The 113868-nt window shown below is 64.0% G+C and carries 88 protein-coding genes, 1 tRNA gene and 19 pseudogenes (2 of these 108 running past the window's edge); 62 read left to right on the top strand and 46 right to left on the bottom strand.

All coding sequences use genetic code 11. From position 1 onward, the window contains the following. From ACVWW3_RS26795 to ACVWW3_RS26775, 5 genes and pseudogenes are all read left to right on the top strand, one after another. Positions 1 to 555, top strand: the 3' end of a protein-coding gene (locus ACVWW3_RS26795; protein WP_456648123.1) for an AMP-binding protein. 1317 nt of this gene lie to the left of the window's left edge; the window shows 555 of its 1872 coding nt (coding positions 1318–1872); the start codon falls outside the window, past its left edge; the stop codon is at positions 553 to 555. Positions 556 to 582: 27 nt separating this feature from the next. Next, a complete protein-coding gene (locus tag ACVWW3_RS26790; RefSeq protein WP_456648124.1) occupies positions 583 to 1710 on the top strand; it encodes an acyl-CoA dehydrogenase family protein in 1128 nt (375 codons plus the stop codon). 132 nt (positions 1711 to 1842) lie between these two features. After that, complete coding sequence (locus ACVWW3_RS26785; protein ID WP_456648125.1) at positions 1843 to 3090, top strand: acyl-CoA dehydrogenase; 1248 nt, start codon at positions 1843 to 1845, stop codon at positions 3088 to 3090. Positions 3091 to 3222: 132 nt separating this feature from the next. Then, positions 3223 to 4461: pseudogene (locus ACVWW3_RS26780) on the top strand (acyl-CoA dehydrogenase); the annotation flags it as partial. Between the two features lie 141 nt (positions 4462 to 4602). Then, on the top strand, positions 4603 to 5301 hold the full coding sequence (locus tag ACVWW3_RS26775) for a nitroreductase (protein ID WP_354050688.1): 699 nt from the start codon (positions 4603 to 4605) through the stop codon (positions 5299 to 5301). Positions 5302 to 5413: 112 nt separating this feature from the next. On the opposite strand, the gene ACVWW3_RS26770 is transcribed toward ACVWW3_RS26775, so the two are convergent. Together ACVWW3_RS26770 and ACVWW3_RS26765 are read right to left on the bottom strand one after the other, a co-directional pair. Beyond that, positions 5414 to 5962 (bottom strand): sigma-70 family RNA polymerase sigma factor, encoded by a 549-nt coding sequence (locus ACVWW3_RS26770; protein ID WP_007597240.1) that lies wholly within the window; start codon positions 5960 to 5962, stop codon positions 5414 to 5416. Continuing rightward, positions 5962 to 6192: a NepR family anti-sigma factor gene (locus tag ACVWW3_RS26765; RefSeq protein WP_026232505.1), complete on the bottom strand. Its 231-nt coding sequence runs from the start codon at positions 6190 to 6192 to the stop codon at positions 5962 to 5964. The genes ACVWW3_RS26770 and ACVWW3_RS26765 overlap by 1 nt, the downstream gene beginning before the upstream one ends. Before the next feature lie 221 nt (positions 6193 to 6413). On the opposite strand from ACVWW3_RS26765, the gene ACVWW3_RS26760 reads away from it, so the two are divergent. The 4 genes from ACVWW3_RS26760 to htpG all read left to right on the top strand — a co-directional run bounded on the left by ACVWW3_RS26760 (position 6414) and on the right by htpG (position 10635). Then, entirely contained in the window at positions 6414 to 7220 is an 807-nt protein-coding gene (locus tag ACVWW3_RS26760) for a response regulator (protein ID WP_247351040.1), read from the top strand. A gap of 161 nt (positions 7221 to 7381) precedes the next feature. Further along, positions 7382 to 7981 (top strand): nuclear transport factor 2 family protein, encoded by a 600-nt coding sequence (locus ACVWW3_RS26755; protein ID WP_456648127.1) that lies wholly within the window; start codon positions 7382 to 7384, stop codon positions 7979 to 7981. Between the two features lie 242 nt (positions 7982 to 8223). Beyond that, complete coding sequence (locus ACVWW3_RS26750) at positions 8224 to 8637, top strand: hypothetical protein (protein WP_247339564.1); 414 nt, start codon at positions 8224 to 8226, stop codon at positions 8635 to 8637. 120 nt (positions 8638 to 8757) lie between these two features. Next, positions 8758 to 10635: a molecular chaperone HtpG gene (gene htpG / locus ACVWW3_RS26745; RefSeq protein WP_456648128.1), complete on the top strand. Its 1878-nt coding sequence runs from the start codon at positions 8758 to 8760 to the stop codon at positions 10633 to 10635. Between the two features lie 28 nt (positions 10636 to 10663). On the opposite strand, the gene ACVWW3_RS26740 is transcribed toward htpG, so the two are convergent. After that, the gene (locus ACVWW3_RS26740; protein ID WP_456672185.1) at positions 10664 to 13801 is read right to left on the bottom strand and encodes an efflux RND transporter permease subunit; all 3138 of its coding nucleotides are present in this window, start codon (positions 13799 to 13801) and stop codon (positions 10664 to 10666) included. 427 nt (positions 13802 to 14228) lie between these two features. On the opposite strand from ACVWW3_RS26740, the gene ACVWW3_RS26735 reads away from it, so the two are divergent. Both ACVWW3_RS26735 and ACVWW3_RS26730 read left to right on the top strand, forming a co-directional pair. Beyond that, complete coding sequence (locus tag ACVWW3_RS26735) at positions 14229 to 14510, top strand: DUF3551 domain-containing protein (protein ID WP_247339570.1); 282 nt, start codon at positions 14229 to 14231, stop codon at positions 14508 to 14510. Between the two features lie 33 nt (positions 14511 to 14543). Beyond that, complete coding sequence (locus ACVWW3_RS26730; protein ID WP_354104479.1) at positions 14544 to 14813, top strand: DUF3551 domain-containing protein; 270 nt, start codon at positions 14544 to 14546, stop codon at positions 14811 to 14813. Between the two features lie 44 nt (positions 14814 to 14857). On the opposite strand, the gene ACVWW3_RS26725 is transcribed toward ACVWW3_RS26730, so the two are convergent. Next, positions 14858 to 15577: an SGNH/GDSL hydrolase family protein gene (locus ACVWW3_RS26725; protein ID WP_456648129.1), complete on the bottom strand. Its 720-nt coding sequence runs from the start codon at positions 15575 to 15577 to the stop codon at positions 14858 to 14860. A 440-nt stretch (positions 15578 to 16017) separates the two neighbouring features. Here ACVWW3_RS26725 and ACVWW3_RS26720 point away from each other — a divergent pair. The 6 genes and pseudogenes from ACVWW3_RS26720 (at position 16018) to ACVWW3_RS26695 (ending at position 21998) form a co-directional block, all read left to right on the top strand. Then, positions 16018 to 17833: pseudogene (locus tag ACVWW3_RS26720) on the top strand (long-chain-acyl-CoA synthetase). Between the two features lie 141 nt (positions 17834 to 17974). Further along, positions 17975 to 18220 carry an acyl carrier protein gene (locus tag ACVWW3_RS26715; protein WP_015688794.1) on the top strand — a complete coding sequence of 82 codons (246 nt, stop codon included), beginning with the start codon at positions 17975 to 17977 and terminating at the stop codon, positions 18218 to 18220. Continuing rightward, positions 18207 to 19590 (top strand): annotated as a pseudogene (locus tag ACVWW3_RS26710) (class I adenylate-forming enzyme family protein). Before ACVWW3_RS26715 ends, ACVWW3_RS26710 begins: the two are co-directional and overlap by 14 nt. Next, positions 19583 to 20305 (top strand): SDR family NAD(P)-dependent oxidoreductase, encoded by a 723-nt coding sequence (locus ACVWW3_RS26705; RefSeq protein ID WP_456648132.1) that lies wholly within the window; start codon positions 19583 to 19585, stop codon positions 20303 to 20305. The pseudogene ACVWW3_RS26710 and the gene ACVWW3_RS26705 overlap by 8 nt, the downstream one beginning before the upstream one ends. A 126-nt stretch (positions 20306 to 20431) precedes the next feature. Continuing rightward, positions 20432 to 20641, top strand: coding sequence for a hypothetical protein (locus ACVWW3_RS26700; RefSeq protein ID WP_354104484.1), 210 nt, complete (start codon positions 20432 to 20434; stop codon positions 20639 to 20641). A gap of 205 nt (positions 20642 to 20846) precedes the next feature. Then, positions 20847 to 21998 (top strand): DUF3095 domain-containing protein, encoded by a 1152-nt coding sequence (locus ACVWW3_RS26695; RefSeq protein ID WP_456648133.1) that lies wholly within the window; start codon positions 20847 to 20849, stop codon positions 21996 to 21998. On the opposite strand, the gene ACVWW3_RS26690 is transcribed toward ACVWW3_RS26695, so the two are convergent. From ACVWW3_RS26690 to ACVWW3_RS26680, 3 genes are all read right to left on the bottom strand, one after another. Next, positions 21995 to 22429 carry a DUF2147 domain-containing protein gene (locus ACVWW3_RS26690; protein WP_456648134.1) on the bottom strand — a complete coding sequence of 145 codons (435 nt, stop codon included), beginning with the start codon at positions 22427 to 22429 and terminating at the stop codon, positions 21995 to 21997. The two genes, ACVWW3_RS26695 and ACVWW3_RS26690, sit on opposite strands and share 4 nt — an antisense overlap. A 105-nt stretch (positions 22430 to 22534) precedes the next feature. Next, positions 22535 to 23920, bottom strand: a complete 1386-nt coding sequence (locus tag ACVWW3_RS26685; protein ID WP_456648135.1) for an MATE family efflux transporter — start codon at positions 23918 to 23920, stop codon at positions 22535 to 22537. Between the two features lie 82 nt (positions 23921 to 24002). Then, on the bottom strand, positions 24003 to 24530 hold the full coding sequence (locus tag ACVWW3_RS26680; protein ID WP_456648136.1) for a GNAT family N-acetyltransferase: 528 nt from the start codon (positions 24528 to 24530) through the stop codon (positions 24003 to 24005). A gap of 237 nt (positions 24531 to 24767) precedes the next feature. Between ACVWW3_RS26680 and ACVWW3_RS26675 the strand changes: the two genes are divergently transcribed. After that, positions 24768 to 25364, top strand: a complete 597-nt coding sequence (locus ACVWW3_RS26675; RefSeq protein ID WP_247445116.1) for a superoxide dismutase — start codon at positions 24768 to 24770, stop codon at positions 25362 to 25364. A gap of 174 nt (positions 25365 to 25538) precedes the next feature. Here ACVWW3_RS26675 and ACVWW3_RS26670 read toward each other — a convergent pair whose 3' ends face one another. Then, a complete protein-coding gene (locus tag ACVWW3_RS26670) occupies positions 25539 to 25733 on the bottom strand; it encodes a hypothetical protein (protein ID WP_456672467.1) in 195 nt (64 codons plus the stop codon). Here ACVWW3_RS26670 and ACVWW3_RS26665 point away from each other — a divergent pair. The 10 genes and pseudogenes from ACVWW3_RS26665 (at position 25648) to ACVWW3_RS26620 (ending at position 32788) form a co-directional block, all read left to right on the top strand. Further along, positions 25648 to 26212, top strand: a pseudogene (locus tag ACVWW3_RS26665) (permease). The gene ACVWW3_RS26670 and the pseudogene ACVWW3_RS26665 sit on opposite strands and share 86 nt — an antisense overlap. Next, complete coding sequence (locus tag ACVWW3_RS26660) at positions 26209 to 26709, top strand: hypothetical protein (RefSeq protein ID WP_247339602.1); 501 nt, start codon at positions 26209 to 26211, stop codon at positions 26707 to 26709. The pseudogene ACVWW3_RS26665 and the gene ACVWW3_RS26660 overlap by 4 nt, the downstream one beginning before the upstream one ends. A gap of 44 nt (positions 26710 to 26753) precedes the next feature. Next, a complete protein-coding gene (locus ACVWW3_RS26655) occupies positions 26754 to 26978 on the top strand; it encodes a hypothetical protein (protein WP_247339603.1) in 225 nt (74 codons plus the stop codon). Between the two features lie 2 nt (positions 26979 to 26980). Further along, positions 26981 to 27737 (top strand): annotated as a pseudogene (locus tag ACVWW3_RS26650) (metal ABC transporter ATP-binding protein). 6 nt (positions 27738 to 27743) lie between these two features. Further along, a pseudogene (locus ACVWW3_RS26645) lies at positions 27744 to 28614 on the top strand (metal ABC transporter permease). A 5-nt stretch (positions 28615 to 28619) separates the two neighbouring features. Beyond that, complete coding sequence (locus tag ACVWW3_RS26640; protein WP_456648139.1) at positions 28620 to 29483, top strand: metal ABC transporter solute-binding protein, Zn/Mn family; 864 nt, start codon at positions 28620 to 28622, stop codon at positions 29481 to 29483. A gap of 54 nt (positions 29484 to 29537) precedes the next feature. Further along, positions 29538 to 30584 (top strand): CobW family GTP-binding protein, encoded by a 1047-nt coding sequence (locus ACVWW3_RS26635; RefSeq protein ID WP_247339614.1) that lies wholly within the window; start codon positions 29538 to 29540, stop codon positions 30582 to 30584. Continuing rightward, a pseudogene (locus ACVWW3_RS26630) lies at positions 30584 to 31604 on the top strand (WD40 repeat domain-containing protein). The gene ACVWW3_RS26635 and the pseudogene ACVWW3_RS26630 overlap by 1 nt, the downstream one beginning before the upstream one ends. Positions 31605 to 31634: 30 nt before the next feature. Next, positions 31635 to 32351, top strand: a complete 717-nt coding sequence (locus ACVWW3_RS26625) for an MgtC/SapB family protein (RefSeq protein WP_247445107.1) — start codon at positions 31635 to 31637, stop codon at positions 32349 to 32351. Between the two features lie 101 nt (positions 32352 to 32452). After that, positions 32453 to 32788, top strand: coding sequence for a hypothetical protein (locus ACVWW3_RS26620; RefSeq protein WP_456649744.1), 336 nt, complete (start codon positions 32453 to 32455; stop codon positions 32786 to 32788). A gap of 55 nt (positions 32789 to 32843) precedes the next feature. Here ACVWW3_RS26620 and ACVWW3_RS26615 read toward each other — a convergent pair whose 3' ends face one another. The 5 genes and pseudogenes from ACVWW3_RS26615 to ACVWW3_RS26595 form a co-directional block, all read right to left on the bottom strand. Continuing rightward, positions 32844 to 34286: a homospermidine synthase gene (locus ACVWW3_RS26615; protein ID WP_456648141.1), complete on the bottom strand. Its 1443-nt coding sequence runs from the start codon at positions 34284 to 34286 to the stop codon at positions 32844 to 32846. Positions 34287 to 34334: 48 nt separating this feature from the next. Beyond that, positions 34335 to 34724: a RidA family protein gene (locus tag ACVWW3_RS26610; RefSeq protein ID WP_354104497.1), complete on the bottom strand. Its 390-nt coding sequence runs from the start codon at positions 34722 to 34724 to the stop codon at positions 34335 to 34337. Between the two features lie 136 nt (positions 34725 to 34860). After that, on the bottom strand, positions 34861 to 35448 hold the full coding sequence (locus tag ACVWW3_RS26605) for a GNAT family N-acetyltransferase (RefSeq protein ID WP_456648142.1): 588 nt from the start codon (positions 35446 to 35448) through the stop codon (positions 34861 to 34863). A 142-nt stretch (positions 35449 to 35590) separates the two neighbouring features. Next, positions 35591 to 36737: pseudogene (locus ACVWW3_RS26600) on the bottom strand (type III PLP-dependent enzyme). Between the two features lie 674 nt (positions 36738 to 37411). Beyond that, entirely contained in the window at positions 37412 to 37666 is a 255-nt protein-coding gene (locus ACVWW3_RS26595) for a hypothetical protein (protein ID WP_354104500.1), read from the bottom strand. A 138-nt stretch (positions 37667 to 37804) separates the two neighbouring features. On the opposite strand from ACVWW3_RS26595, the gene ACVWW3_RS26590 reads away from it, so the two are divergent. From ACVWW3_RS26590 to ACVWW3_RS26580, 3 genes and pseudogenes are all read left to right on the top strand, one after another. Next, positions 37805 to 39886 (top strand): M3 family metallopeptidase, encoded by a 2082-nt coding sequence (locus ACVWW3_RS26590; protein WP_456648144.1) that lies wholly within the window; start codon positions 37805 to 37807, stop codon positions 39884 to 39886. Next, positions 39886 to 40525, top strand: a pseudogene (locus tag ACVWW3_RS26585) (DUF1007 family protein). The gene ACVWW3_RS26590 and the pseudogene ACVWW3_RS26585 overlap by 1 nt, the downstream one beginning before the upstream one ends. After that, positions 40522 to 41634 carry a nickel/cobalt transporter gene (locus ACVWW3_RS26580; RefSeq protein ID WP_456648146.1) on the top strand — a complete coding sequence of 371 codons (1113 nt, stop codon included), beginning with the start codon at positions 40522 to 40524 and terminating at the stop codon, positions 41632 to 41634. The pseudogene ACVWW3_RS26585 and the gene ACVWW3_RS26580 overlap by 4 nt, the downstream one beginning before the upstream one ends. A gap of 154 nt (positions 41635 to 41788) precedes the next feature. Here the strand turns inward: ACVWW3_RS26580 and ACVWW3_RS26575 are convergent, their stop codons facing one another. After that, on the bottom strand, positions 41789 to 42187 hold the full coding sequence (locus ACVWW3_RS26575; protein ID WP_247339637.1) for an MAPEG family protein: 399 nt from the start codon (positions 42185 to 42187) through the stop codon (positions 41789 to 41791). An 83-nt stretch (positions 42188 to 42270) separates the two neighbouring features. On the opposite strand from ACVWW3_RS26575, the gene hemH reads away from it, so the two are divergent. From hemH to ACVWW3_RS26555, 4 genes are all read left to right on the top strand, one after another. Then, on the top strand, positions 42271 to 43308 hold the full coding sequence (hemH, locus tag ACVWW3_RS26570; RefSeq protein ID WP_456648147.1) for a ferrochelatase: 1038 nt from the start codon (positions 42271 to 42273) through the stop codon (positions 43306 to 43308). 10 nt (positions 43309 to 43318) lie between these two features. Beyond that, positions 43319 to 44296, top strand: a complete 978-nt coding sequence (locus ACVWW3_RS26565) for an ABC transporter substrate-binding protein (protein ID WP_456648148.1) — start codon at positions 43319 to 43321, stop codon at positions 44294 to 44296. A 231-nt stretch (positions 44297 to 44527) separates the two neighbouring features. Then, a complete protein-coding gene (locus tag ACVWW3_RS26560; RefSeq protein WP_456672184.1) occupies positions 44528 to 45532 on the top strand; it encodes an SPFH domain-containing protein in 1005 nt (334 codons plus the stop codon). Positions 45533 to 45607: 75 nt separating this feature from the next. Next, on the top strand, positions 45608 to 46051 hold the full coding sequence (locus ACVWW3_RS26555; protein WP_354050735.1) for an NfeD family protein: 444 nt from the start codon (positions 45608 to 45610) through the stop codon (positions 46049 to 46051). A 57-nt stretch (positions 46052 to 46108) separates the two neighbouring features. On the opposite strand, the gene tnpC is transcribed toward ACVWW3_RS26555, so the two are convergent. Then, positions 46109 to 47563 carry an IS66 family transposase gene (gene tnpC / locus ACVWW3_RS26550; protein WP_456647658.1) on the bottom strand — a complete coding sequence of 485 codons (1455 nt, stop codon included), beginning with the start codon at positions 47561 to 47563 and terminating at the stop codon, positions 46109 to 46111. 162 nt (positions 47564 to 47725) lie between these two features. Continuing rightward, positions 47726 to 48064 carry a winged helix-turn-helix transcriptional regulator gene (locus tag ACVWW3_RS26545; protein ID WP_354050737.1) on the bottom strand — a complete coding sequence of 113 codons (339 nt, stop codon included), beginning with the start codon at positions 48062 to 48064 and terminating at the stop codon, positions 47726 to 47728. 72 nt (positions 48065 to 48136) lie between these two features. On the opposite strand from ACVWW3_RS26545, the gene ACVWW3_RS26540 reads away from it, so the two are divergent. Further along, positions 48137 to 48688 (top strand): carboxymuconolactone decarboxylase family protein, encoded by a 552-nt coding sequence (locus ACVWW3_RS26540; RefSeq protein ID WP_456648149.1) that lies wholly within the window; start codon positions 48137 to 48139, stop codon positions 48686 to 48688. Positions 48689 to 48793: 105 nt separating this feature from the next. Here ACVWW3_RS26540 and ACVWW3_RS26535 read toward each other — a convergent pair whose 3' ends face one another. Further along, positions 48794 to 49801 (bottom strand): KpsF/GutQ family sugar-phosphate isomerase, encoded by a 1008-nt coding sequence (locus tag ACVWW3_RS26535; RefSeq protein ID WP_456648150.1) that lies wholly within the window; start codon positions 49799 to 49801, stop codon positions 48794 to 48796. A gap of 191 nt (positions 49802 to 49992) precedes the next feature. Here ACVWW3_RS26535 and ACVWW3_RS26530 point away from each other — a divergent pair. Then, positions 49993 to 51745 (top strand): annotated as a pseudogene (locus ACVWW3_RS26530) (outer membrane beta-barrel protein). A 37-nt stretch (positions 51746 to 51782) separates the two neighbouring features. Here ACVWW3_RS26530 and ACVWW3_RS26525 read toward each other — a convergent pair. The 3 genes and pseudogenes from ACVWW3_RS26525 to gltB all read right to left on the bottom strand — a co-directional run bounded on the left by ACVWW3_RS26525 (position 51783) and on the right by gltB (position 59356). Continuing rightward, positions 51783 to 52826 (bottom strand): hypothetical protein, encoded by a 1044-nt coding sequence (locus tag ACVWW3_RS26525; protein WP_456648152.1) that lies wholly within the window; start codon positions 52824 to 52826, stop codon positions 51783 to 51785. Positions 52827 to 53028: 202 nt separating this feature from the next. Next, entirely contained in the window at positions 53029 to 54480 is a 1452-nt protein-coding gene (locus tag ACVWW3_RS26520; RefSeq protein ID WP_456648153.1) for a glutamate synthase subunit beta, read from the bottom strand. 141 nt (positions 54481 to 54621) lie between these two features. Further along, a pseudogene (gltB, locus tag ACVWW3_RS26515) lies at positions 54622 to 59356 on the bottom strand (glutamate synthase large subunit). A 491-nt stretch (positions 59357 to 59847) separates the two neighbouring features. Here gltB and ACVWW3_RS26510 point away from each other — a divergent pair. After that, positions 59848 to 60621, top strand: coding sequence for a hypothetical protein (locus ACVWW3_RS26510; RefSeq protein ID WP_456648155.1), 774 nt, complete (start codon positions 59848 to 59850; stop codon positions 60619 to 60621). A 61-nt stretch (positions 60622 to 60682) separates the two neighbouring features. Here the strand turns inward: ACVWW3_RS26510 and ACVWW3_RS26505 are convergent. Together ACVWW3_RS26505 and ACVWW3_RS26500 are read right to left on the bottom strand one after the other, a co-directional pair. Beyond that, positions 60683 to 61454: pseudogene (locus ACVWW3_RS26505) on the bottom strand (alpha/beta fold hydrolase). Positions 61455 to 61608: 154 nt separating this feature from the next. Then, complete coding sequence (locus ACVWW3_RS26500; protein WP_247445457.1) at positions 61609 to 62079, bottom strand: Hsp20 family protein; 471 nt, start codon at positions 62077 to 62079, stop codon at positions 61609 to 61611. A gap of 206 nt (positions 62080 to 62285) precedes the next feature. Here ACVWW3_RS26500 and ACVWW3_RS26495 point away from each other — a divergent pair, with 206 nt between their 5' ends. Further along, entirely contained in the window at positions 62286 to 63233 is a 948-nt protein-coding gene (locus tag ACVWW3_RS26495) for an alpha/beta fold hydrolase (RefSeq protein WP_247339671.1), read from the top strand. 205 nt (positions 63234 to 63438) lie between these two features. On the opposite strand, the pseudogene ACVWW3_RS26490 reads toward ACVWW3_RS26495, so the two are convergent. Together ACVWW3_RS26490 and ACVWW3_RS26485 are read right to left on the bottom strand one after the other, a co-directional pair. Further along, a pseudogene (locus ACVWW3_RS26490) lies at positions 63439 to 66205 on the bottom strand (di-heme-cytochrome C peroxidase). 174 nt (positions 66206 to 66379) lie between these two features. After that, positions 66380 to 68176, bottom strand: coding sequence for an adenylate/guanylate cyclase domain-containing protein (locus ACVWW3_RS26485; RefSeq protein ID WP_456672183.1), 1797 nt, complete (start codon positions 68174 to 68176; stop codon positions 66380 to 66382). 244 nt (positions 68177 to 68420) lie between these two features. Between ACVWW3_RS26485 and ACVWW3_RS26480 the strand changes: the two genes are divergently transcribed. After that, entirely contained in the window at positions 68421 to 69053 is a 633-nt protein-coding gene (locus ACVWW3_RS26480) for a LysE family translocator (protein ID WP_456648157.1), read from the top strand. Positions 69054 to 69058: 5 nt separating this feature from the next. Here the strand turns inward: ACVWW3_RS26480 and ACVWW3_RS26475 are convergent, their stop codons facing one another. Next, positions 69059 to 69811 (bottom strand): sulfite exporter TauE/SafE family protein, encoded by a 753-nt coding sequence (locus tag ACVWW3_RS26475; RefSeq protein ID WP_247445082.1) that lies wholly within the window; start codon positions 69809 to 69811, stop codon positions 69059 to 69061. Between the two features lie 93 nt (positions 69812 to 69904). Here ACVWW3_RS26475 and ACVWW3_RS26470 point away from each other — a divergent pair, with 93 nt between their 5' ends. After that, on the top strand, positions 69905 to 70798 hold the full coding sequence (locus tag ACVWW3_RS26470; protein WP_354050762.1) for a LysR substrate-binding domain-containing protein: 894 nt from the start codon (positions 69905 to 69907) through the stop codon (positions 70796 to 70798). A gap of 8 nt (positions 70799 to 70806) precedes the next feature. Here ACVWW3_RS26470 and ACVWW3_RS26465 read toward each other — a convergent pair whose 3' ends face one another. The 3 genes and pseudogenes from ACVWW3_RS26465 to ACVWW3_RS26455 form a co-directional block, all read right to left on the bottom strand. Further along, complete coding sequence (locus tag ACVWW3_RS26465; protein WP_456648158.1) at positions 70807 to 71772, bottom strand: Bug family tripartite tricarboxylate transporter substrate binding protein; 966 nt, start codon at positions 71770 to 71772, stop codon at positions 70807 to 70809. A gap of 18 nt (positions 71773 to 71790) precedes the next feature. After that, a pseudogene (hisN, locus tag ACVWW3_RS26460) lies at positions 71791 to 72574 on the bottom strand (histidinol-phosphatase). A gap of 538 nt (positions 72575 to 73112) precedes the next feature. Then, the gene (locus tag ACVWW3_RS26455; RefSeq protein ID WP_456648159.1) at positions 73113 to 74003 is read right to left on the bottom strand and encodes an N-formylglutamate amidohydrolase; all 891 of its coding nucleotides are present in this window, start codon (positions 74001 to 74003) and stop codon (positions 73113 to 73115) included. A gap of 360 nt (positions 74004 to 74363) precedes the next feature. Between ACVWW3_RS26455 and cpdR the strand changes: the two genes are divergently transcribed. From cpdR to ACVWW3_RS26435, 4 genes are all read left to right on the top strand, one after another. Then, on the top strand, positions 74364 to 74723 hold the full coding sequence (gene cpdR, locus ACVWW3_RS26450; protein ID WP_007597092.1) for a cell cycle two-component system response regulator CpdR: 360 nt from the start codon (positions 74364 to 74366) through the stop codon (positions 74721 to 74723). A 74-nt stretch (positions 74724 to 74797) separates the two neighbouring features. Next, positions 74798 to 74872, top strand: a tRNA-Val gene (locus tag ACVWW3_RS26445). Positions 74873 to 75072: 200 nt separating this feature from the next. Beyond that, positions 75073 to 75471: an L-2-amino-thiazoline-4-carboxylic acid hydrolase gene (locus tag ACVWW3_RS26440; protein ID WP_456672182.1), complete on the top strand. Its 399-nt coding sequence runs from the start codon at positions 75073 to 75075 to the stop codon at positions 75469 to 75471. Positions 75472 to 75562: 91 nt separating this feature from the next. Then, positions 75563 to 75805, top strand: a complete 243-nt coding sequence (locus ACVWW3_RS26435; protein ID WP_247339815.1) for a hypothetical protein — start codon at positions 75563 to 75565, stop codon at positions 75803 to 75805. Positions 75806 to 75840: 35 nt separating this feature from the next. On the opposite strand, the gene ACVWW3_RS26430 is transcribed toward ACVWW3_RS26435, so the two are convergent. The 5 genes from ACVWW3_RS26430 to ACVWW3_RS26410 are packed head-to-tail and all read right to left on the bottom strand — an operon-like array spanning position 75841 to position 80522. Beyond that, positions 75841 to 76653, bottom strand: a complete 813-nt coding sequence (locus ACVWW3_RS26430; protein WP_456648160.1) for a shikimate dehydrogenase family protein — start codon at positions 76651 to 76653, stop codon at positions 75841 to 75843. 4 nt (positions 76654 to 76657) lie between these two features. Then, positions 76658 to 77485, bottom strand: a complete 828-nt coding sequence (locus tag ACVWW3_RS26425; RefSeq protein WP_456648161.1) for a carbohydrate ABC transporter permease — start codon at positions 77483 to 77485, stop codon at positions 76658 to 76660. Beyond that, positions 77482 to 78378 (bottom strand): carbohydrate ABC transporter permease, encoded by an 897-nt coding sequence (locus ACVWW3_RS26420; protein WP_247339695.1) that lies wholly within the window; start codon positions 78376 to 78378, stop codon positions 77482 to 77484. Before ACVWW3_RS26420 ends, ACVWW3_RS26425 begins: the two co-directional genes overlap by 4 nt. Then, positions 78375 to 79727, bottom strand: a complete 1353-nt coding sequence (locus ACVWW3_RS26415; RefSeq protein WP_456648162.1) for an ABC transporter substrate-binding protein — start codon at positions 79725 to 79727, stop codon at positions 78375 to 78377. Before ACVWW3_RS26415 ends, ACVWW3_RS26420 begins: the two co-directional genes overlap by 4 nt. A 30-nt stretch (positions 79728 to 79757) precedes the next feature. Then, positions 79758 to 80522, bottom strand: coding sequence for a FadR/GntR family transcriptional regulator (locus ACVWW3_RS26410; protein WP_354050773.1), 765 nt, complete (start codon positions 80520 to 80522; stop codon positions 79758 to 79760). A gap of 167 nt (positions 80523 to 80689) precedes the next feature. Between ACVWW3_RS26410 and ACVWW3_RS26405 the strand changes: the two genes are divergently transcribed. Beyond that, entirely contained in the window at positions 80690 to 81994 is a 1305-nt protein-coding gene (locus ACVWW3_RS26405; RefSeq protein ID WP_456672181.1) for a sulfatase family protein, read from the top strand. Between the two features lie 345 nt (positions 81995 to 82339). Here the strand turns inward: ACVWW3_RS26405 and ACVWW3_RS26400 are convergent, their stop codons facing one another. From ACVWW3_RS26400 to ACVWW3_RS26380, 5 genes are all read right to left on the bottom strand, one after another. Continuing rightward, positions 82340 to 83431, bottom strand: coding sequence for an enolase C-terminal domain-like protein (locus ACVWW3_RS26400; RefSeq protein ID WP_456648163.1), 1092 nt, complete (start codon positions 83429 to 83431; stop codon positions 82340 to 82342). Between the two features lie 104 nt (positions 83432 to 83535). Next, a complete protein-coding gene (locus tag ACVWW3_RS26395) occupies positions 83536 to 84759 on the bottom strand; it encodes an ABC transporter substrate-binding protein (protein WP_456649745.1) in 1224 nt (407 codons plus the stop codon). 168 nt (positions 84760 to 84927) lie between these two features. After that, positions 84928 to 85857 (bottom strand): alpha/beta hydrolase, encoded by a 930-nt coding sequence (locus ACVWW3_RS26390; protein WP_456648164.1) that lies wholly within the window; start codon positions 85855 to 85857, stop codon positions 84928 to 84930. A gap of 125 nt (positions 85858 to 85982) precedes the next feature. After that, a complete protein-coding gene (locus ACVWW3_RS26385; protein ID WP_456648165.1) occupies positions 85983 to 86468 on the bottom strand; it encodes a hypothetical protein in 486 nt (161 codons plus the stop codon). Positions 86469 to 86700: 232 nt separating this feature from the next. Next, on the bottom strand, positions 86701 to 87270 hold the full coding sequence (locus tag ACVWW3_RS26380) for an alpha-ketoglutarate-dependent dioxygenase AlkB (RefSeq protein WP_456648166.1): 570 nt from the start codon (positions 87268 to 87270) through the stop codon (positions 86701 to 86703). 79 nt (positions 87271 to 87349) lie between these two features. On the opposite strand from ACVWW3_RS26380, the gene ACVWW3_RS26375 reads away from it, so the two are divergent. Then, positions 87350 to 87490: a hypothetical protein gene (locus tag ACVWW3_RS26375; RefSeq protein WP_164718835.1), complete on the top strand. Its 141-nt coding sequence runs from the start codon at positions 87350 to 87352 to the stop codon at positions 87488 to 87490. Here the strand turns inward: ACVWW3_RS26375 and ACVWW3_RS26370 are convergent. Beyond that, complete coding sequence (locus ACVWW3_RS26370) at positions 87487 to 87609, bottom strand: hypothetical protein (RefSeq protein ID WP_256468448.1); 123 nt, start codon at positions 87607 to 87609, stop codon at positions 87487 to 87489. The two genes, ACVWW3_RS26375 and ACVWW3_RS26370, sit on opposite strands and share 4 nt — an antisense overlap. A 221-nt stretch (positions 87610 to 87830) precedes the next feature. Between ACVWW3_RS26370 and ACVWW3_RS26365 the strand changes: the two genes are divergently transcribed. The 4 genes and pseudogenes from ACVWW3_RS26365 to ACVWW3_RS26350 all read left to right on the top strand — a co-directional run bounded on the left by ACVWW3_RS26365 (position 87831) and on the right by ACVWW3_RS26350 (position 90732). Then, on the top strand, positions 87831 to 88895 hold the full coding sequence (locus ACVWW3_RS26365; protein WP_456648167.1) for an amidohydrolase family protein: 1065 nt from the start codon (positions 87831 to 87833) through the stop codon (positions 88893 to 88895). Between the two features lie 104 nt (positions 88896 to 88999). After that, positions 89000 to 90023: pseudogene (locus tag ACVWW3_RS26360) on the top strand (amidohydrolase family protein). Between the two features lie 17 nt (positions 90024 to 90040). Beyond that, positions 90041 to 90454, top strand: coding sequence for a Rieske (2Fe-2S) protein (locus tag ACVWW3_RS26355; RefSeq protein ID WP_456648169.1), 414 nt, complete (start codon positions 90041 to 90043; stop codon positions 90452 to 90454). 71 nt (positions 90455 to 90525) lie between these two features. Further along, positions 90526 to 90732, top strand: a complete 207-nt coding sequence (locus ACVWW3_RS26350) for a hypothetical protein (protein WP_354050789.1) — start codon at positions 90526 to 90528, stop codon at positions 90730 to 90732. Positions 90733 to 90864: 132 nt separating this feature from the next. Here ACVWW3_RS26350 and ACVWW3_RS26345 read toward each other — a convergent pair whose 3' ends face one another. Continuing rightward, positions 90865 to 91710: an SDR family NAD(P)-dependent oxidoreductase gene (locus ACVWW3_RS26345; RefSeq protein ID WP_456672180.1), complete on the bottom strand. Its 846-nt coding sequence runs from the start codon at positions 91708 to 91710 to the stop codon at positions 90865 to 90867. 183 nt (positions 91711 to 91893) lie between these two features. On the opposite strand from ACVWW3_RS26345, the gene ACVWW3_RS26340 reads away from it, so the two are divergent. The 4 genes from ACVWW3_RS26340 (at position 91894) to ACVWW3_RS26325 (ending at position 98015) form a co-directional block, all read left to right on the top strand. Then, a complete protein-coding gene (locus tag ACVWW3_RS26340; RefSeq protein ID WP_456648170.1) occupies positions 91894 to 93390 on the top strand; it encodes an aldehyde dehydrogenase family protein in 1497 nt (498 codons plus the stop codon). Positions 93391 to 93508: 118 nt separating this feature from the next. Further along, on the top strand, positions 93509 to 94636 hold the full coding sequence (locus ACVWW3_RS26335; protein WP_354104538.1) for an alkene reductase: 1128 nt from the start codon (positions 93509 to 93511) through the stop codon (positions 94634 to 94636). A 961-nt stretch (positions 94637 to 95597) separates the two neighbouring features. Beyond that, the gene (locus ACVWW3_RS26330; protein ID WP_456648171.1) at positions 95598 to 96101 is read left to right on the top strand and encodes a GFA family protein; all 504 of its coding nucleotides are present in this window, start codon (positions 95598 to 95600) and stop codon (positions 96099 to 96101) included. 252 nt (positions 96102 to 96353) lie between these two features. Then, positions 96354 to 98015 carry a thiamine pyrophosphate-binding protein gene (locus ACVWW3_RS26325; protein ID WP_456648172.1) on the top strand — a complete coding sequence of 554 codons (1662 nt, stop codon included), beginning with the start codon at positions 96354 to 96356 and terminating at the stop codon, positions 98013 to 98015. A gap of 117 nt (positions 98016 to 98132) precedes the next feature. Here the strand turns inward: ACVWW3_RS26325 and ACVWW3_RS26320 are convergent, their stop codons facing one another. Continuing rightward, positions 98133 to 99512, bottom strand: a complete 1380-nt coding sequence (locus ACVWW3_RS26320; RefSeq protein WP_456648173.1) for an LLM class flavin-dependent oxidoreductase — start codon at positions 99510 to 99512, stop codon at positions 98133 to 98135. A gap of 241 nt (positions 99513 to 99753) precedes the next feature. On the opposite strand from ACVWW3_RS26320, the gene ACVWW3_RS26315 reads away from it, so the two are divergent. The 6 genes and pseudogenes from ACVWW3_RS26315 to ACVWW3_RS26290 all read left to right on the top strand — a co-directional run bounded on the left by ACVWW3_RS26315 (position 99754) and on the right by ACVWW3_RS26290 (position 105450). Beyond that, a complete protein-coding gene (locus tag ACVWW3_RS26315; protein ID WP_456648174.1) occupies positions 99754 to 101151 on the top strand; it encodes a M20 family metallopeptidase in 1398 nt (465 codons plus the stop codon). Positions 101152 to 101248: 97 nt separating this feature from the next. Next, positions 101249 to 102160 carry an amino acid ABC transporter substrate-binding protein gene (locus ACVWW3_RS26310; protein ID WP_247339742.1) on the top strand — a complete coding sequence of 304 codons (912 nt, stop codon included), beginning with the start codon at positions 101249 to 101251 and terminating at the stop codon, positions 102158 to 102160. Positions 102161 to 102289: 129 nt separating this feature from the next. After that, positions 102290 to 103021 carry an amino acid ABC transporter permease gene (locus ACVWW3_RS26305; RefSeq protein WP_247339743.1) on the top strand — a complete coding sequence of 244 codons (732 nt, stop codon included), beginning with the start codon at positions 102290 to 102292 and terminating at the stop codon, positions 103019 to 103021. Positions 103022 to 103025: 4 nt separating this feature from the next. After that, entirely contained in the window at positions 103026 to 103718 is a 693-nt protein-coding gene (locus ACVWW3_RS26300; RefSeq protein ID WP_247339744.1) for an amino acid ABC transporter permease, read from the top strand. 12 nt (positions 103719 to 103730) lie between these two features. After that, complete coding sequence (locus ACVWW3_RS26295) at positions 103731 to 104462, top strand: amino acid ABC transporter ATP-binding protein (RefSeq protein WP_247339745.1); 732 nt, start codon at positions 103731 to 103733, stop codon at positions 104460 to 104462. Between the two features lie 126 nt (positions 104463 to 104588). After that, positions 104589 to 105450, top strand: a pseudogene (locus tag ACVWW3_RS26290) (D-amino-acid transaminase). Positions 105451 to 105518: 68 nt separating this feature from the next. On the opposite strand, the gene ACVWW3_RS26285 reads toward ACVWW3_RS26290, so the two are convergent. The 3 genes and pseudogenes from ACVWW3_RS26285 to ACVWW3_RS26275 all read right to left on the bottom strand — a co-directional run bounded on the left by ACVWW3_RS26285 (position 105519) and on the right by ACVWW3_RS26275 (position 108924). Continuing rightward, entirely contained in the window at positions 105519 to 105938 is a 420-nt protein-coding gene (locus tag ACVWW3_RS26285; protein WP_456672423.1) for a carboxymuconolactone decarboxylase family protein, read from the bottom strand. A 71-nt stretch (positions 105939 to 106009) separates the two neighbouring features. Beyond that, positions 106010 to 107627: pseudogene (locus ACVWW3_RS26280) on the bottom strand (MDR family MFS transporter). A 115-nt stretch (positions 107628 to 107742) separates the two neighbouring features. After that, on the bottom strand, positions 107743 to 108924 hold the full coding sequence (locus ACVWW3_RS26275) for an HlyD family secretion protein (RefSeq protein ID WP_456648178.1): 1182 nt from the start codon (positions 108922 to 108924) through the stop codon (positions 107743 to 107745). Between the two features lie 270 nt (positions 108925 to 109194). On the opposite strand from ACVWW3_RS26275, the pseudogene ACVWW3_RS26270 reads away from it, so the two are divergent. Further along, positions 109195 to 110109, top strand: a pseudogene (locus ACVWW3_RS26270) (LysR family transcriptional regulator). Here the strand turns inward: ACVWW3_RS26270 and iaaH are convergent. Next, positions 110104 to 111529: pseudogene (gene iaaH, locus ACVWW3_RS26265) on the bottom strand (indoleacetamide hydrolase). The pseudogenes ACVWW3_RS26270 and iaaH overlap by 6 nt on opposite strands. Before the next feature lie 75 nt (positions 111530 to 111604). After that, a protein-coding gene (locus tag ACVWW3_RS26260) for an indolepyruvate ferredoxin oxidoreductase family protein (RefSeq protein WP_456648180.1) crosses the window boundary here: on the bottom strand, positions 111605 to 113868 show its 3' portion. Its footprint extends 1186 nt past the window's final position; 2264 of the gene's 3450 nt are visible here — the last part of the coding sequence; its start codon lies beyond the right edge, outside the window; it ends in the stop codon at positions 111605 to 111607.

Below are 113868 nucleotides of genomic sequence, written 5' to 3'. Positions count from 1 at the left end.
CTCACCAGGAAGATGTTCGATGAGGAAGGTTTCTATTGTATCGGGGATGCCGGCATTTTCGTCGACGACACCGATCCGGTGAAGGGCATCATCTTTGCCGGGCGCGTGGTCGAGGATTTCAAGCTCACCACCGGCACTTTCGTCCATGTCGGCTCGCTGCGCACCGATACGATCGCGGCTGCGACGCCTGTCGTGCACGATGCACTGGTCGCGGGGCAGGACCGTCCGTTCATCGGTCTGCTGGCCTGGCCGAACCTGCATGCTTGCCGCCAACTCGTCGGCAATCCCGACCTGAGTTTCGAGGATGCGGTGAAGCACCCCGAGGTGATCGCCTGCTTCCGGCGCGGACTGGAAGCGCACAACCGGGAGTGCGAAGGCGCCGGCAGCCGCATCATCGCGCGCGCCATGCTGATGGCGGAGCCGCCCTCGATCGACGGCAACGAGCTCACCGACAAGGGCTACATCAACCAGCGCGCCGGCCTGGAGCGCCGCGTCGGGCTGGTGGAGGGGCTTTATGCCGACAAGCCCGACCAGGACGTCATCATTCTCAAGTAATCGACATCATCAACACGGGTACGCGCCATGAACTTCGATTTCTCCGACGACCAGAAGCAGCTCCGCGACCAGGCGCGCAAATTCCTCACCGAGAAATGCTCGCCCAAGGCGGTGCGCGCAATTCTCGACGGCAAGGCGCCGTATGACAAGGCGCTGTGGAAGGGCCTCGCCGAGATGGGCTTTCTCGGTGTCGCGATTCCCGAGGATTTTGGTGGTGCGGGCGCCGGTCATCTCGAACTTTGCGTGATCGCCGAGGAGATGGGCCGGGCCAATGCGCCGGTGCCGTTTTCCTCCACCGTCTATCTCGCCGCCGAAGCGCTGCTGATTGCCGGAAGCGATTCGCAGAAGAAGAAATGGTTACCGGCGATTGCCTCCGGCGAGGCGATCGGCACGCTGGCGCTGTTCGAGGGCAAGGGCAATCCGTCGCCGAAGAACGTCAAGTTGACGGCTGCGAACGGCGTGCTCAGCGGTGTCAAGAAGCCGGTTGCGGATGGCGCGATTGCCGACTTCGCAGTGGTCGCGGCACGTACGGGATCGAGCGGACGCGATGGTGACATTTCCTTGTTCATTGTCGATCTCAAGAGCGGCGGCGTCGAGGTGAAGAATCTCACCAATCTCGATCCGACCCGAGGGCAGGCCGAGATCACTTTCAGGGATTGCAAGGCCGAGCCGCTCGGAGCCGCCGGCGAAGGGTGGAGCATCCTGACCCAGGTGCTGGACCGGGCTGCGGTGCTGTGTGCTTTCGAGCAGGTCGGCGGCTCCGACCGCGCACTGGAGATGGGCCGCGACTACGCGCTCGACCGCATTGCCTTCGGTCGCCAGATCGGTTCGTTCCAGGCCGTCAAGCACATGCTCGCCGATATGTATGTCTCGGCGACGCTGGCGCGGTCCAACAGCTATTACGGCGCTTGGGCGCTCTCGACCAACGCAGGTGAATTGCCGGAAGCCGCCGCCGCGGCGCGCATCAGCGCGACGCAGGCGTTCCAGCACTGCGCCAAGAACAACATCCAGGTCCACGGTGGCATGGGTTTCACCTGGGAGTTCGACTGCCACATGTACTACCGCCGCGCCAACGCCATGGCGCTCGGGCTCGGCAGCCTGTCCTATTGGGAAGACCAGTTGATCGACCGCATGCGCAAGAAGAACGCGGCGTAGCCCACCGCTCGTGTCCCGGACGCGGCGCGAAGCGCCGCAGAGCCGGGACCCAGGGGCCGCAATGGACCCCGGATCTGCAGCGCACCACTTCGTGATGCGCAGCGTCCGGGGAATGAACCGAGAGATGAGATCATGAACTTCGAAGACACCCCGCAGGAGGCCGCATTCCGCGCCACCGCTCGCGCTTGGATCGCGGCGAACGCGCCGCAACAGTACGAGGACGAGCTGCGCAAATCCTCGCTCGGCCGCACCCAGCTCAAGAACGCCAACATCCTGGAAGTGGCAAAGGCCTGGCAGAAGAAGAAGGCCGACGCCGGCTGGGCCTGCCTGCATTGGCCGAAGGATTATGGCGGCCGCGGCTCGTCGCCGATCGAGCGCGTGATCTGGCAGCAGGAAGAGGGCCCGTTCGGCAAGCTGTCCGGCATGTTCATCATCGGTCACGGCATGTGCGGGCCGACCATGATGGCATTCGCGCGCGAGGAGCATAAGCGCACCTATCTGCCGCCGCTCGCCTCCGGCGAAAAAGTCTGGTGCCAGCTGTTCTCCGAGCCGGCCGGCGGCTCGGATGTTGCGGGCCTGCGCACGCGCGCGGAGAAGGACGGCGACGATTGGGTCGTCAACGGCCAGAAAATCTGGACGTCGGGCGCACACTACTCGGATTACGGCATCCTCTTGACCCGAACCGATCCCAACGTGGCCAAGCACAAGGGCCTCACCATGTTCTTCCTGGACATGAAGACTCCCGGTGTCGAGGTGCGGCCGATCAAGCAGGCCAGCGGCGCCTCCGACTTCAACGAGGTCTATTTCACCAACGTCCGCATCCCCGATCATCAGCGCCTTGGCGAGGTCAATGACGGCTGGAACGTCTCGCTGACGACGCTGATGAACGAGCGGATGTCGATCGGCGCCGGCGTCTCGACCGGCTTTCCGGAGCTGTTCGACTATTGCTCCAGCCTGATGCTCGACGACGGTCCCGCGATCGAGGACCGCGCGGTGCGCGCGAAGCTGGCGAACTGGGCGGTCAAGGCGAGCGGCCTGCGCTACACCAGCATGCGCGCGATCTCGGCGCTGTCGAAGGGGGAGCGGCCGGGGCCGGAAAACTCCATCGGCAAGCTGGTGGCGGGCTCCATGATCCAGGATGTCGCGACCTACGCGCTGGATTTGCAGGGCGCTGCCGGCGTGGTCAGTGGCCCCGAAGATGCCGAAGTCGCTGGCCGCTTCCAGGCGATGCTGCTGCGCGCGCCCGGCACCCGTGTCGAAGGCGGCACCGACGAGATCATGCGCAACATCATCGCCGAGCGGGTGCTGGGCCTGCCCGGCGATATCCGTGTCGACAAGGACGTGCCGTTCAACAAGATCCCGACCAAGGGAAGAGGCTGACCCTCATCCTGAGGAGCCGCGGAACGCGGCGTCTCGAAGGATGAAGGCCCCACTGGGGCCTCGTGGTTGGAGACGGCGCTACGCGCCTCCTCACCATGAGGGACTAACACCGAGCAAGAACTGAGGTTCGCCATGAATTTCGATGACACCCCGCAGGAAGCCGCATTCCGCGAGACCGCGCGCAAATGGGTCGACGCCAACGCGCCGAAGGAGTTTTTGGCGGAGCTGTCAAAATCCTCGCTCGGCCGCATCCGGCTTGCACAGCACGACATCGTCGATGTCGGCAAGGCCTGGCAGAAGAAGAAGGCGGAGGGCAACTGGGCCTGTCTGCACTGGCCGAAAGAGTATGGCGGCCGCGGCGCCACGCCGATCGAGCGCGTGATCTGGCAGCAGGAGGAAGGCGTCTACGGCAAGCTGACCCAGCCGTTCCAGATCGGCGAAGGCATGTGCGGCCCGACCGTGATGGCGTTCGGCAGCGAGGACGCCAAGCGCCGCCATTTGCCGAAGCTCGCCGCGGGCGAGGAGATCTGGTGCCAGCTGTTCTCCGAGCCGTCGGCCGGCTCTGACGTCGCGGGCTTGCGCACGCGCGCGGAGAAGAAGGGCGACAATTGGGTCATCAACGGCCAGAAGATCTGGACCTCAGGCGCGCATTATTCCGACTACGGCCTTTTGATCGCGCGCACCGATCCCAACGTGCCCAAGCATAAGGGCCTCACCATGTTCTTTCTGGACATGAAGAGCCCCGGCGTCGAGGTGCGCCCGATCAAGCAGGCCAACGGCATGCAGGAGTTCAACGAGGTCTATTTCACCGACGTCGTCATTCCGGACAGCCAGCGCCTCGGCGCCGTCGGCGAGGGCTGGAGCGTGTCGCTGACCACGCTGATGAATGAGCGCATGTCGATCGGCTCCCGGCTTGCGACCGGCGTTCCCGAGATGTTCGAGTTCTGCTCCAACCTGATGCTGGAGGACGGGCTCGCCATCGACGATCCCGCCGTACGTTCAAAACTTGCGAGCTGGGCGGTGAAGTCGAGCGGGCTGAAATACACCAGCTACCGCGCGATCTCGGCACTGTCCAAGGGCGACAGGCCGGGGCCGGAGAATTCGATCGGCAAGCTGGTGTCCGGCATGATGCTCCAGGACATTGCGACCTACGCCATGGACCTCCAGGGCGCGGCCGGCGTTCTCACCGGCGTGGACGAGGAGACGGTGCAGGGCCAGTTTCAGCAGATGCTGCTGTCCTCGCCCTCGATGCGCATCGCCGGCGGCACCGACGAGATATTGCGCAACATCATCGCCGAGCGCGTGCTGGGATTGCCGGGCGACATCCGCATCGACAAGGACGTGCCGTATAACAAGAATCCCGACGAAGGGGCGTTGATATCTCGTGTCCCGGACGCGCGAAGCGCGAGCCGGGACCCGGGAGCCACGATGGACAGACCACAATGGGCCCCGGCTCAGCGCCGCATCACTTCGTGCTGCGTCGCGTCCGGGGCACGAAAAGCGAGCTAGGCAATGGACGCTAAAGTGAACCAAAACGACCGCATCGGCGTGCTCGAAGAGCTCCTCAACGAGCGCTATTCGGTGCGTGCCTTCCTGGCCAAGGACGTCGATCGCGCGACGATCGAACATTTGCTGACTACCGCGCAGCGCACGGCGTCGTGGTGCAACAGTCAGCCCTGGCAGGTGATCATCGCCAGCGGCGAGGCCAGGGAGCGCTTCCGCAAGCTGATTTACGCGGAAGCATCCGGCGGGCTCGGCGACGATTATGACTTCACGCCGCCGCGCGAGTATGTCGGCGCCTATCTCGAACGCCGCCGCGAGAGCGGTTTTCAGCTCTACAACACGCTCGGCATCGTCAGGGGCGACAAGACGGCCTATGCGAAGCAGGCGCTGGAGAACTACAATTTCTTCGGCGCGCCGCATGTGGCCATCATCCACACCAACGAGCCGCTCGGCATCTACGGTGCGATCGATTGCGGCGCTTATGTCTCGAACTTCATGCTGGCCGCGCAGGCGCTCGGGGTCGGCACGATTCCGCAGGCGGCGCTGGCGCGCCACTCCGGCCTGATCCGCCGCCATTTCAACCTGCCTGATGACCGCCGCATCGTCTGCGGCATCTCGTTCGGCTATGCCGACAACGCCCACAAGGTCAACAGCTATCGCACCTCGCGTGCGAGCGTGGCCGAGACCGTAACCTTCGTGGACGAGTGACCGCCGCCACGCTACTCGCCATCCACAAGCCCGCATCAGGTTTTTCAGACGCGCGAAGACGGCCGCGGAAGCGGCCGCCTTCGTCTTGTTTAAGTCCGATTGACGCCCGCCGCTATCCGCCGCTGCCGCCGATCACAGCGCGGATGGTCTCGTCGGGCCCGAAATCCTCGGCACCGTCGACATAGAGCAGCGCCGCGAGCTTCGAGCGCGCGCGGTTGACGCGGCTCTTGATCGTGCCGACTGCGCAGCCGCAGATCGAAGCCGCATCCTCGTAGGAGAAGCCGGAGGCACCGACCAGGATCAGCGCTTCACGCTGGTCCTGCGGAAGCTTATCGAGCGCCGTGCGGAATTCCTCGAACTCGAGATGGGCGTTCTGCGAGGGCTGTGTCTTCAGCGTCTTGGCATAGTTGCCTTCGGCATCCTCGACTTCCCGCCGCCGCTTGCGATAGTCGGAGCGGAACAGGTTGCGCAGGATCGTGAACAGCCACGCCGGCAGGTTGGAGCCGGGCTGGAACGAGTCGATGTTGGCAAGCGCGCGCAACAGCGTCTCCTGAACCAGATCGTCCGCGCGGTCCGCATTGCCGCTGAGCGAGATGGCGAACGCGCGCAGGCTGGGCACGGCCGCCAGAATGTCGTTACGCAGGGAGTCGGTGAGAGGCATCAATCCCTCCCATTGTTGTCGTTGGATCCGCCACCATTTTCTACTTGGGGTGTCGCTCCTGGCGCATCAAGCTTCTTGATGAGTTCCGCGAACCGGTCCGGAACGCCCTGCCGCACCACGTCGTCGTACATGGCGCGCAGCTGATGGCCGATCCGGGATTGGATTTCCGGAGTGAGCCCTCCTTTGCCGGGGGTCGTGCTTTTGCTTGCTTGAGACTTGAGATCTTTCATGACCTGTTCCACGTTTCCCCGAGTTAAGTGACTGTAAAATCGAGAAGTTCTCTCAACCGGGAGCCGTTCCCTGGATAGGCTCAATTCGAGCTGCGAGAAAAAGTTCCGCCCCGATGCGGAACTTTTCTCGGTCTGAAGCGTAATCAGCCCAGCAGGGGAACCCCGGGCCCCCCGCGTAACGCCTGCACGTCAAGGTCGGCCCGAAGATGAATGGAGTGGGGATGTCCCGTTCACAGCTTGTTGCTGAACACTTGCCTTTGCTGCGCCGATACGCGCGCGCCCTGACGGGCAGCCAGTCATCCGGTGACGCCTATGTCGCAGCCATGTTGGAAGCCATGCTGGGAGATCCGTCGGTGCTCGACGAGAGCCACGGGCCCCGCGCCGGCCTGTTCCGGCTGTTCACCCAGATCTGGAATTCCGTTTCCGTCAACGACGATTCCGAGGTGACGAACCTGCCGATGCCGCCGGAGCGACGGCTGTCGAACATCACGCCGCTGCCGCGGCAGGCCTTTCTGCTGCTCTCGCTTGAGGGATTCTCGGAAGAGGAAGTCGGCTACATTCTCGGCACCGACGTCAGCGAGACGCGCCGGCTTGCGGATGCCGCAGGGCGCGAGATGGCCGTCGAGATCGCCACCGACGTGCTGATCATCGAGGATGAGACCTTCATCGCCATGGACCTCGAGAGCCTGGTGAAGAATCTCGGGCACAATGTCGTTGGCGTCGCCCGCACGCACGCCGATGCGGTCGCGCTGGCCAAAAACAAGCGGCCCGGCCTGATCCTCGCCGACATCCAGCTCGCCGACGGCTCGTCGGGCCTCGACGCCGTCAACGAGCTGCTCCGCACCTTCGAGGTGCCGGTGGTGTTCATCACTGCGTACCCCGAGCGCTTCCTCACCGGCGAGCGCCCCGAGCCGGCGTTCCTGATCTCAAAACCGTTCCAGCCGGCGATGGTGTCGGCGGTGGCGAGCCAGGCCCTGTTCTTCCAGCGCAACTCCCGCAACCGCGCCCCGAAAGTACCGGCGGCGTAAGGAAGGCGCCTGCGCCCGGCATTTGACGACATCTGATCCGGCGTGCCGCAAGGTGCGCCGGATTTTTGTTGACCGGCTGCCGCGCTTGACGGCCGTCGAATTTCGCCGCTCATACCTCGTGCAGCGGCCGTTGCAGCCGCAGTGCCATCGGAGACGTGTTCATGGACCAAGAACTCCTCGACCGCCTCGCCATCCGCGACCTCGTCGAGAACTGGGCGGTCTGGCGCGATGCCGGCGACTGGGAGCGTTTTGCCACCGTCTGGCACCAAGAGGGCTGGATGTCCGCCACCTGGTTTCAGGGGCCGGCGGGGGATTTCATGCGGGTTAGCCAGGAGGGGTTTGCCGAGGGCGTGCGCATCCTGCATTTCCTCGGCGGCACCAGCATCGACCTCGAGGGTGCGCGCGCCATCGCACAGACCAAGATGACCATCTCGCAGCGCGCGCCGGTCCACGACGTGCCCTGCGACGTCGTCTGCACCGGGCGCTTCTACGATTTCCTGGAGAAGCGGCAGCGAAAATGGGGCATCATCCGCCGCCAGCCGATCTACGAGAAGGACCGGATCGATCCGGTCGATCCCGCCGCGACACTTCAGCTCGACCAGAAAGCCCTCGCCGCGCTGCCCGAAGGCTACCGCCATCTCGCCTACATGCAGGAGCTGATCGGCTACAAGGTCAAGCGCGACATGCCCGGCCTCACCGGACCTGAGGTCGAGAAGCTCTATGGCGAAGGGCGGGAGTGGCTGGCGGAAAAGGCGAAGTGAAGCCCAGACAAAAGTAAGGCGCGACTGGCATCACCACAGTCGCGCCCTACGTCGCCGGCTTATGGGGCAGGGGGGAATAGCCGGCTGTTGAAACGACTCCCCGCCGCCGGAGTCGTTCCAGGCGGTTGCGAAATTTTTTGCCAGGGTCGGCCTGCACACGGTTAAGTGATCTTAACGATTGAGAACTCCCGGTCCTCTGCTCCGTTGTTCCCGCATCGCCATGGGGCGAGGGACCGATAGATATGTCACAGATTCAAAAGGTATTTTTGGGCGCCGTCGCGATTGCCGCAACGCTCGGCGCCGTCCAGGTGGGCGCAGTGCAGCTGGCCTCCGGCCATGATCTGGCCGACCGCTGGCAGGCTGTTGCAGACAAGCCGGGCCATAACGTCAATCGTTCCAGCAAAGCCGACCGGCTGCCCGATATCAAGCAGGCGGGGGTCCCGACCCGCACTGTGTCGATGCGGCTGAACGACCTGGCTGACACGTCGGTGCTGCTGCGCATCCCCGCGGTGATCGAGACCGGCAATGCCAAGCCGCCGGTGCTGCTCCCGAACCAGAAGCAGAGCCGCAAAAAGCCGACGATTGCCTGCGAGCCGATGGTCAGCTCCCTGACCGAGGTCGCAAAGCTGCTCCAGCCCGGCCGCTGTGTGACCTGATCGGCATGGACCGGGATAAGTCGCCCTCCGCGGGGAGGGCGATTGTTCACGTCCACTTGATCCACTACCCCATCGCGTTATATCCCGGGTCTCTTCCCCTTCGATTGACCGGGTGAACGCATGACGACGTCAGACACGGCTGTGCATACGCAGCCCTTCCAGGCCGAGGTTTCCGAGCTTTTGCACCTGATGGTGCACTCCGTCTATTCCGAGACCGACATCTTCCTGCGCGAGCTCGTCTCCAACGCATCGGACGCCTGTGACAAGCTGCGCTATGAAGCCATCGCCGGTCCGGCGCTGCTGGGCGAGGGCGACGTTCTCAAGATTCGTATCATTCCGAACAAGACCGCGGGGACGTTGACGATCGCCGACAATGGTATCGGCATGGAGCGGCAGGAGCTGATCGACCATCTCGGCACCATCGCCCGTTCCGGCACCAAGGCCTTCGTGTCGAAGCTCAAGGAAGCCAAGGACGGCCTCGGCCTGATCGGCCAATTCGGCGTCGGCTTCTATTCCGCCTTCATGGTCGCCGACAAGATCGTCGTCGTCAGCCGCCGTGCCGGCGAGAGCGACGTGTGGACCTGGACGTCCTCCGGCGGCTCCGGCTTCGAGATTGCGCGCGCAAGCGACGAGGAAGCGGTGCGCTTGGCACGCGGCACCGAGATCGTCCTGCACCTCAAAGACGACGCGAAGAAGTATCTCGAGACTTACGAGATCGAGCGCATCGTCGGCGCCTATTCCGACAACATCCTGTTCCCGATCGAGCTGGCGCCGGAAGAGGGCGGGCCGCGCCAGATCAATTCGGCGAGCGCGCTGTGGCAGCGCTCCAAGTCCGAGCTGACAGCCGAGGATTACAAGAAGGCGTATCAGCAGATCGCATCCGCCTTCGACGATCCCGCGATGACGCTGCACTACCGCGCCGAAGGCCGCTATTCCTACGCCGTGCTGCTGTTCGCGCCGTCGACGAAACCGTTCGACCTGTTCGAGCCCTCGCGTAAAGGTCGCGTCAAGCTCTACGTCCGCCGCGTCTTCATCACGGATGACGCCGATCTGTTGCCGGGCTATCTGCGCTTCATCCGCGGCGTCGTCGACAGCGAGGATCTTCCGCTGAACATCTCGCGCGAGATGCTGCAGAACAATCCGCAGCTCGTGCAGATCCGTAAAGCGGTGGCGACGCGCGTGGTAAACGAACTCGAAAGCCTTGCCGACAAGGACCCGGAGAACTTTGCGAAGATCTGGGAGGCCTTCGGCGCGGTGCTGAAGGAAGGTATCTACGAGGATTTCGAGCGCCGTGAAAAGCTGCTCGCGCTGTCGCGTTTCACCACGACTTCGGGCGAAAAGCGCTCGCTCAAGGACGTCATCGCCGATTTCAAGCCGAACCAGACCGAGATCTATTATCTCGTCGGCGACAGCATCGAGCGGCTGAAGTCGAGCCCCCGGCTCGAGGCGGCGACAGCGCGCGGCATCGAAGTGCTGCTGCTTTCCGATCCGGTCGACGCGTTCTGGACCTCGATGCCATCGGAGTTCGAGGGCAAACCGCTGAAGTCGCTGAGCCAGGGCGACCTCAACCTCGACCTGATTTCGCGCGTCGACGAGGCGGACGAGGCGAAGAAGGACGAGCCGGCCGCCGACGAGGCCGCCACCATCGCCGTGATCAAGGCCGCGCTGGGCGAGCGCGTCAACGACGTCAAGGCCTCGACGCGCCTCACCAGCTCCGCCTCCTGCCTCGTCGCCGACAGCCAGGGCCCGAGCCGCGAGCTCGAGCGCATCCTGGCGCAGCAGAACCGCGGCATGCGCACCAAGCCGATCCTCGAGATCAATCTGCGCCATGCGCTGGTCACGGCGATCACCAAGGCTCAAGCCGGCTCGAAGGTGGTCGATGACCTCAGCCTGCTCCTGCTCGAACAGGCGCAGATCCTGGATGGCGAACTGCCGGAAGACCCTGCGGCGTTTGCGGCGAGGTTGAACCGGCTGGTGTTGCAGGGGCTCGGCGGATAGCAGCCACGGGCCATATGCTCCGCTGCGCTCATTCCGCCGCGTGATCCTTCTGCTCGTCGCGCGCGGCGGCGGCCTGCGGCTTCTTCTCCATCCAGCGCGAGAGCAGGTCGGAGAAGCGGTCGAGATAGAGGTAGACGACCGGGGTCGTGAACAGCGTCAGCGCCTGGCTCACGAGAAGGCCGCCGACCATCGCATAACCGAGCGGTTGGCGGATTTCGGAACCGGTGCCGCTTCCGAGCATCAGCGGCACGCCACCGAGCAGGGCAGCCATCGTCGTCATCATGATCGGGCGAAAACGCAGCAGCGCCGCCTGGCGGATCGATTGCTCCGGGGTGAGATGCTGCTCCCGTTCGGCCGCGATGGCGAAATCCACCATCATGATGCCGTTCTTCTTGACGATGCCGATCAGGAGAATGACTCCGATCAGGGCAATGAGGCTGAAGTCGAAGCCGAAGATCATCAGGATCGCGACGGCGCCGACGCCGGCCGAGGGCAACGTGGACAGGATGGTCAGAGGGTGGATGTAGCTCTCGTAGAGCACGCCCAGGATCAAATAGACCACGACCAGTGCGGCGAGGATCAGCAACGGCACAGTGCCGAGCGATTGCTGGAACGCCTGCGCGGTGCCCTGAAAGCTCGTCGCCAGCGCCGGCGGCGCCCGCATCTCGCCGACCGCATGCAGCACCGCGCCGGTCGCCTCACCCAGCGCAACGCCCTCGGCGAGATTGAAGCTGATCGTCACCGAGGGGAATTGGCCTTGATGCGAGATCGCGAGCGGGCGCACGGGCACATTGGTCCAGTTGCAGAACACCGAGAGCGGCACCTCGTCGCCGGTAAGCGGCGATTTGAGATAGAGCTTGTCGAGCGTACCGAGCTGGCCTTGCAGATCCGGCGTGATCTCCAGGACGATGTGATAGCTGTTGGTCTGCGTGAAGTATTGCGCGACCTGACGCTGGCCGAACGCGTCATAGAGGGTATCATCGATCAGCTGCGGCTGGATGCCGTAGCGTGCGGCGGTGTCGCGATTGATCCTGAGTTGAACCGTCGTGCCTTCGGTTTGCTGGTCGGTCGCGACGTCGCGCAGTTGCGGCAGTGTCTTCATCGCGGCGAGGATTTTCGGCGCCCATTCGTTCAGTTCGGCGAGGTTGGCGTCCTGGAGCGTGAATTCGAACTGGGTGCGGCTGGCGCGGCCGCCGAGACGAACGTCCTGCGAGGCCTGCATATAGAGCCTGGCGCCCTCGACCTTGGCGAGCTTGGGCCGCAGCCGCGCGATGATCTGCTGTGCGCCGGCGTCGCGCTCGTCCCGCGGTTTCAAGGTGATGTACATGCGCCCCGAGTTCAGTGCCGTACCGCCGCCGCCGATGAACATCGCGATCGAATCGACGGCGGGGTCGGCCTGTACGATGGTGTTGAGTTCCACCTGGCGCCGTTTCATCTCGGCAAAGGAGATGTCCTGGGGCATCTCGGACACGGCTGTGAGGAAGCCGTTGTCCTGCTGCGGGAAGAATCCCTTCGGGATCAGGACGAAGAGGTAGACCGAGAGCGCTACGGTCGCGAAGAAGATGCAAAGGGTCACGAAACTGTGGCGTAGCGCGACATCAAGCCCGCGTTCGTAGGCGCCGAGCACGCTTTCGAACATCCGCTCGCTCCACTGGTAGAAGCGGCCGTGCCGGGCCTCGTGGTTGGCACGCAGGAAGCGCGAGGCCATCATTGGCGTCAGGGTCAGCGACACCACGAGAGAGACGAGGATCGCCATCGCCAGCGTGACCGCGAATTCGCGGAATAGCCGGCCGATGATACCGCCCATCAGCAGCAACGGGATCAGCACCGCGATCAGCGAGATGCTGATCGAGACGATGGTAAAGCCGATTTCGGCCGCACCCTTGTAGGCCGCAGCAAGCGGCCTCTCGCCCTGCTCGACGTAACGGGTGATGTTCTCCAGCATCACGATGGCGTCGTCCACCACGAAGCCGACCGCGATCGTCAGTGCCATCAAGGAGAGGTTGTCCAGCGAATAGCCGAAGGCCCACATCAGCGAGCAGGCTCCCAGTAGCGCCAGCGGCACGGTGATGCTCGGGATGATCGTGGCCCAGAAGCTGCGGAGGAAGATGAAGATCACCATCACCACGAGCGCGATCGTGGTCATGAGCGTGATCTGCACGTCCTCGACGGCGGCGCGGATGGTGATGGTGCGGTCGCTGATGATCTTGATTGAGATCGCGGGCGGGATCGCCGCGATCAGCCGCGGCAGCTGCGCCTTGATCCGATCGACGGTCTCGATGACGTTGGCGCCGGGCTGCTTGAAGATGACGAGGAACACGCCGCGCTTGCCGTCGGCCCAGGCCGCCGTCTTCATGTCCTCCGGCCCTGCCACTGCCTCGCCGATGTCGCGGATTCGCAACGGCGCGCCGTTGCGATAGGCCACGATGACGTCCTGCCAGTGCTGGGCCTGGGTGAGCTGGTCGTTGGCGTAGATCGTGTAGGCACGCCTGGCGCCGTCGATGCTGCCCTTCGGGCTGTCGGTGGTCGCAGCCGCGATCTGGGCGCGCACGTCCTCCAGCGACAGGCCCTTGGCGACGAGCTTGGCCGGATCGATCTGTATGCGGACCGAGGGCTTCTGCTGCCCGCCGACGAACACTTGCGCGACGCCGGATAGCTGGCTGATCTGCTGCGCGAGCTGCGCGTCGGTGCGGTCGCTGACGACGGTCAGCGGCAGTGTGTCGGACGTCGCGGACAGGATCATGACCGGCGAATCCGCCGGGTTGACCTTGCGATAGGTGGGAGGCGAGGGCAGGTTCTTCGGCAGTTGGCCGCTCGCCGCATTGATCGCGGCTTGCACGTCACTGGCGGCGGCGTCGATCCTGCGGTTGAGGTCGAACTGGATGGTGATCGACGCCGAACCCAGCGAGCTGGTCGACGTCATCTGCGTGATGCCGGGGATCTGCGCGAGCTGGCGCTCGAGCGGCTGCGCCACGGAAGAGGCCATGGTCTCGGGGCTGCCGCCGGGAAGCGAAGCCGAGAGCTGAATGGTCGGAAAGTCGACCTGGGGCAGCGGGGCAACCGGCAGCAGAGGATAGGCCACGAGGCCTACGAACAGGATGCCCGCCATCAGCAGTGAGGTGCCGATCGGATAGCGGATGAACGGAGACGAGAAGCTCTCTTGCATGCCCTGACACCACCAGCCTGGCCAGCGCATCTTCTCCCCGCGCACGGCGGAGCCGCGCCCGAGAGCCCGAGCGCGAAAGCGCGTTTCCTTCAGCCCATTTGTTTGTTGATTGCCCTGGAACGTCGTCGGTCCGGGGCCGGCGTTGTGATCGAAAGACTAGTCCGTTCGCTCCGGCCAGCGAACGAATTCCTGCGCCGGATGCTTGCGACCTTTGTCGAAGGAGAGCTGCAGCGAGTTATGCGTTCCGCGCAGGCCGGAAAGGGGGGACTTTCCGCTTTCGCATCCTTGCGGCGCTGTCCCTCATCCGTTTCGCCGCGTGTCACAAGCGGGAGAGCTATGGAATAGGAACAATCGCTTCTTCCGTGCGGTTGTGCCATATCGAAATGGCATAACGCGTGCCGTTGCCACCGATTCGAGGAACTGTCCGATGCGCCTGCCGATCCTGACCCTCACCGCGATTGCCACGCTGTTCGTTGCGGCAGATGCCGGCGCCCAGACCTATGATCCGCGGTACCCGGTGTGCATGCACGTCTACACGCCCGGCGGCTTCGGCGGGGGCGGCGGCGACTATTTCGACTGCTCCTTCACCTCGCTGCCGCAGTGCCGGGCCACGGCGTCGGGCCGCTCGGCGAGCTGCGACGTCAACCCCTATTACGCCTTCGATGAACCGCCGCCGGCGCCGCGCCGGCGTCACAAGAAGGTGCACTAACGATTGGCCATTGCGATGTCCGGGACATTTTTCATGCGTTGCTCATTCGGCCTGATCGCGATCGTCGGTGCATTGCTTGCAGCCGCGCCGTCGCATGCGCAAACCTTCGACCCACGCTATCCCATCTGCATGCATGTCTATTCGGGCGCGAATGGCGGTGGCGGTGAGTGGTACGATTGCTCCTTCACCTCGCTGCCGCAGTGCCGCGCCACCGCTTCGGGCCGCTCCGCGAGCTGCGATCTCAATCCGTATTATCCGTTCAACGCACCGCCGCAGCGCTTGCGTCATCAGCGAGGCGGCTAGCACTCGCCGCTCGTTCGGTCGTCAATCCGACGGAGCATGAAGAACTACGTGCTGTGTGCGTCTCCGGAGGGCGGCGCCTTGTCGGCCGCGACGGCGATCGCGTTGGTCAATTCCCAGGTCATCTTGTCTGTGGTCCAGTCGCTTGCGTGCAACCTGTCGCCATCGCCGGGGTCGACCATGCGGTCGAACGAAATTTTTGCAACATCGTGCCAGGCCTTCATCAGCGCGAAGCGACGAAAGACGTTGACCCTCGTTGCATGGGCGATCTCGCTGATCGCCCCGACCATCGCGTTCGTCTTGTCGGCCTTGGCCGGTGTCAGCAGCGCCGGCACATATTGCAGGTCCATCAGGATCACGTCGATCCGTTTGGCGCCGAGCAGCCGGTCAACACCGTCACGGATGGCCTGCGTGGTGTCCTTGAACGATGGGGGATTCTGTTGCCACACTGAATTGGTGCCGACCTGCCAGATGACGAGATCGGGGTTCAGATCGAAGACGTCATGGTCGAACCGCTTCAGCTCCAGACGGGCCTCTTCGCCGCCGACGCCCCGGTTGATCACCTCGATTGCGACATTTGGAAATTTTATCCGCAGGTCCGCCAGCAGCCGCTGCGGATAGGGCGCGATGCCTCCTTCGCCCGCCGTGGTCGACGAGCCGATCGCGACCACCTTGACCTGTCCGTCCTTCAGGCGGCTGGCAAAATTGGTCAGCGGCTGCTCGAACGGCGCGGCCTGGACAGGAAACTCTGACGAGTCGAGAGCCACGGGTCGTCTCCCTTTTGCAACCCGGACAATGCAGGGTAGAAAAGCTTAGACCGTTTACCCGGGGCCGCCTAGCCTCGCGCGGGGCGTAGGCGATGAAGTCCGCGACGCTCTGCACCGGCAGGTCGTTGTTGACGATCAGCGCCAGCGGAATTCGCGCGACGCCGGCGACCGGCGCGATGCCTCTGACGACGAAGGTCTGGCCGAGCCGGTCGGAGAGGCGCTGGCAGAGCAGCCGCGACAGCACGTCGGTCGCCCCACCCGGCGCATAAGGCACCACCCATTTCACGCTGCGCGAGGGCAAAGGCGCACGCCGATCCCACCGGCTTGGTAAAGGATGACTAGAGTTAATCGCGCACTAACCGGGGTTTTACCTTGTCTCTTAACATCTGGGCAGGGCGTGCGAGCTAAGTTTAGGGAAACAGCAGACACGTTCCGAAAGAATGAACGGCATGACCATCGGCGTCATCGAGCAACCGAAAGCCGCGCGCGCACCTTCGGCTTCAAAGATCTGGCTGAAGGCCATCGAGCTCACCGCGCGGATCGAGACGCTGCCGGGCCGGCTATTCGCCGACGTCGTCGACGATTGGGCGCAGCGCCAGCCCGATCGCGTCGCGCTGGTCACTGATGACGCAAGCCTCGACTATGAGGGGCTCTCGAAACGCATCAATCGTTATGCGCGGTGGGCCCGCTCGGCCGGTGTGGCCAAGGGCGACACTGTCGCGTTGATCATGCCGAACGGCATCGACTATGTCGCGGCCTGGCTCGGGATCAGTCGCGTCGGCAGCGTGGTCGCGCTGATCAACACCAAGCTCGTCGGCCAGTCGCTCGCGCATTGCATCGATGTCGCAAAGCCCGCTCAAATTATCGTCGCGCACGAGCTCAATGAGGCGCTGGACAGCGCGTCGCCGCACCTGCAGACGGAAGCAAAGGTCTGGACCCACGGCGATGCCCGCGGTGGACGCGCGATCGACGTCGCGCTTGCCGCGCTCGATGACGGCCCGCTTTCTCCGGACGAGCGTGGCGACGTCACCATCAACGATCGGGCCCTGCTGATTTACACGTCCGGGACCACCGGCCTGCCGAAAGCGGCCAGCATCAGCCACCGCCGCATCCTGAACTGGGGCTTTTGGTTTGCCGGCCTCACCGGCGCGACGCCCCAGGATCGGCTTTACGATTGCCTACCACTGTTCCACTCGGTCGGCGGCATCGTTGCACCATGCAGCATGCTGGCTGCCGGCGGCTCGGTGGTAATCGCGGAAAAATTCTCGGCATCGAATTTCTGGCCCGAGATCGTGCGTCACGATTGCACGTTATTCCAATATATCGGCGAGCTCTGCCGCTACCTTCTGAAGGCGCCGCCGTCCGAATACGAGAACCGGCATCGCCTTCGTCTTGTCTGTGGCAACGGCCTGCGCGGCGACATCTGGGAAGCTTTCCAGGCCCGTTTTGCAATCCCCCGCATCCTCGAATTCTACGCGGCGACCGAAGGCAATTTCTCGCTGTTTAACGTCGAGGGTCAGCCCGGCGCGATCGGCCGCATTCCGCCGCTGCTCGCGCATCGTTTTCCCGCCAGCCTCGTCAAGCTCGATCCGGATAGCGGCGTGCCGCTGCGCAATGCGGAAGGCTTTTGCATCGCCTGCGCGCGCGGCGAGGCCGGCGAAGCCATCGGCCGCATCGGCACGGCGGATGCGGGTGGCGGTCGCTTCGAGGGCTACACCGAGGCGAGCGAGACCGAGAAGAAGATCCTGCGCGATGTCTTTGCCAAGGGCGATGCCTGGTTCCGCACCGGCGATCTGATGCGGATCGACGACAAGGGCTTCTTCCACTTCGTCGATCGCATCGGCGATACGTTTCGCTGGAAAGGCCGAGAACGTGGCGACCTCGGAGGTCAACGACGCCGTGCGCGATTTCACCGGCGTGATCGACGCCACCACTTACGGCGTCGGCATCCCCGGCACCGATGGCCGCGCCGGCATGAGCGCGATCGTGGTAAACGAGGGCTTTGACGTCGCGGCGCTGCCCGTACATCTGTCGCAGCGTCTGCCGGCTTATGCGCGCCCCGTCTTCATGCGCATCTCGCGCGAGCTCGATGCGACCGAGACGTTCAAGCAGAAGAAGGGCGAGCTCGCGCGCGAGGGATTTGATCCGGGTGCGATCTCCGATCCCCTGTTCATGCTGGACCCGAAGACCGGCGCGTACGTTGCGCTGGATGCGAAGACCTATACGCAAATCAACGAGGGTACGATCCGGCTTTAACCGCGTGAAAATCCGCCAGATAGGTCCAATTTTATCCGAATTGTCCAAGAAGCCATTTACTTCTGTCGGGTAAACAAACGGGCATGGGAGGCGGTCATCAAGAGCCGCCGCAATACGAACGACAACAGAAGCGAGCCAGCCATGTCGGTACGGTCTAAGGTCATTGAAGCGATCCAGCAGATCGCCAAGGAGCAGCACGTCACGCTTCCCGCGCTCTCGGACGATCTGTCCCTGCACGAGACGGGCTTCGACTCGCTCGCCTTCGCCATCCTGGTGGCGCGCCTCGAGGACGAGACCGGCGTCGACCCCTTCACCATCTCCGAGGACGCAGCGTTCCCCGCCACCGTGGGCGATTTTGTGCGGGCCTACGAAAATGTCCCCGCGTGAGATCTTTGCGCTCCGCGACCATCTTGGCGCGGAGCTGACGGGCCGCACGCTGTCGGACGCGCACGATGTCGTGTCGCTGACGGGTATTTTGTCGCAGACGGTCCTGGGTGGCCGCCTGCGCGAATTGTCCGGCCGCGCAGTGCTGCTGAAATTGTCCGATCAGCTCCGGTCGGGCCTTGCCATGATCGAGCTCGACGGTATCGCCCGTCGCATGCTGCTGTGCCCGCCCGATCTCAACCCAGCGCATCTCGATGCGCTGATCGCGGATGCCGGGATCGATGCCGTCGTCACCGACGAGCCTGATCGCTGGGCCGATACCGGCGTGCCGCTGGTCGTCACCGCGCAATTGCCGCTTCAGGTCACCGCCCCGGCCAGGACCGAACGCGCCACGGAATGGCTGATGCTCACGTCGGGCACGTCGGGCGTGCCGAAGATTGTAGGCCATACGTTGGAGGCACTCACCGGGGCGATCGTTGCCGAAGGCTCCGCGAAGGGGCCCGCGCCGGTGTGGGCAACGTTCTACGACATCCGCCGCTATGGCGGCCTGCAAATCTTCCTCCGCGCCGTTCTCTCCGGCGGCTCGTTGGTGCTGTCCGATCCGCATGAGGTGCTCGGCGATCACGTCACGCGGCTGAAGGCGCGCGGCGTCTCCCATATCTCAGGCACGCCCTCGCACTGGCGCAAGCTGTTGATGAGCGGCTCGGCCGCTCAGTTTGCGCCGCGCTACGTCCGCCTCTCTGGCGAGATCGCCGACCAGGCGGTGCTGGACGGCCTGAAGGCGGCGTTCCCGAATTCGTCCGTCGGCCATGCCTATGCCTCGACCGAGGCCGGCGTCGGCTTCGCCGTCAATGACGGGCTGGAAGGCTTCCCGGCCGACTATCTCGGCAGCCGCAACGGTGTCGAGATGAAGGTCGTCGACGGCTCGCTCCGCATCCGCTCGACGCGCACGGCGCACGCCTATATCGGCCGCAATGCGGCTGCGCTCACCGATGACGACGGATTTGTCGACAGCGGCGATATCGTCGAATTGCGCGGCGACCGGTACTATTTCGTCGGCCGCCGCGGCGGCATCATCAATATCGGTGGGCTGAAGGTTCACCCTGAAGAGATCGAGGCGGTGATCAACCGTCATCCCGACGTGCGTATGTCGCGGGCGAAGTCGCGCAAGAGCCCGATTACCGGCGGCATCGTCGTCGCCGATTTGATCCTTGCCGACGGCTCCGGATCCGGCGCGCGCGAAAGAGATCCGCGACCAGATCCTGGATCTGTGCCGCGCGCAGCTCGCGTCCCACAAGGTGCCGGCGGTGATCCGCTTCGTCGAGGCGCTCGACGTCACCCCGGCCGGCAAACTGGCGCGCACCGATGCATAATGTTCTCGTCACCGGCGGTAGCCGCGGTATCGGCCTTGCGATCGGCAAGCGGCTTGTTGATGCCGGCTACAACGTGATCGCGGCGGCGCGGCGCGAGAGCGACGAGCTCAAGGCCGCGATTGTCGGGTCGGAGGGGCGCCTGCATTTCCGTGCCTGCGACCTCGCCGTAATCGACGCGATCCCGGCCTATGCAAAGCTCGTGCGCGACGAATTCGGCCCGATCTACGGCCTCGTCAACAATGCCGGCCTCGGCACCGAAGGCCTGCTCGCGACCATGCACAATTCCGAGATCGAGGCGCTGGTGCAGCTCAACGTGCTGTCGCCGATCATCCTCACCAAATATGTCGCGCGGCAGATGATGGCCGATGGTGTGGGCCGCATCATCAACATCTCATCGATCATTGCGACGACAGGCTATAACGGTCTCTCGGTCTATGGTGCGACCAAGGCCGCCGCGACCGGCTTCACCCGCTCGCTCGCGCGCGAGGTTGGCAAGCTCGGCATCACCGTGAACGCGATCGCGCCCGGTTTCATCGATACCGAGCTCACGCACAATCTTTCCGACGAAGGGCGCAAGCGCATCGCCGGCCGTAGCGCGCTGCGTCGCTTGCCGGAGATGGATGACGTCGCGCGCATGGTGGAATATCTGCTCGGTGAGGGCGGCCGCAACGTCACCGGCACCGTGTTTACGATCGACGCGGGGAATACGGCGTAAGCGGAACCCGGTCGCCATAATTGAGTTGATCCGGCGCAATGACATCAAGCCAGATTTGGTCGTAAGATGCCCCGCAATCGATTGGGTTATGTCAATCGATCTGCCCCAATTGACAGGGAGCAGTCCATGACCACGCCAAACATGACCGCTTCAAATCCCGACCGGACCGAGCCATCTCGCGCCAAGCCGGACGATGTTCATTGCCCGCCGATGACGCAGCAGAATTCCGGCAGTCACGGCTATGAAATGTATCCGCAGCAGTTCGTGCGCCTGGTCGGCTGCCACGACGCATCGCTCGAAGCCTTGCGCAAGCATGAGGACGAGAAGCTGCACTAGCGGAATCGTCCATCGGAAGAACTCTGGCGTCGGGCTGGCGCTGCGTCAGCCGATGGCGCGATTGTCTTGTGCTGAAATGAACCGGCACCTTGTCGTTGAGGTCGTTTCGGCCAATGATGGTGCGACCTTCGGGCGAGCCGGCCGGCGAACCCGAAGCGATCCCGCCGCGTATCTTCCCTCATTCGAAACTTGACCGGCAACCGCAATGTCAGCCGCTTCCTTCTACGGCAGCATTCCCGTCTTTCGCTGCTTCACCAGCCTGATGGACCCTGCATTGTATTCGCCGCTGCCGGACGACTGGAGTGTCGGCGTTGCTGACATCGTGGATTCCACCAAGGCGATCGCGGCGCAGCGCTACAAGGCGGTGAACATGGCCGGCGCCGCCGTGATCGCGGCAGTGACGAACGCATTGGAAGGACGCGAATTCCCCTTCGTGTTCGGCGGCGACGGCGCGAGCTTCGCGGTCGCGCCTCGCGATCTCGAGCCGGTCCGCGAGGCTCTGGCTGCGACCGCAACCTGGGTGCGGGAAGATCTCGATTTGGGGATGCGCGTCGCGCTGGTGCCGGTGAGTGCCATTCGAGCGCAGGGCCTCGACGTGCGCGTCGCGCGCTTCGGTCCGTCGGCCAATTTGTCCTATGCGATGTTCTCGGGCGGCGGGCTCGCCTGGGCCGACGCCGCGATGAAGCGCGGCGACTTTGCCATACCCGAAGCGCCCGCGGGCACGCAGCCCGATCTCTCCGGCCTGTCCTGCCGGTTCGAGGTGATTCCGGCTGCGCGCGGCCTGATTTTGTCGGTGCTGGTGATGCCGACCCAGGGCGCTGATCCGCGATCCTTCCGCAAAGTGATCGAGGATGTCATCCATCTCGTCGAGCGCAGTCCGGATGCCGGTCGGCCCGTGCCGCCGCAAGGGCCGCCGCTGACATGGCCGCCGCAGGGGCTTGACTATGAGGCGCGCACCAAGCGCGGAGGTCCGCTGCTCGCACGCCGCGCCAGCGTGCTGGCCTACACGCTGTTCGTCTATCTGATCATGCGCTTTGATCTCAACGTCGGCGGCTTTGTGCCGAAGCGCTATACACGTCAAGTCGTGGAGAACTCCGATTTCCGCAAATATGACGACGGCCTGCGCATGATCGTGGACTGTACGCCGGAGCTCGAACGCGCCATCAGCGATCGCCTCGCTGCGGCCGCGCGCGACGGCATCGTGCGCTATGGTCTCTATCAGCAGGACGCCGCGATGATGACCTGCTTCACGCCGTCGGCGCTGCGCAGCGATCACGTCCATTTCATCGACGGCGCGCGGGGCGGCTACGCCTCGGCGGCCACGGCGCTGAAGGCGATGATCGCGGGAGCGAGCTAACGCCCCGCGCGCGTCCAGGTTTCGCCGCCGCAGAGCGCGCCGACGCAGCCTTCGACGCGCAGCGAATCCGCTGATGTCACGCTGACGCTGCTGGCATAGGTGCCGCCGTCATCGGCATTGTAGATCGGGCCGGACCATTTGTTCGGTCCTGAAGGCTGCATGCCGTTGAACAATGGCAAGCCGATCATCGGGCGCCTGGCGAGGGCGGGATTGGGATTTTTGCTGTCGGTGGCGGGCTGGCCGGTCGCGGTGTCGTGGGGTTCACGCAGCCAGACGACATTGCCGCAGATGCCGCCGCCGCATTTGCTGATCTTGACGCGGGCGTCGCCGGCTTGGGTCTGCCAAGTCCCGTCGGCGCTCTGCGCACGGGCGGCAGTCGCGCCAAGTAGCGCAGCCAGGAGGACGATGAGAGCAGCGAATCTGGAAGTCATGGAGAGCCCCGAAGTGGAGCGCCTCCATAGCAGTCTGGCGGGATAGAGCAACGCTGGATGGAATCACATTCCTGCGCTTACTTGCCTGCGCTTATTCACCTGCGCTCATTTGTCCCAGCGCACGAAGGCGACCGAGGCCGCGGTCGAAAGCCCGAACACGACCATGGCGCCGCCGATCAGCGCGAACAGGATCCAGGCCGGCGCCTGCGCCATCATGAGGCCAACGCCGCCGATCGCGACGATCAGAAGCCGCGCGGTGGAGGCGAGCACGGGACCGCCGACGCGGGCCGCGCCTTGCGAGGAGAAATACAGCGACACGCCGATACCGAAGAACACGAAGGCCGGGCCGGCCCAGTGGAAGTAGCTGTGCGCCGCGGCGGTAACGCCGGGATCCCTCGTGAACAGCGCGACCCACAGCGACGGCTCGAGCGCGATGACGAGGCCGATCAGGCCGACTGTGAGTCCCGAGGCCGCAGCTGCAGTCCAGGCCACGCGCCGCGCGCGTTTCAACTGCCCCGCGCCGATCGCCAAGCCGACCATCGGGACCGAGGCGATGCCGAAGGCGAAGGTGATCGGGATCAGCAGAAATTCCAGGCGCGAGCCGATGCCGTAGCCGGCGAGCATCTCGGTGCCGAAGGTGGCGAGAATCCTCGTGAAGATCAAAATGGTGAACACGGTCTGGAGCGGCGACAGACAAGCCACCGCCCCGACCTTGAGAATGTCGAAGAACATTGCGCGCTCGAAATGGAAGGCGCGGACCTTCAGCGGCAGCCGGCTGCGCCCGGACAGGAGATACCAGAGCAAGAAGATTGCGGCGCAGCTGAACGCGACCAGCTGGCCGGCGGCAACGCCGGGCATGCCGAATTGTGGCGCGCCGAACAGGCCGAGCCCGAGCGTGCCGCCGAGCGCGATCTGGAGCACGCTCGCCCCGATCAGGGTCATCGAGGGCAGGCGCATGTCTCCGGTGCCACGGATCACCGAGGCCAGCGTGTTGACGAGCCAGATCGCGACCGCGCCTGAGAACAGCATTTGCGAATAGCCGCTGGCTTCCTCGAGCACGCGCTCGCGCCCACCGAGCAGCATGAAGAACGAGCGGCCGAAGGCGAGCATCATTACCGTAAAGAACAGCCCGCCGCAGAGACCGATGATGGCGGCATGCAGCGCCAGCGTCGCGGCGCGGTCGCGATCTCCCGCGCCGAGCGCACGGCTGATCGCGGACGAGACGCCGCCGCCCATCGCGCCCGCGCTCATCATCTGCGTTAGCATCGCGAACGGAAACACCAGCGCGATGGCGGCCAGAGGAATGGTGCCGAGCCGGCCGATATAGGAGGTCTCGGCGATCGCAACCAGCGTGCTGCCGACCATCGCGATCATGTTGGGAATCGCGAGCTGCAGCAGCGTCGGCAGGATCGGTGCCGTCAAAAGACTGGCGATTGAGGAGGCGACCGGGGCACGCGGCGGCACGGCGTCTACGGAGGCGTCGATCGTCATGTGTTACCGCGCGGAATATTAGATGATGTTCGACATATTATAGGGCGTGCGGCGCCGGCACCAACCTGCCGTCACGCAGGGCTCACCACGGCAGGCCGCATAGGTCGATGGTGCCCAGCGTCGGCGCGCTGACGATGTCGAAGACGTAGGGCGCCATGTGGGTGAACCGGATCCGTCCCGCCGGCTGTTCGCAATAGACTTCGCCCGTGAAGGGCCTCCATTTGCGAGCCTCGTAGAACGCAAAATTATGTGGCTCGCAGAACAGCAGCGCGAAGCGGACCGCCTCGTTGGCGCGCATGGTGTGCACCGCGGCGTCGATCGCCATGGTCGCATAGCCGCGGCCGCGGCGGTCCTCGCGGGTGCAGACACCGCCGATGCCGCCGACGTGAACCTTCTGCCCGTTCCAGCTGACTGTCCGGAAGTAGATGCCGACATGGCAGACGAGACCATCCTCGGGCGTCTCGATCAGCACGCGCAGGTCGGCATTGGCCCATTTGACGTGAGCCCAGGGCTGCTTCTCGACGCTGTGGCGCGGCCAGACCGCGTTGTGCAGCGGCTCCGCCATCGACCACGAGGCGTCGCCGTTCAAAATGTCGATCTCGATGCTCATGGCTCTCTCTTTTGCATCTCCGCCCTGTCAGTGCGTTCGTTCTGCCATAAGCACCTCAAAGGCAATGACATTTTAAGGCCCGGTTGAAACGCCCCAGATCCTTGCGACGATTTTATGCAATCGGGCCAAGCGTCTGCATCACCCGTTTTGGCAAATTCGCGGTATTTAACGGCAAAGGAACCTTCTATAAGGTTGACCGTTAAGTCTCGTTCCCCCATCAGTCGCGGACAACAACCCATGACCTTTACGCTGCCCCCACTCCCTTACGCCTATGACGCCCTCGGGCAATTCATGTCGAAGGAAACGCTCGAATTCCACCACGACAAGCATCATCAGGCCTATGTCACCAACGGCAATAACGCGCTCAAGGGCACCGAATGGGAAGACAAGTCCCTTGAGGAGATCGTCAAGGGCTCGTTCGGCAAGAACCCCGCAGTGTTCAACAATGCCGGCCAGCATTACAACCACATCCACTTCTGGAGCTGGATGAAGCCCAATGGCGGCGGCACCAAGCTGCCGGGCAAGCTCGAGAAGAAGATCAACGAGGACCTCGGCGGCTTCGAGAAGTTCAAGACGGACTTCCAGGCGGCGGGCGTCGGTCAGTTCGGCTCGGGCTGGGCCTGGCTCCAGGTCAAGAACGGCAAGCTGGAGATCGCCAAGACCCCGAACGGCGAGAATCCGCTGGTGCACGGCGCCACCCCGATCCTCGGCGTGGACGTCTGGGAGCACTCCTACTACATCGACTATCGCAACCGTCGTCCGGATTATCTCAAGGCGTTCGTCGAGAACCTCGTGAACTGGGAATACGTCGAGTCGCTGTTCGACAAGGCCTGAGGCTTCACGCATTCGGGTTCGGCTTTGCCGCTCCTGAATGACGGGATTGAAAAGGCGGTCGCATGCGCGGCCGCCTTTTTGCTTTGCGGAATTCGCGGTTCGCCTCGCATGGCTCTGCGCAGGGAGCGCAACGCTCCCGCCGCCGGTACTGTTTGCATCGCGAGGACGGCGCCCTTAATCAGGACGGGCATCACCCTCGAGCCGAACGAGCCCGTTGTCAGAACCTTCCCCGAAAGACCCGCCGCCCGCCGACGACCTGGAGTCCGAGCCGCGGCCGGGCCGCGTGCGCAAGCCGATCGGCTGGTCGACAATCATGATCGCGGTGCTGGTGGCGGTGAGCGCGGCGCTGGTCTGGCGGCGTGACGGCACCGACGGCGTTCTCGAGATTCTTACCCACGATCTCTCGCTGTTCGGCGGCATCCTGCCGCGCGTGCTGGCCGGCTGCCTGCTCGGCGCGTTCATCTCGGAAATCCTGCCGCACGAAAAAGTCTCGCGCTCACTCGGGCCAAAATCCGGCCTGAAGGGCCTTCTGATCGGCACTGCCTTCGGCGCGATCCTGCCCGGCGGTCCCTTCACCACTGCCCGGCGGTCCCTTCACCGCCTATCCGGTGGCGAGCGCGCTGCTCGCCGTCGGCGCCGATTTCGGTGCCGTCATCGCCATGGTCGTGAGTTGGACCTTGATCGGCTATGGCCGGGCGGTGGCCTGGGAAATCCCGATCATGGGCACCGACTTCACGCTGTGGCGCATCATCATCTCGCTGCCGCTGCCGGTGCTCGCCGGCGCGCTCGGCCGCTTTGTCTATGTCCGGCTCTATCCGAAGCCGGCCATGAAGGACGACGAGACATGAGCGCGGCGCTTCTCATCGATATGCTGCTGTGGGGCTCGGTCTTCGGCGTCGGCCTGATCGCCTTCCGCCGCGGGCCTCCGGTGTTCAAGGCCTCGCTGCGCGAAGGCTCCATGGACTTCATCAACATCGTGCCGCGAATCGCGCTCGGGGTGATCGGCTCCGGCTACATCGCCGCCATCATCCCGCAGGAGGTGATCAGCGGCTGGCTCGGCCCCGATAGCGGCTGGCTCGGGGTCGCGACCGCCGTAGTCGCCGGGGCCGCGACGCCCGGCGGCCCGGTGATAGGGTTCTCCATCGGTACGGTGGCGCTGAAGTCGGGCGGCGGCGTCCCGCAGGTGGTCGCCTATGTCGTCGCGTGGGCGCTGTTCGCCTTCCAGCGCGTGATCTTGTGGGAAATCCCGTTCATGCCGGCCCGTTTCGTCTGGTTCCGCTGCGCGGTTTCGGTGCCGTTCCCCTTCGTGGCCGCCGCCATCGCGATGGTGATCGGCAAGCCCTGAGCCGGGGCGTGGACAGGGGTAATGTTATAATATAACGTTCTCGGATGGTTCCCGCCGCGTCCCACACCCAGCCTCACGGCCACGCCCATGACCATGCCCCTTCCCATGGGCATGACCATACACACGCCCATGTCCATGACGCAGCAGTGCCGCATCCGGCCCAGGCGGCGCACTGGTCGATCCTGCGCATGACCATGGCCAGCCGCCTCGCGGCCGCGCTTGCCGTCTGCGCGGTGCTGTGGGGCATCGTGTGGCTGGCGATGAGGTGACGATGCCGGGACTGCATTTCCACAATGTCACGCTCGGCTATGACCGGCATCCAGCCGTGCACCACCTCAATGGTGAGGTCGCTCCGGGCGCGCTGCTGGCCGTGATCGGCCCGAACGGCGCCGGCAAGTCGACGCTGCTGCGCGGCATCGTCGGCATCCTCAGGCCGCTCGACGGCAGCATCCATCTCGGTGGGCTCGACTCCCGCGATATCGCCTATCTGCCGCAGAGCGCGGAGATCGACCGCAGCTTCCCGATCTCGGTGCTGGACTTCGTCGGCACCGGACTGTGGCGTGGGACCGGCCTGTTCGGCGGCATCGGCAAGGCTGCGCGCGAAAAGATCCTCCGCGCGATCGCTTCCGTTGGGCTCAACGGTTTCGAAAACCGCCCGATCGGCACACTCTCGGGCGGCCAGATGCAGCGCGTGCTGTTCGCGCGCGTGCTGCTCCAGGACGCGCGGCTGATCGTGCTGGACGAGCCCTTCAAACGCCATCGACAGCAAGACCACGGTCGATCTGCTGGCGCTGGTGAAGCACTGGCACGGCGAAGGCCGCACCGTGCTCGCCGCGCTGCACGACATGGAGATGGTGCGTAACCATTTCAGCGAGACGCTGGTGCTGGCGCGCGGCCCCGTGGCGTGGGGACCGACGGCGGAGGTTCTGACGCCCGAAAACCTGATCGTCGCGATGCGCATGTGCGAAGCCTTCGACGACAGCGCCGCCGCCTGTTCGGCCGATGATGCCCGCTCGCGGGCGGCTTGATATCCGATGATCTATGACGCGCTGATCGGCCCGTTCACCGAATTCGAGTTCATGCGGCGCGCGCTTGCCGCCGTCATCGCGCTGTCGTTCGCGGGTGCGCCGATCGGCGTGTTCCTGATGCTGCGGCGGATGAGTCTGGTCGGCGACGCCATGGCGCATGCGATCCTGCCGGGCGCGGCGGTCGGCTTCCTGCTGTCAGGTCTCAACCTGTTCGCGATGACGGCCGCGTGGCTTGATTGCGGGATTTGCCGTCGCGATCCTCGCAGGCCTCGTCGCGCGCTCGACCGGGCTGAAGGAGGATGCCTCGCTCGCGACCTTCTATCTGGCCTCGCTGGCGCTGGGCGTGACCATCGTCTCGATCAAGGGCACCAATATCGACCTGCTGCACGTGCTGTTCGGCAACATCCTCGCGATGGACGACCAGACGCTGCTGGTCGTCGCCTTCAACGCCACAGTGACGTTGTTGGTGCTCGCGGTGATCTACCGGCCGCTGGTGATCGAGAGTGTCGATCCGCTATTTCTGCGCACCGTCAGTCGTGCCGGCGGACCTGCGCATCTCGCCTTCCTCGCGCTCGTCGTCATCAATCTCGTCAATGGCTTTCAGGCGCTTGGTACCCTGCTGGCGGTCGGCCTGATGATCCTGCCGGCCGGCATCGCGCGGTTCTGGTCGCGCGATCTCACGGTGATGATCTGCATTGCGGTCGTCGCTGCCGCCGTCTCCGGCTATGCTGGCCTCGTGCTGTCGTTTCAGACCCGCGTGCCGTCGGGCCCTGCGATCATTCTGGTGGCGAGCGCGCTCTACATGGTCTCCGTCCTGTTCGGCCGCGTCGGCGGTGTTGTCAGGCAGATGTTTCCCGGCCGGCATCTGGAAGCGTGACAGCGATGCGCTTCCTTCTGCTCTTTGCGTTGCTGCTGATCGCCTCGCCGTTGCACGCCGCGGAGCGGCTCAATGTCGTCGCGAGCTTCTCGATCCTGGGCGATTTCGTTCGCAATGTCGGCGGCGACCGTATCAATCTGACGACTCTGGTCGGGGCCGACAGCGACGTGCACGTCTACACGCCGGCCCCCAGCGATGCGAAACGGATCGCGGACGCAAAACTGGTCATCGTCAACGGGCTTGGCCTCGAGGGCTGGCTGCCGCGCCTGGTGCAATCCTCCGGAGCCAAGGCGGAGGTGGTCACCGCAAGCGCCGGCATCGCGCCGCTGAAGCTCGGCTCGGCCGCGGATCCGCATGGCTGGCAGTCCGTTCCCAACGCCAAGATCTACGTCACCGGCATTGCCGATGCGCTGGCTGCGGCCGACCCCGATGACGGGGAATTCTTCCGCGCCCAGGCAAAGGCCTATCTGGAAAAGCTCGGAATGCTCGACCGCGAGGTCCGCGAGGCCGTGGCAAAAATCCCGTCGGAGCGGCGCAAGGTGATTTCGACCCATGACGCCTTCGGCTATTTCGCCGCCGAATACGGCGTCCAGTTCATCGCGCCCCTGGGCGTCTCCACCGAAACCGAGCCCAGTGCGCGGGACATCGCCACCATCATCAGCCAGATCAAGGCCCAAAAAATCCCGGCCGTGTTCCTGGAAAATATCAGCGACGACCGACTGATCCGGAGGATCGCGGCGGAGACCGGCTCAAAAGTCGGCGGGACCCTAATTTCGGACGGTTTGACCGGCGAAAAGGGGCCTGGACCCACTTACATTGATATGGTCAGGCACAATATAAAGGCCCTGACCAGCGCGCTTGACCACTAGGGCAGGGGCCACCCCGCCTCGCGTCGCGCGTAAAGCCCGAAGTCCGGAGTTGTTATGTCTGAAGCGACCTCCCAGAAAATTCCCGTGACCGTCCTGACCGGCTATCTCGGTGCCGGCAAGACCACGCTTTTGAACCGCATCCTGTCGGAAAACCACGGCAAGAAATACGCGGTCATCGTCAACGAATTCGGCGAGATCGGTATCGACAACGACCTCATCATCGGCGCCGATGAGGAAGTGTTCGAGATGAACAACGGCTGCATCTGCTGCACTGTGCGCGGCGACCTCGTGCGCATCCTGGACGGGTTGATGAAGCGCAAGGGCAAGTTCGACGCCATCATCGTCGAGACCACCGGCCTTGCCGATCCGGCCCCGGTCGCCCAGACCTTCTTCGTCGACGAGGACGTGCAGAAGAACGCGCGGCTCGATGCGGTCGTGACGGTTGCGGACGCCAAATGGCTGTCCGACCGTCTGAAGGACGCGCCCGAGGCCAAGAACCAGATCGCCTTTGCCGACGTCATCGTGCTGAACAAGACCGATCTCGTGACCAAGCCCGAGCTTGCCGAGGTCGAGGCCCGCATCCGCGGCATCAACCCCTATGCGAAGCTCCATCGCACCGAGCGCTGCTCGGTAGCTTTGGCCGACGTGCTTGATCGCGGTGCGTTCGACCTCGACCGCATCCTCGACATCGAGCCGGATTTCCTGAAGGCCGATGATCATGATCATGACCATGACCATGATCATCACGGACATGACCATCACCACCATGATCACGGCCACGGCCTGAAGCATTATCACGACGAGGACATGCAGTCGCTCTCGCTCAAGTCCGACAAGCCGCTTGACCCGAACGTGTTCATGCCCTGGCTCCAGAACCTGGTGCAGGTGGAGGGTGGCAAGATCCTGCGCTCCAAGGGCATCCTCGCTTTCCATGACGATGACGACCGCTACGTCTTTCAGGGCGTCCACATGATGCTGGAGGGCAACCACCAGCGGAAGTGGAAGGACGGCGAGCCGCGCGAGAGCCGCCTCGTCTTCATCGGCCGCGAATTGCCCCAAGATCTCATTCGCCAGGGTTTTGAGAGCTGCATCGTCTCGTGATGAAAGAGTTCACGCCGGCCCCCGATTCCGCCTCGATCGTCTCCGTCACCGACCGCGTCAAGCCCGTTGCGCTCGGCATGGGCGTGACCGCGGTCCATTTCCTTGGCGACCGCGCCGCCTTCGTCGGCGGCGAGGAGAACGTCGCGTTCGTGGATGGCCAGGGCGAGATCAGCACGGTCGCCGTGCACAGCGGCGGCATTCTCTCGACCGCTTCCGACGGCAAGCGTCTCGTGATGGGCGGCGACGACGGCAAGGTTGTGTCGCTCGACGCCAAGGGCGCGGTGACGCTGCTTGCGACCGACCCGAAGCGGCGCTGGATCGATGCGGTGGCGCTGCATCCGGACGGCGCCTACGCCTGGTCGGCCGGCAAGACGGCTTTCGTCAAGAGTGGCAAGCAAGAAGAGAAGTCGATCGAGGTGCCCTCGACCGTCGGCGGGCTTGCGTTCGCGCCGAAAGGCCTGCGGCTCGCGATCGCCCATTACAACGGCGCGACGCTGTGGTTTCCCAACATGGCGGCGTCGGCCGAATTCCTGCCCTGGGCCGGTTCGCATCTCGGCGTCACCTTCAGCCCGGACAACAAATTTCTGGTCACCACGATGCACGAGTCGGCGCTGCACGGCTGGCGGCTCGCCGACAACAGGCACATGCGCATGACCGGCTATCCCGGACGCGTCCGCTCGATGTCGTGGAGCGCGGGTGGCAAGGCGCTGGCGACCTCGGGCGCCGACACCGTGATTCTGTGGCCGTTCGCCAGCAAGGACGGCCCGATGGGCAAGGAGCCTGCGATGCTCGCGCCGTTGCAGGCGCGCGTGTCGGTGGTTGCCTGTCACCCCAAGAACGACATCTTCGCCGCCGGCTACAGCGACGGCACCGTGCTGATTGGTGCGGCTGGAGGACGGCGCGGAAATCCTGGTTCGCCGCAACGGCACTCCGCCCATGGCTGCGCTCGCCTGGAACGCCAAGGGGACTCTGCTGGCGTTCGCAGATGAAAATGGGGACGGCGGGCTTCTGGAGCTTTAAGCTGTTATCGTTCTGACCGTAGATGGGGCCATGCGGTTTCTGACGACCTTCCAGATTGCAGACTTTGCCGACACGCTGGTCAGCCTGTTCACGGCTTTCGTGCTGGGCACATTGATCGGTGCCGAGCGGCAGTATCGCCAGCGCACCGCGGGCCTGCGCACCAATGTGCTGGTCGCGGTCGGCGCCGCCGCCTTCGTCGATCTCGCGATGCACCTGACCGGCGCTGACGGTGCGGTGCGGGTGATCTCCTACGTCGTCTCCGGCATCGGCTTCCTCGGCGCCGGCGTCATCATGAAGCAGGGGATGGATGTGCGCGGGCTCAATACCGCGGCGACGCTGTGGGCCTCGGCCGCGGTAGGCTCCTGCGCTGGCGCCGACATGGTTGCGCAGGCCGCGGCACTGACGGTGTTCGTGATCGCCGGCAACACCATGCTGCGCCCGCTGGTCAACGCCATCAACCGCATCCCGCTGAACGAGAAGGCCTCCGAGGCGACCTACTACTTCAAGCTCGCGGTCGCGGCCGACGTCTTGCCCGACATGCGCGACCGCCTGGTCGAGAAACTCGAGGCCGCAAAATATCCGGTAGCCGACGTCCACGTGGTCGAGATCGGCGACGACATTCTGGAGATCGTCGCAAAGCTGGTCGCGACAGCGGTCGATCCTAACGAACTGAACACGGCGGCGACCGATCTCCAGCACTTGCCCGGCGTGCGGCATGCGACGTGGGAAGTCAGCACCACGGAGTAAGCGCGGCGTTTTGGCTCAGGGGCGGCAGGTTCCCGCCTTTCCGGCAGCGGAACCGGGGTGGGGCAAGTTCGTTGATACCGCGGACAACTGCGGTGATCGATATGACCGGCAATAGTGACAAGCGCAGACTGAAGTTCGACCTGATCATCGCGTGCTCGCTGTTCGCAGCAGGCGTCGTGGTGTCAGGCATGTCGCTGGCGCAAATCCGCGCCGAGATCCGCATGCAGACGGCGCAGGCGACGCAGCCACTCCAAGGCGCGCCGTCGGACGATCAGAACAAGCCTGCGGAAGCCACGCCCGGCGGTGATCGGCCGACCACGCCGGCCCCGGAGCCCGCGCGCCCCGATCCGCAGACGCAAGGCGCAGCGGGCGCGGCTAAACCAGCGTTGCCGCCGGCACCTGCCGAGAAGATCGCGCCGCCGATCAAAGAGAAATAGCGAACTCGTAGTTGCAGCGTCATGCCGGGCTTGTCCGGACATGACGGCTGGGTTGTCACCGCACCAGAACATTCCGGAACTGCCACGGATCGCACGTATCGATATCTTCCGGAAACAGTCCCGGACGATCCGTCAGCGGCGTCCAGTCGGTGTAGAAACCCTTTACCGGGCCGAGATACGGAATCTGGATTTCCAGCAGACGATCGAAATCCATCTCGTCGGCTTCGACGATGCCTTCGTTCGGGTTTTCCAGCGCCCACACCATGCCGCCGAGCACGGCGGAGGTCACTTGCAGGCCGGTGGCGTTCTGATAGGGCGCGAGCTTGCGGGTCTCTTCGATGGAGAGCTGCGAGCCGTACCAGTAGGCATTGTTGTCATGGCCGAACAGCAGCACGCCGAGTTCGTCGATGCCGTCGACGATTTCGTTCTCATCGAGGATGTGGTGCTTTTCCTGCATCTTCGCCGCGCGGCCGAACATTTCATGCAGCGACAGCACGGCGTCGTCAGCCGGATGATAGGCGTAGTGGCAGGTCGGTCGATAGATTGCCGTGCCCGATGCATCGCGCACGGTGAAATAGTCGGCGATCGAGATCGACTCGTTGTGGGTGACGAGGAACCCGTACTGCGCGCCGCGGGTGGGGCACCAGGTGCGGACGCGCGTGTTGGCGCCGGGCTGCATCAGATAGATGGCGGCGCCGCAGCCGGCTTCGTGAGTGTGCGCGTTCTCGGGCATCCATTTTTCATGGGTGCCCCAGCCGAGCTCGGACGGCTGCACGCCTTCCGACAGGAAACCTTCCACCGACCAGGTGTTGACGAAGACGTCCGGCTCCTTCGGCGTCTTGGAGCGCTGGGTGTCGCGTTCGGCGATGTGGATGCCCTTGATGCCAGCCTGCCGCATCAGATCCGCCCATTCGGCTTTGGTCTTCGGCTTGGGAGCATTGAGCTTCAGATCAGCGGCGACGTTGAGCAGCGCCTGCTTGACGAAAAAGGAGACCATGCCGGGATTGGCGCCACAGCAGGAGACGGCCGTCGTCGAGCCCGCGCGGCGCGCCTTCTTGGCGGCCAGCGTCGCTTCGCGAAGGGCGTAGTTGGAGCGCGCTTCCGGGCCCTTCGACGAATCGAAATAGAAGCCGAGCCAGGGCTCGTTGACGGTGTCGATATAAAGAGCGCCAAGTTCGTTGCAGAGCTCCATGATGTCGGTGGAGCCGGTATCGACCGAGAGATTGACGCAAAAGCCCTGGCCGCCACCTTCAGTGAGGAGCGGGGTCAGCAGGTCGCGATAATTGTCCTTGGTCACGCCCTGCTGGATGAATTTTACATTGTGCTTCTCGCAATGTGCCTTGCGGCCCTCGTCCTTGGGATCGATCACGGTGATGCGCGACTTGTCGTAATCGAGATGCCGCTCGATCATCGGCAACGTGCCTTTGCCGATGGAGCCGAAGCCGACCATGACGACAGGACCGGTAATCTTCGCGTAGATCTGCGAGGCGGGGCTCATGGGATGGTTTCTCCGGAAAGTACTGGCAGACAAAGGGTGAGGGATGGATCAGGCGCCGCGGCGCTTCGCGGTCACTTCGATCTCGACCTTCATCTCGGGCTTGTAGAGTGCCGAGACGACGAGAAGCGTTGCGGCCGGGCGAATATCGCCGAGGACTTCGCCGCAGACGTTGAAGTGTGCGTCTGCGTCCTTGATGTCGGTGATGTAGTAGATCGCGCGGACGATGTCGGCCATCTCGAAGCTGCCCTCCTTCAGGGCCGCTTCGATCGTCTTGAAGCAGTTGCGTGACTGGCTCGTGACATCGGGCGGCATTGTCATCGTGGTGTAGTCATACCCGGTGGTTCCCGCGACGAAGGCGAACTCGCCGTCGATCACGGCGCGGCTGTAGCCGGCGGTCTTCTCGAACGGGGAGCCGGTGGAAATCAGGCGACGGGACATCGGTTCAGCCTCGACTGAAAGGGGCGTTTCCGCGGGTTAAAGGGCGTTTCTCGGGCCCGCGCAACCCCAAAGGGACAGGCGTCAGCGCGGGCGTGGGCACGACCGCGGCTTGGGTCGTCGCCAAGACGGCAATCCCTTAAGCCGCGTGCGCCTGGAGAGCGCGAGCCGCCCGGCGTTTGGGCAAGGCCGCGCCGGTCGGGACGATCATCCCGGTAGCGCCGTCCAGCGCGCCCGTCGTGAATTCGATCGCCAGCAGGCGGTCGCGCTCGAACGGGCCGGGCAGCGACAGCTCGCCAGTTTTCGCGGGTGAGAAGCCGAAGCGGGCGTAATAAGGGGCATCGCCGAGCAGGATCACAGCGGCATGCCCGCGCGCTCGGGCGGCGGCCAGCGCTTGCTGCATCAGCGCGGCGCCGATCCCGAGCTCGCGGCAGGCAGGGTCCACCGCCAGCGGTCCGAGGACCAGAGCGGGCCTGCCTCCAGCGCTGACGTGCCACAGCCGCACGGTTCCCACGAGCGTCCCTCCGCGCACTGCCGACAGGGCAAGCCCCGCGGCTGGTGCGCGTCCGTCGCGCAGGCGCTGACAGGTGCGGCCATGGCGGTTCTCGCCAAAGCTGGCATCCAGCAGCGCTTCACGCATCGCAACGTCGGCAGCACGCTCGCTGCGGATCGCGAACGGAGCGGCTTTCGAAGAGAGGTCAACCTGTGTCTTCCGAAGAGCAGTCATGGCGCGTCAGTCCCCGCTTGAAACGACGTGCGAAAAGCACGCCTGTCCAAGACGTCGTCAGATCGAAATGTCAGGGAGGGAGCCGGCAAGCCGGCTCCCGGTTCGTCAGGCCTCAGATCAGAGGCGGATCAGATGTGGCAAATCAGATGTGGTAGGTCTTCAGCGGCGGGATGCCGTTGAACGCCACCGCCGAGTAGGTCGACGTATAGGCCCCGGTGCCTTCGATCAGCAGCTTGTCGCCGATCTCGAGCGTGACGGGAAGCGGATACGGGTTCTTCTCGTACAGCACGTCGGCGCTGTCGCAGGTTGGCCCAGCGAGCACGCACGGCGTCATGTCCGCACCGTCATGCGGGGTGCGGATGGCGTAGCGAATCGACTCGTCCATGGTCTCGGCGAGACCGCCGAACTTGCCGATGTCGAGATAGACCCAGCGCACCTCGTCCTCGTCGCTCTTCTTCGAGATGAGCACGACCTCGGATTCGATGATGCCGGCGTTGCCCACCATGCCGCGGCCCGGGGGGCTCGATGATGGTCTCCGGAATCTGGTTGCCGAAGTGCTTGCGCAGCGCGCGGAAGATCGAGCGGCCGTAGGTGACCACCGGCGGCACGTCCTTCAGGTACTTGGTCGGGAAACCGCCGCCCATGTTGACCATGGTCAGGTTGATGCCGCGCTCGGCGCAGTCGCGAAACACCTGCGAGGCCATCGCCAGCGCACGGTCCCACGCCTTCACCTTGCGCTGCTGCGAGCCGACATGGAAGGAGATGCCGCACGGCTCCAGGCCCAGACGCTTGGCGACGTCGAGCACGTCGACGGCCATCTCCGGGTCGCAGCCGAACTTGCGCGACAGCGGCCATTCGGCGCCGGCGCAGTCATAGAGGATGCGGCAGAACACTTTCGCGCCAGGCGCGGCACGGCCGATCTTCTCGACCTCGGCGACGCAATCAACCGCGAACAGCCGAATGCCGAGCGCAAAGGCGCGCGCGATGTCGCGCTCCTTCTTGATCGTGTTGCCGAAGGAGATGCGGTCGGGCGTCGCACCGGCAGCCAGCGCCATCTCGATCTCGGCGACCGTCGCGGTGTCGAAGCAGGAGCCCATGGACGCCAGCAAAGCCAGCACTTCCGGCGCCGGGTTCGCCTTGACGGCATAGAACACGCGGCTGTCGGGCAGCGCCTTGGCGAAGGTCTGGTAATTGTCGCGCACGACCTCGAGGTCGACGACGAGGCACGGCTCGGTGTCGAGGCCATCCTTGCGGCGGTTGCGCAGGAATTCCTGGATACGATCGGTCATAGCACTCTCCCAAACGGCCCAGCGACGGGGATCCGTTCAAAAAATGACGTCGGATAAGAGCGCTCCGGCCAGATCGCGCGATGGAGGCGCGACGAGCCAAAGACTCAAATCAGACTGTGCTGCCGTGGATTGGTTGGGAATGTTCCCGCCCGCACACCTGGCAATGAAGGACAAGCCTTTTCAGTAGCCCGCGCCGGCGTTGGAATGCCGGTAGAGACCAAAAAAGCCCGATCCGTCGTTGCTTTAAGTCGCGTCCCCCGTTGAGAGCGGGGTGCGCCGGTTCGCCTCCGGCTGCCAGTCACGGTTGCAAAAAGTGAAGTCACCTTCGACAAGGCATCTCTTTGAGAGAGATGCTGGACGCTCCGGGTTTGCTTAAGTCTTCCGGCTTGTTGAGCCTTCCGACCTCCGCACTTCCGAAGAGCCCCTCGGCTTCTTCACCCCTTGGCGGCTGTCCGGCCTCTTGTCCGGATACCTACCGACTGACACACGACCACAGGCACGTGCGAAATTGGGCAATCCGCAAATAGGTGTTTTGACTCTGGTTCGCAAGAGATTTTTTAGGCTGAGAACAGATTTGCCTAACATCTGCTTGCGCAGTGTTGCGCGAGCGACGCGAAAGATGAACGCGCGTTAAGTTTTCTGCGCGCGCGTGTCCCTCGCGCGCGTGAGAAGCGTCAGCCGCGCTTCGTGAAGGGCTCGACGCGCTGAGCCGCGCGGATGAAGGCGGTCATCACGAGCACGCCGAGCGCGAACAGCGCGGCCTGAAGGATGTGTGCGCCCTGGTCGCCGAGCCCGAACAGGATCGCGAGCGCCCATCCGCCGGCAAACGCCGCGCCGAACACTTCGGCGCCGATCAGGATGGCGGCGCTGATGACAGTGATGACGCTCGGCCAGACGATCCGACGGGAAGACGAGGAAGGCGCGTTCATGAGCTCAGGGGTCCCTAGGCTTGGAGGGCCGCAATCTCCTCGAAAAGGCGGCCGGGAGCAAGGGCAAATGGCCCAAAAAAGCCCCATCGCGTGCTATAGCTGGCCGCAACAATTCAGGCTCGAAAATCGGGACGTGTGATGTCAGAACCCCGCCAAACTACGGACTCCGAGACCAACCCGCTGCTGAAGGCCTGGGTGACGCCGTTTGCGACCCCGCCTTTCGACGAGGTCAAGCCGGAGCACTTCCTTCCGGCCTTCGAGCAGGCCTTCGCCGATCACTCCGCGGAGATCGCGGCGATCACCAATGATCCGGCCGCAGCCGACTTCGCCAACACCGTCACGGCGCTGGAACGTTCGAGCAAGCTGCTCAACAAGGTCGCTTCCGTCTTCTACGACCTCGTCTCGGCGCATTCCAACCCGGCCATTCTGGAGATCGACAAAGAGGTTTCCTTGCGGATGGCGCGGCACTGGAATCCGATCATGATGAACGCCGTGCTGTTTGGCCGCATCGCCCATCTGCACGAGAACCGCGCCAATCTCGGTCTCGATCCGGAGCAGCTCCGGCTGCTCGAGCGCACCTACACCCGCTTCCACCGATCCGGTGCCGGCCTCTCCGAGGAGGCCAAGACGCGGATGGCGGAGATCAACGAGAGGCTCGCCCAGCTCGGCACCAGCTTCAGCCATCATCTGCTCGGCGACGAGCAGGAGTGGTTCATGGAGCTCGGCGAGGCCGACCGCCAGGGCCTGCCGGAGAGTTTTGTCGCCAGCGCCGAGGCTGCGGCAGACGAACGTGGCATGGCCGGCAAGGCCATCGTCACCCTGTCGCGCTCCTCGGTCGAACAGTTCCTGAAGAGCTCTGCCCGACGTGACCTGCGCGAGAAGGTCTACAAGGCTTTCACCGCACGGGGCGACAACGGCAATTCCAACGATAACAACGCGACCATCGTCGAGGTCCTGAAGCTGCGCGAGGAAAGCGCCAATCTGCTGGGCTATCCGACCTTCGCAGCCTACCGGCTCGAGGATTCCATGGCCAAGACGCCGGAAGCGGTGCGGGGCCTTCTGGAGCGGGTCTGGAAGCCGGCCAGGGCGCGCGCGCTTGCCGACCGCGACGACATGCAGGCGCTGATCACGGAAGAGGGCGGAAATTTCAAGCTCGCCTCCTGGGATTGGCGCTTCTACGCCGAAAAGCTGCGGCTTCAGCGGGCCAATTTCGACGACGCTGCGATCAAGCCGTATCTCGCGCTCGACCACATGATCGCCGCCGCCTTCGACTGCGCCACGCGCCTGTTCGGCATCACCTTCGCCGAGCGCAAGGACGTTCCGGTCTGGCACCCGGATGTCCGAGTCTGGGAGGTGAAGGGCAAGGACGGCAAGCACAAGGCGCTGTTCTATGGCGACTACTTCGCCCGGACGTCGAAACGCTCCGGCGCCTGGATGACCTCGCTGCGCGATCAACAGAAGCTCGACGGCGAGGTCGCGCCACTGATCCTCAACATCTGCAACTTCTCCAAGGGCGCAGGCGGGGAACCCTCGCTGCTGTCGCCCGACGATGCCCGCACGCTGTTCCACGAGTTCGGCCACGCCCTGCACGGCATGCTCTCCAACGTGACCTATCCGTCGCTGTCGGGCACCTCCGTGTTCACCGACTTCGTCGAACTGCCGTCGCAGCTCTACGAGCACTGGCAGGAACGGCCCGAGGTGCTGCAGCAATTCGCCCGCCACTACCAAACCGGCGAGCCGCTGCCGGACGATCTGCTGCAACGGTTCCTTGCCGCGCGAAAATTCAACCAGGGCTTTGCCACGGTCGAGTTCGTCTCCTCGGCGCTGGTCGATCTCGAATTCCACACCCAGCCGGCCTCCGCCGCGCAGGATGTCCGCGCTTTCGAAAAGAAGGAGCTGGAGAAGATCGGCATGCCCGAGGAGATCTCGCTGCGCCACCGGCCGACCCAGTTCGGTCACATCTTCACCGGCGATCATTATGCCGCGGGCTATTACAGCTACATGTGGTCGGAGGTAATGGACGCCGACGCCTTCGGTGCTTTCGAGGAAGCCGGCAACATCTTCGATCCTGAGGTCGCCAAGCGCCTGCACGACGACATCTACTCCTCGGGTGGATCGGTCGATCCTGAAGTTGCCTATGAGGCCTTCCGCGGCCGCCCGCCGGAGCCGGACGCGCTGCTGCGCCGCCGCGGTCTGCTCGACGACGCAAAGGTCGCCTGATGGGCATGCGTGCCCTGTTCGGACTGTTGCTCGCCGTCGCCCTGTCGCTTGCGGCAGGAACGGCGAGCGCGCATCCGCATTGTCTGGATTACGGCGACGAGCGAGCTGCTCTACGCTGAGGACGGCACCATCACCGGCGTCCGCCACGCCTGGACGTTTGACGACATGTTCTCGGCCTATGCGGTGCAAGGGCTCGAGAGCAAGACCAAGGGCGCCTATACGCGCGATGAGCTCGGGCCGCTGGCGCAGACCAATGTCGAATCGCTGAAGGAATATGCCTACTTCACCTTTGCGCGAGCCGACGGCAAGAAGGAGCGCTTCCAGGAGCCGGTCGACTACTTCCTCGACTACAAGGACACGGTCCTGACGCTGCACTTCACGCTGCCGCTGAAGAACCCGGTCAAGCCAAGGCAATTGGTGCTCGAAGTGTTCGACCGCTCCTTCTTCATCGACTTCCAGATGGCCAAGGACAATCCGGTCAAGCTGGTCGGCGCGCCCGCCGGTTGCCAGATGAAGCTTGATCGGCCCAGTGACGGCTCCGCCACCGCCCAGAAGCTCAACGAGCAGACCTTCATGAACGGCGAGAACTCGAATTTCGGCATGATGTTCGCCAACAAGATCACGGTGGATTGCCCTTGAAGCCGCAACTCTCCCCGCTCGCCCGCGGGCTGCTCGCCTGCGCCGCCATTGTGCTGGTCGTAAGCGTGGTCGATGCCGCGCTCCACGATCTCCTCGCGCAAAACCCGTTCGGCGCGCCGCGTCCGGCACCTGCCGCCGAGCCCGAGGCCAGCGGCCTGATCGGCTGGCTCCTGGCAAAACAATCGGAATTCTATCGCCAGATGTCGGCGACGATCCGCGCCGCGAAGTCCGACGGCTCGGCCGTATGGACGCTGCTCTTCATCTCATTCGCCTATGGCATCTTCCACGCGGCCGGCCCCGGCCACGGCAAGGCGGTGATCGCCTCCTATCTCGTCGCCAATCGTGAGACCGCCCGGCGCGGCATCGTGCTGTCGTTTGCCTCGGCGCTGATGCAGTCGCTGGTGGCGATCCTGATCGTCGGCGTCTCGGCCTGGGTGCTGAATGCGACCGCCAAGACCATGTGCAAGGCGGAAGGCGCGATCGAGATCGCAAGCTATGCCCTGATCGCGCTGTTCGGCTTGCGCCTGGTCTGGGTCAAGGGCCGCACTTTCATCCGTGCCCTCCAGGCGGTTCAGCCGGTGCCGGCGATCGCGGGCGTGCCGCATGACCACCATGATCACGACCACCATCATCACGACGCGCATGATCATCGACCCCATGATCACAGTCACGACCACGCGCACGCCCATCATCACCACGAGCATGACCACGTCCATGACGAGCATTGCGGCCATTCCCACGGTCCCGCGCCGAGCGAGCTCGCCGGCCCCGGTGGCTGGGGACGCGGCTTCGGCGCGATCCTGACCGTCGGTATCCGCCCCTGTTCGGGCGCGATCCTGGTGCTGGTGTTCGCGCTGGCCCAAGGTCTGTTCTGGGCCGGCATCGCCGCGACGCTGTTGATGGGGCTCGGCACCGCGATCACGGTCGCCGCCATCGCGGTGGTCGCCGTCTCCGCCAAGGACATCGCCGCCCGCCTCAGCGCCGGGCGCGACGGCGGTGGTGCGCTGTTCATGCGCGGCATCGAATTCGCCGCCGCCGGCCTCGTGCTGCTGTTCGGCGCCGGCCTGTTGTTGGGTTACATCGCGGCTGAGCGGACGACGTGTTTTTGAGCAAGACTCTCGTGCCCCGGACGCAGCGCAGCGTCCCTTCGACGGTGCGCTGCAGAGTCGGGGCCCATGTCTCCGTAGGGTAGCGGGTGGCCTTCTGGGTCCCGGCTCTGCGGAGCAGCGCAAGCGCGCTGCACCGCGTCCGGGACACGGCGCGTCACACCGGCAGAAACCGTTTCAACACCGGCATGAAGAAGATCCCGAGATTGATCGCAAAGCCGATGCTCCAAAGGATGGAGCGCAGCGTCGGGCGGTTGCCGAGATAGGTCAGCACATAGGCGATCCGCACGATCAGGAACAGCGCCGCGAGCTCGTCGACCAGGCGCTGCGGCGAATCCCTGTATTCGGCGAGCAGCACTGCGAAAGCAAAGAACGGAAAGGTCTCGATGCCGTTCTGGTGCGCGCCGAGCGCGCGCTGCGCGATGGCGTCCTGATAGAAGGCGGGATCGCGCGGCCGCGAATTGTCGAAGCTGCGAAATCTGATCCATTTGATCGAGCCGATCGTTAACAGATAGAGCAGCAATGCTCCAAAGACGCACCATTCCGCGAGCGTCATCTTTCCTCCCCCCGCTTGAGTGCGACTCTAGCGAAACAGGCCTCATCTTGACAAGTTCGGAGCAACGCGCGACCCAACGATACATGACGACAATTGCCCCCATCGCAGCCGCGAAGCAGGCCGTCCGGTCCGGTCTGCCGCGCGTCGGCGTGCTGCTGGTCAATCTCGGCACGCCTGATACGGCCGATGCGCCGGGTGTGAGGGTCTATCTCAAAGAGTTCCTTTCGGACGCCCGCGTCATCGAGGATCAGGGCTTGATTTGGCAGTTCGTGCTGAACGGCATCATCCTGCGCACCCGACCCCGCGCCAAGGCGCGCGACTATCTCAAGATCTGGAACACCGAGAAGAACGAGTCGCCGCTAAAGACCATTACGCGCTCGCAGAGCGACAAGCTCGCGGCCGCATTGGCGGATCGCGATCACGTCGTGGTGGATTGGGCAATGCGCTACGGCAATCCCTCGATCAAGTCGGGCATCGACGCGCTGATCGCGAAGGGCTGTGAACGTATCCTCACCGTGCCCCTCTATCCGCAATATTCCGCCGCGACATCGGCCACCGTCTGCGACGAGGTGTTTCGCGTGCTTGCGCGGCTGCGCGCGCAGCCGACGCTGCGGGTGACACCGCCTTACTATGAGGACGAAGCCTATATCGAGGCGCTCGCCACCTCGATCGAGACGCATCTGGGGAGCCTGCCGTTCAAGCCGGAGCTGATCGTCGCCTCATTCCACGGCATGCCGAAGGCCTACGTGGACAAAGGCGATCCTTATCAGGGCCAATGCGTGGCCACGACGGAGGCGCTGCGACGCCGGCTCGGCATGGACGAGACGAAACTGCTGCTGACGTTCCAGTCGCGCTTCGGATTCGACGAGTGGCTCCAGCCCTACACAGACAAGACCATGGAGCGTCTGGCGAAAGAGGGCGTGCGCCGGATCGCGGTCGTGACGCCCGGCTTTTCCGCCGACTGTCTGGAGACGCTGGAGGAGATCGCGCAGGAAAATGCCGAGATATTCAAGCACAATGGCGGCGAGCAGTTTTCCGCGATCCCCTGCCTCAACGACAGCGATCCCGGCATGGATGTGATCCGGACGCTGGTGCTGCGCGAGCTTCAGGGCTGGATCTGAGGAGCGCCCCATGAACCGCCGCGAGATTCTGGCGCTTCTTGCGATGACCGCAGCGCTGCCGGCTTCAGCGCTGGCGCAGCAGCCGAATGCGACGCGGCGGCTCGGCGTGCTCTCGGTCACTGCGGCCGACGACGGGATCGGGCAGACGCGAAGCGCCATCCTGGTCGAGGCGCTCGCCGGCCATGGCTGGAAGGAGCACGCCAGCCTCGAGATCGATTGGCGTAATGGCGGCGGCGACCGCGCGCGCATCGCGCAACTCGCCGACGAACTCGTGGCGCTCAAGCCCGACATCCTGCTTGCGGTCGGAACGCCCTCGGTGGAGGAGTTGCGCCGGCGCACCACGACGATCCCGATCGTGTTCGCCGTCGTCACCGATCCCGTCAGCCAGGGCTTCGTCCAGAATCTCGCCCATCCCGGCGGCAACGTCACTGGGTTCACCGATTACGACGGCCCGCTGGCCGGCAAATGGCTGGAGATGCTGACGCAGGTCACGCCAAAACTGTCCCGTGTGTTCGTCGTCTACAATCCCGCCACCGCGCCGTTCGCGCCGCTGATGCTGCGCACCATCGAGGACGCGGGCCGCGCGCTCCATGTGACGGTGGAGCCTGCGCCCGTGCACGACACCGCCTCGATCGCCGCGCTGGCCTCGCGAAAGGACGGCGGACTGCTGGTGCTGCCGGACTTCTTCACCATGGCCAACCGCGCGCACCTCCTGGCGGCGATCGGTGAAGCGGGCGTGCCGGCAGTGTTCTGGAGCCGCACCTTCGTCGACGAGGGCGGGCTGATGTCCTACAGCACCGACAGCGCCGAGCAGCTCCGCCGCGCCGCCTCCTACATCGACCGCATCCTGAAGGGTGCGCAAGCGGCCGACCTCCCGGTCCAGAATCCGACCAAGTTCGAGCTGGCGATCAACTTGAAGACGGCCAGGGCAATCGGCGTCACGCTTCCGCCAAGCCTGCTCGCAACCGCGAACGAGGTCATCGAGTAGAATTCGGCTGCGACCGCTGGCATGGCTGGATTCGTTAACGTCCGCCGCTAGGTCTGCGCCTGCACGCTTTCAAGAGCGCCTCGCAAATACATAATCGCGGCCATTCCCTCTCCCTGCGTCTTGTGCAGAATCGCGCCAATGCCGACGTGAGTCGCGACCGCTGAACCGGTGGGGTCGCATTCCCGACCAATGACAGCGCGGGAAAGGACCTTTTCCCGCCTTGGAGGAAATATGAGCGGTTTCGACATTTTCGCGATTGTTCTGGTTTTGCTCGTCATCGTCACGCTGGTTGCCGGCGTGAAAACGGTGCCGCAGGGCTATGACTGGACCATCGAGCGGTTCGGCAAATACACCCAGACGCTGAGCCCCGGGCTCAATCTGATCGTGCCCTATTTCGATCGCGTCGGGCGCAAGATCAACATGATGGAGCAGGTGATCTCGATACCTGAGCAGGAGGTGATCACCAAGGACAACGCCACGGTCACGGTCGACGGCGTCGCCTTCTTCCAGGTATTCGATGCCGCGAAGGCGAGCTACGAAGTCTCCAATCTGGAGCAGGCGATCATCGTGCTGACCATGACCAATATCCGTTCGGTGATGGGCGCCATGGATCTCGACCAGGTGCTGTCGCATCGCGACGAGATCAACGAGCGCCTGCTGCGCGTCGTCGACGCCGCGGTCTCGCCGTGGGGTCTCAAGGTCAACCGCATCGAGATCAAGGACATCGTGCCGCCCGCGGATCTCGTCGAGGCGATGGGCCGGCAGATGAAGGCCGAGCGCGTCAAGCGCGCCGATATTCTCGCGGCCGAAGGCCAGCGCCAGTCCGAGATATTGCGTGCAGAGGGCGCCAAGCAGGGCCAGATTCTCCAGGCCGAAGGCCGCAAGGAAGCTGCGTTCCGCGACGCCGAGGCCCGCGAACGTTCCGCGGAGGCCGAGGCCAAGGCGACGCTTGTGGTATCGGAAGCCATTGCCAAGGGTGATATCTCCGCGTTGAACTATTTTATCGCGGACAAGTATATCAAGGCGTTCGGGCAGCTGGCCGACTCGCCGAACCAGAAGATCATCATGCTTCCGGTCGAAGCGATGAGCATGCTGGGTTCGCTCGCCGGCATCGGCGAGATTGCGAAGGCGACGTTCGGCGAAAGCGCGGCGTCCGCGGCCGCGGCCGCTCGCCGCGGCGGTTCGGTGCCGTCGTCCAGCCTCACGCCGCCGGCGGTGCCGCCGCGGCAGGGATAGTCACAGCGCATCCCCCGGAAACGCGGACACCGGTTTTCCGATAAGGGTAAGCGTCTGAATTAAAGAGGTCGTGTCATGACCGACATGTTCGTATCGCTCGGCACCTGGAACTGGCTGATCTTCGGCTTCATCCTGATGGTGCTGGAGGTGCTGGCGCCGGGGATCTTCCTGTTCTGGCTCGGGCTCGCCGCGATTTTGGTCGGCCTGATCTCGTTCGCGATTGTCGTGTCCTGGCAGATCCAGCTCGTGATGTTCGCTGTGTTCGCCGCCGCCGCCGTGCCGGTGTGGCGCCGGCTCGCGCGGCCGAGGGCGGATGCGAGTGCCAGCCCCTTCCTCAACAAGCGCGCGGACGCGCTCCTGGGCCGCGAGTTCACGCTGGAGAAGCCGATCATCGACGGCAACGGCACCATGCGTATCGGCGACACGGTGTGGCGCGTCGCCGGCCCGGATACGCCGGCGGGGACACGTGTGAAGGTGGTGCAGGTGGACGGTGCGAATCTGACGGTGGCGGCGACGTAGCTGTTGCCTCCCCGTCATTGCGAGCGAAGCGGTAACTGCCCAGGTCCGTTTGCTCGGTTAGGCGACGCTGAGTTTGTGGATGAGTTGTGTGGGGCATCGGGACAATGTTTCGAGCATGTTCCATCCGCGCTTTCGAGCGGTACCGATCAGGGTGCGAAGCGTGGCGAAATTGTCTGCGCCTTGTGAGGTGCGGAAGCCGGCAGAGATCTTCTGCCGCAATTTCATCATCCGAGCATCGCGCTCGGCCTCGTTGTTGGTAAACGGCACCGCCGAGTTGTGCAGAAACAGCAGCACCGCCTCTTTATGTAACTTGAGGCGCAACAGGAGATTATGGCCCGTGCGCCGTCTGATCCGCCCGCGCTTGATGTCGCGAGGCAGCGCGGGTAGCGCCTCGTGCCAGGCGATACCGGCGCGGATAATGCGGTCATAAAGTCGCTCGGCGGCGCGGATTCTGTTGGGACGCAGCGCGCCTGTCTGATCGGTTGGATGCTCTGACGCCAGATTGACCTCGTGGCACAGGCAGCGGAGCAACCCGCGCATGCGCCGGGCCCAGGCCTCGCCATCGATGTCCACCAGCGCCGTCAACTCGCGCAGGTGATGCGCATTGCACAGCGCATGCGTGACACCGGACATCTGAAAATAGGATGTCCAATGGTCGTGCACAACGATATGCGCCGCTTGCGTCAGCACCTCGCCGCGCCTGGGTGAGACGCGATAATGCACCAGCCCATTGATCCCGGCGGTGCCCGCGACATGCAGCCATTGCGGCGTGGCGCCCACCCAGAACCCGGTCTCATCCAAATGCTTGACCGGTGCCCGGCGGATTTGCTCGCAGACTGCCGCAGCGAAATCCTGCGTCCGGCTGGCAGCCCGGGCGATCATTTGTCCGATCGTGCCGGCCGAGATGGTCACGCCAAACAGATCGGAGAGGATTTGCCCGAGCCGATCTTCAGGCAGAAACTGTCCCGCCGACAGATAGGTCACCACAGCGGCCAACCGGACGCCATATTGCGCCGGCGCCCTTACCTCGGGTGGAAACGATCCTGTCGTGACCGCGCCACAGCCGCTGCATTTGCAACGATAGAGCTGATGCTCCGTGACGAGCAGCGGCGCCGGCGCCGGCAGATCGAACACCTGACGGCTGCCGACAAGTTCCAGCTGTTCACCCTCCAGCGCCATTCGGCAGCGCCCGCATCTGACAGGGCGATGCATGATCGTATGATCGACCCGTTCGGACCGCTTCAAGTGTTTGCCTGCATGGCCGGGCTGGCCGCCGGGCTTCTTCAACCCTCGCTCACGCAGGCTCTGTGTCCGGCGAGAAGCCTGGCCCGGTCCATCGCTCGAAGGCGGCTTGCTGCTATTGGAGCTGTCCAGACCAAGCCGACGCTCCAGATCGGCCACACGCACCGTCAGCAATGCGTTCTGCTGCTCCAACATCAGGTTGCGCTCCTGCAACTCCCCAATCAGGGCCAGCAGGGCGTCCACAGACAATGAGGAATTTGGCGGCGTCACCCATACCTTGACTCACAAACACATGTGGTCAGTCAAGAGAATACAAACGGCCACCTGGGCAGTTACGCGAAGCGAAGCAATCCAGCCTTGTCTCCGCGGAAAGATTCTGGATTGCTTCGCTCCGCTCGCAATGACGAGTTTGTCAGGACGGCATCGCCACACTCAGGCGCCGCTCTTGCTGCGCCACCGCTCCGCAAACCTGTGCAGCGGCATGAACGTCTCGCACAGCTCCTGCCCCAGCGCCGTCAGCCCATAACCTCCACCTTCGCCCAACTCCACGAACCCCGCCTCGCGCAGCTCGCTCAGCCGCGCTTGAAGCACGGTCGGCGAGGCCTCGTCGCAGGCAGTGCGCAAGCCGCGCGAGGTGAGGGGGGCTTCGCGTAATTCCCACAGGATACGCAGGCTCCAGCGTCGCCCCAGGAGGTCGAGCAGCGCCATGACCGGTCGGCCCGTGCGCGAACCACGGACGCTACGCGATCTGGAAGCGGACTGTTTCGCCATTGTCGCCCTCTTGCGTATTGCTACAAGTAATGTAGCGTGATGCTACAGTAAATGTAGCAAGGGAGACAGCCAATGTCCCAGGCCCCGCCGCGCATTGCGCCGCTCACCCCGCCTTATCCCCCGGAGATCCAGGCGCAGTTCGATCGCATCATGCGCGGCGCGCCGCCGCTGGAGCTGTTCCGGGTGATGGCCGGCCATACCCGCGCCTGGGACAAGTTCCGCGCCGGCGGTCTGCTCGATCCCGGCCCGCTGTCCCTGCGCCAGCGCGAGATCGTCATCGACCGCACCTGCGCGCTGAACAAATGCGAATATGAATGGGGCGTGCACGTCGCGATCTTTGCCGGGCCGGCGGGGCTCAGCGAGGCGGAGGTGCGTGCGACCGTGCAGGGCGATGCGACGTCGTCGTGCTGGTCGCCGGCCGAACAGGCGATGATCGCCGCCGTCGATGCGCTGCATCACCGCGCGACGTTTGACGATGCCGAGTTCGCCGCGCTCTCGGCGCATTACGACGAGGCGCAGATCCTGGAGATCATGCTGCTGTGCGGCTTCTATCGCACGGTGTCGTATCTGGCGAACGGGCTAAAGCTGCCGCTGGAGGAGCCGGCGGCGCGGTTTCCGGCGTAGCTCTAACCGCTGTCATTGCGAGGAGCTCTTGCGACGAAGCAATCCAGACTGCCTCCGCGGAGGGATTCTGGATTGCTTCGCTGCGCTCGCAATGACGGAGAAGTCCTACGCCACGCCCGCGCGCAACAGATCGTGCAGATGCACGATGCCCACCACCTTGTCCGCCTCGGTCACGACCAGCGTCGTGATCTTGCGGGTGTTGAGCACCTCGATCATCTCGGTGGCGAGCATCGAGGGCGGCACGGTTTTCGGCTGCCTGGTCATGACGTCGTCGACCGACGCCGTCAGCAGGTCGGGCCGCATATGACGGCGCAGATCGCCGTCGGTGATGATGCCGGCAACCCCGCCGACATCATCGACGATGCAGACGCAGCCGAGGCCTTTGGCCGACATCTCCATTACCGCGTCCGACATCTTGGTGCCGAGCGGCTTGACCGGGATCTCCGCGCCGGTGCGCATGTAGTCGCGGACGAATTTCAGCATCGCGCCTAACTTGCCGCCGGGATGGAAATGCGCGAATTCCAGCGCGGTGAAGCCGCGGCCTTCGAGCAGCGCGATCGCGATGGCATCGCCGATCGCGACCTGCATCATGGTCGAGGTGGTCGGCGCCAGATTGTGCGGGCAAGCCTCGCGCGCCTTCGGCAGCTCAAGCACGATGTCGGCTGCTTGTCCAAGCGAGGACGCGGCGTTCGACGTCACCGCGATCATCGGGATCGCGAACCGCGCGGAATAGTTCACGAGGGTCTTCATCTCCGGCTGCTCGCCGGACCAGGACAGCGCCATGATGACGTCGTCGGTGGTGATCATGCCCAGGTCGCCGTGGGCGGCTTCGGCGGTGTGCACGAAGAAGGCGGGCGTGCCGGTCGAAGCCAGCGTCGCCGCGATCTTCCGGCCCATATGGCCCGATTTGCCGAGGCCGGTGACGATGACGCGGCCCTTCGCGTTGCGGATCAGATCGACCGCCTTGGCGAAGCTCGCGCCAAGCGGGCCGCGCAGGGCGGCGACGAGTGCGTTGATACCGCCGGCCTCGGTTTCCAGCGTGCGGAGCGCGGATTCGACGCTGTCGGGAATGGGGCCGGATGATTGGGTCATCAGCGGTTTCGAACTCGGCATGTTCTGGTCCAGGGAGGAGGGGCGTTCGCCCGTTGGCGCCTGCTTAGCACGCCACAGCCTTCGAGGCGACGAGGGCGCCCCAGCCCTCAACCGGTCGTTAACCATAATTGTTTTAAGTCCATTAACGATGGTTCCCGCCAGTCGGCGGAGGCTATCGCGAAAGTATTTGATTTCGTTGGGGTTCTTCCATCGTGGGGTCGTCTCCAGGCACGAGCCGGAGCAAACGCGCGCATTTCCTGCGCGCCGCTTTGCCGTGTCTCGCGCTGACGGCCCTTGGAAGCGCACCGGCAGGCGCCCAGAGCCTCACCCCCGACCTGTTCAGTCCCAACCGCGGTGGCTTCGCCTCACCCGACACGCTCCCGACCCGCCGTACCGCGGGCGTGCCGCAGGCACCCTCGGATGCGCTGCCGGCGCTGCCCGATCCCAATGCCGATTTGCGCAAGCGCCAGCAGGCGCCGGCGCGCGCGGGCCAAAACCCGACCAATCAGGTCCCGACCTACGGCCTGCCCGCTGCCAATGGCGCCAGCGCCTCCGGATACGATTCGCTCAACCGCAAGCGGCTGCAGCCAAAGCTCTATCCCGGACAGCCAAAGCCGAAACGCCCGGTCGGTCCCGGCTCGCCGGTGCCGCCGGCAACGCCGGATCGAACGCTCGGCCCGCCGCGCATCGCGCCGCCACCCTCCGAGACTGCGCACAAGACGCCGGTGCCGCCGGCGCTGGCCGGCAACGTGCCCGGCCAGCCGCTGCGCCGCCGCCTCAAGCTCGACGAGGATTCTTTCGGCGCGGTCGGCGACTATGCCGGCAGCTTCCTGATCAAGGGTGGGCTCGAGCTCTCCGCCGGCTACGACACCAATCCGGCGCGTTTGAACAAGCCGGTCGGCTCGCCGGCTTATGTCGTCGCGCCCGACCTTCTCGTGGTGTCCGACTGGGAGCGCCACGCGCTGGTCGCCGATTTGCGCGGCTCGTTCTCGGGCTACACCAACAACATGCCGGCGACGATCGACGGCTTTGCCTCGCCCTCGCCGGTCGAGGTTGACCGCCCCGACTTTACCGGCCATGTCGACGGCCGCATCGACGTCAATCGCGATCTCAAGCTGACCACGCAGCTCCGCCTGCGGCTCGCCACCGACAATCCCGGCAGCCCGAATGTGCAGGCCGGCCTGCAAAAATATCCTGTTTACGCCACCTACGGCACGACCGTCGGCTTCGACCAGACCTTTAATCGCTTCCAGGTCGCTGCCGGCGCCGCCGTCGATCGCACCGCCTACACCAATTCCAAGCTGACCGATGGCTCGACCTTCAGCAACGATGATCGTGACTTCAACCAGTATGGCGGCGTGGGGCGCTTTTCCTACGAGCTGAAGCCGGGCCTGAAGCCGTTCGTCGAAATCCAGGGCGACACCCGCGTCCACGACCAGCCCGCGGACCGCAACGGCTACTTCCGCGATTCGAACGGCGGGTACGCCAAGGTCGGCTCGTCCTTCGAGTTCTCGCGCATCCTCACGGGCGAAGTCTCGGTCGGCTATTCCGCGCGCAACTATGCCGATCCGCGGCTGAGCCAGCTCGCGGGCTTCCTCACCTCGGGCTCGCTGATCTGGAACGCGAGCGGCCTGACCACGGTGAAATTCGCCACCGACACGCAGATCGCGGAGACCACCGTGCCCGGGCTCATCCGGCGTGCTGGTGCACACCTACGCCGCCGAAGTCGATCACGATTTTCGCCGTTGGCTTACGGCAGTGGGCAAGTTCACCTACGGCACCTACGACTACCAGGGCCAAAATCGCAACGACAAGACCTACTCGCTCGAAGGCAATCTGATCTACAAGCTCAACCGCAACATCTGGATCAAGGGCACGCTGCGCCACGACATCCTGGACTCGAACCAGGCGGGGTCAAGCTCGCAGGGGACGGTGATGATGGTGGGTGTGAGGTTGCAGAATTGAGTCGTGAACAGCTTCGTTCGCTATGGTTGGCTCTTCGTTATCCGATCTCTTGGCCTTCCAGCTTTTCGCTAAAGATCGGATATCTCCATCCGCGTACAATGGTTTCTTGTATGGCTGCTAGCAGCAACGCTAGTCCAAACTCAGCGGGCTCCGATATTCTAAGATGGTGATCGTCGATCGCCTTATCCAAAACCTCGTTGTGCATTGGGTGCGCAATTTCAAATCCGCCGTGAACAATGGCGCTTCTTGTGTTGTAGAGTTCACGAAATTCTCTGCGGACTGTTTTGGCTTGTGCATCACCTAGGTTGAACAACAAGATTATTCGTTGAACTAGCGACGAGAAATTCTCGCCTGCTTTTGTTTGAAACAGACTCTCAAAAGCGTAAAAGAGCCAGATCACAATCATTGGATCTGTGTCTAGCTTGGATATGTGCAGCAGAGCGAAGAGTGCTCTCTCCATAGGATTTTGAGGTATCTGGCGAATGCCAGAACGAACAGAATCGTACCAGCGAACCGTTTGGACGAGTGGCAAAGCTCTTATCGCTTGCCGATCCTTTTCGAGCGTCCCTAGGACGGCAATATCAAAATAGAAACCCGACAGCGGAATGTCCCTTTCAAAGCTACCTCCAACAAGCTGCCCACGATAGAAATCGCAGCAGCCGGGTGCAGAGACGTTGAGAATCGCAAAGAAATCGTACAGGTAAGATTCTATGGCGTTGGTGGCGAGATTTTTTGCCGCCTCCTCGGAGACGTTGTCTCCTAGTATCTTCGCGGCAATCTCAATCTCGGTGCTTCGCTCAGGAAAACCTTCTAGAATCGAACGTAGTTCCGCTTCTCCAGTTGCTCCTTGCTGCAAACGCTTCATAACGTCGTAGTGCTTTTCTTGCTTATGCAAGATTGCCTTCCAATCCGTTTCGAGTATGATCGTGCAATTCTGCAGTTTGGTTGTGCGCGCACTAAGTAGGCTAAGTACCGATCGCCACACGCCGATGTGTTCTGGATCCAGCTTCTCCCAAGCTTCATCGGTTGTCGAACGCCCATAGCTTCCAATCCGAAACGTGTGCTTGGATGTGAACGGCATTTGAATGGCCTTCGCGGTTAGCGGTTGGGCCGATTAGGGGCGGACTGCAGTGTCCGCGGTGAGTCGGCTGCGTCTAGTTGTGCCACGTGACTATTCCGCTTGGCCGGGCATACGAGGCGCGACCGACGCGGTCCGTCAGAAAATCGCCCGCTTTCGCGGGCGATGACACCTTTTGCAATATTGCAGCGGAGCGAGCCGCGGACTACCGCGGCAGATCCGTCTTCCCCATCAAAAACGTGTCGATCGACCTTGCGCACAGCCGCCCCTCGCGGATCGCCCAGACCACCAGCGACTGACCCCGCCGCATGTCGCCGGCCGAAAACACGTTCGGGCGCGAGGTCTGGTAGTCGAGCGTGTTGGCCTTGACGTTGCCGCGCGGGTCGAGCTCGACTGCGAGCTGCTTGAGCAGGCCCTCGTGCACGGGATGGACGAAGCCCATCGCGAGCAGGACGAGGTCGGCGTCGAGCTCAAATTCGGTGCCGGCGATCGGCTTGAACTTGTCGTCGACGCGCACGCAGTGCAGCTTCTTGACCTGGCCGTCCTCGCCGGAAAACTTCTGCGTCAACACGGCGAATTCGCGGGCCGCGCCTTCGGCCTGGCTCGAGGACGTCCGCATCTTCAGCGGCCAGTTCGGCCAGGTCAGGCCCTTGTTCTCGTGCTCCGGCGGAGCGGGCATGATCTCGAGCTGGGTCACCGAGAGCGCGCCCTGGCGCAGCGAGGTGCCGATGCAGTCGGATCCGGTGTCGCCGCCGCCGATGACGACGACATGCTTGCCGCCCGCCAAAATCTCCTGGACGCCATTCAGCGGCTCGCTGGAGACGCGGCGATTTTGTTGCGGCAGGAAATCCATCGCGTAGTGGACGCCCGAAAACTCGCGGCCGGGGATGGGCAGGTCGCGCGGAGCTTCCGCGCCGCCGGTCAGCGCCACAGCATCGTACTCGTTGAGCATCTCGCGCGGATCGATATTGCCGTCGATGCCGACATGGCTGTTGTAGTGGAAGGTGACGCCTTCCCCCTCCATCTGCGTGACGCGGCGGTCGATGACGTTCTTTTCCATCTTGAAATCAGGAATGCCGTAGCGCAGCAGGCCACCGGCCTTGGCGAACTTCTCGAACAAATGTACGTCGTGGCCGGCGCGCGCGAGCTGCTGCGCGCAGGCCATGCCGGCCGGACCCGAGCCGATCACCGCGACCTTCTTGCCGGTCTTCACGGCCGCCACTTCCGGCTTCAGCCAGCCATTGTCCCAGGCGCGGTCGACGATCGCGCATTCGATGGTCTTGATGGTGACGGGGTTGTCGTCGATGTTGAGCGTGCAGGAGGCCTCGCACGGCGCCGGGCAGATGCGTCCCGTGAACTCCGGGAAATTGTTGGTCGAGTGCAGATTGCGCGAGGCTTCTTCCCAGTTGCCCTGGTAGACGAGGTCGTTCCAGTCCGGGATCTGGTTGTTGACCGGGCAGCCGGGCGTTCCCGGCGCGACCGAGCCGGTGCCGTGGCAATAGGGAATGCCGCAATTCATGCAGCGCGCGGCCTGGTCGCGCGTTTCCTTCTCGGAGAGGGGAACGACGAACTCGTTGTAATGCTTCACGCGCTCGGCGACCGGGGTGTACTTGCGATCATGCCGTTCGATTTCGAGAAAACCCGTGATCTTGCCCATTAAACCCGAAGTCCCTGCCGCTTAAATTCGTTGTGCTTCCCCACCGTCATTGCGAGGAGCGAAGCGACGAAGCAATCCAGTTTATCCGAGGAGAAAGTCTGGATTGCTTCGCTACGCTCGCAATGACGGGCGCTGATATTCCTACGCCCCGATCGCGATTTTCGGCTCGGCGTCCGCGTTGGCGGCCATTTCGCGCAGCGCGCGCCGGTACTCCACCGGCATCACCTTGCGGAATTTGGGCAGCCAGTCCTTCCAGTTGGCCAGGATGTCGGCGGCGCGCTTGGAGCCGGTCGCTTTCGCATGACGCGTGATCAGGACGTGCAGCCGCTCGACGTCGGAGGCGAGCAGGTTCTTGAACACGTCCACCCGGCCGTGCGCCTCGAGGTCACCCGAGTGGTTATAGGTGCCGGCGTTGATCAGCTCTTCCGACAGCACCGGCTCGAGCTCGACCATCGCCATGTTGCAGAGCTTGTCGAAGTCGCCGCTCTCGTCGAGCACATAGGCGATGCCGCCGGACATGCCGGCCGCGAAGTTGCGCCCGGTCTTGCCGAGCACGACCACGATGCCGCCGGTCATGTATTCGCAGCAATGATCGCCGGCGCCCTCGACCACGGCGACCGCGCCGGAGTTGCGCACGGCAAAGCGTTCGCCGGCGACGCCGCGGAAGTAGCACTCGCCATCGGTCGCGCCGTACATCACGGTGTTGCCGACGATGATGCTCTCTTCCGGCACGATGGCGCTGTTGGCCGGCGGCTTGACGATGATCCTGCCGCCCGAGAGGCCCTTGCCGACATAGTCGTTGGCTTCACCCTCGAGCTCGAAGGTGACGCCGTGGGCGAGCCACGCGCCGAAAGCCTGGCCGGCGGTGCCCTTGAGGCTGACATGGATGGTGTCATGCGGCAGGCCCGCATTGCCGTAGATCTTGGCGACCATACCGGACAGCATCGCACCGGCGGAACGGTTGGTGCTGTTGATCCTGGCCTCGATCTTCACCGGCGCGCCGCGGTCGAGCGCAGGCGTTGCCTTCTCGATCAGCGTGCGGTCGAGCACGGCTTCCAGATGATGGTTCTGGCGCTCGGAGTGATAGACCTTCTGGCCCTTCTCTTCCTTCTGCTTGACGAACAGCTTCGAAAAATCGAGCCCCTTGGCCTTCCAGTGCGCGACGAGCCTGGTCTGGTCAAGCAGCTGCACCTGGCCGATCATCTCGTTGAAGGTACGGAAGCCGAGCGAGGCCATTATCTCGCGAACTTCCTCGGCGACGAAGAAGAAGTAGTTGATCACATGCTCGGGCTGGCCGGTGAAGCGCTTGCGCAGGACCGGGTCCTGGGTCGCGACGCCGACCGGGCAGGTGTTGAGATGGCACTTGCGCATCATGATGCAGCCGGCCGCGATCAAGGGCGCAGTGGCGAAGCCGAATTCGTCGGCGCCGAGAAGCGCGCCGATGACGACGTCACGGCCGGTGCGGAAGCCGCCGTCGACCTGGACCACGATGCGGCTGCGCAGCCGCTCGCGCACCAGCGTCTGGTGGGTTTCAGCGAGACCGATCTCCCACGGCGAGCCGGCGTGCTTGATCGAGGTCAGCGGCGAAGCGCCGGTGCCACCTTCGAAGCCCGCGATGGTGACGTGGTCGGCGCGCGCCTTGGCGACGCCCGCGGCTACCGTGCCGACGCCGATCTCCGAGACGAGCTTGACCGAGACGTCGCCCGCCGGGTTGACGTTCTTGAGGTCGTAGATGAGCTGCGCCAGATCCTCGATCGAGTAGATGTCGTGGTGCGGCGGCGGCGAGATCAGGCCGACGCCCGGCGTCGAGTGGCGAACCTTGGCGATGGTCGCGTCGACCTTGTGGCCGGGCAGCTGGCCGCCTTCGCCGGGCTTGGCACCCTGCGCCATCTTGATCTGCATCATGTCGGAGTTGACGAGATACTCCGTGGTAACGCCGAAACGGCCCGAGGCAACCTGCTTGATCGCAGAGCGCATGCTGTCGCCCGTTCGGCATCGGCTTGAAGCGGTCGGCTTCCTCGCCGCCTTCGCCGGTGTTCGACTTGCCGCCGATCCGGTTCATGGCAATCGCCAGCGTGGTGTGCGCCTCGCGCGAGATCGAGCCGAAGCTCATCGCGCCGGTGGCGAAACGCTTGACGATGTCCTTGGCCGACTCGACCTGGTCGAGGGCGACAGGCTTGCGCTTCTCTTCGTCCGCGTTCTTGATCCGGAACAGGCCGCGCAGCGTCAACAGACGCTCCGACTGCTCGTTGAGGATTTTTGCGAAGGCACGGTAGCGGTCCAGCGAATTGCCGCGCGCGGCGTGCTGGAGCAGCCCGACCGACTCGGCGGTCCAGGCATGGTCCTCACCACGGCTGCGATAGGCATATTCGCCGCCGACGTCGAGCGCGGTCTTGTAGACCAGCGCCTCGCCGAACGCGTCGGCATGGCGGCGCACGGCCTCTTCCGCGATCTCGGCGAGACCGACGCCCTCGACGCGGGTGTGCGTACCGGCGAAGAATTTTCCGACGAATTCCGCCTTGAGGCCGATGGCGTCAAAGATCTGCGCGCCGCAATAGGACTGGTAGGTCGAGATGCCCATCTTGGACATCACCTTCAGCAGGCCCTTGCCGATCGACTTGATGTAGCGCTTGACGATCTCGTAGTCGTCGAGCGAGCCGGGCAGGCGGTCCTTCATCGCGATGATGGTTTCGAACGCCAGATAAGGATTGATCGCTTCCGCGCCGTAGCCGGCGAGACAGGCGAAGTGATGCACTTCGCGCGGCTCGCCGGATTCGACGACGAGGCCGACCGACGTGCGCAGACCCGTGCGAATCAGATGATGATGCACGGACGCGCAGGCCAGCAGCGACGGGATCGGCACGCGGTCGGTGCCGACCATGCGGTCGGACAGGATGATGATGTTGACGCCCTCGCGCACCGCGCTTTCGGCGCGCGCGCAGAGCTCGTCCAGCACCTGGTCCATGCCGGCCGCGCCGAGGCCGGCGTGGAAGGTGGTGTCCAGCGTGCGCGACTTGAAGTGCGACTCGGCGACGTCAGAGATCGAGCGGATCTTTTCGAGGTCCGCGTCGGTCAGGATCGGCTGGCGCGCTTCGAGGCGCTTGGTGGTGGCCATGCCTTGCAGGTCGAACAGGTTCGGCCGCGGTCCAATGATGGAGACGAGGCTCATCACCAGCTCCTCGCGGATCGGATCGATCGGCGGATTGGTGACCTGCGCAAAGTTCTGCTTGAAGTAGGTGAACAGCGGCTTGGCCTTGTCCGACAGCGCCGAGATCGGCGTGTCGTTGCCCATCGAGCCCGCGGCTTCCTCGCCAATGGAGGCCATCGGCGTCATCAGGATGGTGATGTCTTCCTGGCTGTAGCCGAACGCCTGCTGGCGATCGAGCAGCGACAGGTTGGAGCGCACGCCGGTGGTCGGGGCCTTCGGCAGCTCTTCCAGCACGATCTGGGTCCGCTCCAGCCACTCCGTGTAGGGATGGCTCCTGGCGAGCTCGGCCTTGATCTCGTCGTCGGGGATGAGGCGGCCCTGTTCGAGGTCGACCAGCAGCATCTTGCCGGGCTGCAAGCGCCACTTGGTGATGATCTGGTCCTCGGGAATCGTCAGCACGCCCATCTCGGACGCCATCACGATGCGGTCGTCCTTGGTGACGAGATAGCGCGCTGGCCGCAGGCCGTTGCGGTCGAGCGTGGCGCCGATCTGGCGGCCGTCGGTGAAGGCGATCGCGGCGGGGCCGTCCCACGGCTCCATCAGGGCTGCATGGTATTCGTAGAAGGCGCGGCGCTTCTCGTCCATCAAGGGATTACCGGCCCACGCCTCCGGAATCATCATCATGACGGCGTGCGGCAGCGAGTAGCCGCCCTGTACCAGGAATTCGAGCGCGTTGTCGAAGCAGGCGGTGTCCGATTGTCCCTCGTAGGAGATCGGCCAGAGCCGGTTGATGTCCTTGCCGTAAAGGTCCGAGCTGACGGACGCCTGGCGCGCCGCCATCCAGTTGGTGTTGCCGCGCAGCGTGTTGATCTCGCCGTTATGCGCGATCATGCGGTAGGGATGCGCCAGCGACCAGGCCGGGAAAGTGTTGGTCGAGAAGCGCTGGTGAACGAGTGCGAGCGCGCTCTCGAAATCCGCCTCGTGCAGATCGGGATAATACTTGCCGAGCTGGTCGGCGAGGAACATGCCCTTGTAGATCACGGTGCGGCACGACATCGAGCAGGGATAATAGCCGGCGAGGCCGCGGTCGCGGCGCTGGTAGATCGCCTGCGAGATCGACTTGCGCAGGATGTAGAGCCGGCGTTCGAAATCGTCCTCGGTCTTGGCGGTGCCGTTGCGGCCGATGAACACCTGCATGCAGGCGGGCTCGGTCGGCTTCACGGTGACGCCGAGCGAGGAGTTGTCGGTCGGCACGTCGCGCCAGCCGAGCAGCGTCAGGCCCTCTTCCTTGATCTGGTCGGCGATGATGCTCTTGATGACGTTGCGCCAGGCGGTGTCGCGCGGCATGAACAGCGCGCCGATGGCGTATTCGCCCGGATTGGGCAGCGCGAAGCCCAGCTCCTTGGCCTTGCGAGTGAAGAAGGCGTGCGGGATCTGCACCAGAATGCCGGCGCCGTCGCCAGCGCGCGGATCGGCGCCGACGGCGCCGCGGTGCTCGAGGTTGCAGAGGATGCTGAGTGCGTCCGCGACGATCTCGTGGGACTTCTGGCCCTTGATGTTGGCGATGAAGCCGACGCCGCAGGAATCCTTTTCCAGGCTCGGATCGTACAGACCTACCGCCGGCGGGCGTGAGTTGTGTTCCTGAATCGGGTCGCTCGTTTTCGAGGCGAGCGTCGCCGACAGTTGTTCTGCCACGATGTTTCCGCGCTCGACTTGCGACCCGTTCATGTCCTCGTCCTCTCCATGCGGCAAGCTGCCTCACCGCCATCTTCGGCGCACCTTGGGCGTCCCGCGGCACCCGCTTCTGGGTCACCGCTCGTCCGCTCGCGAGCCGCATTTTTCTTAAATTCAGGCCAAGGCGTTCTTCGTCCCCGAGAACGGCTTTGCCTGTTGCCTTACTGGCGCTCGAAAGCACCGACTTTCGTTGCAATCCCTATGCCGGAACCGCAAGCAAAATTGAGACAGTCTTCCTGTCCTAACCATCACCTTGCCAAATTTTTGTCTATCACACAAGCGCGTGCAAGTCCCGATTCCCGAGGTGTCAATCACCGCTTTCCGCAAGCCGTGCGGCCCCGGTTTTGAAGCAAACGCGCCCTTATCCGGCCCTGCCGACGCCGAAATCCCCAAGGATGCTTCGGATCGACCCTTCGAAAGGCGCGCCACGCCGCAAGAAGCGAAAGAGCGCGAGACGTTCGGGGGCTGACAGGAGCGTGTCGACCATGAAGTTTTTCACAGGATGTGTGGCCGCTGCCACGCTGGTGCTGGCTGCGACCGCGGCTCAAGCGCAGGTTTTTGCGCAATTTCCGGCGAACGGTATCGGGAGCAGGACCGCTATTGCGGTGTCGGATTTCGACGGCCCCTATGCGCCATCGGACGCCGCGCCGCCGCCGCGTTACGGCCAAGGCTACGGCTATGGCTACGAAGACCGCGGCCCGCCCCCGGTGCTGCTGCCGTCGACCGAGGTCTACGCGGTGCTGCGCGAAAACGGCTTCTCGCCGCTGGGCATCCCGCGCCTGCGCGGCAGCGTCTACACCATCGCGGTGATCGACCGCCGCGGCGAGGACGGCCGGCTGGTGATCGATGCCCGCGACGGAAGAATTTTGCGCTTCATGCCGGCCGCTGACGCCTACGGCATGGCGCCGGCCTACGAGCAGCCCGCGGTTGCGCCCTACCGCCCGCAAAGCGCGCTGCCGCCACCGACCATGGTCCGCAGCGGCCCGCCACGCCCGCCGGCCCCGATTCCGCATGTCGCCAGCCGCGCCGTACCGGTGCCGAAGGCCGCCCCGCCGCGCGAGGCGCCGGTCGCCGCCAAGCCGGCCGAACCCACGACGCAACAGGCCCAGGCGCCGCAGCCTGCTCAGCAGACGGTGGCCGTGCAGGCCAAGCCCACCGAAGCCGCACCGCAAGCCGCGGCAGCAACCGTCGTTCAGGCCAAGCCGGCTCCCACGATCATGCCGACGCAGGAGATGCCGGCCGCACAGGGACTGGATTAGACCTGAGCAAAACAAAAGCGCCCGAAAACCTCGGGCGCTTTCTCATTGAGGCGATCGCCGGTCAGCTCCGCCCATACCCCGCCGCTTCCAGGATCAGGTTCGCCACTTCCTTCGGGTGCGAGACCAGCGAGAGGTGGCCGGCGTCGAGCTCGACCGTGGTGGCGTTCATGCGCTTGGCGAGGAAGCGTTCGAAATCGGGATTGATGGTGTCGTCGTTCTTCGACACCGCGTACCAGCTCGGCTTGGAATGCCATGCTGCCTCCGTGGTGCGGCCGGCGAAGATCGAGGCGGCCGTCGGCCATTGCACCGCGTAGAGCGCCTTGGCCTGCTCCGGCTTAACGCCGTTTGGCGAAGTACTTCAGGAAGGCGTCTTCCGAAAGCTTGGTGTAACCGTCGCGCTCGACGACGCCGGCGCGCACCGGTCCCGCGGGGAATTGCTTGGACAGAGCGACGAAATCCTCGTTGGCATCGGGTGCTCGGGCCGCAACATAGACGAGGCCGGTGACCTTCGGGTCGTTGCCGACCTGGCTGATCACGGTGCCACCCCAGGAATGCGCAACCAGCATGGTTGGACCATCCTGCTCGGCCAGCGCGCGCTTGGTCGCTTCGACGGAGTCCGACAGCGACGATAGCGGATTCTGTACGGCGGTTACGTTGAGGCCTGCGGCCTGGAGGATCGGGATCACCTCCGACCAGCTTGAGCCGTCGGCCCAGGCGCCGTGCACCAGCACGACGTTCTTGGCCTTCACCGTCTGCGGGGTCTGTGCGTGAGCAAGGCTGATGGGAGCGGCCAGCAGGCTCGCGGCGACGAAAAGGCTGCGCCAAAGTGTCATGATCGTTTTCCGTCTTGTTTTGGGTGCGATATCCAAAGGACGGTGTGCGGGGCGGCGGCGTTACGCGTCTTCACCGCTCTGTGATGCAGTGCAAAACGAAAAAACGCCCCGGGGCACCGGGGCGTTTTCGCAACCTGGAAGTGGCGTGAGTGATTTACGCGGCGGCTTGCGCGGCCGAGTTTTCGATCACCTGCGCCTTTGGCGTGCTGCTGCTGATCGAGATTTGGCGGGGCTTCTTGGCCTCGGGAATCTCGCGCACGAGATCGACGTGAAGCAGGCCGTTCTCGAGCGAGGCGTCCTTCACCTGTACAAAGTCCGCAAGCTGGAAGGCGCGCTCGAAGGCACGCGCGGCGATGCCGCGGTAGAGCACTTCGGACTTCGAGTTCTCGTTGGCGACTTTCTCGCCCTTGATCGTCAGCGTGTTTTCCTTCGCGACGATGGAGAGCTCATCCTTGGCAAAGCCCGAAACCGCAACGGTGATGCGATAGTCGTTCTCGCCGGTGCGCTCGATGTTATAGGGGGGATAACCGGGGCTGCCGTCCGAGCTCGTCTGGTCGAGCAGGTTGAAGAGGCGATCAAAGCCGACGGTGGAACGATAAAAGGGGGTCAGATCGTAGGTACGCATGGTCAAGTCCTCCATTGAGCGACTGTTGGAAACCCGCCCGCCAATCGGGCCGGGCTTTCGTCTGTGTGCAGCCTGATGTTCCGGTTCCGAAACACTGGTAGCGGCCTGCACCATGGTGATATGGGTTTTGGGAAACTGCGTTCAAGAGGGCGGCTATCTGCGCCTTTTCGGCGCTCCCGCCCCCTGATTCTCAAAACCTCCCGCCCATGACGCTGGTCTCGATTCCGTCCAATCCTGTTCCCGAAGACGTCGTCAGCGGCACCATCAAGACCCCTGATGGCGCCGAGCTGCGCTTTGCGCGCTGGGCACCGCCGGCAAACCGCAAGGGCACGGTTTGCGTCTTCACCGGACGCAGCGAGCAGATCGAGAAATATTTCGAGACCGTGCGCGACCTGCGCGACCGCGGCTTTGCTGTGGCGATGATCGACTGGCGCGGGCAGGGCCACTCCTCGCGCCGCCTGCGGGATCCGCGCAAGGGCTATGTGCGTGACTTCGCCGATTTCGAGATCGACGTCGAGACCTTCGTGCAGCAGGTGGTGCTGCCGGATTGCCCGCCGCCCTTCTTCGCGCTCGCCCACTCCATGGGTGGGACGGTGTTGCTGCGGGTGGCGCATGCGGGCAAGCGCTGGTTCGACCGCATGGTGCTGTCGGCGCCGATGATCGACCTGCCCGGCCGCGCCACCTCTTTTCCGGCGCGGACGCTTTTGAAGACGATGCGCGTGTTGGGGATGGGCGGCCGCTACGTCCCCGGCGGCAGCGATCACATCACCGGGCTCAACCCCTTCATCAACAATCCGCTGACCAGCGATCCCGTGCGCTACGCGCGCAATGCCGCGATCCTTGAGGAGGATCCGACGCTGGGGCTGGCCTCACCGACGGTCGCCTGGGCCGATACCGCCTTCCGCGCGATGAACACCTTCAGAGGCAAAAACTACCCGTCGAAGATCCGTCAGCCGATCCTGATGCTGGCGGCTTCCAGCGACACCGTGGTCTCGACCGCGGCGATCGAGGAGTTCGCCTATCATCTGCGCGCCGGCTCCCATCTCGTGATCGCCGGCGCCAAGCACGAGATCCTCCAGGAGCAGGACCGCTACCGTTCCCAATTCTGGGCAGCCTTCGACGCCTTCGTGCCGGGCACGCCGCTGTTCAAGTGAGGCGGGAGCGACGGCGGTGCGCTGCCTCGGCCCGCTTGGTCGCAAGACCCTCATGGTGAGGAGCGCGGAACGCGCGTCTCCGGACGATGCTTCGCATCGCCGGGCGAAACATGAAGGCCCGGCTCTCGCCCTCGGCCATCCTTCGAGACGCCCGCTTTGTGCGGGCTCCTCAGGATGAGGGCGGCGTGCTCGGGACAGAGCTCGGCTACAGCGTCTTCAGATACTCGATCAGATCGTAGCGCTCGTTGTCGTCCTTGAACACGCGGCCGATAACGCCGGGACGTTTTTCCTCACCCGGTTTGCGCTCGAAGGAATGGCCGAGCACGCTGTTGCCTTGGATCGGATCCTTGTCCGACCCCGCCGAGAACTCGGTTTCACCCGTCTTGCACTTCTCGTCGGCGGTGACCACAAAGCCGACGGTCACGGGATCATAGTCGCGGCGGCCCATGCAGAATTTTTGCGGACGCTCGCTTGCAGGCTTCAGCAACCAGTAGAGAGACGGCACCGAACCGTTGTGCAGATAGGGCGCGGTGGCCCAGATGCCGTTGAGCGGCCGCGCGCGATAGCGTGCTCCCCCCACCGGATTGAGGCAGTTCTTGCGCGCGAGGTTCCACAATTTCGCCCGCTCGGCGTCCGGAGTCTTCTCGTCGTCCATCCATTTGCGGGCGACCAGGTCCACCACCGACATGAGCCCGAGCGCATACACCATCTCGGTCGGCGAGCTCGCAGTCGAGACGTCGCATTGCCACCATTTCTGGAGGTCGGCCGTATTCACCTTCAGGAAGCCGGGCACATCGACAATCCTGTTGCTGAGCACGAGCGACTGTTCGGGGTCCGTCTTGATCTCGTCGAGGGGGATCGTCACCGCGTTCAGGACCTTGCCGTCGCCGCTCGGCTCCCAATGTCCGGAGGACCAGAAAGCCGGAGTGTCGATGGCGGGCAAATGGCATCCGGAACACATCTCGGCGTAGATCTTGCGACCATTGTCGACCTTCTTTTGATCAAGCCTCCAATTGTCGCCGAGGATCTGCGACGGCCATTTCGGCGCCAGCAGGCCTCCGAACTTCGGACCGGTGGAGGGATCAGCCGTCTTGAACGGATCGGGCCCTCTGAGCATGTCCTCGATCCAGCCGAGCGTGTTGATGTGAACGGAGGACCGCCAAATCCTGTCCTCCGGATAGGCGTCGGACAGGTTGAGCAGCGCCGTCACGCCGAGTGCCTCGCCGGCGTTGCGGATCAGCGGCTGCTCGATCGAGGCGTCGTACTGGGCGAACTTGAACCAGGGCACCGTCCAGATCGGAGGGTAGCTGACCGGCGCGTCCTGGGCGTGCAGGTTCTTCTCGAATCCCTTGATCCCGCTCAGCGCCAGGTCCTGCGAAAAGACCTGATTGCCGATGCGATTGAGAGCGTCGAGGCGGCCGAATCCCTCCTCGGTGTCACTCTGCTGCCTGCCGTTCCAGGTCTTCTTGCCTTCAATCGTCTTTTGCTGGATTTTCGCCCAGTCGATCAGGAAATTGCCGATCGCGCTGAGCTTCTGCTTGAGCGCGTCGCGGTCCGTCTTGCTGGCGTCGGGGCCGAGCACGCGATCGGCGAAGCGCTGGAAGCGGAACGGCACGTAAAGCGTGTAGGCGATCGACAGGCCGGTGGAGAGCTCGAGCTTCTTCAGGTCGGTCATGGCCGGGCCGCCGTCGAACCGGATGTCGATGCCCTGGTAATGGATCTGGCCGGTATGGGCAGGCCGCGCAGGTCAGCCCGATCTTGTCCTCTTCGCGTCGGCCGGTCGCGGGATCGCTGACCCCGGTCATCCGCGCGAAGCCGACCGGCAGGCCGTCGACGTTCTCCGCCGGCGTCCATCTGGTCGACCAGTCCGGCGCTTGCGTCGTCTCGTAGACATTGGCGTAGCCGAAGCGGCGCAGTGACGCCGCGTCGGTCTGGATCGACTGCGGGCTTGGGATGAAGCCGAAGCGCTCGAGATAGGCGCTGTCCGTCATCATGCCTGGCCGCGAGAACAGGTGCAGGCGCGGTTGCTCCAGCGCCATGAACCATTCATAGGGTACCGGAAAGGTCGCCGTGCCCTGGCTGGCGTGGTGAAACCAGTGCCTGTCCTTCAGCGACCAGTTTTGCTCGAGCCAATAGGCCGCCTTCGTCTCGGGGACAGCGGGCAGGGGCGGCGGCAGCAGATTCACGAGAATCCCCTTTTGCGGCAGCATGGCGCGGACCTGGTCGGGGAATTCGGCGACGGCAACGAGCAAGACGAGGCCGAGGGCGACGAGCAGGGCCGCAAACTTGAGGGCGCCTCGCACCACGCGCTGGCAGGTCGACAGCACCGGCTGCGATACGAGCCGCCCGTTGATGCGAGCAGGGAATTGGCGCTCGTTGAACAGCGTGCGCACGTCGGCCACGCTGAGATAGCGGTCCTCCCCCTCGCCCTTGCCCACGATCTTCAGGAGGATCGGCCATTCGAACTTCATCAGCAGGGGGTAGTACCAGCGCGCGGCGCTGCCGGCGCGCTTGAGGTTGTCGCGCATGAAGACGTCGATTTCCGAGGCGTTGAGACCCGGCTCGGAGCCGCCGCCGTTCGGATTCTGGTAATTCCGGCCGAAGCTCGCAAACCGCGCGAGCTCGTCCTCGTCGACCTTGCCGTCGACGCCGAGGACGCGCGAGCCGGCGCCGCGCTTGTCGAGGGGGCCGCCACGTAGCGCGTCGAGCTGAGCACCCGAAAATGCGCTCTTCAGGATGTGACCGAGACCGTTTGCGATGAGCGCGACCCCGCGGACCTGGATGCGGGCGAAGGCCTTCTTCAGCCCGGTCTCGCCGGTTGCATTTGCAATCGTCTGCGACAGCGTCCCGAGCGGGACAGTCCCGCCGTCAACAAAGCCTTCGCCGACGAGGCCGCGCAGGAATGGACAGGGATTGTTCGGCGAGACCTGGATCGAGGGGTCGAACGGGGGCTTCGAAGCGGCATCATGCATGGCCCAGAATCCTGAAAACAGCGAATCGTAAAATACAGGCGCGGCGACAGAGCGGGGAAAGTCCTAACAAACCGACAGTACATTATACTACTTCAGCGTGTAACGAAGTGTGGTTGAATTCACTGTCGTGTCAATCAAGGTGGACGGAAATTGCCGCGTGGCCGCGGCTGGCCCTCAGGATTCGGCGACGCGTTTGAGGTCGCTCTGGACCAGGGTCAGCTTGCCGAGCGGCACGCCCGCATTCAAGAGTCCGTCGCGGTAATGGGCGAGGTCCTCGGGACGCTTCCAGTGGAAATTGCGCAAATGACGGTCAACATTCAGAGACGGGTAGTTACCCATGAGCACGCGGGTTGCCTCGTTCGCATCGCCCGCCCGCCCCAATTGCGCCAACGCCGCGGCGCGGATCGCCAGCGCCTGCATGTGGTTCGGGTTGATGTAGAGTTGTTCGCGGGCCCATGACAGGGTCGCGTCATATTGGCCCAGCAGATAGTGGCTGAAGGCATTCAGCGCGGCCCATTGGTAGCGCGGATCGCTGTTGTCGCGCTGCGCGGCCATCGAGAACAGTTCGATCGCCTCGCGGTGCTCGCCGATGACGAAATGGCAGATGCCGAGCACGCCGCGCGCGCCGTTGTCGTAGGGGTTGAGCGCGACCGCACGCTTGGCGGCGTCCATCGCGGCCTCGTAATGCCCCTCCAGCGCGTGAGTCCAGGACAGGATCGAGAATGCAAATGACGAGCGTGGATCGAGCCGGACGCTGGTTTCGGCAAGCTTCATCGCCTCGGCCCACATCTCGCGCGTGCCCTTGACCCAGCCGAACTGGATGCTCTGGATCTGGATCGTGGCGAGATAGGCGTGCGCGATCGACAGCTTCGGATCGACCGCGATCGCCTCCCTGAACAGGGCGACGGCGAGGTTCAAATCCTCCTTGGTCTGCCGGTAGTAGTGCGACAGCCCCTTGAGGAAGCGGTCCCAGGCGGTCACGTCGGTCGAGAGCCGTGCCGGCGCCGAGGCTTCGGCCCGGACGATCTCGGTGGCGATGGCGGCGGACAGGTTCGTCGTAATCTCGTCCTGCATCGCGAAGAGATCGCCGATGTCGCGGTCGTAGCGGCCGGTCCAGAGCTGCTCGCCGGTCTCCGGCGCGATCAACTCTGCGGTGACGCGGATCTTGGCTCCGGCGCGCCGCACCGAACCCTGGATCAAATAGGTCGCGTCGATCTCCCGCGCGATCAGGCGAGTGCTGACATTGTTGCCCTTGAAGGCAAAGGTCGAGTTACGGCTCAGCACGCGATAGAAGGATTGCAGCGACAGCGCGTGGATCAAGTCCTCGGTCAGGCCGTCGGAGAAATATTCGTCCTGGGCGTCGCTGAGATTGGCGAAGGGCAGCACGCCGACGATGGCGGTCCGGTACTGCTGCGAGAGGGCGGATGTCTCCTTCAGCGCGGGCGCAAGCGCCGATGCGCCCTCGTGCGTCCAGGTCCAGACGCCGACCGGATCCTTGATGTTCTTGAAGCGGTGGTTGCCGGCATCGGCCATCGGCACGGCGAGATGCTTGCCTGCCTCCTGGTAGGCTTTGGCCGATATCGCAAAGCCGCCGGGGCTGGCCACGGATTCGAGGCGGACGGCAATGTTGACATCGTCACCGAAGACCTCGTCCTCGTCGGCGATGACGTCGCCCATATGGATGCCGAGCCGGAACTGCATCGCACGATCGGCTGGCAGATGATGGTTACGCTCCGCCATCAGCGTCTGCATCGCGATTGCGGCTTCGGTGGCGCCGACGATGCTCGGGAACTCCAGCAGGAAGCCGTCGCCGGTGTTCTTCACGACGCGGCCGCCGTGATTGAGGATGATGGGGTGGATCGCGCTGCGATGGGCCTTGAAGGCGGCATGGGTGCCGGCCTCGTCGCTGCCCATCATGCGCGAATAGCCGGCGACATCGGCGCAGATGATGGCGGCCAGACGTCTTTCCATATTCCGGAGCTCCAAGAGACTTGCAAGAGACTTGGAAGAGATCGAGGACCGGCCACGCCGTGGCAGTCGCCTCGAATCCCGCATTCAAGAACCTGCCTTTATAGAGCAGATGAGGCCGAGCGAAAGTATGATCCGCATTGCAAATTCGAGCTAAATGCTCCGCAATCCCGGCGATGGACGGGGACGAGCGAACCGACTAAGCCGGCCCCTGAGGCGACGGCTCGGCGGCGGAGGCACCTCACAGATGCTGGGCATTCACGAAATCTGGCTTTTCGTCCTGTCGGGCGTGCTGCTCAACATCACGCCGGGGCCTGATACAGTCTATGTGATCGGCCGCAGCATGCAGATGGGGTGGCGAGGCGGCGGCGCCGCCGCGCTCGGTATCAGTTGCGGCTGTTTTTTCCATGTCGCGGGCGCGGCGATCGGCCTTTCGGCCCTGCTGATGGCCTCGTCGACCGCGTTCTCGATCCTGAAGCTGGTCGGTGCGGCCTATCTCGTCGTGACCGGGCTCCAGATGCTCTGGTCGCGCCCGGTGCTGGCATCGGTCATCGACGAGCCGGTGCGGAGCTCGTTGCGGCGGGTTTTCCTCCAGGGCGTCTTCACCAACGCGCTCAATCCCAAGGTCGCGCTGTTCTTCCTGGCCTTCCTGCCGCAATTCGTCGCAGCCGACGCGCCGCACAAGCCGCTCGCCTTCCTGACGCTCGGCCTGATCTTCATCTGCACGGGAACGCTGTGGTGTCTGGTACTGGCGGCGTTCGCGGCCAAGGCCGCCCACCGCTTGCGGACCTCCGAGGGCGCGATCGCCTGGGTCAACCGCGCGCTCGGCGGCCTCTTCATCTATCTCGGCATCCGCGTCGCCATGCTGGAGACGCGGTAACTTTTCTACCCGAACTCTTTCAGCAGCGCGCTGCCGGCGAGATAGAGGCCGAGCAGGATCATCGCGATCAGGAACCAGCGGCGAAACGCTTCGGCCGGCATCCGCGCCCGCACCGACTGGCCGATGTACATGCCGGCAAAGGCCATGGCCATGCCCACCGCGCCCGGCACGGCATTGGCCGGCGTCAGCAATCCTCCGGCCGTGAGGTTGAAGGCGAGCGCCAGAGTGGCTGTCGTGAAGAACACGCCGAGCGCCTGCACCAGCTCGTCCTTCTCCATGCCGATCGCCTGCATGAACGGCATCGAGGGGATCACCTGCACGCCCGTCGAGGCCGAGATCACGCCGGTGATCACCCCGACTACGCCGCCGACCCATTTCTCGTTCTTCGGCGCGACCCGGAACTGGAATTTGTTCAGCCCGATGATCGCGTAGATGACCAGGAGGACGCCGAGCACGATCGTGCCGTAGCGCGCATGGGGACCGGTCAGCGCGCCGGCATTGAGCCAGCAGCCGATCACGGTGCCGATCATCAGCGGCCACAGCCGCCTCAGGATGTCACGCAGATGGGGGCCGACGAAGGTCTGCCAGATGTTGGTGACGATCGCGGGCACGATCACGATGGCGATCGCGCGGCTCGGTGCCATGCTCACGGCGAGCAGGCCCATGGACACGGTCGGCAGTCCGAGGCCGACCACGCCCTTGACGAATCCGGCGATCAGGAAGACGGCGGCGATGAGAATGAGGAGCGGGTCGATCATATCTGCACATTGACCGAAGCCGCGCCCGGGCACAATCTGGAGGTTACGGAGAGTGCCTTCGTTCATGACGAAGGCTGAGGGGAGAAACCTGCCATGCGCTTCGACCTCATCGACCTCCAGCTGTTCATCGCGGTCGCCGACGAGCGCAGCATCACCCGTGGCGCCGAGCGGTCGCATTTGGCGCTGGCCTCGGCCAGCGCGCGCATCAAGAGGCTCGAGGACGCGCTCGGCGTCGCGCTGCTCAAGCGCGGGCGCCGCGGTGTCGAGTTGACCGCGGCGGGCGAGAGCCTGCTCGATCATGCGAGGCTCGTCATGCACCAGATCGACGCCATGCGCGGCGATCTCGCCGGCTTTGCCAGCGGCGCGCGGGCGAGCGTGCATTTCCTCGCCAACACCTCGGGTCTGTCGGAGCATCTGCCCAAGGCTCTCGCCGGCTTCCTGCGCGAGCATCGCGACGTCGCCATCGACATCGAGGAGCGCGAGAGCACCGACATTGCGGCTGCGATCACCGCCGGTGCTGCCGATCTCGGCTTCGCCGCCGAGCATGCGCTGCCCGACCATATCGAGCGCTTCGTCTTCAGCGAGGACCGCCTGATGCTGGTGACTTCCAAGCGCGGCCCGTTCGCTGGCCGCCGCCAGATCGATTTTCATGAGGCGGGGGATTGCGAGTTCGTCGGGCTAACCGGCGCCACTGCGCTTCAAGTGCATATTTCGAAGCACGCTGCGCGGCTCGGCATGCGTCCGCATTTCCGCGCGCGGCTGCGCGATTTCGACGCGATCTGCCAGATGGTCGCCGCCGATGTCGGCGTCGCGCTGATGCCCGAAGCCGCCGCCCGCCGCTGCGCAAAACTGATGCCGCTCGCCATGGTCCGCCTGCGCGACGCCTTCGCCAACCGAAGGCTCGTGATCTGCGCGCGCAGCTTCAAGACATTGTCACGGCCGGCGAAGATGCTGGTGGAGCATTTGAGGGCGACGGCGGCGGTCTGAGCTCTGCGCTACTTTGCCGTCTCCACCCCGGCGTCCTTGATCACCTTCGCCCATTTCTTTGTCTCGTCCGCGATAAACTGCCGAAAATGCTCCGGCTCGTCGCCGACCAGCGTTGCCCCTTGGGCGGCGAGCTTCTCCTTCACCGCGGGATCTGCCATCGCCTTTGTCGCTAAGCCATGCAGTGCTGCGACGATCTCCTTCGGCGTGCCCTTCGGCGCGACCATGCCGTACCAGTTCTCGATACGCAGGTCCGCAAAGCCCGCTTCCGCGGTGGTCGGGACGTCAGGCGCGGTGGCGGAGCGCTCGGCCGAGCCGACCGCGATCGGCCGCAGGGCGCCGGCCTTGACCTGCGGCAGCAGCACGGGGAGATCCAGGAACGTCATCTGCACCTGCTGTCCGAGCAGATCGTTCACGGCGGGCGCCGCGCCGCGATAAGGCACGTGCACGATGTCGATCCTGGCCGTCAGCTTGAACAATTCACCGGCCAGATGCGGCAGGCTGCCGGGGCCGGAGGAGGCGAAGTTGAGCTTTCCGGGCTGCGCCTTGGCGAGCGCGATCAGCTCGCCGATGTTTTTGGCCTCTACATTGGTGGCGACCACGAGCATTTCCGGAACGGTTGCGACCAACGTCACCGGCGTGAGGTCGTTGAGCGTATCGTAGGCGACCCGCTCCATGCTCGGGCTAATCGCCAGCGCGCCGGCGCTGGAGATCGCGATGGTGTAACCGTCAGGCGCAGCCTTGGAGACGGCATCGGTGCCGAGCACGCCGCCCTGGCCGCCGCGATTGTCGATCAGCACCGGCTGGCCCGACAGCTCCGACATGCGCTGACCGATCACCCGCGCGATGATGTCGTTGGGGCCGCCGGCCGGGAACGGCACGATCAGCTTGACCGGCTTGGCCGGGTAATTCTGCGCGGAGACGAGCGTCGGAAACAGAAGCAGGGTTGCGAGAAGGAGCGTACGCCGGTTCGTCATGCAGGCTCCTTGTGCGGCCTATCCGTTGAGCAGTTTCAGTGCTTCTTCGTGAACCCGGGCATCACCGGCTGCGATGATGCGGCCGCCGCCCTGGGCGGGCTTGCCTTCCCAGGTGGTGACGACGCCGCCGGCGCCGGTCACGATCGGGATCAGGGCCGCGATATCGTAAGGCTTCAACTCGGTTTCGACCACGAGATCGACGTGACCTGCGGCCAGCATGCAATAGGAGTAGCAGTCGCCGCCATAGCGCGAGAGACGTGCGCCCTTCTCGATGCGGCCGAAGATGGCGCGGTCGCGCTCGTTCATCAGCAGCGGGCTGGTGGTGTAGGTCGTCGCTTCCGACAGCGAAGCACATCGCCGGACCTGGAGCCGGCGCTCGCCGGAGGGGCCCTTATAATGAGCCGAGCCGCTGTCGCCGGAAAAGCGTTCGCCGATGAAGGGCTGGTGCATCATGCCGTATACCGGCGTGCCCTTGTGCAGCAACGCGATCAGCGTGCCCCAGATCGGAAAGCCGCCAATGAAGGATTTGGTGCCGTCGATAGGGTCGAGCACCCAGACATAGTCGGAGTCCTCGCGCTCGTTGCCGAACTCCTCGCCGACGATGCCATGCTGGGGGAAGCTGGCCTTGATCAGCCGCCGCATCACCGCCTCCGCGGCGCGGTCGGCCTCTGTTACGGGGTCGAAATCCTTGGGTCTTGCTCTTGTCGTCGATCGATAGGGAAGTGCGGAAGAACGGCAGGATGGTTTCGCCGGAGACGGTGGCGAGCCGTTCGATGAAGGCGGAGAAGTCGATCACCGTCACGGCGCATCCTCAAAACGAAAGTCGGGTGAAGCTCACTCCTGCCTAGCTCAAATCGGAAGGATCGTGCAGCGCTGTCTTGCTTTCGCACCCTGGTATTTTGGATGCCGGAAGCGTTCGCCTCGGCAAAGACCACTCACTGGGCAAATATCGATCATTGAGTTGAAACCTTAGTTCCGGATCTGCCTCGTTCGTATGCAAATGACTATCAACCCATTGAATTTCCTTATCAAAGGAACTGAATCTGGGTTTCTCTAGAAGCAACCGAGCTATGTCCTCATTGCATGGGAAACCGCTCGAAAGCCCTTGCACTTTGTGCGTCGCGGCCGCATATTGTTGCGGTGCGGTAGCGCTTCTCGCGTTACTGCTGCCCTCCTTGGGCGTTTCCTCCCTAGACTTGGGCCGCTTCTTCATCAGAAGCGGCCCTTTTTTCTTTCAGCCTCTAATTTCTTTCAGCCCTTGGCTTTCATTTCAATGCGCGCCGCGAAACGCGTTCGCGCTTGATCGCACCCAACACAATCGTTCGAAGAAAACGTCGCGCCTATTCGGCCGCGGCCTGGAACGGGCCGAGATCGCCGAACGGGATCGTGGTCGCCAGCACGTCGGCGAGCACGCCGAAGTCCGAAGCCACTTGCGCAAAACGCGGACTGCGCTCGCGCCGCCGCTCGTCCATGTAGATCGCACGGTTGAGTTCGAGCTGCACGGCGTGCAGGCCGCTGGCCGGGTTGCCGTAATGCTCGGTGATGAAGCCGCCCGCATAGGGCTTGTTGCGGCCGATCGAATAGCCGAGCCCGGTCATGGTCTCCTCGACCCTGTCGGGCAGGAGCGGCGTGCAACTCGTGGCGTAGCGGTCGCCGATCACGATGTCGGGCCGCCGTGGCTCGTCGCGGGAGACGCCGACCGAGGGCATCGAGTGGCAGTCGACCAGCACCACGGTGCCGAACATCTGGTGCACCTTGTTGATCAGCCGGCGCAGCGCGCGATGGTAGGGCTTGTAGAGCGTCTCAATCCGCGCCAGTGCATCTTCAACCAGGATGCGGTCGCGATAGATCTCCTGGCCATCGCCGACCACGCGCGGAATGGTGCCGAGCCCTCCGGCAACCCGCATCGAGCGGGTATTGGCGAAGCTCGGCAGGCGCCCGGTGAACATCCGGGGATCAAGCTCATAGGGCTCGCGATTGACGTCGACATAGGAGCGCGGAAAGTTGACCCGCACGGTCGGAAAGCCGCGCTCGCTCAGTTGGGCGATCAGCTCGTCCATGAAAGAGTCTTCGGACCGCCGCAGCTGCGGCAGGTCGATCCGCGATGCCGCGAGGAATTCGTCCGGATAGGTCGAGCCGGAATGGGGCGAGTTGAAGATGACAGGCGCGCGCCATTGCGCGGGCTCCACGATCTCGAACGCTGGCGACATGTCGCCGTCAAACCGGGTCATCTTCTTAGGCTTCGTCCCTTGTTCTCAGGCTTCGTCCCTTGGCGCCGCAGGATCCGGAAAAGGGGCCAGATCGAATTGATTCGGCCGATCGAGCGGCTGTTATGTGTCGTCATTGTCCGGAATCGCAACCATCCTGCCAAGCGAAAAGATGTGATCTGCGCTGGAACATGTCTTAACCCTGCGGGCATCGAGATGGGGATCGACCAACGCGACTTGATTGCTTCGAGCCGCATTCGGGTTCACAAGGGAGCCGCGCCGGTCGGGCCAGGGTAAAGATTTTCACCCGAAATTTACCCTCTGTCGGGCTTAGTGACCTCTGCTGATGCCTTGTAATTGTCTTGGGGATTCGACGTTCCAGCCATGCCAAAAATCCTGCTCGCCGAAGACGACAACGACATGCGCCGTTTCCTGGTCAAGGCGCTGGAAAACGCCGGTTTTCAGGTCTCGTCCCACGACAACGGCATGGCCGCCTATCAGCGGCTCCGGGAAGAGCCGTTCGAGATGCTGCTCACCGACATCGTGATGCCGGAGATGGACGGCATCGAGCTCGCCCGCCGGGCTTCGGAACTCGACCCCGACATCAAGATCATGTTCATCACTGGCTTCGCCGCGGTCGCCCTGAACTCGGATTCGGACGCCCCCAAGAACGCGAAGGTGCTGTCCAAGCCCGTGCATTTGCGCGAATTGGTCAGCGAAGTGAACAAGATGCTGGCGGCCTAAATCGGCCCCCTTCCGTCCTTGCACCGGCTCTCCTGAGCCGTTATAGGGTCCCGACCCGATCTAGACGACATCTAGGGCGCGTAGCTCAGCGGGAGAGCACTACCTTGACATGGTAGGGGTCACAGGTTCGATCCCTGTCGCGCCCACCATCCTTCGCTCGCGGTACCGAGTGAAGGATGCCTTGCCGAAGCCCAGCGGGCATCGGCCAAGTCCAAACAACCGAACGTGTGCGGCCCGCGCAGCCCGGACTACGCTTCACGAGATCCGGAAATCTCGTCATCCGGCACGAAACCCCGATTACGCTTCGTCCGATCCGGGCTACGATGTGGCCTCAGATACGAGGCCGCCCATGAGCGTTTCCGTCATCGAACAGGCAAAGATTCAGGCGCAAGTCCTGGTGCCGCTGGTGAAGGCGCTCCAGGCCGAACTCGGCGAGGCGCGCGCCAACGCGCTGGTGCGCACCACGCTCGGCAATCTCTATCGCGGCTACGGCGAGGAATTCTGGAAAGCCAGGAACGAGACCGATCTCGGCAAGGCCGTATCATCGGCGTTCAGGGCCTATGCCCGTGACGACGCGCTCGCCTATGACGTCATCGAGCAGACCGAGGACGTCTTCGCGTTCGACGTGACGCGGTGCGCCTATGCCGAGTTCTACAAGGCGCTGGACGAGCCGGAGCTCGGCTTTCTCCTGGTCTGCACCGCCGATTTTGCGACCGCAGAAGGGTTCGGTCCCGACGTCGCGCGCTGACGCGGACGCAGACCATCATGCAAGGCGCGCCTCATTGCGATTTCCGCTACCGGCGCCATCCGGCCGGACCTCGGTGAAGGGAATGCGGACCATGCGAGCGAGCTGTCTTGCCGTGGCGGTACTGTCGCTGATTGCGTCGCGGGCCGACGCAGCAATCATCGACTGGCAGGCCGAGCTCCAGCGCTGCCGCGCGTTGCGTGAAAACGTGGCGCCACTGCTGCAGGCCGGCGAAGGAATATCCGCGGTCGGCCGCTCCAATAGATCGGTCCGTCGCTGCATCTGGATCCAGCGCATGGCGGTGCGCAAGAAAATCCCCGGCGCGGAGGTTTGGTAGAGGCATCTGCAGGTGCACTACCCGTTGCTTGCGCCTCAGGATGTCGGAGCTGAAGGAGCAGTTGCTCCCCGCCAGAACGCCGTTTGCAGCGGCAACTGATGCCGGATCATGGCGACACCGTCGATGACCTTGAGGCCACGGGCCGCGCAGGCTTCCATGAATCCAGTGCGGCGGGCGGCGATGATGTCGAACACGGCGCAATCCTTCGGCAGCTTGGCCGGATCCATCGGCAACGCGTCGGTCGCGTACAGGCCGAGCGAGGTGGCATTGACGCACAGGCCTAAATCGTCGAAGCGCTCCTCGAGACTGATTTCGAGATCAGGGAATTGTCCGCGCAGCTTTGCCGCCAGTGTCTCGACCGGGCCGGGCACCTCGTTGAGGATGCGCAGGCGCCTCACACTTGCCGCCGCGAGCGCATGGCAGATCGCGCGGCCGGCGCCGCCGGCGCCGATCACGACGGTGCCGCGGTCGGGATCGAAGATGCCGGCCTCGCGCGCGGCGTTCAGAAATCCGCCGCCGTCGAAGGATTCTCCGACTAGCTTTCCATCGGCTTCGATCCGGATGGTGTTGACCACGCCCTCGAATGTCGCGGCAGGCCCGACCTCGTCGCAGAGCTCGAACGCGGCCGGCTTGTGCGGCATCGTCAAGTTGAAGCCGGCGGTGCTCGGCGACTTTGCCAGCGCGCGGATCGTCTCGGCGAGATGCTTCGGCTCGACGTCCATCGGCATCATGTGCCAGTCGAGGCCCTGCTGCTCGAAATAGGGCGTGTAATGGCGCGGCGCGCCAACATGACCGGCGGGATGGGCGAAGATGAAGACGGTGCGCGATGCGCCGGTCGGAAGCTTCATGACCTCATCCCTTGACCGCGCCGGCCGTGAGCCCGCTGACGAGATAGCGGCGCACGGCAAGCGAGAAGATCAGCACCGGCGCCATCACCAGCGAGCCGCCGGCGGCGATCTTGCCCCATTCCCAGCCTTCGTAGTTCATGAAGTTGACAACGGCGACGGGGGCCGTGCGCGCATTGGTCCGGGTCAGGATCAGCGCGAAGAAGAAATCGTTCCAAGCGTAGAGGAAGCACAGGATCGCGGTCGCCGCGATCCCCGGCGTCACCATCGGCAGCACGATCTTGGTGAAAATCGTCCGGGTCCTTGCGCCGTCGACGAGCGCTGCTTCCTCCAGAGAGACCGGGATGGTGTCGAAGAACGGCTGCATCATCCAGATGACCAGCGGCAGGTTGAAGCTGGTATAAACCAGCACCAGGCCGGTGATAGTGTCGAGCAGGCCGATCCAGCGGTAGAACAGGAAGAATGGGATGGTGAACGCAATCGGGGGCGCCATGCGCGTGACCAGGATCGCAAAGGAGAGCGCGTGCTTGCCGCGTCCGGCCCAGCGCGACAACGCGTAGGCGGCGGGCACGCCGAGCAGCAGCGCGAGTGCGGTCGAAAACGAGGCGCTGAGCAGACTGTTGACGAAGGAAGCCGAGAACGCGCTGTGCCAGAGCGCGCTGTAGTGCTCCAGTGTCGGCGTGAAGATCAGCGGTGGCGGGAATTGCAGGATCTGGTCGTTCGATTTGAAGCTCATCTGCAACAACCAGAGGAACGGCGAGAGCAGGACGAGCAGGGTCACCATGATCGCGGCCAGCCGGCCGGGCGTCGCCTTGCGTGAGGTGGGCGCGTTCATGCCATCGCCTCCCGGCGCCGTCCCATCCAGACCAGACCAAGGCTGACGCCGGCGACCAGCAGCAGCATCACGACCGTGACCGCGCTGGAATAGCCGATCTCGTTAGTGTCGAAGGCGAGCAGATATGCATAGTAATTGGTGACTTCAGTGACTGTGCCGGGGCCGCCGCTGGTCAGCAAAAAGATCAGCGGAAACGCCTTCACGCTGTCGATCAGCCGGAACATGCCCGATATGACCAGGATCGGCATGATGAAGGGCAGCGTGACGTACCAGAAAATCTGCAGCGTACTGGCGCCGTCGACGAGGGCTGCTTCCGAATATTCATCCGGGATGGTCTGCAGCGCCGCGAGAACCATCAGGAAGGTGAAGGGCAGCCATTCCCAGGTGTCGGCGATGATGATCGCGGTCAGCGCGAAATCGACGCTCGATGTCAGTGCCGGCATGGTGAAATGCAGGGCTTGTGCAGCGTAATAGAGCGGGCTGATGTCGGGCGTGTAGATCAGCTTCCAGATCACCGCGACCACGATCGGCGGCAGCACCATCGGAATCAGGAAGAAGGTGCGGGCGAACTCGACAAGGCGCGACGGCACGTTCAGCAGCAGCGCGAGCAGCATGCCGAACAACACCTGGAACAGCACGCCCCAGCAAGACAGCTTGGCCTGCACCCACAGCGAATTGACGAAACGGGGATCGCCGGGTAGCAGGCCGTAGTTGCGGAGCGGCGCGCTGAAATCGGTGGCCGAGCCCGGCATCGTCAGCTGGAATGGCGTGAGGCTCGTCACGACGAGATAGATCGCCGGCAGCACGGCGATCGCGAACAGCACGATCAGGCTCGGCGTGAGCGCGAAGGCGATGAACCTGCGGCGCTCTCCGTCAATTCCACTCTCGCTCAAAGCTGCGTCCCGGAACGGCGCAGTGCGGCGATAGCCTGGTCCTGCGCCGCGTTCATCGCGTCCTTTGCGGGCAGCTGGCCGGTTGCGACCTGCTCGAACGCCTTGTTGAGGACGTCGCCGACGATCGGAAATTCCTTCACGGTGCGATAGGCCATGTAGTTCTCGCCCTTGGCCGGCAGCTCCAGCACTTCGAGATAGAGCGCGCCGAGGTCCTGGCCGTTCACCGTGTTGAGCTTGCGATAGGCCTCGCTGGTGATGATCGAGCGCCGGCACACCGAGGAATGACCGTGCTCCTTCACCAGCCGCATCGAGATGTCGGGCGAGAGCGCCCATTTGATGAATTCCCACGCGGCCTTCTTGTTCTTGGCGTTCTTGGGAATGCCGAGCCCCTGGCTGTTCGACGCCGGATAATCATGCACGGGACCGGCGGGCGAGCGCACCACGCGCGAAGTCTCCTTCACCTTGCTCTCGTCGGAGAGCAGGATCGGCGTCACCCAGGAGCTGGAATGGATGAAGATGTTGGAACGTCCCGTCAGGAGCGACTGCCGCGCCTGATCCTCGGTATAGGTGAGCACGCCCTTCGGGGCGTTCTTCAACAGGTTCGCGTAGAACTCGATGCCCTGGATGGTCTCCGGCGTGTTCAGCGCCGGCATGATGTCGCCCGGCGGCTTGCGGAAGATGTCGCCGCCAAAGCCCTGGATGTAGGGCGGCAGGTTCCAGTGATGAAGCTGGAAGGATGTGATGCCGCTCACGCCATCGGTGCCGTTGATCTCGGCGCAGACCTGCTGGAGCTCGGCGAACGTCTTGGGGATCTTCAGTCCTTTCTTTTCCATCAGGTCCATGCGCGACAGCCCCATCAGCATCGCGCCGCCTTCCCAGGAATAGCCATAGGTGCCGCCCTTGGCGTCGCGATAGGGCACCTGCGCGCCTTCGACGAAGTCCTTGGGATTCCACTCGGCGGGCGTCAAATTGGGATCGCCGGTGAATTCATTGAGATCGGCGAGCAGCCCCGCAGCGACCCAGCGCGCAGCGAGGATGAAGGTGACGTTGACGAAGTCGTAGGCCGAGCCGCCCGAGGACAGTTCGAGATTGGCCTGCTGGTTGTAGACCGGGAAGGCCGAGAGCTGCAGGTCGACCTTCATTCCGGTCTGCTCCTCGAACTCGGGGATGTATTTTTGCAGCAGCGTGAAGAAGCGGTGCTGGAACGAGGCGCCGTGCAGCGTCACGCCGGCAAACGGCTTTGTCTGCGCGATCAGCGGCGCGGGGAACGCGGCTAGCGCCGCGGTCGCGGCACTGGCCTTGAGCAGTTTACGGCGGGTGAGCGAACTCGCGCGCGATGCGTTCTTCATCTTGATCTCCCTCAATATTGTATGCCGGTTTCAACGCGCCCGTCTGGTGCGGGCCTTCTCGTCCTCGGTGTCCTTTTTCTTCTGGCGCGACATGGCCGAGACGATGTTCTGTTCGGTGAGATCCATCAGCTTGTGCATGGCCTGACGCGCGCCGTCGGGATTGCGCGCCCAGATTTCCTCAAGCACCGCGCGATGATAGGGCAGGCTCTTGCGCGGCGCGCCCGGATTGGTGCTCGACAGGTTGAACGACATCCGCAGTGCGGCTGCGACCGTGGCGCCAAAGGCAATCAGAAAGTCATTGCCCGTGGCGATGAGAATGCCGCGGTGAAACTGCAAGTCGGGCTCGGCATAGGCGACGCGGTCCATTCCGGCAGCGTCCATGCCGCGATAGGCCCGCTCGATCCTGGCAAAGTCTTCGTCCGTGCCGCGCGTCGCGCAAATCGCGCAGGCCTCGGGCTCGACGATCCTGCGGATCTCCATGATCTGCTTGGCAAACTCCTGCGTCGGCAACGCCATCAAGGTCCAGTTCAGCAGTTCCGCGTCGAGCATGTTCCAGTCGAAGCGCGTGCGCACATGCGTGCCGGCCTTCTGCTTCGAGGCGATCAGCCCCTTCGCCTTCAGGAGCGAAAGCGATTCGCGCATCGATGCGCGGCTGACGCCGAAGCGTGACGCAAGCTCGATCTCGCGCGGCAGGGTCGCGCCTTCGCGCCACACGCCGGTGAGGATCAGCCGCGCCACCTCGCGGGCGACGTGACCGCTTGATTGCTGACTGTCCTTGCTGTCGGCCTTTGCCACGTTGATCCGGCTCTGCTGGGTTTAATGTCTGATATATTGCGAGTGCGAAGAAATGACCGCATAAACGCGGCCGTTCTGAAGGATAATCCAGCCAATGGCGGTTTGACAAGAATTATTATGTCAGACATATCTTCTCCCCTCCCAATGCCGCGTAGGACAAAACAATCGTGACAAAGCCCCACATCGTCCTGGTCATGACCGACCAGCAACGCTTCGACACGATCGCGGCGACGGGCCATCCCTACATGAAGACGCCGAATCTCGATCGTCTGGTGCGTGAAGGCATCTATTTCGATAATTGCTTCATCAATGCGCCGAGCTGCGTTCCCTCGCGCGCGGCATTGTTCTCCGGTCTCTATCCGCACGCTTCGGGCGTCCTGAAGAACGGGCAACACTGGCAGAAGACCTGGGTCAGCAATCTGGCGGAAGCCGGCTATCACTGCGTCAATGTCGGCAAGATGCACACGATCCCCTATGACGCCAAGGCTGGCTTTCACGAACGCTTCGTGGTCGAGAACAAGGATCGCTTTTTGGAGGGACGCTGGTTCGCCGACGAGCTCGACAAGGCCTTCGCCACGCACAAGCTGACAAAGCCGTCGCGCGCCGGCTATCGCAGCCTGCCGGATTATGGCGACCGGATGGGCGCGTTCACCTGGGAGATGCCGAAGTCGCTGCATCCGGACATTTTTGTCGCCGAGACCGCGATGTGGTGGCTGGAGACCCGCCCCAAGCCGGAAGCGCTGTTCATGCAGATCGGCCTGCCCGGACCGCACCCGCCCTATGACCCCTTGCCGGAATATCTGGAGCATTATCTCGCGCGCAACGACCTTCCAGTGCCGCAGCCGACCGAGGCCGAGATCGAGGGGCTTCCGGCGTATCTGAAGGAGAAGCGGCGCCATGACACCGAGGTCGACCACGACGCGGTGTCATGGAAGCTGGCGCCGACGCACGAAGAGATGCGGCGCCTGCGCGCGCATTACTATGCCAACGTCACCATGATCGACGAGCAGATCGGCCGCCTGATCGAGGTGCTGGAAAACAAGGGCTACCTTGACAATTGCGTCGTTGTCTTCATGTCGGACCACGGTGACAATCTCGGCGAACACGGTCTCAGCCAGAAATGGTCGATGTACGAGCCCGTCACCCGCGTCCCGCTGCTGTTCTGGTCACCCAGCCTTCTTTCCGACGGGCGACGGATTCAGGAAAAGTGCCAGCTGTTCGATCTGGGCCCGACCATCCTCGATCTTGCCGGCGCGCAGCATCCGAAGCCGTTCCAGGCCCGCAGCTTGCTGCCGGCGCTGAAGGGCGAGGAATGGAGTGGCCGCGAGTTCGTGTTCAGCGAGCAAGCCGGCGACGTCGCCATGACCGGCGCGCGGCTGATCACGATGGTGCGCGATGACCGCTGGAAGGTCGTGTTCATCCACGGCGCCGAGGACGGGCAGTTGGTTCGATCTCGAGCGCGATCCGCTTGAACAGCGCAATCTCTGGGGTATGCCTGAGCATGCCGGAATCATCAGCCGTCTCAAGGATGCCTTTATCGACTGGCGCCAGAACAGCCTGCTGGAGACGATGGATTTGAACGCGGCGGTGCGTTGACGGCACTCCCTCGCCCGGTCCCGGCAGGCCTAACGTATATGGCGAGGCTGCGAGAGTGCTCGGCCTTCATGGTTCGAGACGCGCCGTAAGCGGCGCTCCTCACCATGAGGGTCTACAGCCTTGCCGGAGGGTCTACGGTCTCGCCGCGCAACAGGACCTCATCCTGAGGAGCCCGCTAAAAGCGGGCGTCTCGAAGGATGGCCACAAGGAAACCGTGTCGATTAATCAATCAGATACTTCCTCACCGCCGCCTCGTCCCACGCAATGCCGTTGCCGGACTCCTCGCTCGGCAGCGCAAAGCCGTCCTTGATCTGCAACCGCGTCGCCAGCACCGCGTCGGCCCAGTCGACATATTCCAGCCAATGCGCGGTCGGCGTCACGCAAAGCAAATGCGCGCTGACTTCCGAGAACAGATGCGTCGACATCTCGCTGCCGGCGGCATGCGCGAGCGCCGCGGCGCGCAGCCAGCCCGTGACGCCGCCGATGCGCTGCACGTCGGGCATCACGTAGTCGCAGGCTTCCGCCGACAGCGCGGACTGCATCGCGAACGCGCTGTCGAAATTCTCGCCGATCTGGACCGGGGTGCGCAGCGCATCCGCGATACGGGCGCAGCCGGAATAGTCGTCGTGACGGATCGGCTCCTCGATCCAGGTCAGCCCCTCATCGTCGAGCATCTCGCCGCGGCGGATGGCCTCGGTGACCGTCAGCGCCTGATTGTAGTCGCACATCAGCGTCACGTCGTCGCCGACCGCCTCGCGCACGGCGCGCACCACCTTCAGGTCTTCCCGCGCATCGGGGCGGCCGACGCGGATCTTTGCGGCCTGAAAGCCCTCGGCCAGCAGCTTGTGAGCTTCCTCCACCGCGGCACCCGCCGGCATGATGCCGAGGCCCTTCGAATTGTAGGCTCTGACCGGTTTCGGCGCCCCGCCGAGCAGCCGCGCCAGCGGCAGGCTGCGTGCGCGCGCCAGCGCGTCCCATGCGGCCATGTCGATGCCGGATTGTGCCATCCGCTGCAGGCCGGCGAGCCCCAGCAGCGTGAAACGCTGGGTCAGCTTGCGCTCGATCTCGAACGGCAGCAGCTCGTCGCCGGCGACGAGGTCCGACATTTCCGTGACCATCGCCGTCAGCGGCTTCAAGGCCGAGGGCGTGATCGAGAACAGATAGGCGTGCCCGCGCACGCCCTGGTCGGTCTCGCAGTCGATCAGCACCAGCGGCGCCTTTGCGACAGCCCCGGTCGAGGTCTTGAGCGGCAGGTTCATCGGCACGATCACGGGGCGCGCATTGAAGCGCTTGATGCGGATGGTCTCGGTCATTTGGAGGATCTCCGGGCGGAGTGAATGCAGGTCAATGCCGATCTTAAACATTCGCCATGAAACGAAAAGGCGCTTGCTGCGACCACAATAGACTGACGTTGCGCCTACCGCGCCGCACCTTCCGTGAATGCGGTTTCGATCACCTCGCCGAACGGTTGCCAGGACCGGCCGTCGAACTGGACCAGCCGCATCTGCCTGATCGGCAGATAGCTGTTCGGCGAGGTGTTCATCCTGATGTTGGGCAGCGCGACGGAAGGCTGATAACTCTTGAGCGAAGCTGCCTGACGCATGATGTTCTCGCGCGAGAAGTCGTCGCCGCATTGCTTCAGCACCTGCGTCAGTGTCTCGGCCGCGGCGTAGCCATAGAGCGCCGCGCTGTTGTTGGTGCTTTCGACGTGATGGTACTTGTCCATAAAGGCGAACCAGTCCTTCATGGCAGGATCGTCTTTCCACGCGGGATCGCTTGGATCTTTCAGAAAGGCCGCCGAGATCACGCCGGCCGAATTCTCCAGGCCCGCGGGCGCCATCGCGTTGGCGATCGAGGCGGAGGCGTCGTTGACGATGAAGACCGGGCGCCATTTCAGTGACGCCGCCAGCTTGATCACCTTGGACGCCGTCGACGGCACGCCGAGAAAGACGAAAACATCGGCGCCGGCGCGTTTGAGGATCGAGACGTGTCCGTCGAGATGCTCGTCGGCAATGTCGAAGGCGATGTCGACGAGGATGAGACGATTCAGATCGCCAAGACCTTCCTCGATGCCCCTAAGGAGCGAACGCCCGAACTGGTCGTTCTGCCAGAGCACTACGATCTTCTTCCGCGGATAATAGGCTTGGATGTAGTTGGCATAGATGCGCCCCTCCGACCGGAACGGCGGCTGCCAGCCCATGGTCCAGGGAAACGCCTTGGCCTGGCTCAGCTCCTCGTCGCCGGATGCGACGAACAGCTGCGGGATCTTCTTCTCGTTGAGATACCAGCGCGTGGCGAGATTGCCGGGCGTGCCGAACGAGCCGAACATCAGGTGCACGTCGTCCGTCTCGACCAGATTGCGGGTCAGCTCCAGCGCGGTCGCCGGATCGGAATTGTCGTCGCGGGTGATGAAGCGGATCTTGCGGCCGTTGATGCCGCCACGCGCGTTGACCATGTCGAAATAGGCGGCTTCCGCCTGGCCGATGGCGCCGAATTCGGAGAGCGGTCCTGAATACGGCATGACGTTGCCGATGCGGATTTCGCTGTCGGTCGCAGATTGCTCGGCGCGCTGCTCGGACATCGCTCCCAGCGATGCGAGGGCGGCAATCGAAACAAACAGCAGCCTGCCGGAGACGCGCATGCTCGATACCTTGACATTGGCCCTGATCGAGGTCGGCTCAATTTGCACCAGGGCCGCTTGATCTAGGTCAAGCGTTTGTCGATCGTGTGGCCTGATGGCTCCGTTCGACCGTGCGCGGTGCGCGCGGAGCCACACGGCAGCCTTGCTGACGCTGATAGCGGGGTGGCGCTACGGCAGCCCGCGCGCCTCGAGTTGATGCACCAGCAGCAGCGTCGGCTCGGCGAGGCTGTCGCCGGAGCCATCGAGGCCGAAGGCGCTCGCGATGCCGTCGCGGCTGCGCAGCAGCGTGGCGCGCGGACAATGGCCAGCGCCGCAGAGCGTCTTCTTCAGGGTCTCGCCTTGTGCCACGAGCCCGGCGGAATCGTCCGCGGCCCAGGCCAGCACGATCGGCACGTCGACGTTGAGGATGCCGGGGAAGACCGAGCGCTTGTCATACTGGCCGGCGTCGCTGCCGAGATACGCCTTCTCGCTGTCGCTCGCGTCCTTGCCCGCGCGATAGACCCCGGACACCAGCACGACCGCCGCGACATCGGCGCGGTCGGTCTGGAACTCGGGATGGGCCAGCAGGGTGGCGACATGGAAGGCGCCGGCGCCGTAGCCGACCGCGACGATTTCGCGGGCATCGCCATTGAACAGGTCGATATTGCCGTGGATCCAGGACAGCGCCGCCGCCACGTCGGTCGCCCCAGTGGGCCAGGTCGCCGAGGGCGCCAGCCGGTAGCTGACGCGCACGCCGATCATGTCGTTACGCGCGGCAAAGCACATGGCCTGGTCCTGGATCTGGCGCGACAGCTCCGGCGCGGCGTGGTCACCGGTGAAGGTGTCGCCGGCCACGAACAGCAGCACCGGCCGCGGGGTATTCGCCTTGGTCGTGCTGGTGGCGATATCGAGCACATTGGCTTCGCTCTCGCCGTAGCGCAGGCCGCGCGAGAAGGTGACCTGCTCGCACAGCCGCGCGGTGCCACCGGCGCTCGTGTCGTTGTCGGTGAGGCCCACCCGGACGAGATCGGACGGCGCAGCCGGCAGCATCGGCAACGGAGCGTGCGCGGAGGCTGCCGTCACGCCCAGAATTAGAAAAAATGCGAGATAATTCTTCATGTCGGTGTCGGCCCCGCGTGCCCGATATGGGCTCGCGCGTTTGGCCTGTCTTTTCAATTCGCCTTATTAGTTAGTTGGTCTTGAGGCGATTTCACGGCACCCCGGTTTCGTCCTCCCGGCCCGGTTCAATTCCCCGGCTGGAAGGTGCAATCCGCCCCGCCGCCGTCCTTCCGCCTGATGGCATTGGGGTCGATCGTGCAGCTCAGGTTCGTCAGGCTCTCGAAATTCGATCCCGCCGCGCCGTCGGGCGGAATGCCGGCCAGCGCTTCGGTGGCGAATATCTCGTTGGCCGTGGAGCCATTCACTGTCCTGGTCTTCTTGCCGAAGGCGACCTCGCAGTTCCGCACGGTGATGTCGACGTTGCCGGTGCGACAGACGATTCTATCGGCGGTCACCACGATCGGCTTCTTGTAGGGAATGTCGCTGTTGGCGGCGTACAGCATCGCCATTGCCTTCTTCTCGGCGCCGGACAGAACCGGTGACAGCGGCGCGATCACCCCCGCGAGCGCCAGCGCCGTCGAGCCGGAGACCTTTGCCGGCGCCGCGCCGGAGGCACCGGACGCGGTTGCGACAGCGAGGGCGCAGGCGAGGATCAATCGAACGGGTTTCATCCGTGGCTCCCTGGACCTGCAATCGCGGCTTCCCTCCTGGGCGGCGCGTGGAACCAGTTTAGCATGTAAACGCGAATTGGAAGGCAAGTTCGCCAGGCCTTGCGCCTTTGCGCGGCGCGGCTGTTTTGCATCGAGGTGTCAAACGGTTACGCCGCAGGGCCGAGCCTCGCGCCGAGAACTCCGTTCTACTGTGCATGGGGTTGTTTTCGCGTTTTTTGTTTTGGCCGCCCCGTCAGGCCTGCTTCATCGTCCGGAAGGTGATGGAGTAGCGGCGCGCCTCGACCGGCGGGATGCTGTGCTCCCATTGCGACCGCGCCTCGCCGTCCATCATGTAAAGCGAGCGCGGCAGGGCTTCGAGCGTGTGGCGCTCCCATCTGTCGCCGCTACGGCGGCGGAAGCGGAATTTGCAGGACGAGCCAAGCGACAGGCCGAGGATCTCTTTGAAATGCGGCTTGTCGCGATGCCAGCCGATGCCAACGCCGGCGTCGTATTCGGTGCAGAGCACCTGCTGGACGCTGCCGCCAACGAGACCCGCCCATGCCTCGACCTGATGCGCGATGGGCAGCACCCAGCCCGGGATCGGCTCGGCCTCCGCGAGCCGCTGCAGGGCGTAGTCATAGCGATAGCCGAAGGACGCCACCCGGCGGTTGCCCTCGAAGGCGCCGAACTGGAAGCGCTGGAGCGGCAATGCCGCGATGCGGCCGATCAGCGCCTGCTCGGCGGCGTCCTCGATAAAGTCATCGATGTAGCGAAGGCCGGCGGGGCCTTCTTGCGGATCGGCGAACAAACCAAGCTGCGTCATTCCTCGCATTTCCGTGATGGAACCTAATGGCTGCTGATGCGACTTACATATGACGCAGGAAGTAATGTGCGAGGCTGTCATGGCACAGAAGCATACCGCCGATCCGGCAGAGATCATGCGGGCAACCGGTCATCCTGAACTGGAATACGCCGCCGGCTGGACCATCGCCGGTCTGGTCACCATCGGCACCATCGTCGCCGCCTGGGTGTTCGCGATCTAGGCTATTGGAAACGGCAGCTCGAAGGCCGCGCCCTCGTCGGTCGGCTTCAGCCTGATCGAGCCGCGCAGCCGCTGCGCCATCGCTTCGGGCCGCGCTCTTGATCGAGGCTTGATGGGCATAGACAATACGCAAGAAGGCGGCGGACCAATGCGCTCCGCTGCTTCGGCGGCGGAGCACATTCCGCCAAACTTCATATCGCGCTTGGGAAATGCAACCGAGCCATGACGGATCGCGCGGTCGCGCGACCTTGCGCAAACGTACGGGCAGGGGCAGTCTTCGCGGGCGGCGCACAAGAACGCCGCCAATAAGATATGCTTACAAGATCTCGGCGAGGAAGCTCATGGCGGTGATGCGGATCGACTGCGACGTCCACCCGGCGGTTGGTGGCACGCGCACGACGCTGCTGCCCTATCTCAACGATCACTGGAAAGAGCAGGTCGTGAGCCGCGCCATCGACGGACTCGATCTCACCTCCTATCCACCGAGCATGCCGCTGGCGGGCCGCGCCGACTGGCGTCCGGCGAACGGCGCCAAGCCTGGTTCCAATCTCGCGATGGTGCAGAAGGGCGCGTTCGAGCAGCTCGGTGCCAGCCACGCGATCCTCAACGTGCTCTATGGCGCGCAGGCCGTGTTCGACCCCTACATGGCGGCCGATTTCTGCAAGGCGATCAACGACTGGATCGCCACTGAGTGGCTGTCGCGCGATCCGCGCCTGCGGGCTTCGATCGTGGTGCCGATGCAGGATCCGGATCTGGCGATCGAGGAGATCGAGCGCCGCGCCGGCGACAATCGCTTCGTCTCCATCCTGGTGCTGGCTCAGGGCGAGACGCTGCTGGGGCGGCGGCATTTTTGGCCGGTCTATCGGCTCGCGGAGAAATACAAGCTGCCGCTCGCGATCCACGCCGGCACGCAATATCGGCAGGCGCCGAGCTCGGCCGGCTGGCCGTCGCACCGCTACGAATATTACTTCGTCGAGGCGCAGGCGTTTCAGGCGCAGATCTTGAGCCTGATCTATGAGGGCGTGTTCGGCAAGTTTCCGAATCTCAAGGTCGTGCTGATGGAATCCGGTGTGAGCTGGCTGCCGACCTTCATGTGGCGCGCCAACAAGACCTGGCGCGGGGTGCGCGTCGAGGTGCCCTGGGTCGAGCGCGAGCCGGCTGCGATCATCCGCGACAATTTTCGCGTCACCATGCAGCCGTTCGACGCGCCGGCCGACGCCAAAAGCGTCGAGGAGATCATCGACCAGATCGGCTCCGAAAAGATGTTCCTGTTCGCGTCCGACTATCCGCATTGGCAGTTCGACGGCGACGATCCGATCCCGCCGAACCTGCCGAAGAGCATCATCTCGAAGATGTGCGTCGACAACCCGCTGGAGACGTTTCCGCGGCTGTCGCTCGCCAACTAACTTTGGAGGTTCGCATGAGTGAAGTCATCGACCGTCCGCTGCGCGAAGACGAGAAGCCGATGGCGACCCGGCTGCGCATCGTCGATTGCGACGTGCATCCGAGCCTGCATTCGTTCGACGATCTCAACGAGTTCCTGCCCAAGCGCTGGCAGCAGCATCTGAAGGAATATGGCAGCCATCTGCGCACGCCCTATCTGTTCACCACGCCATATCCGCGCTCCTCGCCTTTGATCGCCCGGCGCGACGCCTGGCCGCCGACCGGGGGGCCACCCGGCTCTGATCTCGCCTTCATGCAGAAGCAGCATCTCGATCCGCTCGATGTCGAGTTCGGGATTTTGCAGGTGCTCGATCTCTTCATCTTCTCGCAGCAGAACCTCGAATTTGGCGCCGCGATTCAGCGTGCCATCAACGACTGGCAACTGGCGTTCTGGTCGCATCGCGACCCGCGCCTGAAGGCTTCGATTCTGGTCGGCCAGGATGGCGTCGATCTTGCGATCGCCGAAATCGAACGTTGCGCGAAAATCGGCGAATACATCCAGATCAACGTCTCGCCGCGCGCCAACGAGCCGCTGGGGCCGCCGCCGCTACTGGCCGATCTACGAACGTGCCCAAGAACTGGATCTGCCGCTCGGCATCCATGTCGGCGGCTATGGCGGACATGCGCCGACCGGCGGCGGCTGGCCGTCCTATTATGTCGAGGAGCACCAGTCCAACGCACATACCATTGCGGCGCAGCTTGCCAGTCTCGTGATCGAGGGCGTGCCGGAGCGCTTTCCAAAATTGAAGTTCGTCTTCATCGAGGGCGGCTTCGGCTGGATCCCATCTGCGGTGTGGCGGATGGACCAGCACTTTGCGCGCTTCCGCAGCGAGGTGCCGCATCTCAAGCGCAAGCCGTCGGAATATGTGCGCGAGCATTTCTGGTTCACGACGCAACCGATCGACGAGCCTGACGAAGCCCGGCATCTGCGCTCGCTGATCGAATGGGTCGGCATCGACCGTCTATTGTTCTCATCGGACTATCCGCACTGGGACTTTGACGATCCGCGCTTCGCTTTCAAGACGCCGCTGACAGAAGCCGAGCGGACAAAGATCTTCAGCACCAATGCCCGCGTGGTCTATAAATTCTGAGAGCGGTGTGAGCGAATATGGCCCGTCACATCGTTGCGTCCACCTCGGAGATCCCGCCCGGCGGCAACAAGGTCGTCGACGTCGAGGGCCGCGACATGGTCGTGTTCCACGTCAATGGCGAGTTCTTCGCGCTGCTGAACCGCTGCCCGCACGAAGGCGCGCCGCTGGAGAAAGCGGCGTGCGTGGCGCGGCTGACCTCGCCCGAGCCCGGCATCTATCAGCGCTCGCGCGTCGGCGAGATGCTGCGCTGTCCCTGGCATGGCTGGGAGTTCGACATGCGCAACGGCCAGTCGTGGTTCGACCCGAAGCGCGTCAAGATAAGGTCATATCCGGTCGCGGTGGAGCGAGGCGAGGAACTCCAGAAGGGCCCGTATGTTGCCGAGACGTTTGCGGTGCATGTCGAGGACAGCTACGTGATTGTCGAAGTCTGAGCAGCCGTTTCGGATTGTGATTTCGCCGCAGGTGGGATAAGCCTCGCCCGCATTTATGGCGGAGACGAGCTTTGTCCAAACAGTCCTTGCGTGAGGAGGCCGAGCGCCTGATCCGCGAATCGATGGAAAAGAAGACCGTCGTCGTCAAGCAGGGCGATACCCGCATCGAGGCCGTCTGCGGCAAATGCGGCGCCCCGAACCGGGTGCAGGCGCCAAAGGGCCAGTCCCGCGTCAAATTCGCCTGCAAGAATTGCGGGCATCAGCAAGAGACGCTCTAACCCCCATCATGAGGAGCCCGCTGGAAGCGGGCGTCTCGAAGGATCGAGGCCCCAGCCGGGCCTGCATGGTTCGAGACGCGCGTTCCGCGCTCCTCACCATGAGGGGCTCACGGCTCATCTAATCCCCCTCGACTAATCCCCCTCGACAAATCTCTTGAACGCATCCGCATGGTCCGGATGCCAGCGTGACAGCGGCGGGCGGTTCTCCACGATGTCGCCGGCGGCCCACAGCATGCGCTTTTCGTCGAGCGCGCGCGGGACGTCATTGTCCGGGCACAGGATGTAGAAATCGCCGGCCTCCAGCCGCGCCAACATGAAACTCACGGTCTGCTCGGCCGTCCAGGCGCCCGCCGGCTTTTCAGTGCGGCCCTTCGCGGTGAGGCCCGTAAAGACGAAGCCCGGAATCAGCATATGCGCGGTGATGCGGCAATCCCTGGTGTTGCGCAGTTCGTGCTGGAGCGCTTCCGTAAAAGCCTTCACCCCGGCCTTGGAGACGTTGTAGGCGGGATCGCCAGGCGGCGTGGTGATGCCCTGCTTCGAGCCGGTGTTGATGATGAGGCCGGCCCTGCCGCGCGCGATCATGTTGGGCGCGAAGATGCGCGAGCCGTTGATGATGCCCCACATGTTGACGCCGATGACGCGCTGCCAGTTGTCGGGTTCGCCGAACAGCGTGCTGCCGGGCTGGATGCCCGCGTTGTTCATGAGAATGTCGGTGCCGCCGAAGCGCTCGTGCACGGCGCGCTCCAGTTGCGTCACGCTCTCGGCCTTGCTGACATCGACCGCGAAGGTCATCACATGTGTGGCAGAAGTGATGGACGACAGTTTTGCGGCGGCCTCCGCCAGCCGCGCCTGATCCACATCGGCGATACACACCTTCATGCCGCCGCGCGCGAACGCTGCGGCGGCGGCGAATCCGATGCCGGACGCTCCGCCGGTGATCACGGCAACATTGTCTTTGACGATGGCGGGGTGCGGCATGGATCGTCTCCGGGAGAGGGGCTCGGTCGGGCTATAACATGGCGCTCGCGCGACCCTGCACAAGTCGGCATGGGAGGTCTTCGTTCCGCGCCGACTTTACGCCTATCCGGCATCGCAGTATTCTAGCCACCTAACGATCCCGCCCAGATCGAACCAATCAATCATTTGACAGGGAGTTCAGCCATGGCTGTGTCGCAGGCAATTCCGATCACGCGCCATCCATTCGCCAACGGGTCCTACAAGCAGATGCTGATCGACGGGAAGTGGGTCGATGCTGCCTCCGGCAAGCGCTTCGAGACCCACAACCCCGCCACCGGCGAACTGCTCGCAACCGTCGCCGAGGGCGACAAGGAAGATATCGACCGTGCAGTTGCTGCCGCCCGCCGCGCCTTCGAAGGGTCCTGGAGCAAGGTCAAGCCGTTCGAGCGGCAGAACCTGCTCCTGAAGCTCGCTGACCTCGTCGAGAAGAATTTCGACGAATTGTCGCAGCTCGACACGCTCGACATGGGCGCGCCGCTCAGCCGTACCCGCGCCTATCGTCTGCGCGCCGTCGGCATGCTGCGCTACTATGCCGGCCAGACCACCGCGATCCACGGCGAAACCATCGAGAACTCGCTGCCCGGCGAGATATTCTCCTACACGCTGAAGGAGCCGATCGGCGTCGTCGGCGCCATCATTCCCTGGAACGGCCCGCTGACCGCAACGATCTGGAAGATCGGTCCGGCGATCGCGACCGGCTGCACCGTCGTGCTCAAGCCCGCCGAAGAAGCGCCGCTGACCTCGCTGCGCATCGCCGAGCTCGCGATGGAAGCGGGCGTGCCGCCCGGCGTCATCAACGTCGTGCCTGGCTATGGCGAGACCGCGGGTGCGGCGCTTGCCTCGCACCACGACGTCGACAAGATCGCCTTCACCGGCTCGCATGTCACGGGCCAGTCGATCATCCGTGCCTCGGCCGGCAACCTCAAGCGTGTCTCGCTCGAACTCGGTGGCAAGTCGCCGGACATCGTGTTCGCGGATGCCGATCTCGATGCGGCCGTGCCTGGTGCGGCGATGGCGGTGTTCGCCAATTCGGGCCAGATCTGCAGCGCGGGCACGCGGCTGTTCGTCGAGCAGTCGATCTACGAGGAATTCGTCGGACGTGTCGCCGAGTTCGGCAAGAAGCTGCAAGTGGGCAACGGCCTCGATCCCAACACCCAGATCGGGCCGCTGGTCTCCGAGCAGCAGCTCGAACGCGTCACCAGCTATCTCGACATCGGCCAGAAGGAAGGCGCCAAGGCGCTCGCCGGCGGCGGCCGGGTCACCGAAGGCGCGCTGTCGAAAGGCTTCTTCGTTTCACCCACCGTGTTCGCGGGCGTCCAGGACAACATGCGGATCGCGCAGGAGGAGATCTTTGGCCCCGTCATCTCCGCCATCGCGTTCAAGGACATGGACGAACTGGTCAAGCGCGCCAACACCACCACGTTCGGCCTGGGCTCGGGCCTGTGGACGCGCGACGTCAGCAAGGCACATGCGGTTGCGAAGAGGCTCCGCGCCGGCTCGGTGTGGGTGAATTGCTACCAGGCGATGGACCCGGCAGTGCCCTTCGGCGGCTACAAGATGAGCGGTTACGGCCGCGAGTCTGGTAAGCAGCATGTCGAGGAATATCTCAACGTGAAGGCCGTCTGGATCAAGACGGCGTAAGGCCTGTTCTCTCCCGCGTTCCGCGGGAGGGAATATCTGCTTTTGTAGGGGCGGCGCCTTTTCCGGTGGCCGCCCCTCGCTATATGATCCGCATCCTTTCTTAGCCATTGGGGCCCACATGAAATTCGAGGCGTTGTTCAAACCGTTGCAGGTCGGTCCGTACAAGCTCGCGCATCGCGTCGCGATGGCGCCGTTGACGCGCATGCGGGCCGAGCGCGAGAGCTTTTCGCCGCGGCCGCTCAACGCCGAATATTACGGTCAGCGCGCCACCCAAGGCGGCCTGCTCATCGCCGAGGCCTCGCCCGTGCTCTCGCATGGCCGCGGTAACCCGGCGACGCCCGGCATCTATTCGGAGACGCAGATCGCCGGCTGGCGCAAGGTGGTCGACGCCGTGCATGCTACGGGGGGCATCATCTTTCTCCAGCTCTGGCATGTCGGCCGCGTCTCTCATTCCTCTTTCCACGGTGGTGAGCTGCCGGTCTCGGCCTCGGCGATCCCGATCAAGGCCGAAGGCGTGAAGGCGATGACCGCCGACGGCAAGATCTCCGACTACGAGACGCCGCGCGCGCTGGAGACCGAAGAGGTCAAGGGCATCGTCGAGGCCTTCAGGCAGGGCGCGAAGAACGCGCTGGCCGCCGGCTTCGACGGCGTCGAGATCCACGGCGCCAACGGCTATCTGCTCGAACAGTTCTTGCAGTCGCGCAGCAACCAGCGCACCGATCAGTACGGCGGTTCGATCGAGAACCGCGCGCGGCTTCTGCTCGAAGTGACGCAGGCCGCGATCGACGTCTGGGGCGCGGGCCGCGTCGGCGTGCGGCTGTCGCCCCACGGCATCGCCAATGATTCCGGCGAGCCCGATCCGATGCCGCTCTACACGCATGTGGTGAAGGCGATCGACAAACTCGGTCTCGCCTATCTGCATTTCATCGAACCGCGCTCCAGCGGTTCGGGGCGAGCCGAAGTCAACTGGCAGAACGTGCCGTCGGCGATGCTGCTGTTCCGTCCGCTCTACAGTGGTGTGCTGATGACCGCCGGCGGCTTCACAGGCGAGACGGCGAACGCCGCGATCGCGGAGGGACATGCCGACATCATCGCCTTCGGTCGCATCTTCATCTCCAACCCCGACCTGCCGCGCCGCCTGCAGCACGATTATCCGGTCACGCCGTATAACCGTGCGACGTTCTATGGCGGCGAGGAGAAGGGGTATACGGACTATCCGGTGTATGACGAGCTGACGCCGGCGTAGGCTTTTCCGTGGCCCGGATAGTGATGCTCCGACCGCCAGCATAATTTCCGTCATTGCGAGCGAAGCGAAGCGATCCAGAATCTTTTCCGCAGAGACAGTCTGGATTGCTTCGCTGCGCTCGCAATGACGGTGTAGCTGCGGGCTGCCCAAGCCCTCTCGCCGCGCGCGGCCTGCACCCGCGAGGCGTCGGGCAAAACACCCGGTCAAGCCCTCCGCGTAAAAAGATTTCACTTTTCCGAATTTCGGATTTGTGGCATACGACGCTCATCCTGGCCCTGCCAAAGGGGCGTTCGCGATCGTCACGACATGCGGGCCGGGTGGCGGTGGACGCGGCAGCGTCGGCGCGGGCGGCGTGATGACAGGGCGGGCAACCGTGAGTCCTCACGCGACGCGGTACGACACCGGCGCTGGAGAGCGGGCTGGTCGATTGTCGGGGGTGAGCACACGCAAGCCCTTGACGATCAGGCGGGTCCGTCCGCGGACGGAGAAGTCGTGTGGTCCTGACGCCCGGGGTCTGTGCGTCAAGTCCCAGCGGTGATGTGGCGGCCCGACCGGGCGCGCGCATCAGCCATCGGCGGGACGACGGGGGCAATAGTGCATCGCTCCCCGGGGAGAGCACGAAGGACGCCGTTAAAACCATCCGCGCAGGGAAGGCCGGGCGATCGGCCACCCCATCGGTCCACCCCGTGAGCACTCTTGTCGCGCACGGACCAACGGGTGCCGCCGGCGCCCGGCCTTCCCTGCGCCCTTTGGCTTCAGAGCGCGCGAACGAAACCTTAAAGCTCGGGCGAAACGCGCCGCGAGAACGCGAAGGCGTGTCAGCTATCTGGAAGGCCCATTGAAAGAGCGATGCAGTTGCCCCAATCTCGTCATTGCGAGCGCCGCGAAGCAATCAAGGATCTTTCCGCAGAGACAGTCTGGATTGCTTCGCTGCGCTCGCAAAGACGATGAGGGAAGCACCATGGCCAAAGCCGCAACCGCCGCAGGTATTGCCACCGGCCAATGCCTCTGCGGCAAGGTCACCTTCGAGATCGACGTCCCCGCACGCTGGGCCTGGCACGATCATTCCGCCGCCAGCCGTCGCGCCCACGGCGCTGCCTATGCGACCTATGTCGGCAGCTGGAAGAAGCGGTTTCGCATCATTTCGGGGAAAACCGCGCTCAGCCGCTACGAGGACAAGGCGACCAAGACCGCGCGCAGCTTCTGCACGCATTGCGGCACGCCGGTCACGTACGAGCGCCCACGCGGCCCGCACATGGTCAACATTCCCCGCGCGCTGTTCAAGGAGCGCACCGGCCGCCAGCCGCTCTATCACATCGCAATCGAAGAGCTTCAGGAATGGGCCTATACCGGCGAGCCGCTGGTGCCGCTGACGGGTTTTCCGGGCGTGGTCTGGCAGCGCTCGAAAAAGAAAAAGCGAGCCAGCGGCGAAGATCCGTTCGATCTGGGGCGCGCGGAGATGTAGCGCACTCCACTCTCGTGCCCCGGACGCAGTGCGGCGCGAAGTGCCGCGCTGCTGAGCCGGGGCCCATGCCTCAGCGAACTCGGCGCAAATCTGGGTCCCGGCTCTGCGTCGCAACGTTGTACGTTGCGCCGCGTCCGGGACATGAGACCGTCCCGCGCAACGCAGCCATGATCGCACTTCCTTGCGCGCGTCCCGCGATTTCGGCCATCATGCGCCTCTCCTCGCGGCAACGCCCGCGGGCCTGGAGGAAACATGAAGAACAAGATCACCGGCCGCTCCGCCTTTCTCGCGTTGCTCAAGGACGAGGGCATCACGCATCTGTTCGGTAATCCCGGCACCACCGAGCTGCCGATCATGCATGCGCTGAAGGACCATCCCGACCTCACCTATGTGATGGCGATGCAGGAGAGCCTGGTGGTGGCGATCGCGGATGGATATAGCCGCGCCTCCGGCAAGCTTGTCGCCTGCAACGTCCATGTCGCACCCGGCCTCGGCAACGCGATGGGCTCGCTCTACAACGCCCAGTTCACGGGCACGCCGATGATCCTCACCGCGGGCCAGCAGGAGCAGGGACACGGCTTGATGGAGCCGGTGCTGTATGGGCCGCTGGTGCGCATGGCCGAGCCGCTGGTGAAATGGGCCGTCGAGGTGACGCGGCTGGAGGATCTGCCGCGCATCGTTCGCCGCGCCGCCAAGGTTGCGATGACGCCGCCGACCGGGCCGGTGTTCATCTCGCTGCCCGGCGACATCCTCAACAGCGAGGCTGGCATCGATCTCGGCCGCTCCACCCGCATCGACGCCCGCACAAAGCCGTCGGACGAGGCGCTGAAGGCTTTTGCCGCGCGCCTGCTCAAGGCCGAGCGCCCCGTAATCGTTACCATGGACGAGGTGGTCAAGAGTGACGCGCTGAAGGAGGCCGCCGAGCTCGCCGAGCTGCTGGGGGCGGCCGCCTATCAGTCCTCGACGCCCTACGGTTCGCACTTTCTCTCCGAGAGCCCGAGCTTCGTCGGCACGCTGGCGCGCGTGCAGAAGGTCGCGCGCGACACGCTCGCACCCTACGATCTTCTGATCGCGCTCGGCGGCGATCCCCTGCGGATGTCGGTCTATAGCGAGGTCGATGCGCTACCGGATGGTCTCGGCATCGTGCAGGTCGGCCTCGCCGATTGGGAGATTGCCAAGAACTACGGCGCCGAGATCGCGCTGAAGGCGGATCTGAAGGAGACGTTGCGCGCGCTGATTCCGGTGCTGAAGGAGATGGGCGGCGTTGCCCTGGCGAGCCGCGCGAAACAACGTCTCGCCGAGCTCGCACCGCAGAACTGGACCGCACGGCGCGGCGCGCTGGTGGAGCAGATCGGCAAGGCCGCGAACCGTAGCCCCATCGATCCGGACTGGCTGGTGTTGCAAATGGTGGAGGCCATGCCCGAAAACGCCATCCTGGTCGACGAAGGCCTCACCTCCAGCCGCCAGATCACGGCGTTGCGTGCGCACCGCGACCGCTTCGGCTATCACGGTCTCGCCTCCGGCGGCATCGGCTGGGGCCTACCGGCCTCGGTCGGCGCCAGCATTGCCAATCCGGATCGGCCCGTCGTCTGTTTCTCCGGCGACGGCAGCGCGATGTATTCGATCCAATCGCTGTGGACCGCGGCGCATCACAAGCTGCCGCTCAATGTCGTCATCGCCAACAATGGCGGCTACCGCATCATCAAGCAGCGCCTGCTCGCATTCCATGGCGATGACAATTACGTCGGCATGGATTTTGTCGATCCGCCAGTGGACTTCGCCGGGATCGCGAAGGCGCTGGGATGCGAGGCGATCAAGGTCAGCGATCCGCGGGAGCTAAAGGCGACGCTGGCGTCGGCGTTCAACCGTCCGGGGACGAAGCTGATCGAGGTGATGGTGGACGGGAAGGTGTAGGCACATCAACCTCCGTCATTGCGAGGAGCGAAGCGACGAAGCAATCCAGATTGTTTTCCGCGGAGGGATTCTGGATTGCTTCGCTTCGCTCGCAATGACGAGGAGGCGGCAGCGGCACTACCCCGTCTTCCCCACCCTGAACCCCGCCGCCGGATGCGGCGCACCTAGCCGCGCACGCCCCTCGCCAAACAGCTTCTCCCGCAGCGTGCCCTGCGCATACTCCTTCTTGTATCGCCCACGCCGCGTCAGCTCCGGGACCAGCATGTCGGCGATATCCTCGAAATCGCCGGGCGAGATCGCGAAGGCGACATTGAGGCCGTCGACATCGGTCGCCTCGAACCAATCCTCGATCTTGTCTGCGACCATCTCCGGCGTGCCGACCACGACAGGACCGGCCCCGCCGACGCCGACATGCTCGATGACGTCGCGCACGGTCCAGACGCGGTCGGGATCGGCGCGGGTGACGTTATCGAGTGCGCTGCGGCCGGCATCGTTCTGGACATGACGCACCTGCTGATCGAGTTCGTAGCCGGAGAAGTCGATGCCGGTCCATCCCGACATGAGGGCCAACGCGCCTTCCGGACTGATATGCGACCGGTAGTCGGCATATTTGGCCGCCGCTTCGGCTTCCGTGTTGCCGAGGATGATCGTCATCATCGAGAACATCAGGATCTCCGCGGGATTGCGGCCGAACGCGGCGGCCTCCTGACGGATCGCCGACACGCGCGGCGCGATCACCTTGGCCGACGGCCCGGACATGAACACGCATTCGGCATGCTTCGCCGCGAACTGCCGTCCGCGCGGCGAGGTGCCGGCCTGATACAGCACGGGCGTCCGCTGCGGCGACGGCTCGCTGAGGTGAATGGTGTTGTTGATGCGGTAGTTCGCGCCCTCGTGGTTGACGCGATGGATTTTTGTGGGATCGGTGAAGATACCGCGCTTGCGGTCGCGCAGTACAGCGTCGTCCTCCCAGCTCCCTTCCCAGAGCTTGTAGACGACCTCCATATATTCGTCTGCGATCTCGTAGCGGTCGTCATGCCCGGTCTGCTTGTCCTTGCCGGCGCCGCGCGCGGCGCTGTCGAGATAGCCGGTGACGACGTTCCAGCCGATCCGTCCCTCGGTGAGATGATCCAGCGTCGACATCCGCCGCGCGAACGGATAGGGCGGCTCGAAGGAAAGATTGCTGGTGACGCCGAAGCCGAGATTTTGCGTTACCGCTGCCATCGCCGAGAGCAACAGCAGCGGTTCATTCGACGGCGTCTGCGCTGCATTGCGCAAGGCTGCGTCAGGGCTGTTGCCATAGACGTCGTAGACCCCGAGTACGTCAGCCAGGAACAGGCCATCGAAGCGGCCGCGCTCCAGCGTTTTGGCGAGATCGATCCAGTAGGGCAGGCGGTTATATTCGGCAGTGCGGTCGCGCGGATGGGTCCACAGGCCCGGTGACTGGTGCGCGACGCAATTCATCGCAAAAGCGTTGAGCCTGATCTGCTTGGCCATGATGGTCCCCCGGCGCCCTGTACCGGGCGCTCTTCGAATGATAGAGCTGCGCTCGAACTTGGCGAAGTTCTTGCATATAACTCGACCTTGGCAAGGCCAAAATCAGCGGTGCTGCTGCGCTTGGCAAGCCAATCTCAAGAGAGCAAGAACGAAATCCCAAGACTATCGAAGTCCCCGCCACTTTCGGAGGCCCACCCGTCTCGGGTATGCTCCTTCGTCTCGCAACCTAAAAAAGAAAATAATGACCAGAGCCGATGCCATCGCCCGCGCCCGTGACGATTTCAAATCCGGCGCGTTCCTCACCGAACTCGACCGTCGCGTCGCCTACCGGACCGAGAGCCAGAATCCGAACCGGAGCGTCGAGCTGCGCGCCTATCTGGAACAGGAGATGGTGCCCGCTTTCGCCGCGCTCGACTTCGAAAGCCGCATGGTCGAATCTCCCAGCGGCAAGGCGCCGTTTCTGTTCGCCGAACACCACGAGAGCGAGACGGCGCCGACCGTGCTGATCTACGGCCATGGCGATGTCGTCGACGGCATGGAAGGCGAGTGGCGCGAGGGCCGCGATCCCTGGCGCACGACGGTTGCGGGTACGCGCCTCTATGGCCGCGGCACAGCCGACAACAAGGGCCAGCACAGCATCAACATGGCGGCACTCCGCGCGGTGCGCGACGCCCGCGGCGGCAAGCTCGGCTTCAACGCCAAGTTCGTCGTCGAGATGGGCGAGGAGATCGGCTCGCCCGATCTCGGCAAGGTCTGCGATCTCAATCGCGATGCGCTCAGGGCCGATCTGTTCATGGCCTCGGACGGGCCACGCCTGTCCGCCGACCGCCCCACACTGTTCCTCGGCTGCCGCGGCGGCATACGCATTCATCTCGATGTGAACCTTCGTGACGGCGGGCATCATTCCGGTAATTGGGGCGGCGTGCTTGCCAACCCTGCAACCATTCTGGTCAACGCGATCTCGACGCTGGTCGACGGCCACGGCCGCCTTCAGCTCAATGCGCTGAAGCCGCCCCGGCTCACCAACCAGATCCGCAGCTATCTTGCCGACGTGCAGGTGGTGCCGACCGAGGACGAGCCGGCGCTCGCTGAGAGCTGGGGCGAAGAAGGGCTGTCGGCGGCCGAGCGGCTCTATGCCTGGAACACGCTCGAAGTGCTGGCGATGTCGTCCGGCAATATCGAGAAGCCGGCCAACGCCATTCCCGGCCACGCCAATGCCGTGCTGCAACTGCGTTTCGTGGTCGGCACCAAAATCGACGGCCTGATCGACGCCGTCCGCGCACATCTGGTCCGGAAGGGCTTTCCGATGGTCGAGGTGCGGGCGGCGCAGAGCTTTGCCGCCTCGCGCACCGATTTCGACAGCCCCTGGATCAAGTGGGCGGCGGATTCGGTGCAGGAGACCACCGGCAAGGTGCCGGCGGTGCTGCCGAACTTCGGCGGCTCGCTGCCCAACGACGTGTTTTCCGAAATCCTGGGCCTGCCGACGATCTGGGTGCCGCACTCCTATCCCGGCTGCTCCCAGCATGCGCCCAATGAGCACATCCTGCTGCCATTGACCGAAGAGGCCTTGACGGTGATGGCCGGCCTGTTCTGGGATCTCGGGGAATTGCCAGGACCGTTAACACGCCCGCTAACCTGAGCGTTAACCTGAGCCGCCATCCAGTCGAAAGTCACATTCTATTCCGGCTTGTTTTGTGCTTGCATCCCGCCGGCATCATCCTGAAAGGGGACCAAAAGTGAAACACTTCCGTAGCATCGGCCTCGCGCTCGCCGCGACCTTCGCCGTCAGCCAGGCTGGGGCCGAGGAGCTGACCGGTACGCTGAAGAACATCAAGGACACCGGCGCCATCACGCTGGGCTTCCGCGACTCCTCGATTCCGTTCTCCTATCTCGACGACAACCAGAAGCCCATCGGATTCGCGATGGACATCTGCTACAAGATCGTCGACGCCGTAAAGAAGGAGCTCAAGCTCGACAAGCTCGAGGTCAAGCTCAACCCGGTGACCTCGGCGACGCGTATTCCGCTGATGGCCAACGGTACCATCGACCTCGAATGCGGCTCGACCACCAACAATGTCGAACGCCAGAAGCAGGTCGCCTTCACCAATACCCACTTCCTGACCGCCAGCCGCTACGTCTTCAAAAAATCAAGCGGCCTGAAGTCGATCGACGACCTCAAGGGCAAGACGGTGGTCTCGACTGCCGGCACCACCAACATCAAGCAGCTCACCGAAGCCAATGTTGCGAAAAGCCTCGGCGCCAACATCATCCCGGCCAAGGACCACGCCGAATCCTTCCTGATGGTCGAGACCGACCGCGCGGTCGCCTTCGTGATGGACGACATCCTGCTCGCGAGCCTCGTTGCCGGCTCGAAGTCGCCGGACGACTACGTTATCTCCAAGGATGCGTTCTCCAAGCCTGAGCCCTACGCCATCATGCTGCGCAAGGACGACGCGCCGTTCAAGAAGGTGGTCGATGCGGCGACCGCTGCGGTCTACACCTCCGGCGAGGGCCAGAAAATCTACGACAAATGGTTCACGGCCAAGATCCCGCCGAAGGGTCTCAACCTCAACACCCCGATCTCGCCCGAGCTGAAGCACGAGTTCGCCAAGCCGAGCGACTCGCCGAATCCGGACGACTATAAGTAAGCTCCGATCCGTCCTGGAATCAGGACTTGGGGATCAAAATGATGTCCGGCCACTCTTGACACCAGGGTGGCCGGACATTTGCATAGGCGCCCGGGACATCTGTGATTGGCGCGTTCGCGCGGGGGACACGTGAACTACCACTGGAACTGGGGAATTTTCTTCGAGCCCAACCCGATGGGGACCGGCACCTATCTCGACATGCTGCTGTCGGGACTGGTGCTGACCCTCAAGACAGGCGTGCTCGCCTGGATCATCGCGCTGATTTTCGGCACGATCGTCGGCGTGCTGCGCACATTGCCGTCAAAGACCGCGTCCTGGATCGGCTTTTGCTGGGTCGAATTCTTCCGTAACATGCCGCTGCTGGTGCAGCTGTTTCTGTGGTTCTTCGTGCTGCCGGAATTGCTGCCGAAATCGGCCGGCACTTGGCTGAAGCAAATGCCGAACGCACCGTTCTGGACGGCGGCGATCGGCATCGGCTTCTTCATGTCGGCGCGCGTCGCCGTGCAATTGCAGGCCGGCGTCGGCTCATTACCGCGCGGGCAGAGGATGGCCGCGACTGCGCTGGGCCTGACCACTGTGCAGGGCTACCGCTACGTGCTGCTGCCGATGGCGTTCCGCATTATCCTGCCGCCGCTGACCTCCGAATTTCTCAACACCATCAAGAACACGGCCGTGGCCATCACCATCGGCCTGCTCGAGCTCACCGGACAGGCGCGCTCGATGCAGGAATTCTCGTTCCAGGTGTTCGAGGCCTTTACCGCCGCGACCCTGCTTTATCTCCTCGTCAACGTCGTCGTCGTGACTGCGATGCGCTTCCTCGAGCGCTGGGTCGCGATCCCCGGCTACATCACGGGGAAATAGCGCCATGTTCAGCAATCTCGATTTCGACGTCATCCGCCGCGCACTGCCCTATCTGTTCTACGAAGGCATGACGTTCACGCTGATGCTGACGGGGCTCGCGGCACTCGGCGGCCTGGTCTTCGGCACGGCGATCGCGCTGATGCGGTTGTCCGGCTACAAGACGCTCGGATACGTCGCCGGCGTCTATGTCGACTTCATGCGTTCGCTGCCGCTGGTGCTGGTGATCTTCTGGTTCTACTTCCTGGTGCCCTATATCGGGCAGTGGCTGACCGGCTCGTCGCGCCCCATCAGCGTCGGCGCGTTCGCGTCCTCGCTCATCACCTTCATCATGTTCGAGGCCGCGTACTTCTCCGAGATCATGCGTGCCGGCATCCAGTCGATCTCGCGCGGCCAGCCTGCCGCGGCCAACGCGCTGGGGCTGACCTACGCCCAGACCATGCGCTACATCGTGCTGCCGCAGGCGTTCCGCAACATGCTGCCGGTTCTGATCACGCAGACCATCGTGCTGTTCCAGGACACCTCGCTGGTCTACGTGCTGTCGATTACCGACTTTCTGGGAGCTGCGAGCAAGGTCGCGCAGCGCGACGGTCGTTTGGTCGAAATGTATCTGTTCGCCGCAATCGTCTACTTCACCATCTCCTGTGTCGCATCCTACGGCGTCCGCCGCCTCCAGGCGCGCATCGCCATCATCCGTTAGAGCGTATCGGTCATGATCGAAATCAGCCACGTCGACAAATGGTACAGCCCGACCTTCCAGGTGCTGACCGACTGCACCACCAGCGTCACCAAGGGCGAGGTCGTGGTGGTCTGCGGACCCTCGGGCTCGGGCAAGTCGACGCTGATCAAATGCGTCAACGCGCTCGAGCCGTTCCAGAAAGGCGACATCAGCGTCGATGGAACCAAGGTCAACGATCCCAAGACCAATTTGCCGAAGCTGCGCTCGCGGGTCGGCATGGTGTTCCAGCACTTCGAGCTGTTTCCGCATCTGAAGATCATCGACAATCTCTGCCTCGCACAGCAGAAAGTGCTCGACCGGTCGCGCGACAAGGCGGTGGCGAAAGGCATGCAGCTGCTGGAGCGCGTCGGCCTGAAGGAACAGGCGCAGAAGTTTCCCGCGCAACTGTCCGGCGGCCAGCAGCAGCGCGTGGCGATCGCCCGCGCGCTCGCGATGGATCCCATTGTCATGCTGTTCGACGAGCCGACCTCGGCGCTCGACCCCGAAATGGTGAGCGAGGTGCTCGACGTCATGGTGGACCTCGCCCATGAGGGCATGACCATGATGGTCGTCACCCACGAGATGGGCTTTGCCCGCAAGGTCGCCAACCGCGTGATCTTCATGGATCGCGGCGAGATCGTCGAGGACGCCCCGAAGGAGGATTTCTTCGGCAAGCCCCGCAGTGACCGCGCGCAGAAGTTCTTGTCGAAGATTTTGTCGCACTGACTCCAGCGCCGTCAATCCGGGTTCATTCGCTGCGCGAACGCCCCGGAATGATGAAACGAGGGGTGATCGGTGCCCCCGATTCGCGTATAACCGCGCCAATTTCCTCTTCCCGCCAGGAGACCTGCCTTGGACTCGATCGCCTACGTCAACGGCTCATTCGTCCCGCTCTCGGACGCTAAAATCTCGGTCCTCGATCGCGGTTTCCTGTTCGCCGACGGCATCTACGAGGTCTCGGCGGTGCTCGACGGCAAGCTGATCGACAACGCCTCGCATCTGACGCGGCTGGAGCGCTCGGTCGGCGAGATCCAGCTGAAGCTGCCCGAGACGGTCGAGCGCATCACCGAGATCCAGAAGGAACTGATCGCGCGCAACAAGGTCGAGAACGGCCTCGTCTATCTCCAGGTCACGCGTGGGGCCGACAAGGGCCGCGACTTCGCCTTCCCCAAGAGCGACGTCAAGTCGAGCCTGGTGATGTTCACCTCGGAGAAGGACATCATCAACGCGGCCATCGGCCAAGACCGGCATCAACGTCATCACCGTGCCCGACATCCGCTGGGAGCGGCGCGACATCAAGAGCGTCGCGCTGCTGGCACAGGTGCTTGCGAAACAGGCGGCGGCCGAAGCCGGTGCGGGCGAGGCTTGGATGCTGGAGGACGGCTACGTCACCGAGGGCGGCTCGTCCTCGGCGTTCATCCTGACGCAGGACGACGTCATCGTGACCCGCAAGAACTCCAACGCGATCCTGCCGGGCTGCACCCGCAAGGCGGTGGTGGCGCTTGCGGAAGAGCGCCAGCTCCGGGTCGAGGAGCGTTCCTTCACGGTCGCCGAAGCGCTCGCCGCCAAGGAGGCCTTTGCCACCTCGGCGTCGCTGTTTGTCCAGCCGGTGGTTGCGATCGACGGCAAGAAGATCGGCGACGGCAAACCCGGCCCGATGGCAACAAGGCTGCGCGAGATCTACGTGGAGTTCGCCAAGGCGACGGCGGTCTGACGAAGCTGCCATAGGTGGGGCAAATGCGCGCTTGCGCCGTGCCCACCCTTGTATTAGCGCGCCGCAGCTCACGCCACCGACGCCTTCACCTTCACCGGATGAACCGCACGGAACGCGATAGCGATCCTGTTCCAGGCATTGATGGCCCCGATCAGCATCGTCAAGTTGACCGTCTCCACCTCGGAGAATTGTGCGCGGACCTGTTCGTAGACGTCGTCAGGCGCGTGCGTCTCGGAGATCAGCGTCACCGACTCGGTCCATGCCAGCGCGGCGCGCTCGCGGTCGGTGTAGAGCGGGGATTCGCGCCAGGCGTTGAGCAGATAGATGCGCTGCTCGGTCTCGCCGCGCTTGCGGGCGTCCTCGGTGTGCATGTTGATGCAGAAGGCACAGCCGTTGATCTGCGAAGCGCGGATCTTGACGAGCTCGATCAGCGATTTCTCCAGTCCCGTCGACTGGATCTGCTCTTCCAGCGCCATCAGCGCCTTCATCGTGTCGGGTGCGGCCTGGTAGAAATTCATGCGGGGTTTCATGGTCGTTCTCCTTGCTTGCTGGGTTGATGTCAGTGGGCGCCGCCGGCCGAGGCATGGCCGGCCTTCTTCAGGAAGAGGGTAGCGATCAACGCGACGATCAGTGCCACGCCGAGCAGATAGAAGGTGTCGCTGAAGGCGAGGATATAGGCCTGCTTCTGCACGATATGGCCGATCGCAACATAGGTGCGATGCGACGCGTCCGCACGGTCGAGGATGCCGTGATTGACGAAGTATTGGGTGAGCTGTTCCAGCCGCGTCCGCGTCGCCTGCTCGAACACCGAGACCGACTGCATCAGCACGTTGGAGTGATACTGCTCGCGCTTGGTCAGCAGGGTCTGCAACAGCGCGATGCCGACGGCGCCACCGAGATTGCGCATCATGTTGAACAAGCCGGAGGCCGAGCCCGCGTTCTCCGGTTCGATGCCTGATGTCGCCACCGCAGACAGCGGCGCCATCACCAGCGCCTGGCCGATCGCACGAACCACGTTGGGGCCAGAGCAATTGATCGGCGGCATAGTTGCCGGTCATGTAGATGTTCATGAAGTTGGAGGCCGCGAACAGGACGAAGCCGACGCCGATGATGAGCCGCGCATCGAGCTTCTGCATCAGGCGTGGCACCAGCGGGATCAGCAGGAGCTGCGGCAGGCCGGTCCAGGCCAGCACCATGCCGATCTGCTCGGCATTGTAGCCCTGGATGCGGGCCAGATATTGCGGCAGGATGAACACCGAGCCGTAGAGCGCGATTCCCAGTAGGAAGTTCGCGAGCATGCCGAAACCGAAATTGCGGCGAACGAGCAGACGCAGGTTCAGGAGCGGCTTCTTCACCGTGAGCTCGATGATCAGGAAGGCGGTCAGCGCGACGGCCGCGATGACGGAGAGCTTGACGATGAAGGGCGAGCCGAACCAGTCGTCCTTGTTGCCTTCCTCCAGGACGGTTTGCAGCGCGGACAGTCCGATCGCCATGGTGATGATGCCGGCCCAGTCGCCCTCGCGCAGCAACGACAGCTTCATCGGCTTTGCGTCCAACGCGTACCAGAGCATGCCGACCATGATCGCGCCGGGGACGACATTGACGTAGAAGATGTACTGCCAGCCAAAATTCTCGGTGAGATAACCGCCGATGGTTGGGCCGATCGCGGGCGCGAACGTCGCCGACAGCGCAAACAGCGCAAGCCCGACCGGCTGTTTTCCGCGCGGCAGCAACGTGATGATCAGCGTGAACGCCATCGGGATCAGCACGCCGCCGGTGAAACCTTGCACCGCCCGCAGCACGATCATCTGCGGCAGGTCCTGCGCCAGCGCACAGGCGGCCGACAGGATCAGGAACAGGACCGCGTTGGTGAGGAGATAGATGCGGATCGAAAACACCTGCGCGAGCCAGCCGGACAGCGGGATCACCACGATCTCCGCGATCAGATAGGAGGTCGAGATCCAGCCGCCGTCGTCGATGCCGGCGCCGATCGCGCCCTGGATGTCGGCGAGCGAGGCGTTGACGATCTGGATGTTCAGCACCGCCATGAAGGCGCCGAGCGTCGCGCCGATCACGGCGATCCAGGTCTTGGTGGAAACCGCCGGCGTGGCGGGAGCGGCTCGAGCGGGAATGCCGGCGGCGGAAGCGGCGTTCAGGGCGGGTTGGAGAGTGCTCATGGAAGGCCTCGTCTCGGATACGGAGACAGGATGCATCAGGCGAGTGTTTTCGATAATCGAGCAAGCGTTGGAAGGATCGTCCGGCAGGACTTGATAATGCTGCCGGAGTTGGCCTTTAGCCGCCGTTGGGTCGCGTCGCATTGTCGGCGAGGCGCTTGGCCGTCTCGCGCTCGGCCAGCACGGTCGCCTTGGTGTCGACTGTCGGCTGCGCCGACATACCGGGGCGCAGCAGCCCGGTCAGGCGGTGGTCGTCGAGCACGATCTTCACCGGTACGCGCTGCACGATCTTGGTGAAATTCCCGGTGGCGTTGTCGGGCGGCAGCAGTGCGAATTCGAGGCCGCTCGCCGGCGACAGGCTGTCGACATGGCCGCGCAGGATCTGGTTGCGGAAACTGTCGACATGCAGTTCGACCGGCTGGCCGGCGCGAACATGGGTGAGCTGGGTCTCCTTGAAATTGGCGACCACATAGACCGCATCGAGCGGCACCACCGCCATCAATTGCGTGCCGGCCTGCACGAACTGTCCCACGCGCAGTGAGCGGGCGCCGACCGTGCCGTCGACCGGCGCGGCAATCTCGGTGTAGGAGAGATTCAGCGTCGCCTGCTCCGCGACCGCGCGCGCGTGTTCGAGCTGGGCTGTGGCCTGCGCGCGCTGGGTGGTGAGTACGTCGATCTTGCGCTGTGCGGCCACGAGGCCCGACTTCGCGTGTTGCAGTTGCGCGTTGCTGGCGCGCAACGCAGCGTCAGTCTGCTGGGCGCGCTGGATCGTGCCGGAGCCCGACTTCATCAAATCGTCGTAGCGGGCGCGCTCCTCCTGCGCGAATTTCAGATTCGCGTCCGCAGCAGTCACATCGGCCGTGCTCTGCTCGATGATAGGCTGCTGAAGTTCGAGTTGGGCATCGAGGTTACGCACCGACGCTTCCGCCGCAGCCACATCGGCGCGGGCCTGGTCGAGCGCCGCCTTGAAGTCGCGGCCGTCGATCTTTGCCAGCACCTGGCCCGCTTTGACCTTTTCGTTGTCGCTGACCAGCACCTTGGCGATATAGCCCGAGACTTTTGGCGCGATAATCGTGGAGTCGGCCTTCACATAGGCATCGTCGGTTGTCTCGAGGTAGCGCCCGGTGGTCCAGTAATCGTGTCCGTAATGGACAATCGCTGCCGTGCCCGCGAGAAGAGCGAGCACCAATGCCGCGCGCCGGACGATATTCCGCGCCGGCACCGGAAGCGGAACCTTGGGGTTATCATGAGTGATTTCAGTCGCTTGCTGGAAGTTTTCGGTGCGGGGCATCTCGGACATCGCGATCTCCTATCGGCTGACTGAGAGTATCGGTCTTCCTGACTCGCGCGATAATCGGCAAAATACCGGAAAGATTATCCATTTTGAGTGGATAGTTGGGGCCATCGCTTGGGTGTGGGGTGTACCGAGCCAGGGGGGCGACTGCCCCAGAGCGATTGCCGCGTCTGTCGCGCGATTGCTGCTAATGCATGCGCGAACCGTGGGACAATCGGACGGATAATCCGACTAAATTCCTTGCGATTATCGATCAAGAGCGGATAATCAGTCTGCATGGACCGATTGACCAGCCTTGAAGTCTTCAGCCGGGTGGTCGAGACCGGCGGCTTCTCTGCAGCGGCCCGTAAGCTCAACATGTCGACCACCATGGTGAGCAATCACGTTCAGGCGCTGGAAGACCGGCTCGGCGTGAGGCTGCTCCAGCGCACCACGCGCAAGGTCAACCTCACCGAGATCGGCAGGGCCTATTACGACCGCTGCATCCAGATCCTCGCCGATATCGAACAGGCCGACGATATCGCGAGCGAGTTGCAGTCGGTGCCTCGCGGCCACGCTACGGATCCACGTCGCCACGCACATGGTGCCGTTCGTCGCGCCCGTGGTGGCGAAGCTCCTGTCGACCTATCCAGAGCTCAGGATTGATCTGCGCATGGGCGAAGCCGACATCGACCTCATCGAAGAAGGTTATGACGTTGCCCTGCGCATGACCTCACCGCCGGATTCGAGCCTGATCGTCCGCAGCCTCGCCACCTGGCGCCACGTGCTGTGCTGCTCGCACGACTATCTCGAAAGGCACGGTCGCGTGCAGAAGCTCGATGAGCTCACCGCGCACAATTGCGCCCGTCACTTGAACTATCCGTTCGGCGACGATTGGCGCTTCTTCGATCGCAAGGGCACGCCGGCATCGGTGCGAATTTCGGGCAGCTTCATCACCAACAGCGGTGAGGCCTTGCGAAAGGTGGCGCTGGAAAGCGCTGCCGTCTGCCTGATGGCGGGTTTTCTCGTCCAGGACGATCTCGAAGCCGGTCACCTCGTTCGCCTTCTGCCAGAGAATATCGTCCCGTCGAGATGTCGATGAACGCGGTCTATCCGCACCGGCATCATCTGTCGGCGAAGGTCAGGACCTTCATCGACATGCTCGTGCATCACAGCGCCGAGCAGCAGAAGCTGATCAATCCCTACTCATGACCGGGGCGGCGCCGGCAGCCGCCCGAACACTTTTTCGAGCGCCATGCCGACTGCAAGCAGGCAGCGATCGCTGCCTGCGGGACCATCCAGCTCGAGCCCGATCGGCAGTTTGCTGACCGCGCCGAGCGCAATCGGAATCTGGATTCCGGGAAGCCCGGCATTGCTGCCGGGATCGGTGTTCTGGATGAACAGGCCAAAATTTTCGAGGCTGCTGGCGTCGGGGTTGGAAGCGATCGCAACGCGCGGCGTGGTGGGGAAGGCGATGGCGTCGAGCCGGTTGTCCGCAAAGGTCCTGCCGTAGAGCGCCTGCAGGGCGGGACGCGCGGACTTGATGGCGGCCTCATAGATCGGGCCGGCATCGACCCAGGGTAGTGTCGGGACCAGGCAGTTTGCGCGGGATCACGAGGCCGTCATAGGTAGCCTTGACGTCGGGGCTCGCGATCTCCCGCGCCAGGGCGTCGATAGTAATGCCGGTGCCGGTGTGCGCGAGATAGGCCACCATGTCGTCATAGGCCTCGTACAGCGCGACGGGAAAGCCGACCTGGCCGTTAAGTTCGGCGAGCTGCGGCATCTCGATCTCGACGACCGTGACGCCCTGTGTCTTCACTTTCGCGACCGCCGCCTGGAATGCGGCATCGGTGTCGGTATCAAGATTGATCAGCATCGACCTGACGATGCCGATTCGTATCTGCTTCAGATCAGCCGGCTGAACGGCGTCGCCGCCCGCAATGACGCGGTCGAGCAGTTCGACATCCGTCATGGTCGCGGCCATCGGGCCCGCGGTGTCGCGGGTGTGCGAGATCGGCGCGATGCCACCTTGCGGATAGCGTCCGATGGTCGGGCGCAGCGACGCGCAGCCGTTCAGCGCAGCCGGCACCCTGACCGATCCGCCAGTGTCGGTGCCGAGCCCGCCCGCGACGATCCGCGCGCCGATCGCGGCGCCCGTTCCGGAGGAGGACCCGCCCGCGATCAGGGCGCGGTTATAGGCGTTGCGCACGCCGAACTCCGCGCCGGTCTTGAATGCGGTGTTGTAGCCGGAGATGCCGAAGGCGAGCTCGTGCATGTTGGTTTTGCCGATGATGACCGCGCCCGCGGCGCGCAGCTTTGCGACAACAGGCGCGTCAGCCTTCGGAACGTATTGCTTCAGCGCTGGCGTTCCTGCGCTACAGGGAAGCCCCGCGACCTCGATATTGTCCTTGATCACGACAGGCACGCCGCCGAGTGGCTTCCTCCTGTCGCCCGTCGCGTCGAATACGGCCGCAGCCTTCAGGGCGCCGGCCTCGTCCAGGGTGACGAAGGCATTGAGATCGGCATTGGCCTTGGCGCGGGCAAGAGCCTCCGTCGTGAGCGCGGTGCTCGTGATTTTTCCGGCGCGGAGGTCGGCCGCGGCCTGGGTCAGGGTCAACTGGTCGAAATCCATGATGCGTCACCCGATTGCAGGAGCGCCATCAGGGCGCCCCTCAGTTCCAGAGGCTGAAGCCTCGTCGGTGCCCCGTCAACCGTCGGCGCGCATCTTTGCAGGTGACGGCGCATCGAGCTCGGCCAAGAGCCGTTCGACCTCGGCCTTCACCTTTCCGATCGCGGCGTCTTTAACCGGCCCGTAGCCGCGGATATCCATCGGGGCTTTTGCAATGGCGATGAGGTCAGGCAGATGCGCTGCGTCGAGCCCGCCGAGCAGCCGTTTGATGACGCGATCGTACCAGGTGATCAGCTCCCGTTCGGCGCGCCGTTCCGCCGTGTAGCCGAACGGATCGAACGGCGTCCCGCGCAATCCCTTCATCCGCGCGAGCATGGCAAGCGGTGTCTGGACCCATTGCCCGAAGGCGCGTTTGCGCGGACGTCCGCGGGCGTCGCGCCTCGACGGCAGGAACGGCGGGGCGAGGTGATATTGGATGCTGAAGTCGCCTTCGAACTCGCCTTTCAACGCGTCGAGGAAACTACCCTGCATGTGCAGCCGCGCCACCTCGTACTCGTCCTTGTAGGCCATCAGCTTGAACAGGGCGCGCGCGACGGCCTCGGTCAACGCCTCGCTGTTCAAATTGGCTTCGGCATTGCGAACGTTTGCAACGAGTGTCCGATAACGCGTCGCGTAGACGCGGTCCTGATAAGCAGTGAGGAATTCGGCGCGGCGGTCGATCAATTGGTCGAGCGTCTCGGTCTTGGGCGACTCGTCCGTCTTCGGCAGAAAGTCCGGATCGGCAGTCGCGATCCGGCCCCAGGCAAAGGCCTGCTTGTTGCGCTGGACCGCGACGCCGTTGAGCTCGATCGCGCGCAGCAGTGCCGATAGCGAGACCGGCAGCAGCCCACGCTGCCAGGCAAAGCCCAGCATGATGATGTTGGCATAGACGGCATCGCCGAGCAGGCGCTCGGCAAGCGCGTTGGCGTTGATGGTGTCGAGATTGCCGTCGCCGATCACCTGGCCGATCGCGCGCAGGCGGGCGGGTGATGCGAGATCGGCGTCGCGGAAGCGGACGACGTCGCCGGTCGGCATCTCCGCGGTGTTGACCGCGGCGCGCGTGCCTTTCCGATAGGTGCCGGACGCTTTTGGCGAAGAACTGACGACGAGGTCGCAGCCGATCAGCGCATCGGCCGCGCCCTGGTCGATGCGCACCTGATGCAGCGCCTCGGGGTTTGGCGCAAGCCGGATATAGCTCAGCACCGGCCCGAATTTCTGCGCAAAGCCGGTAAAATCCAGCACCGAGACGCCGCTTCGTTCGAGATGCGCCGCCATGCCGATCAGCGCGCCGACCGTGATCACGCCAGTGCCGCCGACGCCCGTGATGAGCAGATCATATGGACGGTCGAGCGTTGCGGGCGCGGGCAGGGGAAGCGTGGCCGCGTGGCCGACAGCGTCGATCTGGCTCGCGCTCTTCTTTCGGCGCGTCGCACCCTCAACGGTGACGAAGCTCGGGCAGAACCCGTTGAGGCAGGAGAAGTCCTTGTTGCAGGATGAGAGGTTGATCTGGCGCTTGCGGCCGAACGGCGTCTCCTTGGGCTCGACGCTGAGACAGTTGGATTCGACCGAGCAGTCGCCGCAGCCTTCGCAGACGAGATCGTTGATATAGGCAAAGCGTTTGGGGTCGGCCATCTCACCACGCTTGCGCCTGCGCCGTTTCTCTGTGGCGCAGGTCTGCTGATAGATCAGCACCGAGACGCCGGAGATTTCGCGCAGCTCGCGCTGCACGCTGTCCATCTCGTTGCGCGGATGGATGGACACGCCGACAGGCAGGTCCCCTGGCGAAAATTGCGTGGGATTGTCCGACACCAACGCGATGCGCGCAACGCCCTCGGCGCGGACGCTGTGCGCGATGGCGTGCACGCTGACCGGGCCGTCAACAGGTTGGCCGCCGGTCATCGCGACCGCATCGTTGAACAGGATCTTGTAGGTGATGTTGGCTTGAGCCGCGATCGCCTGCCGGATCGCCATCGAGCCCGAATGATAATAGGTGCCTTCGCCGAGATTCTGGAAGACGTGCTTTTTGCCGGTGAAGCGTGACGAGGCCGCCCAGTTCACGCCTTCGCCGCCCATCTGGATCAGCGACGATGTCTCGCGGTCCATCCAGCTCGCCATGAAATGGCAGCCGATGCCGGCCAGCGCCTTCGATCCTTCCGGCACTTTTGTCGAAATGTTGTGCGGGCATCCGGAGCAGAAATACGGCGTGCGCGTCGCACCGCTGACATTGATCGTGCGCGCGGCCTCAGGCATCAAGCCGGCTGCGCGTGCGGCGAGGTTGAGCCCCGGAAACATCGGATCGAGCC

The organism is Bradyrhizobium sp. LM2.9 (genome assembly GCF_054056555.1).
The sequence above is the reverse complement of the archived record's forward strand: the minus strand, read 5'-3'. Positions and strand labels throughout refer to the sequence as shown.

Excerpts from the sequence above, each read along its gene's own strand:
- ACVWW3_RS26400 (WP_456648163.1), bottom strand. The coding sequence starts at position 83,431 with ATGACCGAGACCATCCGCATCAAGCGCTTCAATGCGCGCCCCGTGATC.
- ACVWW3_RS26440 (WP_456672182.1), top strand. The coding sequence starts at position 75,073 with ATGAGCGTTTCCGTCATCGAACAGGCAAAGATTCAGGCGCAAGTCCTG.
- ACVWW3_RS26695 (WP_456648133.1), top strand. The coding sequence starts at position 20,847 with ATGTCAGCCGCTTCCTTCTACGGCAGCATTCCCGTCTTTCGCTGCTTC.
- ACVWW3_RS26355 (WP_456648169.1), top strand. The coding sequence starts at position 90,041 with ATGGCCCGTCACATCGTTGCGTCCACCTCGGAGATCCCGCCCGGCGGC.
- ACVWW3_RS26365 (WP_456648167.1), top strand. The coding sequence starts at position 87,831 with ATGGCGGTGATGCGGATCGACTGCGACGTCCACCCGGCGGTTGGTGGC.
- ACVWW3_RS26295 (WP_247339745.1), top strand. The coding sequence starts at position 103,731 with ATGATCGAAATCAGCCACGTCGACAAATGGTACAGCCCGACCTTCCAG.
- ACVWW3_RS26415 (WP_456648162.1), bottom strand. The coding sequence starts at position 79,727 with ATGAAGAACGCATCGCGCGCGAGTTCGCTCACCCGCCGTAAACTGCTC.
- ACVWW3_RS26700 (WP_354104484.1), top strand. The coding sequence starts at position 20,432 with ATGACCACGCCAAACATGACCGCTTCAAATCCCGACCGGACCGAGCCA.
- ACVWW3_RS26740 (WP_456672185.1), bottom strand. The coding sequence starts at position 13,801 with ATGCAAGAGAGCTTCTCGTCTCCGTTCATCCGCTATCCGATCGGCACC.
- ACVWW3_RS26495 (WP_247339671.1), top strand. The coding sequence starts at position 62,286 with ATGACGCTGGTCTCGATTCCGTCCAATCCTGTTCCCGAAGACGTCGTC.
- ACVWW3_RS26330 (WP_456648171.1), top strand. The coding sequence starts at position 95,598 with ATGGCCAAAGCCGCAACCGCCGCAGGTATTGCCACCGGCCAATGCCTC.
- ACVWW3_RS26685 (WP_456648135.1), bottom strand. The coding sequence starts at position 23,920 with ATGACGATCGACGCCTCCGTAGACGCCGTGCCGCCGCGTGCCCCGGTC.
- ACVWW3_RS26755 (WP_456648127.1), top strand. The coding sequence starts at position 7,382 with ATGGACCAAGAACTCCTCGACCGCCTCGCCATCCGCGACCTCGTCGAG.
- ACVWW3_RS26520 (WP_456648153.1), bottom strand. The coding sequence starts at position 54,480 with ATGGGCAAGATCACGGGTTTTCTCGAAATCGAACGGCATGATCGCAAG.
- ACVWW3_RS26380 (WP_456648166.1), bottom strand. The coding sequence starts at position 87,270 with ATGACGCAGCTTGGTTTGTTCGCCGATCCGCAAGAAGGCCCCGCCGGC.
- htpG (WP_456648128.1), top strand. The coding sequence starts at position 8,758 with ATGACGACGTCAGACACGGCTGTGCATACGCAGCCCTTCCAGGCCGAG.
- ACVWW3_RS26565 (WP_456648148.1), top strand. The coding sequence starts at position 43,319 with ATGAACCGCCGCGAGATTCTGGCGCTTCTTGCGATGACCGCAGCGCTG.
- ACVWW3_RS26560 (WP_456672184.1), top strand. The coding sequence starts at position 44,528 with ATGAGCGGTTTCGACATTTTCGCGATTGTTCTGGTTTTGCTCGTCATC.
- ACVWW3_RS26625 (WP_247445107.1), top strand. The coding sequence starts at position 31,635 with ATGCGGTTTCTGACGACCTTCCAGATTGCAGACTTTGCCGACACGCTG.
- ACVWW3_RS26390 (WP_456648164.1), bottom strand. The coding sequence starts at position 85,857 with ATGAAGAATTATCTCGCATTTTTTCTAATTCTGGGCGTGACGGCAGCC.
- ACVWW3_RS26660 (WP_247339602.1), top strand. The coding sequence starts at position 26,209 with ATGAGCGCGGCGCTTCTCATCGATATGCTGCTGTGGGGCTCGGTCTTC.
- ACVWW3_RS26765 (WP_026232505.1), bottom strand. The coding sequence starts at position 6,192 with ATGAAAGATCTCAAGTCTCAAGCAAGCAAAAGCACGACCCCCGGCAAA.
- ACVWW3_RS26545 (WP_354050737.1), bottom strand. The coding sequence starts at position 48,064 with ATGGCGAAACAGTCCGCTTCCAGATCGCGTAGCGTCCGTGGTTCGCGC.
- ACVWW3_RS26590 (WP_456648144.1), top strand. The coding sequence starts at position 37,805 with ATGTCAGAACCCCGCCAAACTACGGACTCCGAGACCAACCCGCTGCTG.
- ACVWW3_RS26340 (WP_456648170.1), top strand. The coding sequence starts at position 91,894 with ATGGCTGTGTCGCAGGCAATTCCGATCACGCGCCATCCATTCGCCAAC.
- ACVWW3_RS26500 (WP_247445457.1), bottom strand. The coding sequence starts at position 62,079 with ATGCGTACCTACGATCTGACCCCCTTTTATCGTTCCACCGTCGGCTTT.
- ACVWW3_RS26395 (WP_456649745.1), bottom strand. The coding sequence starts at position 84,759 with ATGCGCGTCTCCGGCAGGCTGCTGTTTGTTTCGATTGCCGCCCTCGCA.
- ACVWW3_RS26640 (WP_456648139.1), top strand. The coding sequence starts at position 28,620 with ATGCGCTTCCTTCTGCTCTTTGCGTTGCTGCTGATCGCCTCGCCGTTG.
- ACVWW3_RS26615 (WP_456648141.1), bottom strand. The coding sequence starts at position 34,286 with ATGAGCCCCGCCTCGCAGATCTACGCGAAGATTACCGGTCCTGTCGTC.
- ACVWW3_RS26610 (WP_354104497.1), bottom strand. The coding sequence starts at position 34,724 with ATGTCCCGTCGCCTGATTTCCACCGGCTCCCCGTTCGAGAAGACCGCC.
- hemH (WP_456648147.1), top strand. The coding sequence starts at position 42,271 with ATGACGACAATTGCCCCCATCGCAGCCGCGAAGCAGGCCGTCCGGTCC.
- ACVWW3_RS26285 (WP_456672423.1), bottom strand. The coding sequence starts at position 105,938 with ATGAAGGCGCTGATGGCGCTGGAAGAGCAGATCCAGTCGACGGGACTG.
- ACVWW3_RS26525 (WP_456648152.1), bottom strand. The coding sequence starts at position 52,826 with ATGCCGTTCACATCCAAGCACACGTTTCGGATTGGAAGCTATGGGCGT.
- ACVWW3_RS26430 (WP_456648160.1), bottom strand. The coding sequence starts at position 76,653 with ATGAAGCTTCCGACCGGCGCATCGCGCACCGTCTTCATCTTCGCCCAT.
- ACVWW3_RS26480 (WP_456648157.1), top strand. The coding sequence starts at position 68,421 with ATGCTGGGCATTCACGAAATCTGGCTTTTCGTCCTGTCGGGCGTGCTG.
- ACVWW3_RS26275 (WP_456648178.1), bottom strand. The coding sequence starts at position 108,924 with ATGTCCGAGATGCCCCGCACCGAAAACTTCCAGCAAGCGACTGAAATC.
- ACVWW3_RS26345 (WP_456672180.1), bottom strand. The coding sequence starts at position 91,710 with ATGCCGCACCCCGCCATCGTCAAAGACAATGTTGCCGTGATCACCGGC.
- ACVWW3_RS26715 (WP_015688794.1), top strand. The coding sequence starts at position 17,975 with ATGTCGGTACGGTCTAAGGTCATTGAAGCGATCCAGCAGATCGCCAAG.
- cpdR (WP_007597092.1), top strand. The coding sequence starts at position 74,364 with ATGCCAAAAATCCTGCTCGCCGAAGACGACAACGACATGCGCCGTTTC.
- ACVWW3_RS26465 (WP_456648158.1), bottom strand. The coding sequence starts at position 71,772 with ATGACGAACCGGCGTACGCTCCTTCTCGCAACCCTGCTTCTGTTTCCG.
- ACVWW3_RS26385 (WP_456648165.1), bottom strand. The coding sequence starts at position 86,468 with ATGAAACCCGTTCGATTGATCCTCGCCTGCGCCCTCGCTGTCGCAACC.
- ACVWW3_RS26595 (WP_354104500.1), bottom strand. The coding sequence starts at position 37,666 with ATGAACGCGCCTTCCTCGTCTTCCCGTCGGATCGTCTGGCCGAGCGTC.
- ACVWW3_RS26575 (WP_247339637.1), bottom strand. The coding sequence starts at position 42,187 with ATGACGCTCGCGGAATGGTGCGTCTTTGGAGCATTGCTGCTCTATCTG.
- ACVWW3_RS26730 (WP_354104479.1), top strand. The coding sequence starts at position 14,544 with ATGCGTTGCTCATTCGGCCTGATCGCGATCGTCGGTGCATTGCTTGCA.
- ACVWW3_RS26760 (WP_247351040.1), top strand. The coding sequence starts at position 6,414 with ATGTCCCGTTCACAGCTTGTTGCTGAACACTTGCCTTTGCTGCGCCGA.
- ACVWW3_RS26705 (WP_456648132.1), top strand. The coding sequence starts at position 19,583 with ATGCATAATGTTCTCGTCACCGGCGGTAGCCGCGGTATCGGCCTTGCG.
- ACVWW3_RS26620 (WP_456649744.1), top strand. The coding sequence starts at position 32,453 with ATGACCGGCAATAGTGACAAGCGCAGACTGAAGTTCGACCTGATCATC.
- ACVWW3_RS26555 (WP_354050735.1), top strand. The coding sequence starts at position 45,608 with ATGACCGACATGTTCGTATCGCTCGGCACCTGGAACTGGCTGATCTTC.
- ACVWW3_RS26315 (WP_456648174.1), top strand. The coding sequence starts at position 99,754 with ATGACCAGAGCCGATGCCATCGCCCGCGCCCGTGACGATTTCAAATCC.
- ACVWW3_RS26300 (WP_247339744.1), top strand. The coding sequence starts at position 103,026 with ATGTTCAGCAATCTCGATTTCGACGTCATCCGCCGCGCACTGCCCTAT.
- ACVWW3_RS26335 (WP_354104538.1), top strand. The coding sequence starts at position 93,509 with ATGAAATTCGAGGCGTTGTTCAAACCGTTGCAGGTCGGTCCGTACAAG.
- ACVWW3_RS26785 (WP_456648125.1), top strand. The coding sequence starts at position 1,843 with ATGAACTTCGAAGACACCCCGCAGGAGGCCGCATTCCGCGCCACCGCT.
- ACVWW3_RS26425 (WP_456648161.1), bottom strand. The coding sequence starts at position 77,485 with ATGAACGCGCCCACCTCACGCAAGGCGACGCCCGGCCGGCTGGCCGCG.
- ACVWW3_RS26370 (WP_256468448.1), bottom strand. The coding sequence starts at position 87,609 with ATGCCCATCAAGCCTCGATCAAGAGCGCGGCCCGAAGCGATGGCGCAG.
- ACVWW3_RS26770 (WP_007597240.1), bottom strand. The coding sequence starts at position 5,962 with ATGCCTCTCACCGACTCCCTGCGTAACGACATTCTGGCGGCCGTGCCC.
- ACVWW3_RS26690 (WP_456648134.1), bottom strand. The coding sequence starts at position 22,429 with ATGACTTCCAGATTCGCTGCTCTCATCGTCCTCCTGGCTGCGCTACTT.
- ACVWW3_RS26735 (WP_247339570.1), top strand. The coding sequence starts at position 14,229 with ATGCGCCTGCCGATCCTGACCCTCACCGCGATTGCCACGCTGTTCGTT.
- ACVWW3_RS26750 (WP_247339564.1), top strand. The coding sequence starts at position 8,224 with ATGTCACAGATTCAAAAGGTATTTTTGGGCGCCGTCGCGATTGCCGCA.
- ACVWW3_RS26535 (WP_456648150.1), bottom strand. The coding sequence starts at position 49,801 with ATGCCGAGTTCGAAACCGCTGATGACCCAATCATCCGGCCCCATTCCC.
- ACVWW3_RS26635 (WP_247339614.1), top strand. The coding sequence starts at position 29,538 with ATGTCTGAAGCGACCTCCCAGAAAATTCCCGTGACCGTCCTGACCGGC.
- ACVWW3_RS26790 (WP_456648124.1), top strand. The coding sequence starts at position 583 with ATGAACTTCGATTTCTCCGACGACCAGAAGCAGCTCCGCGACCAGGCG.
- ACVWW3_RS26375 (WP_164718835.1), top strand. The coding sequence starts at position 87,350 with ATGGCACAGAAGCATACCGCCGATCCGGCAGAGATCATGCGGGCAACC.
- ACVWW3_RS26605 (WP_456648142.1), bottom strand. The coding sequence starts at position 35,448 with ATGACTGCTCTTCGGAAGACACAGGTTGACCTCTCTTCGAAAGCCGCT.
- ACVWW3_RS26510 (WP_456648155.1), top strand. The coding sequence starts at position 59,848 with ATGAAGTTTTTCACAGGATGTGTGGCCGCTGCCACGCTGGTGCTGGCT.
- ACVWW3_RS26675 (WP_247445116.1), top strand. The coding sequence starts at position 24,768 with ATGACCTTTACGCTGCCCCCACTCCCTTACGCCTATGACGCCCTCGGG.
- ACVWW3_RS26435 (WP_247339815.1), top strand. The coding sequence starts at position 75,563 with ATGCGAGCGAGCTGTCTTGCCGTGGCGGTACTGTCGCTGATTGCGTCG.
- ACVWW3_RS26655 (WP_247339603.1), top strand. The coding sequence starts at position 26,754 with ATGGTTCCCGCCGCGTCCCACACCCAGCCTCACGGCCACGCCCATGAC.
- ACVWW3_RS26325 (WP_456648172.1), top strand. The coding sequence starts at position 96,354 with ATGAAGAACAAGATCACCGGCCGCTCCGCCTTTCTCGCGTTGCTCAAG.
- ACVWW3_RS26680 (WP_456648136.1), bottom strand. The coding sequence starts at position 24,530 with ATGAGCATCGAGATCGACATTTTGAACGGCGACGCCTCGTGGTCGATG.
- ACVWW3_RS26320 (WP_456648173.1), bottom strand. The coding sequence starts at position 99,512 with ATGGCCAAGCAGATCAGGCTCAACGCTTTTGCGATGAATTGCGTCGCG.
- ACVWW3_RS26470 (WP_354050762.1), top strand. The coding sequence starts at position 69,905 with ATGCGCTTCGACCTCATCGACCTCCAGCTGTTCATCGCGGTCGCCGAC.
- ACVWW3_RS26775 (WP_354050688.1), top strand. The coding sequence starts at position 4,603 with ATGGACGCTAAAGTGAACCAAAACGACCGCATCGGCGTGCTCGAAGAG.
- ACVWW3_RS26540 (WP_456648149.1), top strand. The coding sequence starts at position 48,137 with ATGTCCCAGGCCCCGCCGCGCATTGCGCCGCTCACCCCGCCTTATCCC.
- ACVWW3_RS26475 (WP_247445082.1), bottom strand. The coding sequence starts at position 69,811 with ATGATCGACCCGCTCCTCATTCTCATCGCCGCCGTCTTCCTGATCGCC.
- ACVWW3_RS26485 (WP_456672183.1), bottom strand. The coding sequence starts at position 68,176 with ATGGAAAGACGTCTGGCCGCCATCATCTGCGCCGATGTCGCCGGCTAT.
- ACVWW3_RS26455 (WP_456648159.1), bottom strand. The coding sequence starts at position 74,003 with ATGACCCGGTTTGACGGCGACATGTCGCCAGCGTTCGAGATCGTGGAG.